Raw genomic sequence first — 111,176 nt, forward strand, 5'->3', positions numbered from 1 at the left:
AATGATGCGCCCGCCGCGCGCGCGGGCCGCGTTGATCGCCTCGGCCTCCGCCTCGGTAATCTCGCCCCATTCAGCGTGCATCTTATGGGCCTCCGTCGTCTCCGCCGCAACCGGGAGAAAGGTGCCGGCGCCGACATGAAGCGTCAGCCGCACCGTCGAAACGCCCTTCGCCTCGATGGCGCTGAGAAGTTCCGGCGTGAAGTGCAGGCCTGCGGTGGGGGCCGCGACGGCGCCCGGCTCCCGCGCATAAAGCGTCTGGTAGTCGGTGAGGTCCGCTTCGTCCGTGCCGCGCTTGCGCTCGATATAGGGCGGCAGGGGCATTTCGCCCGCCTTCAGGATCGCCGCGTCGAGGGCTGGCCCCTCATGCGAGAAGCGGAATAGAACCTCCCCGCCCTCGCCCTTTTTCTCGACCTCCGCCGAGAGGCCTTCGGCGAAATCGACGCGCTCGCCCTCCTTGAGCCGCTTCGCAGGCCGGACGAAGGCGAGCCAGCGGCCCGCATCCTCGCGCTTGTGCAGCAGCGCCTCGATTTTTGCCTCCGCGTCTCCACGGCGGCGCAGGCCGAAGAGGCGCGCCGGGATGACGCGCGTATCGTTGAAGACGAGAAGATCGCCTTCGCGCAGATGCCACGGCAGATCGCGCACGCCTTCATCGGACAGTGCGCGTGTCGCGGGTCCGATGACGAGCATGCGGGCGCTGTCGCGCGGCCTTGCGGGCCGCAGCGCGATCAGCTCCTCGGGTAGCTCGAAGTCGAATTCATCGACACGCATGGGAGGACAATCTCCCCTTGTTAAAAGCGTCATGCCCCGCCGGAAGGCGGGGCATCCATGCCTTTCTGAAAGACGTGGATGGCCCGGTCAAGCCGGGCCATGACGTGTTTTCGCAAATGCTGGCGGGATCAGGCCGCGTCCGCCGCGACCTGCATCTTCACGATACGGTCGGGCTCGCGCACGGGCTCGCCGCGCTTGATCTTGTCCACGAATTCCATGCCGGACGTGACCTTGCCCCAGACCGTGTACTGCCGGTCGAGGAAGCGGGCGTCGTCGAAGCAGATGAAGAACTGGCTGTCGCCGCTGTTCGGGTCCTGCGCGCGGGCCATGGAGCAGATACCGCGGACATGAGGCTCGGTCGAGAACTCGGCCGGCAGCTTCTTGCCCGAGCCGCCCGCGCCGGTGCCCGTCGGATCGCCGCCCTGCGCCATGAAGCCGTCGATGACGCGATGGAACGCAACGCCGTCATAGAAGCCCTGACGCGCCAGTTCCTTGATGCGGGCGACATGCTTCGGCGCAAGGTCGGGACGCATCTCAATGACGACGCGGCCGTCCTTCAGGTCGAGATACAGGGTATTTTCGAGATCGGTGCTCATGAGGCTACCTCGGTTCACTTTTTGACGTCTGCGGCGACCTGCATCCGGATGATCTTGTCCGGATTTGCCGGCGGCTCGCCGCGTTTGATGTAATCGACATTTTCCATGCCCTCGACGACGCGACCGAAGATCGTGTACTGGCCATCGAGGAAACTGGCATCGTCGAAGCAGATGAAGAACTGACTGTTGCCGCTGTTCGGGTCCTGCGAACGCGCCATGCCCAAGGCGCCGCGCGTGAAGGATTCCGACTGGCTGAACTCTGCGGGCACGTCCGCCAGCTTCGAGCCGCCCATGCCGGTGCCCGTCGGATCGCCCGTCTGTGCCATGAAGCCGTCGATGACACGGTGGAAGACGAGACCGTTGTAGAAGCCCTGGCGCGTCAGCGTCTTGATGCGCTCGACGGTCTTCGGGGCGACGTTCGGCAGAAGCTCGATGACGACGCGGCCATCCTTCAGATCCAGATAGATCGTGTTTTCAGGGTCGAGCTTCTGGTCGGCTGCGAGAGCCAGTTGTGTCGTCGCGAAGAGTGCGACCAATGCCAACGCCAGACTTTTCAGACGACGCATATTCATCTCCCTGCGGCTCCTGTCTTTACTGCTCGGTCGGCAGAGCGACCCAGCGCTTGTCACTTGTTGCGGTTCGTGTTTGCGAGGCGAGCCATAACCTTCTTCTCGACGCGCTTCGGCACGAAGGGCGAAATATCGCCGCCCATGCTCGCGATCTGGCGCACCAGTGTCGAGGAAATGAACTGCGTTTCCGGCGAGGCCGCAAGAAAGACCGTCTCGACCTTCGGATTCATCACGCGGTTCATGCCGACCATCTGGACTTCATATTCATAATCGACCGCGCCGCGAAGGCCGCGAATGATGACATTGGCGCCATGCGCGTCCGCGGCGTCGACGACGAGGCCCGAAAAGGAGGCCGTGCTGATCTTCGCGCCAAGCTTCTTCGCCACGGGGCCCGCCTCCGCCTCGATGAGCGCGGCGCGTTCCTCAAAGGTCAGCATGGGCGTCTTGGAGGCATTGATGCCGATGGCCACCACCAGATGGTCCACCAGCGTCAGGGCGCGGCGTATGATGTCGATATGACCGTTGGTGATCGGATCGAACGTGCCGGGATAGATGCCGATCCGCTTCTTCGTCGTCGCCATGCGTCTATTCCTCGTCCGATCCCGTTTCGCTTGCTTCGTCCACACGCTCCACCGAAACGACGCGCTCGTCGGCATTGGTGCGGAAGATGGTCACGCCCTGCGTCGCGCGGCCTGCAATGCGCACATCGTCAACCGGGCAGCGGATGAGCTGGCCCTGATCGGTGACGAGCATGATCTGGTCCTGCTCCTCCACCGGGAAGGACGAAACGAGCTTGCCGTTTCTCACCGTGACGGTCATGGCGATGATGCCTTTGCCGCCACGTCCCGATGTCCGGTAGTCGTAGGAAGACGAACGCTTGCCGAAGCCGTTTTCGCTCACGGTGAGCACGAACTGCTCGCGCGCGCCGAGTTCGGTATAGCGCTCGGGCGACAAGGTCAGTTCTTCCGACGCATCTTCTTCGCCCTCGTCCGCCTCGACGGCTTCGATCTCCGCCTCCTCGCCCTCGCCCGAAACGGCGCGGCGCATCGCGGTTGCCTGTTTCAGATAGGCGCGCGCTTCGGCGGGCGTCACATCGACATGGCGCAGGATGCTCATGGCGATCAGCCTGTCGTCCTCATCGAGGCGGATGCCGCGAACGCCGGTCGAATTGCGGCCCGAGAAAACGCGCACATCGGTGACAGGGAAGCGGACGCAACGGCCGTTGGCCGCGGTGAGCAGAACGTCGTCATCCTCGGTGCATATCTGAACACCCACAATGGCGTCGCCTTCGTCATCGCCCTCGAACTTCATCGCGATCTTGCCGTTGCGATTGATCTGCACGAAGTCGGAAAGCTCGTTGCGGCGGACGCTGCCCTTGAGCGTCGCAAACATCACGTGGAGCTTGGCCCAGCTCTTCTCGTCTTCGGGCAGCGGCATGATGGTCGTGATGGTTTCGCCCTGCTTCAGCGGCAGGATGTTGATCATCGCCTTGCCGCGGGACTGGGGCGTTGCCTGCGGCAGGCGCCAGACCTTGAGCTTGTAGACCATGCCGGTCGAGGAGAAGAACAGCACAGGCGTATGCGTGTTCGCCACGAAGAGCCTGTTGACGAAATCTTCGTCCTTGGTCGCCATGCCCGCGCGACCGCGGCCGCCGCGGCGCTGCGCGCGATAGGTCGAGAGCGGCACGCGCTTGATGTAACCCTGATGGCTGACGGTGACGACCATATCCTCGCGCTGGATGAGGTCTTCATCCTCGAAGTCGCCCTCGGCCTCCACGATCTCGGTCCGTCGCGGCGTCGCGAACTCGGCCTTGATCGCGCTGAGTTCGTTACGCACGATTTCGAGGACGCGCGCGCGCGAGCGCAGGATATCGAGATAGTCGGCTATCCTCAAACCGAGAGCATTCAGCTCGTCGGCGATTTCGTCGCGTCCCAGAGCCGTGAGACGCTGCAGGCGCAGATCGAGGATGGCCTTGGCCTGCGCCTCGGAAAGCTTGTAGGTGCCGTCCGGCGAGAGCTTGTGGCGCGGATCGGCGATGAGTTCGACCAGCGGCGCGATGTCGCCCGCGGGCCAGTCGCGCGCCATCAATCGTTCCCGGGCCGTGCCCGGATCGGGCGCGGTGCGGATGAGATGGATCACCTCATCGATATTGGCAACCGCGATGGCGAGGCCGACCAAGACATGTGCGCGGTCGCGCGCCTTGCCGAGTTCGAACTTCGTCCGCCGGGTGACGACTTCCTCGCGGAACTGCGTGAACGCCTCGATGAACTGCTTGAGGTTCAGAAGCTCCGGGCGACCGCGATAAATCGCCATCATGTTGGAGCCGAAGGTCGTCTGCAGCGGCGAGAAACGATAGAGCTGGTTCAGCACCACGTCGGGAACGGCATCGCGCTTCAGCTCGATCACGACGCGCATGCCGTCGCGGTCGGACTCGTCGCGCAAATCGCTGATGCCGTCGATCTTCTTGTCGCGCACAAGCTCGGCGATGCGCTCGATCATCGTCGTCTTGTTCACCTGATAGGGAATCTCGCTGATGATGAGAGCGACGCGGTCACGCTTCAGCTCCTCGATCTCGACGCGCCCACGAACTGTGAGCGAGCCCTTGCCAGTGAGATAGGTGGAGCGCGCGCCGGCGCGGCCGATCAGAATGCCGCCCGTCGGGAAATCGGGCGCGGGCACATGCTCGATCAACTCGTCGAGCGAGATCGCCGGATTGTCGATCAGCGCGATGCAGGCGTCGATGACCTCGCCGAGATTGTGCGGCGGCACGTTCGTCGCCATGCCGACGGCGATGCCGTTGGCGCCGTTGACCAGCAGGTTCGGGAATTCGGCCGGCAGGACGGTCGGTTCTCTTTCGGAGCCGTCATAATTGTCCTGGAAGTCGACCGTTTCCTTGTCGAGATCATTGACCAGAAGATGCGCGACCTTGGCCATGCGCACTTCGGTGTAACGCATGGCGGCGGCGGGGTCGCCGTCGACCGAGCCGAAATTGCCCTGCCCGTCAAGCAGCGGCAGACGCATCGAGAAAGGCTGCGCCAGGCGCACCAAGGCATCGTAAATCGATTGATCGCCATGCGGATGATACTTACCGATGACGTCGCCGACGACGCGGGCAGATTTGCGATAGGGCTTGTTCCAGTCGTAGCCGTTCTCGCTCATCGAGAAGAGGATGCGGCGATGCACGGGCTTCAACCCGTCCCGCGCATCGGGCAGCGCACGGCTCATGATCACGCTCATGGCGTAATCGAGATAGGAGCGGCGCATCTCGTCTTCGATGGTGATCGGCGAGACGTCCTTCTCCGGCGGCGTCGGCGTGCCGCCCGAAGTTCCGTCGGAACCCAAACCGCCCCCGTTGCCCGGGTTCGGCTCGTCGCCCGGAATGTCGCTGTCTGGCGTGTCGGACAAATGCTTTTCTAACGTTTGAGGGCGCCAGCGATCTCTGATCGCGCGGCGCCCGAAGGACCAAAAAGAGCCCGGAAAACGACTTCCGAATCCCCGAAATCAACTGACGCACAGACTAGCAGGTCCGGCATTTTCGGGCAACCTGAAACGCCGCTCGCCGCGACCTATAACCCTTTGTAATTATTAGGGAAATAGCGGTCGATTTTGCGCGGTTCATCGGGCCGCCGGCGTCGCGCGGAAAAGCAGCGCGGTGGCATCGTCCGAACGCTTGAAGCGCGGATAGAGGCGCAGCGCCGGATCCTCGTTTTGCTCGATATTCCTGATCTCGGACAGGAGGGCGGAAAGCCCCTCGTCGCGGGCGCGCCGGACAAGATCTGCGGGTGTGAGGCGGTCATAGTCATAGGCGAGCGAGGCAAAGCCATCGGTCATCAGCAGGCCGGTGACCGGTCTCGTCAGCGGCACTTCCCAGCGCCGCATGAAATCGACGGCGCGCGGGTCCAGGCCCAAAATCCAGTAACCCGTTTCCGTGTTCTGGCGGTTCCGCGCGGCACGCAGGAAGCGCATGACATCGGGCGAGGCGAACATGTCCGCTCCCGGCGCGAGCGAGGCAATGAGGTCCGCTATGCGCTGGCGGGCCGATGCCTCCCGGTCGAGGTGGCGGTCGCCGAAGGTCGTCGCCTCGCCCTCGTCCGTCAGCAGCACTAGATGGCAATCGGCGAAATTCACGTAAGAGAGCGTCGCGCCGTCGCTATGGACCATGCTCATGGCTGCCGAGGGCAGTTCATAACGGCCGTTCGGCGGGCGGCGCTTCTTTGACTCGAAGGCCTGAGCAAGGCTGTCGATCGCGGCCTTCGTGAGACCGCCGAGATCGCTCCCGTGTCGCTCTGCATGGGCGCCGAAATAGGCGCTCGCCTCCTGCGCCAACCAATGCGCATCGCTCGGTGCATCCAGAAGCTCGTCATCGGCGACGCCGGTCGCGCCGTCGATCACCCAGGCATGCGCCGGCGCATGGCCGTATGCATCCTCGTTCGGCTTTTCCGGATGCCCTGCATCCGTAATTACATCGAGGATGCGGAGCATGGGCTCACCAGTATTCGGGCTGCGTGACCATGAAATAGAGAATGGCGACGATGGCGATGAAGCCCGGCATGCCGCACCAGTACCAGAGGCGCAGATACTGCCGATAGCGCGGCGGCAGCGGCGTTCCGGCGGCGAGCGCCGTGGCCGCCATTTCCCTCATCTGCAGACGCAGCCAGAAGCCCGGAAGCCAGAGCAGGCCTATCAGCGCGTAGAGACCGAGACTGATGGCAAGCCAGCTCTGCCAGATGTGAAGATGCGCGATATGCGCGAGGCTCAGGCCGGTCACCGGCTGCAGCACAAAGGCCGTGGCCATCAACGCGATATCGGCCGCGACGACGATCCTCGCCGTTCCCGCGATCAGCGCCACATTCCCCGAGCGGTTCGCCACCACCATGAAGAAGGCAATGCCGAGCCCGGTGCCGAAGAGGATCATGGCGCCGAGAATGTGCAGCAATTCGAGAAGCGTGAATGTCTCCATCGGCGAGGCTCCGTTGGGAAGCCCTCAAGCGGGCCGCCCCCTGCCTAGAAGGGAATCTCGTCGTCGAGATCCTGGGCGAAGCTGCCCTTCGAGCCGCCCGAGCTGCGGCCACCGCCGAAATCGTCGTCGCCATAGTCGCCGCCGCCGGCCGACGAGCCGCCCGTGCCGCCGCCGGACCGGCCGTCCAGCATGGTCAGCACCGAGTTGAAGCCCTGAAGCACGATTTCGGTCGAATATTTTTCCTGGCCCGACTGGTCGGTCCATTTGCGCGTCTGAAGCGCGCCCTCGATGTAAACCTTCGAGCCCTTCTTCAGGTACTGCTCGGCTACCTTGCAGAGGCCTTCATTGAAGATCACGACGCGGTGCCACTCGGTCTTTTCCTTGCGCTCGCCCGAGTTCTTGTCGCGCCAGCTTTCCGAGGTCGCGATGCGTAGATTGGCAATCGGGCGTCCATCCTGAGTCCGGCGAATTTCGGGATCGGCACCCAGATTGCCGACCAGAATGACCTTGTTGACGCTGCCTGCCATGTCTCTCGCTCCGATGCGCCGCAAGGACGCGCGAAGCGCCCGAGCCAGTCACTTACAAATGAAATTCCCGCACACCATACAAGCAACCAACGGGATTCGGTGGCCCCGCTATGCCGTGCCGGGGGATATCCACAGAAAAGCGCTGCGCTGATGTTCTTTTTTTGTTCTAGACAAACGCGTCGTGAAAGTCAAAATGAAATCAGGAATGAAGATTCGACCATGCGAGATCTCCTCGATTTGATCGGCAGCCCCGCGGCGCGGCGCTTGTTTGCGGCGCCCGATAACTTACATTGCAGAGCGAATGTCCTCCCCTCGCAAGTCAACGAGTAAACGCCCCATGGCTGACGCGGCGCGTCCGGCTTCCCCGGCCTCTTCGAAAGTGCTGGCCGTTCGCGGCGCACGCGAGCACAACCTCAAGAACATTTCGATCGAGCTGCCGCGAGACAAGCTGATCGTCTTCACCGGGCTTTCGGGCTCCGGCAAGTCGTCGCTGGCCTTCGATACGATCTATGCAGAGGGGCAGCGGCGCTATGTCGAAAGCCTTTCGGCCTATGCGCGGCAATTTCTGGAGATGATGCAGAAGCCGGATGTCGACCAGATCGACGGCCTCTCTCCCGCCATCTCCATCGAGCAGAAGACGACGTCCCGCAATCCGCGCTCGACAGTCGGCACCGTCACCGAAATCTACGACTACATGCGCCTCCTCTGGGCGCGCATCGGCGTGCCCTACTCGCCCGCGACGGGTCTTCCGATCGAAAGCCAGACGGTCAGCCAGATGGTCGACCGCGTCATGGCGCTTCCGGAAGGCACACGGCTCTATCTGCTCGCGCCCATCGTGCGCGGCCGCAAGGGCGAATACCGCAAGGAATTCGGCGAGCTCCAGCGCAAGGGCTTCCAGCGCGTGAAAGTCGACGGCACCTTCCATGAGATCGACAGCGTGCCGGCGCTCAACAAGAAGCTGAAGCACGATATCGACGTGGTCGTGGACCGCATCGTCGTGCGCGACGATCTCGGCAACCGGCTCGCGGACAGTTTCGAAATCGCGCTCGGCCTTGCGGACGGCATCGCGGTTGTCGAATTCGCCGACGCAAAGAAGGGTGCCGAGCCGGAGCGCATCATCTTCTCGTCGCGCTTCGCTTGCCCCGTTTCCGGATTCACGATCGACGAGATCGAGCCGCGGCTTTTCTCTTTCAACAATCCTTACGGCGCCTGCCCAGCCTGCGACGGTCTGGGAACGCAGCATTACATGGACCCGGATCTCGTCGTGCCCGATCACGGCCTGTCGCTTCGCGATGGCGCCATCGCGCCCTGGTCGCGGTCAACATCGCCCTATTACACCCAGACGCTGGACAGTCTCGCCAAGGCCTACAAGTTCTCGGTCACCGTGCCGTGGTCGCAGCTTCCAAAAAAGGCCCAGCAGATCGTGCTCTATGGCACCGGCGAGGAGCCTGTGACCTTCGCCTATGATGACGGGCTGCGTTCCTACAAGACGACCAAACCTTTCGAAGGCGTCATTCCCAATCTCGAGCGGCGCTGGCGCGAGACCGACTCTTCGTGGTCGCGCGAGGAGATCGAGCGTTTTCAGGGCATCACGCGTTGCGACGATTGCGGCGGCTATCGCCTGAAGCCGGAGGCGCTCGCGGTCAAGATCAACAAGCTGCATATCGGTGAAGTGACCGACATGTCGATCCGCGAGGCGGACCGCTGGTTCTCGGAACTCTCTCAGCATCTGACGGCCAAGCAGAACGAGATTGCGGGCCGTGTGCTGAAGGAAATCCGCGAGCGGCTGCACTTCCTCAACAATGTCGGCCTCGAATATCTGACGCTGGCGCGGAACTCCGGAACGCTGTCTGGCGGCGAGAGCCAGCGCATCCGCCTCGCCTCGCAGATCGGCTCGGGCCTGACCGGCGTTCTCTACGTGCTCGACGAGCCCTCAATCGGCCTTCATCAGCGCGACAACGACCGTCTGCTCGAAACGCTGAAGCGGCTGCGCGATCTCGGCAATACGGTGATCGTCGTCGAGCATGACGAAGACGCGATCAGGCTTGCCGATTACGTGGTCGATATCGGTCCCGGCGCGGGCATTCATGGCGGCGAGGTCGTCGCCGAGGGCACGCCCGAAGAGATCATGGCGAACCCGAACAGTCTGACGGGACAATACCTCACAGGCTTCCGCCAGATCGACGTGCCAGCGACGCGGCGCAAGGGCAACGGCAAGTGGCTCAAGGTCACGGGCGCGAAGGAAAACAACCTGAAGAATGTGACGGCGGAAATTCCGCTCGGCACATTCACCTGCGTCACCGGCGTCTCCGGCGGCGGCAAGTCCACGCTTCTCATCGAGACGATCTACAAGGCCGTCGCGCGGCGGCTCACCGACACGCGCGAACACCCTGGCGACTTCGACGAGATTTTCGGCCTCGAACATCTCGACAAGATCATCGACATCGACCAGTCGCCCATCGGCCGCACGCCGCGCTCGAACCCGGCGACCTATACGGGCGCCTTCACCTTCATCCGCGACTGGTTTGCGGAGCTGCCCGAGGCGCGGGCGCGCGGCTACAAGGCCGGGCGCTTCTCCTTCAACGTCAAGGGCGGGCGTTGCGAGGCATGCCAGGGCGACGGCGTCATCAAGATCGAGATGCATTTCCTGCCGGATGTCTATGTCGAATGCGATTCCTGCCACGGGCATCGCTACAATCGCGAGACGCTGGAAGTGAAATTCAAGGGCAAGTCGATCGCCGACATTCTTGAAATGACCGTCGATGAAGCGGCCGACTTCTTCAAGGCCGTCCCTGCCGTGCGTGAGAAGATGGAAGTGCTACAGCGCGTCGGCCTCGGCTACATCAAGGTCGGCCAGCAGGCGACGACGCTTTCCGGCGGCGAGGCGCAGCGCGTCAAGCTCTCCAAGGAGCTTTCGCGCCGCTCGACGGGTCGCACCATCTACATTCTCGACGAGCCGACCACCGGCCTCCACTTCCACGATGTCGCGAAGCTTCTCGAAGTGCTTCACGAGCTTGTGGCGCAGGGCAATTCGGTCGTCGTGATCGAGCATAATCTCGAAGTCATCAAGACGGCCGACTGGATCATCGATCTCGGGCCCGAGGGCGGCGATAAGGGTGGAGAAATCGTGGCGGCCGGCACGCCGGAAGATGTCGCGAAAGAGCCCCGCAGCTATACAGGTCACTATCTCGCCGAGCTCTTCAAGCGCCGTCCGGCGCGCGGTGGCGATGCTGCCACGAAGACGAAGAAGGCCGCGCGGGCAAAGTGACGCCCGGTTTCACCTGCCGCATAAACCGCTTATAAAGGCGGCAGGCTGGGCTGTGGGGGCATGATGACCGGACTCGACCGTCGAGAATTTCTGAGGCTTTTTACCGCGACAGCCGGTTGTTTCGCGGTGAGCGCCGCGCCCCTGCCCTTCGTCTCGGCGCTCAATCGCGCCGAAGCTGCCGGCCTCTATCATTTTCCGCAAGGGCTTGCCTCGGGCGATCCGCAGCCGCATGCCGTCATGCTGTGGACGCGCGTGGAGCGCGTCGACGGCGCCTCAAGCGGTTCGGTCGATCTCTATGTGCAGGTCGCTCAGGACGAGAGCTTTTCACAGCTTGTCGTGGAGCGGGCGGTGCGCGCGCTCCCTGAAGCGGATCATACCGTCCGTGTGCTGGTGAATGGGCTCAAGCCCGATAGCTGGTACTATTACCGCTTCTTCGCCGGGAGCGATCAGGCCCCGTTTGCAGGGCGCACACGCACGGCGCCTTCGGCAGACGCGAAACGTCCGGTGCGTTTCGCGTTCGTCTCCTGCCAGAATTACGAGCAAGGCTATTACGGCGCCTATCGCCGTCTCGTGAACGACGACATTGCAGCCAGGCCCGAGGATCGGATCGAATTCGTCCTGCATCTCGGCGATTTCATCTACGAGCATACGGGCGACGTACCGGAGGAAGAAAAGCCCGCGAGGTTGATCGGGCCTCTGCCCAATGGCTCTAAGCCCTGGGAGCCAGACGGCAAGCGCACCAACTGGCAGCGCGGCGGGCAGGCCGCGGAGACGCTTGCCGATTATCGTTTTCTCTACAAGGCCTATCTCGGCGATCCGGATCTTCAGGCCGCGCGCGCCCGTTTTCCCTTCATCCACACCTGGGACGACCACGAATTCACCAATGATTGCTGGCAGGCCCATGACACCTATTTCGGCGATGGCCAACCGGCGCAAAGGCGAAAATTCGCCGCCAATCAGGCGTGGTTCGAATATGTGCCCGCGCTTCTCTCCGATGCGCCGGATTTTGGCGGCGTGAAATCGGCGGCGCATGACCTTGTGCCCGCGAAGGTTGCCGATGGCCCGATGGGCGAGCCGGATGCCGATTTTCTCTTTCAGGGAACGGACAATCTCCACGCGATCCGCAGTCTTGCCATACACCGCGCCTTTTCATGGGGCGCGATGCTCGACCTCATCATTACCGACCTTCGCAGCTATCGCAGCCCGCCGGTCGTGACCGACGAGATAAGGGCGTTGATCAAGGGCGCGCCCCTGCCGCCGGTGCGCATCGTGAAAACCCTCGACGCGGGACGAACGGCTGAAAGCGGCAAGCCGCCGGAGAAGATTTCCTACAAGGATCGCGAGATCGCCAATCCCCGCCGCAACGCGCCGCCGGGCACGCATATGGGCGGGCCGCAAAAGCTGTGGTTCAAGGCCGCAATGAAGGCCTCGAAGGCGCGCTGGCGCATCTGGGCGAACAGCGTTCCGGCGCTTTCCATGCGCATCGATTTTTCGAGCCTGCCTTTCGTGGGACTCGAGGACGGCTATGTCGGCATCGATGCCTGGCAGGGATACCCGGGCGAACTCAAGGAGCTGATGACCTTTCTCCGCGAAGAGAAGATCGGGAACGTGATTTCCTGTTCCGGCGACTATCACGCTCATATTGCGGGCCTTCTGCCGGTCGACCCCGACGCGGACGCGCTCACCTGCTCTGCCGTCGAATTCGTTACAGCGGGCATCAGCTCCGGCTCCATGTATGAGGGCGCCGAGCGCGGTGCGCGCAAGAGCGCCCTTTTCCATCGCGCAGTCGAGATCGACGACGGAAAGCGCAAGCTCGAGAATTTCAACAATACGCTGGTGAACGGATTGCGCGCCGGTGTTCTCACCAATTACACGAATTCGGTGAAGGTCGGTGCCATCTTCCGCAACGAGCGGGCGAGCCCTGGCCTTTCCTTTCTCGATTCAAACGCTCATGGCTTCGGCATTGCAACGTTGACGGAGCAAGGCGCAACCGTGGAACTCGTCAATGTGGGCGACGTGTCGAAGGATATGGGCCCCGAGGGGTCGCCGGTGCTGCGCCGCAGCCGTTTTGCGGTCAAGCCGTGGAACGGCGGCGAGGAGCCGCGTGTCGACGGGCCGCACTTCGAAGGCGAACCGCCCTTCCCCTACTCGCATGTAGCCGTTTGACGCTTCGGCCTTTGCGCCGGCGGATTCTCCGCCTAATCTTTCGCGACGAAGGCGGGCCGCATGAGAGTCCGCCCGCATGACTTGCGGAGGTAGCACAGGTGGGGATTTCGGAATATGCGTCATATGACGCGCTCGGGCTCGCGGAGCTCGTAAAGACCGGACAGGTCTCTGCGGCGGAACTCGCCGAGGAAGCGATCAACCGGATCGAAAAGCACAATCCGGCGCTCAATGCCGTCGTCACCAAGATGTACGATCAGGGCCGCGCCGCCGCAAAAGCGCCGGTCGACGGACCGTTCAAGGGCGTTCCCTTTCTGCTTAAGGACATTCTCGGCGACTATGCGGGCGTGCCCACCCAATCTGGCTCGCGGTTCATGAGCGGTATCCCCGCGACGCGGGATTCGACGCTCACGGCGCGTTTCAAGAAATCGGGCGTCGTCATTCTCGGCAAGACCAACGTGCCGGAATTCGGCCTGCTGCCGACGACGGAAAGCGCCTTTTACGGCCCCGCGCGCAATCCGTGGAACACGGCGCATTCGACGGGCGGTTCATCCGGCGGTTCGGCGGCGGCGGTTGCCTCCGGCATCGTTCCCATCGCGCATGCGAATGACGGCGGCGGCTCGATCCGCATTCCGGCCTCGTGCTGCGGTCTAGTCGGCCTGAAGCCGACGCGCGGGCGCAATCCGCTCGGTCCCGATCTCGGCGATATCATGGGCGGCCTCATCGCCGAACATATCGTCTCGCGCAGCGTGCGCGACACGGCGGCCATGCTCGATTGCACGCATGGGCCCGAAACAGGCGATCCCTATTACGCGCCGCCGGTCGCGCGGCCCTTCCTCGATGAAGTGAAGCAGAAGCCCGGCAAGCTCCGTGTCGCCTATAGTGTCACCGTGCTCGACGGCAAGAAGGTTCACCCGGAAGGCGTGAAGGGCGTCGAGGAGACGGCGAAGCTTCTCGCCGATCTCGGCCATGAGGTCGTGGAGGCGGCGCCCGAACTGCCGATGGAAATGCTCTCCGGCGCTTTCATGGCGCTCTGGGCCTCGGGCCTCGCCATGCAGATCGACGCGCATGCGATGATGACCGGGCGCACGCCGAGCGACAACGAAATCGAAGGCCTGACCTGGGGCCTTTATCAGGCCGGCAAGCAGGTCACCGCCGTGCAGTACCAGATGTCCGTCGCGCAGATTCAGATGATGTCGCGCATCATCGGGCGGTTCATGGAGTCGCATGACGTGTGGCTGACGCCGACCCTCGGCAGCCCGCCGCTGAAGCTCGGCACCATCGACATCACGGAGCGCGATCCGGTGGCGGCCTTCGCGCCGGTGCTCGACTATGTTCCCTTTACCGCGCTGGAAAATGCGACCGGTCAGCCGGCGATCTCGCTGCCGCTTCACTGGTCCGCGGATGGGCTTCCGGTCGGGATCATGTTCGCCGGGCGCTTCGGCGACGAGGCAACCCTGCTGCGTCTCGCCGCGCAGCTTGAGGAAGCCCGCCCCTGGAAGGACAAGCGGCCCCAGATCTGGGGCTGAGAGGCCACAACAGGCGGGGCGGGCTCCAAGGCTTCTCCGGGCCCGCCCACTATGCTATCCCCTCGCCCATGACCCAGAATATCAAACCCGTACACGTGATCGGCGCAGGCATGGCCGGTTCCGAAGCCGCTTGGCAGCTCGCCCAGGCAGGCGTTCCCGTCGTGCTGCATGAAATGCGGCCGGTGGTGAAGACGGACGCCCATGAGACCGATGGTTTCGCGGAACTCGTCTGCTCCAATTCCTTCCGCTCCGACGATTACGAGCAGAACGCCGTTGGCCTTCTCCACGAGGAAATGCGCCGCTTGGGTTCGCTTGTGATGGAGGCCGCGAATGTCGCGAAGGTTCCCGCGGGTGGCGCGCTTGCGGTCGACCGCCAAGCCTTCTCCGCCTATGTGACCGAAAAGCTCAACGCCCATCCCCTCGTCACCGTCGAGCGCGGCGAGGTTGCCGGGCTTCCGCCCGCAGACTGGGACAATGTGATCGTCGCCACGGGCCCCCTCACATCCGCCGCTCTGGGCGAAGCGATCGCCGGGCTGACCGGCGCCGAGGAACTCGCCTTCTTCGACGCGATTGCGCCCATCATCTATCGCGAGACGATCGACATGTCGGTCTGCTGGTATCAGTCGCGCTACGACAAGGTCGGGCCCGGCGGCACCGGCAAGGACTACATCAACTGCCCGATGACCCGCGAAGAATATGACGCCTTCGTTCAGGCGCTACTCAGCGGTGAAAAGACCGACTTCAAGGAATGGGAAAAGAACACGCCCTATTTCGAGGGCTGCCTGCCCATCGAAGTCATGGCGGAGCGCGGGCTTGAAACGCTGCGTTGGGGCCCGATGAAACCGGTCGGCCTCACCAATCCGCATAACCCCGATGTGAAGCCCTATGCCGTGGTGCAGCTCCGTCAGGACAATGCGCTCGGCACGCTCTACAACATGGTCGGCTTCCAGACGAAGCTGAAGCATGGCGAGCAAACGCGGGTCTTCCGAACCATTCCGGGTCTCGCCAATGCGGAGTTCGCGCGTCTCGGCGGCCTCCACCGCAATACGTTCCTCAACAGCCCGAAGCTTCTCGATGGCGTGATGCGCCTGAAGAACGAGCCGCGCCTGCGTTTCGCCGGTCAGGTCACGGGCGTCGAAGGCTATGTCGAGAGCGCGGCGATGGGTCTCCTCGCCGGGCGCTTCGCCGCCGCCGAGCGGCAGGATCGCGCGCCCTCCGCGCCGCCGCGCACGACGGCGCTTGGCGCGCTTCTCGCCCATATCACGGGCGAGGCGAATGCCGAGACGTTCCAGCCCATGAACGTCAATTTCGGCCTCTTCCCGCCCGTTGAACTCGGACTCGACGAGAACGGCAAGCGCCCGCGCGGCAAGGCCAAGGGCCCGGCGCGCAAGCGCGCTCATACGAGCCGCGCGCTCGCCGATCTCGCCGGCTGGATCGAGCAGAAGTCCGAAGCGGCGGAGTAATCAGAAGCGGCCGGCCAGTTGCTTCGCCGCCATGCGCAATTGTCGCGCGAATGCCGGAACCTCCGTAGACTGACGGAATGGGTCGAAGCCAGGGGCGGTCACGATCTTGAGATAACGGTCGCAGGCGGAGGCCGGCAGAAGCGCCGGAACGAGCGCGCGGCCCACCCTGTAGCTGCGAGCTTCCGCAAGCAGTGTCCGCGCCCGCGCGGCAACTTCCCCGATGGCCCGGCTGAGGTTTTCCGACATTTCACCCGCGAAGATGCGATGGGGATCGATGTCGTGAGAGCGCAGCAGATCGAGCGGCAGATAGAGCCGGCCTTGCGATGCGTGGGCTGGCAGAGCGCGCAAAAGGCCGGTCAGCGCATAGGCGATGCCCGCCGCCTTGATCGCATCAGAGGCCGCGCGCGCCTCCGGCCCGGCGATGGCCTGGGCCGCTAGCATCATCAGGCGCGATGACGTTCCCTCGGCGTAAATTTCGAGGTCGCTCAATGTTTCGAACGGCGCATCGTCGAGATCGCGCTCGCGCGCGTCGATGAGCTGAACCATCTCATCCACCGGCCAGTGGGCCGTGTCGTCGGTCGCCGCAAGCGCGACTGCCGCTTCGTGCCCCCTCGCCTCGCCGCGCTTCATCGCTTCGAGCGTATCGCGCCACCATTGCAGGCGGATCTGCCCGAGCATGGGCTCGCTGACGACTTCCGGAACGCGGGCGATTTCGGCGTTGAAGGCATAAAGCGCGATGAGCGCCGGGCGCTTTGCCGCCGGCGCGAATTGCAGCGATAGAAATCGGTCGTGGTCAAGCCGCCTCACTTCGTTGAGGCAGGCATGCATGCTTTCGGCTATCGAGCGTTCGTCCATCGTCATGGTCCAAAAGGAAACGGGGCCGTTTCACAACGGCCCCGCCCCATCGGATCGCCTTGCTGGCGATCAGTAGATGTTCTGCGCCGAGACCATGGCAAAGAGCATGGGGATCGAGAGCAGCGTGTTGGTACGCGAGAAGAGCATCGCCGTGCGGGCGGCCTTCGGCTTCGCGTCGGCAGGCGCGTCGACGATGCCGAGAGCGATCTTCTGGTTCGGCCAGATGATGAACCAGACGTTGAACCACATGATCGTGCCGAGCCACATGCCGATGCCGATCGCAATGTCCTTCGGAACCGCGAAACCGTTCAGCGCGCCGAGCGTATAGGCGTCGAGCAGGTAGCCGTTGAGGTAGGCAAGGATGATGCCGGTGACGATCGTCGCCATGGCGCCGTGGCGGAACCAGTACAGCGCGGCCGGAGCGATGACCTTCGAGATCGCCGGCTTCTGCTCGTCCGGAATCTTCGCCATGTTCGGGATCTGCGTGAAGTTGAAGTACCAGAGATGGCCGATCCACATCACGCCGCTGGCGACGTGGAGCCAACGGAAGAAGAACTGCGACAGACGGATATCCGTGAAGCCAAAGGCATCCGGGTTCGCAAGATAAAGGAGAAATAGAACAAGCGCGAGCACGAAGCCTGCGATCACCGTGTTCCTGAGAGAAGTAAGAATTGCAGCCATAAGGATTACCCCCTGCGTTTAGTCAGAATTTAGCTGCCGCGCATGGCCCCCGGGTGTCGTCGCCGCGCGGCATTGAGTCGCGATTCTTGCCCGCCAAACTAGGAGCTTCGCGACGAAAAGCCAAGCGTTCCGGTGTGACTTTTGCTCAGGAAACCGCAATCAGCGCCGCCGCAACGCGGCGTCCTTCGAAGCGAAGGACATTGTAGGTACGGCAGGCGGCGCCGGTGGTCATGACGTCAGGCATGATTCTCAGGTCGGCGAGAAAAGCCCTTATTTCCTTGGGCAATTGCGCGAAGCCCGCACCGCTGCCGACCAGAAGAAAATCGAACTCGCCGATGCATTCGACAAGCGTCGCAAACGACGCCCGCGTCGCTTGCCCGAGCTCGCCCGCCGCCCAGGGACAGAGGCCGCGCGGTGTGAGCAGGATCGAACCTTCAAACCTCTGCTCGTTGAGCCGGAAGCCGCCATCGCCATAGGCGTCGATGAGCGGCTGGCCGGCAAAGCGGGGCTTCATGCCTCAGGCCTTTTTCTCGACCTTGCTGCCGGGAGCCTTGGTGCCCCATTCGCGCTTGACGCCGACCCAGATGAGCACGGGTGCGGCGACATAGATCGACGAATAGGTGCCGATGACGATGCCGAAGATCATCGCGAAGGTGAAGCTGCGGATCACCTCGCCGCCAAAGACGAACAGGGCGATCAGCGCGATCAGTGTCGTCACCGACGTCATGATGGTGCGCGACAGGGTTTCATTGATCGAAAGGTCGATCAGTTCGCGCAGATCCATCTTCTTGAACTTGCGGAGGTTCTCGCGCATGCGGTCGAAGACGACGACGGTGTCGTTCATCGAATAGCCCACGATGGTGAGCAGCGCCGCGATGGTCGTCAGGTTGAATTCGAGGTGGAACAGCGAAAAGACACCGATGGTCGCCAGCACGTCGTGGAAGATCGAGAGCACCGCGCCCACGCCGAACTGCCATTCGAAGCGGAAGGAAATGTAGACGAACATCAGCGCCACGGCGATCAGCACCGCCATCGTCGCGGAGCGGATCAGCTCGCCGGAAACCTGCGGTCCGACGCTTTCGATACGCCGGTATTCGACCTCGGTGCCGAGCGCTTCCTTGACCTTCCTGACCACGACCTGGCCCTGATCGTCGGTGGAGGAGCCGCCCTCCATCGCGCCGATGCGGATGAGGACGTGGCTGTCGTCGCCGAACTTCTGCAACTGCACTTCGCCGATGCCAAGGCCACCAAGCGTGTGCCGGAGCCCGGCCACGTCGGCAGGGCCCTTGGTCGCGATTTCAATGACGGTGCCGCCCTCGAAGTCGATGCCGAAATTGAGACCCCGCGTAAAGAGCAGGGCCAGCGACGCCACCATGACGACGACCGACAGGCCGACAGCGATCACAGCGTAGCGTGCAAAGGGGACGGATGTGTTGTCGGGTACGAGCTTGAGCCGCTTCATTGTTCGTAATCCCCAATCACAGGTCGAGCGTCTTGGGCCGCGTGCGGCGTACCCAGGTCGAGACGATCAGACGGTTCACCGTCACCGCCGTGAAAACCGAAGTGATGACGCCGATGGCGAGCGTCACGGCGAAGCCACGCACAGGGCCCGAGCCAAGTTCGAAGAGAACGGCCGCCGAGATGAAGTGCGTGATGTTGGCGTCGACGATCGGTGCGAGCGCCCGATGGTAGCCCGCATCGATCGAGGCGATGACCGACTTTCCGGAGCGTAACTCTTCTCGGATACGCTCGTAGATCAGAACGTTCGCGTCGACGGCGGTGCCGATGGTGAGCACGATGCCCGCGATGCCGGGCAAGGTCAGCGTCGCCTGCAACAGGGAGAGCGCACCCATGATGAGCGCGATGTTCACGAGCAGCGCGAGGTTGGCGAAGACGCCGAAGAGACCATAGGCCGCGATCATGAAGACGATGACAGCCACCGATCCGATGATCGAGGCGACCGCGCCCGCGCGGATCGAGTCGGCGCCGAGACCCGGACCGACGGTGCGTTCTTCAAGCACGTTAAGCGGCGCGGGAAGCGCGCCGGCGCGCAGAAGGATCGCCAGGTCGTTTGCCTGCTGGACGGTGAAGCTGCCGCTGATCTGGCCCGTACCGCCCAGAATGGGCTCGCGGATGACCGGGGCGCTGATCACCTTGTTGTCGAGCACGATGGCGAAAGGCTTGCCCACATTGTCGCGCGTGACTTCGCCGAAAAGGCGCGCGCCCGTCGAATCGAAGCGGAAGCTGACCATGGGCTCGCCCGAGCGCTGATCGAAACCGGGCTGGGCGTCGACGAGGTTGTCGCCGCCGACCATGACGCGACGCTGGACGAGGAGCGGACGCGTCGGGTCCTCCGTCATGTAGAGAACTTCGGAACCCGCCGGAATGGTATGGGTCGCCATGGCCTGCTGGGCCGTGGTCGAGGTGTCGACAAGGCGGAAGTTGAGCTTCGCGGTCTGGCCGAGAAGCTTCTTCAAACGCTGCGGGTCGTCGAGGCCAGGAACCTGCACGAGGATGCGGTCCGCGCCTTGCTGCTGGATGACGGGCTCGGTGGTGCCGAGTTCGTCGATGCGGCGGCGGACGATTTCCATCGACTGCTGAATGGCCGATTGCGCGCGGGCGACCTTGGCCGTGTCGGACAGCGTGACCGTGACGAGGGCGCCGGACGTCGCCACCATGAGGTCGCGCTGCGGCAGGCCGCCGCTCAGGAGGTTCGAACTCACGACCGTCGAGAGATCGCGGATCGCCTTCGTTGCCTTTTCGACATCTTCCGGCTTCGTGATGCGAACGGTCACCGCTTCACCGTTCACGCCGAGGCCGGTGTAAAGCACCTCGTCGTTGCGCAGCGCCTTGCGGATGTCGTTGACGAGCTGCTGAAGCCGGTCATGGGTGACGGAGGCAGTGTCGACCTGCAGCAGCAGGTATGAGCCGCCGCGAAGGTCGAGGCCCAGATTGATCTGCTTGTGCGGCAGGAAGGACGGCAGGTCCTCCACCGCGGATTTGGGCAGGAAGTTCGGCGCCGTATAGAGGACGCCCAAGAGCGTCACCAGCGCGATCAGCGCGATCTTCCACCGTTCAAAATGCAGCATTTCGGCTCTCGTCCCCACCTGCCCCGGCATCTCGCGCGGCGGCAGTCAAACCCTGTCTGTTAGGCCCTGTCTATCAGGAAGGCGTATTTGCGTTCGCCGGCACCGGCTCGCCCTTGGAGCGGACCTCGGACAGCGTGCTCTTCACGACGCGAATTTTGACGCCCTCGGCGACCTCGACCAGAACCTCGGTCTCGTCGGCCTTGGCGACCTTGCCGATGATGCCGCCGGAGGTCACGACCGTATCGCCCCGGCGCACATTGGCGACCATGGCCTGGTGTTCCTTCACCCGCTTCTGCTGGGGCCGGAGAACAAGGAAGTACATGATCGCGAACAGCGCGATGAAGGGAATCAGCTGCACGATGACGTCGGTGCTGCCCCCGCCGGTCTGGCCAAACATAAGCATCTCCACTAAGCGCCCCGAAAAGCCGGGTCCGCGGTCATTCTCAATCGCGCCGGACTATACCGGCCGGGGGTATATTTGCAAACCGCCCGGCGAAGATGACGTGGCGGTTAAGCTTTGGTCTCGTCGAGCATTTTCGCCGGTGCTGCGGAATGATAGGGTCCGCAGCCCAATTTCTGCCGGAGACAACGAGATGGCCCAGATCGGATCGGATACAGACTTGCTGCGCCGCATTGCCGAAGCGCTCGAACGGCTGGCCCCGGCGGCCCTCCCCGCGGCTTCGCTCGACGCGGCCGACGCCTTCATCTGGAACGCCGAGGGAGTGCTCGAACCCGTGCCGGAGGTTTCCCGGGTCGATATTTCACTGTTGCGCGGTGTGGATCGGGTTCGCGACATTCTGATCGACAACACGGTCAGGTTTGCCCGTGGCCTGCCGGCCAACAATGCCCTTCTCTGGGGCGCGAGGGGCATGGGCAAAAGCTCGCTTGTGAAGGCGGCGCACGCCGCGATCAACGCACCCCTGCCCCCCAAATCGCCCGACAGGCTCATCCTTATTGAAATCCACCGCGAGGATATCGAGAGCCTGCCCCGGCTCATGGGGCTTCTGCGCGGCCAGCCGCGCCGGGCGCTCATCTTCTGCGACGACCTTTCCTTCGACCATGACGACGCGAGCTACAAATCGCTCAAGGCCGTTCTCGAAGGCGGCATCGAGGGCCGTCCGCGCAATGTGCTCTTTTACGCCACCTCGAACCGCCGGCACCTCATGCCGCGCGACATGATGGAGAATGAGCGCTCGACGGCGATCAATCCGTCCGAAGCTGTCGAGGAAAAGGTGTCGCTCTCCGACCGGTTCGGCCTCTGGCTCGGCTTCCACAATTGCAGCCAGGCCGACTATCTCGACATGGTGGACGGCTACGCGGCCCATTATGGCCTGAAGATCGGCGGGAAAGAGCTTCATGCCGAGGCCATCGAATGGTCGGCGACGCGCGGCAACCGTTCGGGCCGCACCGCCTGGCAGTTCATTCAGGACATTGCCGGCCGCCTCGGACAGACGCTTGGCTGATCACGCTCCGGCAATCGCATCCGTCAGCGGAAGCCACTTCACGCGAGGATCGGTCAGATAGGGCCGAACCTCGCGAATGCCGAGGGGCTCATTGCCATTGCCATGCACGAGCACGATGCCGCCCTGCCTGGCGCGCCGTCCCTTGGCGAGCCAGGCGTCGGCGCCAAGCGGAATGAGCCCGAGCTTCCGAAGTTTCAGGACGAGATCTTCATCCGATACCAGTCCGGGAAAGCGGAAGAACACCGATGGCGTAAGGCCGCGGGCGATCATCAGTTCCTCGGTCTTGAGAACCTCCCGATCGAAGTCTGTGTTCGGCATCAGCAGGAAGTTCTGCGTGTCGGGCAGACCGCGCGCATAGCGGTGCGTGTAGGAGTGATTGACCCAGGTGATCTCGATTTCGCGCCGCCGTTCGCTCTCGATGATCGCCGTGAGTTCGGACTGATGTTCGAGCGCCCAGTAGCCGCTGATCGAAATGGCAACCGGCGTGGGGCGCCCCTCCCGGGCTGCGACCTCGCCAAGCTCCGAGAAGAAGCGCGCTTCATAGGCCTTGCGCGAAGGGCACAGATCGACCGTGAGGAAAATTCCGTCGACCGGATGGAGGGCGTGAACGAGGCCGGTATTCTCGATTCTGTAGGGCGGGCTCGTCAGCGATGCCAGCGCCGAGAGGTAGGGCGTTTTATCGTCCGGCAATCCATCGGCAACGGTCCAGGCCAGCGGGCGAATTCGGGTGACGAGGCTTTGCGGCTCGACGGTCAGCAGGAATTCCTGCCCGTCGCGGCGAAATCGGCGGATGGCGATGAGCTTGCGCCCGTCTTCCGCGCGCACGGCTTCGAATACCGGCCGATATTCCGCAATCCCCGTCTCGGCAATCGCGGGCGTTGCCGCTGCAATGAACGGCAACGCGGCGAATGCCTTGAGGAAGTCCCGCCGCGAGGGACCATCACCGCATAACGCACACATGAGGCAACCTATCCCTCGATGACGCCCCGGGGATCGACGGCTTTCGCGCCCTTGCGAATTTCGAAATGCACCTGAGGCGAAGTCACGCTGCCCGAACTGCCCGACAGACAGATCGTCTGGCCCTTGACCACGGTGTCACCGCGCTTCACCAGCAGCTTGCTGTTATGGGCATAGGCGGTCATCCAGCCATTCGCGTGGCGGATCAGCAGCAGGTTGCCGTAGCCCTTGAGTTCGTTGCCGGCATAGGCCACCACGCCGCTCTGCGCCGCCTTGACCGGCGAGCCCACAGGCACGGCGATGTTGACGCCGTCATTGTGCAAGCCGCCCTCCTTCGGGCCATAGCTCGAAATGACGGGGCCCTTTATCGGCCAGATGAAATCGCCTGCGGGGGTGGGCGGCGTCGGCAGCGGCCCCTTGGGCTCGGTCGATGCCACGACCGCATTGCCGCGAGGCGTCGTCGGAGCGGCAGCTTGTGCCGCGTCCGTGGCCGCAGGAGCGGATGTGACGGTCGCGGCGCGGTGCGGGGGCGCCGCCGTCTCGACGTCGCGCACGGCGACCTGCCGGTTCACCCTGGACGGCAACTGCAGCCTTTGCCCCAGGCGGATCTTGTAAGGCGCAGGAATGTGGTTCGTGCTGGTCAGCGTCGCCATGTCGACGCCATAGGTGCGCGAAATGCTGTAGACCGTGTCGCCCTTCTGAACGACATGGTAGCGCCCGCCTGGAATGACGAGCCGTTGCCCGGTGCGAAGCGCGTAAGGCGGCTCGAGATCGTTGGCGTCGATCAGCGAACGGATGGGCACGCCCTTGTCGCGCGAGACCTTGAACAGCGTGTCGCCGGAGCGCACCACATAAGTCCCGCCGCTGCCCGCCGAAGTGAGCGGTTCGGCGTCCACCTCGCCGCGATGCGAGGCGGCGCGGCCGCCTTCCCACCAAGGCTTATCGGAAGCGCAACCGGATAAGGCGAGGGCAAGCACGGCAGCGCCACCAAGGCGTGCCGCAAATCCGATTCCCCTGTCCCGAAGCCTCTCCTGCATGATCCCCGCTCGCCGACTCCCGGCGCCCGCGATCACGGGGCGCGACCCCGCTCTCAAGATTCCTTGGCCACGCCTTCGACCAGCGGGACGAATCGCACGGGCATGAGTTCCTCGCGTCTCACACCTTCCTCTGTCCGCTCGATCCGCACAAGGTGCTGCTCGCCGCGTCCGCCGGGCGCGCCGACCGGAACGATCATGAGGCCGCCGGGTTTCAGCTGCTCGACGAGCTTCGGCGGAACCGACGGCGCAGCCGCGGTGACGATGATTCGATCGAAGGGCGCCTGCTCTATCCAGCCTTCATTGCCGTCGCCGGCCTTGGCCGTGATGTTGTGGAGATGCAGATCCTCGAAACGCCGCACGGCGTCGCGCAACAGGGTGCGATAGCGCTCGATCGTGTAGACGCGGCGGCAGAGCTTTGAAAGCACGGCGGCCTGATAGCCGGAGCCCGTGCCGACTTCGAGCACCTTCATCCGGTCGCCCACCTGCAACTGCTCGGTCATATAGGCGACGATGAAGGGCTGGCTGATCGTCTGCCCACACTCGATGGGCAGCGCATGGTCCTCATAGGCCTGCTTGCGGAACGAGGCGTTGATGAAGCTTTCGCGCGGAATGCGCTCAAGCGCGTTCAGCACGCGCTTGTCGCGTATCCCTTGCCTTCTGAGCGCCATGACGAGCTCGATCTTGCCTTGATCGATGTCGTCCATGGGCGTTTCGTCGCTCATGCCGGTTCCATGTCTCGCTCAGAGCTTGCCGAGCGCGGTGACGAGGGCGCTGCGTGTGCGCGCATGCGTCAGGTTCATATGCAGGGGCGATACCGAGATCATGCCGTTATAGATAGCATGAAGATCGGTGCCCTTGGGTGGATTGCTCAGGACGCGCTCGAAGCCCAGCCAGTAATAGGGATTGTTACGGGCGTCGATGCGCTCCTCGACGCGGACGAGCGACTGGTCGCGCTTGCCCTGCGCCGTCACTTCGATGCCCTTCACGCCGGCGACGGACACATCCGGGAAGTTGATGTTGATGAGCACTTCCTCCGGCCAGCCCGCCTTGACGAGCTTGCGGATGATGCCGGGCGCGTAATGCTCCGCCGTCGCCCACTTCACCTGATGGCTCTCGCCGAAGCCGAAGGCCTGGCTGAGCGCGATCGAGGGAATGCCGAGCTGCGTGCCCTCCATCGCCGCAGCGATCGTGCCCGAATAGGTCACGTCGTCGGCGATGTTCTGGCCGCGATTGATGCCGGAAAGAACGAGGTCCGGCTGCCTGTCCTTGATGATGTGGCGAACGGCCATCAGCACGCAGTCGGATGGCGTCCCCTTTACCGCAAATTTGCGCGGATTGAGCTGGCGGACACGGATCGGATTCGCGAGCGACAGGGAATGTGCCGAACCGCTCTGCTCCTCCTCGGGCGCCGCGACCCACACATCGTCGGACAGCTCCTGCGCGATGCGCGTCAGGACCTGCAGGCCCGGCGCATGAATGCCGTCGTCATTGGTGACGAGAATGCGGGGGCCGTTCTTCGCGGCAGCCTTTTTAGCCATGAGCGGAAATCTCTTTCTGTCCGCCCATATAGGGCTGGAGCACGGCCGGGATGGCGATGGAGCCGTCCGCCTGCTGATAGTTTTCGAGAATGGCCACGAGCGTGCGGCCGACCGCGAGGCCTGAGCCGTTCAGCGTGTTCACGAAACGCGTGTTCTTGCTGTCCACCGGGCGATAGCGCGCATTCATGCGCCGCGCCTGAAAGTCACCACAGACCGAGCAGGACGAAATCTCGCGGAACATGTTCTGCCCCGGCAGCCAGACCTCGATGTCATAGGTCTTGCGCGAGGAAAAGCCCATGTCGCCCGTGCAGAGCGTCACGACGCGATAAGGAAGCTCGAGCGCCTTCAGCACGCCTTCAGCGCAGGCGAGCATGCGCTCATGCTCCTCGTCCGCCTGTTCGGGCGTCGTGATCGAAACGAGTTCGACCTTGGAGAACTGATGCTGGCGGATAAGGCCGCGCGTGTCGCGACCAGCAGAGCCCGCTTCGGCGCGGAAGCATGGCGTCCAGGCGGTGAGGCGCAGCGGCAGCTCGTCCTCGGAGAGGATCGACTCGCGCACGAGATTGGTGAGCGAGACTTCGGCGGTCGGGATCAGCCAGTAGCGGTCCTGATCCTCCCTGCTCTGCCCCTTGAAGACCGCAAACTGGTCGTCGGCAAACTTCGGAAGCTGCGCCGTGCCGTACATGGTGCTGTCTTTCACCAGCAGCGGCGGATTGACTTCCATATAGCCGAACTCGCCCGTGTGGAGGTTCAGCATGAAATTGCCGATGGCGCGTTCGAGCCGGGCAAGCTGGCCCTTCAGCACCGCGAAGCGCGCGCCCGAAAGCTTCGCCGCCGTTTCGAAATCCATGAGGCCGAGGGCTTCGCCGAGGTCGAAATGCTCCTTCGGCGCGAAGTTCATCTCGCGCGGCGTTCCGTGGCGGCGATATTCGACATTGGCTGTCTCGTCGGGACCGACGGGAACACTGTCATAGGGAATATTCGGGATGGCGCCGAGTTCGCGCTCGAGCTCGGCATTGATCGCGCGCTCCTCGTCCTCGCCCGCCTGAATCTTCGCCTTCAGATGGGCGACCTCGTCGAGGAGCTTCTGGGCCAGCGCCTCGTCCTTCTTCGCCTTGGCGGCGCCGATCTGCTTCGAGGCGTCATTGCGCTGCTGCTGCATCTCCTGCAGCGCGGCAATGGTCTTGCGGCGGCGTTCGTCGATCTCGATCAGCCGCGCCGACTGGGGCGGCAGGCCGCGTTTGGCCAAGCCGGCGTCGAAGGCCTGAGGATCGTCGCGGATGATCTTGATGTCGTGCATGGAGTCCGTCGCGCATGGGAAGTTCGGGCGGGTTCTGTATACGCGGAAGGGTTGGGAGCGTCCAGATGAGGCGGCGCCCGGCGCGATCAGGCCCCTTCGGCGGCCTCGGTCTCGTCCGCGCCCTTGGCCTCCGCGATCCGCCTGCTCCGCTCGACGAGCTTCACCGCGCCGATCGACAGCAGATAGAGCAGGAATGTCGGTGTGCCGAGGCTCACCTGGCTCAGGAGATCAGGCGGGGTCAGCACGGCGGCGACCGCGAAGGAAATGACGATCGCATAGCGCCAGCCGGCAATGAGCTGCTTCGACGTCACCATTCCTGCGCGGGCGAGCAGCGTCAGGATCACCGGAAGCTGGAAGCAGGCGCCGAAGGCGAGAATGAGGCTCATGATGAAGCCCAGATACTCGCTGACGCGCGGCAGAAGCTCGATGGAGGCCTGTCCGGCGCCGCCCGCCTGCTGCATCGAGGTGAAGTAGTGCATGGCCATCGGCATGATGCCGAAATAGACCAGCGCCGCGCCGACGAGGAAAAGAACGGGCGTTGCGATCATGAACGGCAGGAAGGCCCGGCGCTCATTCTTGTAGAGGCCCGGCGCGACGAACATGTAGATCTGGGCCGCGATGATCGGGAACGCGAGGAAGATCGCGCCGAACATGGCGAGCTTCATCTGCGTGAAGAAATATTCCTGCGGCGCCGTGTAGATGAGCTTCACCGGCGTGCCCCCGGCGGCGATTTCATAGGGGCGAACGAGAATATTGAAGATATGGGACGCGAAGGTGAAACAGACGCCGAAGGCGATGGCGACGGCCACCAGCGACTTGATGAGCCGCGCCCGCAACTCGATGAGGTGATCCATCAATGGCGCGCGGGAGCTTTCGAGTTCGTCTTCGCTCATGCCTGCCCCGTCTCCGATCTGGGCGCGGCAACGGCCTTGTCGCCGAACTTCGCGATCTCGTCCGCCTCGCGGATGGCATCGGCCATGCCGGGCGCAATGTCGTCAGGCAGCCGGGCGGACACTTCCTCCGGCTTGGCCTCGGTCGATCCGGTCTCAGGCTCGGCCTTCGGGGCCTGCCCCGCCGTCTCGACCGCTTCGCGGATATCCGCGAGCGGCGCGACGCTCTGGTTGCGAAGCTCGGCGACCTGCTTGCGGAGTTCCTCAAGCTCGCTTTCGCGGGCGAGATCCTCGAAGGACTGCTGGAACTCGCGCGCCATCGCCCGCATCTTGCCGACATATCGGCCGGCGGTGCGCATCACGCGCGGCAGGTCCTTGGGGCCCACGAAGACGAGCGCCAAGACCCCAACCAGCAGCAGTTCGGACCAGCCAATGTCAAACATGGGGGTACCTGCGACGCCTCGAACGGATCGGTCTCACAACCGGGTCAGCTGTTGGCGACCTTGTCCTTTGCTTCGGACGCGCTGCCCTGGGTGGCGGTGCCTTCGATGATCTTGGCATCGGTGGGACGCGCGGGCGGCGTGTCGTCCTCGGCGAGCCCCTTCTTGAAGCTCTTGATACCCTTGGCGACGTCGCCCATCAGGTCCGAAACCTTGCCGCGGCCGAACAGCAGCACGACGAGGGCGACGACGACGATAACGTGAGTCCAACTCAGCATCTAACTCTCCCCGTAATGGGTCACAGGCGCGCCGCCCCTTTCGAGGGAGGCAGGCCGGGGGCGCCAGAGCGCCCCGCTAGGAATATGGGCCTTTCGTCCGCGCATTGCGACCCGCTCCACGTCCCCACATCCCGGAGCGTGAACCGGCGAAACCGAATTAGCCAACGCGACGAGTGTCATATCAGCTCACATTTTGTGCAAGTGAATTTGCTGCACATGCGAGAGGCAATCGCGAATTCGGCGGCTATTCAGACTCCTCGTCGGCGACATGAGACAGATGCTCGTCCATCGCCGCGCCGTATTCCTCCGCCGGTACATCCTCGAACTCGCCATCGCCCTCGCCGCCAGTGTCGCTCGGGCTCGGGATGTCGAAGCCGGGCGGCAGGCGGCCGTCGAGCAGGCCGGCGGCCTTGAGCTCGTCGAGACCCGGCAGGTCGCCCACATTCTCGAGGCCGAAATGCAGGAGGAAGTCCTCCGTCGTGCCATAGGTCACCGGGCGGCCCGGTGTGCGCTTGCGGCCGCGGAGCCGCACCCAGCCCGTCTCCATCAGCACGTCGATGGTGCCCTTGGAGACGGTCACGCCGCGGATCTCCTCGATCTCGGCGCGGGTCACCGGCTGGTGATAGGCGATGATCGCCAGCGTCTCCATGGCCGCACGGGAGAGCTTCTTCTGCTCGACTGCCGTGCGTTCCATCAGGAAGGACAGGTCGCTGGCCGTCCTGAACATCCATTTATTTGCGACACGGATGAGATTTACGCCGCGACTTTCATAAAGTTTCTGAAGATCTTCGATGACCGCCCCAACATCCGTTCCAGCGGGCAGCCGCGAGGCGAGCGTGTCGATGTCGAGCGGCTCGGCGGCGGCAAACAGCAGAGCCTCAGCCATGCGCATCAGCTGAGCATGGTCCGTAACGTCGATCGGGAAAGCCACGACGTTGCTTGCGGCCTCATCTTCAGCTTCGCCGTCAGATTCCGGTTCATCTTCCGACTCAACTTCAGCATCGGCATCGATTTCGGCGCTTTCTTCCTCATCGGAAGCCGCTTCCTCAACTTCAACCAAAAGCTCAGCTTCAACTTCAGACAGAGGCTCATCGCCAGACGACTCGTCGCCGTCAGGGCGCGCATCATCTGCAGCCTCCGTCTCGACTTCGGCGGGCTCGATTTCTTCAGATTCGGGGCGCGTTTCTTCTGTCATTCGCTTGTCTGCTGGTCGCCGGATTCTGCCGGGGGCGTGGAGTTGGGTTCAGACCTTTTCTGCCGAACGAATAGCGGCTCGTAGGCGGCGGTCTGGCGCAATTCGATATGCCCGTCCTTTGCCAGCACGAGCGCGGCGCTGAGCGTGCTCGCCATGACCGAGCGGCGCAGTTCGCCGGACATTTCCTCGACCGGCAGATAGGCGTCGATCCGGCCCCAGTCGAACATCATGCCGAGCATCTGCTCCAGGCGCTTGCGGGCGATCTCGATGGACATGATCGGAAGCCGCTTCGGCTCCCATTTCGTCTCATGCCCCTTGAGCCGCTGGTCCGAATAGGACTTGAGAAGATCGTAGAGAGTTCCCTGGTACTGGCTTGTTTTAATGATGCGAACGCCTTCGGGCGCACCGCGCTGAAAGACATGAATGCCAAGCCGGAGCCGTGCGAACAGCTCGATCGAGGCCTTGCGCATGCCTTCGAGGCGCAAGAGCTGGAAGGCGAGCCGGGCCGCCATTTCGGCGCCGCTCGGGCCCTCTTCATCTTCGGGTGGCGGCAGCAGCAGGCGCGACTTGAGGTAAGCGAGCCAGGACGCCATGACGAGATAGTCGGCGGCGAGGTCGAGCTCCATGCGCTGCGCGCGGTTGATGAAGTCGAGATATTGCTCCGCGAGCTTCAGGATCGAGATCTTCGTCAGATCGACCTTCTGATTGCGCGCCAGCGTCAGCAGCACATCGAGCGGCCCCTCGAAACCTTCGAGGTCGACGATCAGCATCTCGTTCGGATCGAGTTCGGCAGCCGCGATGGGGCGCCCTTCCTCGAAGGCATCGGCGGACGCGGCTTCGCCTTCCGCGCCATTGCCGGCCGGATGTGCGCTCGGCGTCGCGGCCGGTGTTCCGGCCTCCGCCTCGTCCTGTGTGGGCGCCTCGCTCATGCCGCCTATGTCGTTGATCTCGTTTGTCCCGCGTCAGCCTTGCCACATGGCTGACATGAACCGCTTATACCGCGCAGTCCCCGGCCACGGTACCCCGTTTCTCCGCTTATCCCCAGCCATGAGAAGCCGGATCAGGCCAGCCTGGACAGGAGCTCGTCGAGCCGGGCGACACCCGCCGATTCGTCCAGAGGCGCCGGAGGGGCCAGCCGCGCCAGGGCAGCGTCTGACCGGGCCAGCGCCTTTCCCGCGAGCGTCGGCGCTTCGGACGCGATGGCGAGCATCTCGTCCATCTTGCCGTTGCAGTGGAGAACGATGTCGCAGCCCGCCGCGAGGCTCGCCCTGGCACGCTCGGCCAGCGTTCCGGCCAGCGCCTGCATCGACAGGTCGTCGGACATGAGAAAGCCGTCGAAACCTATGTCCCGACGGATCACCTCGGAAATGACTTTGGCCGAGGTGGTCGCGGGCCTGCCCGCGTCGAGCGCCGTGTAGACGACATGGGCCGTCATGGCGAGCGGCATGTCGGCCAGCGCCTTGAAGGGGGCAAAGTCAGTCGCCGCGAGCGCCGCCCGGTCGGCATCGACCACCGGCAGGCTCAGATGGCTGTCCACGCCCGCCCGTCCATGTCCGGGAATATGCTTGATGACGGGCAGAACGCCGCCCGCGAGAAGCCCCTCTGCGGCGGCGCGGCCAAGGGCGATCACCGGCTCGGGCGTCAGCCCATAGGCGCGGTCGCCGATGACGTCATGAGCGCCGGGAACAGGCACGTCGAGCACCGGCAGGCAGTCCACATTGATGCCGAGGGCATGCAGTTCGGCGGCGATCAGGCGCGCGCCGAGACGGGCCGCCTCGATCCCCAGTTCCTTCGACCGGGTATAAAGCTCGCCAAAGCGCCGCCCTGCCGGATAGGCCCGCCAGTGAGGCGGCCTGAGCCGGGCCACGCGTCCGCCTTCCTGATCGATGAGGACGGGAGCATCATGGCCGGCAGCAGCCCGCAATTCGCCAATGAGGCGCTTCACCTGTTCAGGCGTCTCGATGTTGCGGGCGAAGATGATGAAGCCCCAGGGCCGGACCTCGGCGAAGAAGCGCTTCTCGGCCTCGGTCAGCGACAGGCCTTCGCAGCCATAGATCGCCGCAGAGACCGACATCACCGGCTCTTCACGAAGCAGGCCTGCCCCTGCGCCTTCAGACTGGCGCAAAGTTCGGCTGCCTTCGGCTTGTCCATATAGCCGCCACGCAGACGGTAATAGATGCCCTTGGCCCCGAGGTCGGCCCGCTGAATATCGGCAGAGAGGCCCGCCAGCGCGGGATACTTCTTCTGAAGCTTCTTGAACTCGGCCCGGGCGCTCGGCTCGTCGCGAAAGGCCGCAAGCTGGACGACATAACCGCCCGCGGCAGCCTCCTGCGCCGGGGCCCCGGCGGTCGCGGGTGGCGTCACCGCAACGGGGGCCGCAGTCGCGGTCGGCGCTGTCCCGGCCGTCGCCTGCGGCTGTGCGGACGCGGCAGGCGGAACGGCCTGCTGGGCGACCGTGCCAGTCGGCGCCGGTGTAACGGCAGGGGCCGGCGCAGCCCCGGCCGGCGCGGTCGATGCAGCGGGCGAAGACGGCGCGGCTGGTGCGGGCGATGCGCCTGACGCCGCGGGCGGCGTCGGCTGTTTCATGGCCATGGGCTCTTCGGGGCTCGGCAGCAGATGCTCCGCGCTGCCCTGCTCGTCCGCCTTTTCGGCTCCCGAGAACCGGTCGTAGACGGTCTTGTCCTGATGCGGGATTTCGATGCCGCCGGGATTGGCCGGCGCCACCTTGATCGGCGAATCGTCGGCCCGGATGACAGGAGGATTGCCCTGCGCGCCCTGCTTCATCCCCTGCTTGTAGGCGAAGAAGACCACGCCGGCGAAAACCACGATGAGGGCGATGATGGCGAGCAACACGAGCGGGCGTCGGCCTCCCTCGTCTTCCTCGTCGGTCGCGTCATAGGTGTAGTAATCGTCCTCGTCTTCGTCGGGCTCGTAACTCAAACCCCGCCCCCGCTCACTGTCCGACATCAGCGCATCTCCTCGGCCGGCTCAACTCCAAGAATCGCAAGCCCGGCGGCGATGACATAGGCCGCCGCGCGAATCATCGCCAGACGCGCAAGCGTAACATCCCTGTGTTCACCAATGATAAACCGCAGGCCGGGCTCGTCCTTGCCCTTGTTCCAGAGGCCATGGAAGGCGGCGGCGAGATCGTTGAGGGCAAAGGCGATGCGATGCGGCTCATGCGCGACCGCCGCCTGCTCGATCTGGCGCGGGAAACCCGCGAGAAGCCGGATGAGCGCAAGTTCCGCCTCGTCGGTGAGCAAGGTCAGGTCGGCTGCCGCGAGGCTGTCGTCGGAAATATCGACGCCCGTCTCCCTGGCGTTGCGCAGCACCGAATGGATACGCGCATGCGCGTATTGCACATAGAAGACCGGGTTGTCGCGCGACTGCTCCATCACCTTGGCGAAGTCGAAGTCGAGCGGCGCGTCGTTCTTGCGCGTCAGCATCATGAAACGCACGACATCCTTGCCTACCTCGTCCACCACGTCGCGCAGCGTTACGAAATCGCCCGCGCGCTTCGACATGCGGAAGGGCTCGCCATTGCGGAAAAGGCGAACCAATTGGCAGACCTTGACGTCGATCTCGGCCTTGCCGTCGGTGATCGCCGCGACGGCCGCCTTCACGCGCTTGATGTAGCCCGCATGGTCGGCGCCCCAGACGTCGATCAGCGTGTTGTAGCCACGGTTGAACTTATCGAAGTGATAAGCGATGTCAGGCGCGAAATAGGTCCAGGTGCCGTCGGACTTCTTCAGCGCCCGGTCGGTGTCGTCGCCAAACTGGGTGGAGCGGAAAAGCGTCTGCGGGCGCGGCTCCCAATCGTCGGGAAGCTCGCCCTTGGGCGGCTCGAGAACGCCGGTATAGATGAGCCCCTTCTGCTCCAGCAGCTTCAGCGTCGCTTCAATCGCGCCGGAGGCATGCAGCGTGCGCTCGGAGAAGAAGACCTCGTGGTCGATGCCGAGAACGGCGAGGTCGCCGCGAATGAGTTCCATCATCGCGTCGATGGACGCATTGCGGACGATGGGAAGCCATTCGGCCTCCTCCATTTTCGCCAGCGCGTCGCCATGTTCGGCGGCGAGCATCGTGCCCACGGGTTTCAGATAGTCGCCGGGGTAGAGGCCTTCGGGAATCGAGATTGTCTCTCCGAGCGCCTCGCGGTAGCGCAGATAGGCGCTGCGGGCGAGAACCTCGATCTGGCCGCCCGCATCGTTGATGTAATATTCGCGGCAGACGGTGTGGCCAACTTTTTCTAGAAGGTTGGCCAGCGCGTCGCCGAAGACCGCGCCGCGCACATGACCCACATGCATGGGGCCAGTCGGATTGGCGGACACATATTCGACGTTCACACGCTCATTCTTGCCGAGATCACTGGCGCCATAGGTGGCGCCGCTGCGCAGAATCGCCGGAACGGCGGCACGCCACATGTCCTGCTTCAGCCGCAGGTTGATGAAGCCCGGCCCGGCGATGGTGACTTCCGTCACCGATTCCTCGGCAGCGAGCTTGGCGGCGAGTTTCTCGGCCAGCTGCCGCGGCTGAACGCCCGCGGGCTTCGCCAGGACCATGGCCGCATTGGTCGACAGGTCGCCATGCGAGGGGTCGCGGGGCGGCTCGACGGCGATGCGCGACGTATCGAGCCCAGGGGGGATCGCCCCCTCGCTCGCCAGAGCCTCAAGCCCCGCCTTCACACGCTCTTCGAAATGCCGAAAAATATTCATGGGATCCGTCGCTTAACCCGGTTTTGGGCGCGCACTCTAACGGCTGGCCCTTACGCTTTCCAGTCGCTTCGGGGCTTAAGGGCTACTCCCTAGCGACAAAATGCTCCTTTCACGCGCCCGCGCGACATGATTGTCTCATCACATGCAAATCGGTGGGGCATATCGCGGCAGCGACCTTCTCCAGACTATCCGGTACCGGATGGCCGGGGTGGCGCTTCTTGCGATCTTCTTGCATGTCGTCGTGCCGACGGCCTACGAGATTTCCGGGCCCAACGTCGCCGGTCTGATGAAGACCATCATCTGCTCCGGCGGAGTGGCGACCGAAGTCTATATCGATGGGAACGGCAAGCCGGTCCATCCGGCGAATTCGGGCCATCAGGACTGCAAGTTCTCCTGCCTTCATCATTGCGCTGCGCTCGCCGTTTCGGCGCTGAGCGTCGCCTCTCCCTCCTGGACGATCCTCCTCAACGTGCTGACCGGCGCCGAGTCCGCCCAGGCGCATGTCACCAGCGCGTCGAACCCGCGTGGGCCTCCGGTCTGACGCGCCTGTTGCCTGGCGCTTTCGGGTCCGCAAGCCTCGCTTGCGGGCTTTTTATTTGCCGAATCTCAGGCGCGCGGATCGTCGAGATCGAAGAGCCGCTGATGCTCCTCGATGGCGAACTTGTCGGTCATGCCGGCGATGTAGTCGCAGACGCGGCGCGCGGTCTTGAAGCCGCCCGCCCCATCGCAACCTTGCTGCCACTCCGGAGGAAGCAGATCGGGCTCAGCGTGCAGCAGGCCAAAGAGATCGCGGACGATGCGCTTCGCCTTGCTCATGGAGCGGTTGACGCGATAGTGGCGATACATGCGCGTGAAGAGAAATTCCTTCAGCGTCGCGTTGTTCTCGTTCATCTCGCGCGAGAATGAGACGAGCGGCCGATCAAGCGCCCGCACGTCGGCCGCCGACTGCGGCTTTGCCGCCGCGATGCGCGATCTGGTTTCCGCAATGACGTCGCCGATCATGCTGCCGATGAGGCGGCGCACGGATTCATGGATGACGCGGTTCGTTTCGAGCCCGGGATATTTGTCGATGACCGCGCGGAAAATGTCGCCGACATGCGGCAGGGCCATGAGATCGTAGATGGTGAAGAGCCCTGCCCTCAGCCCATCGTCGATGTCGTGATTGTCATAGGCGATATCGTCGGAAAGCGCCGCGACCTGCGCTTCCGGTCCCGCATAGGTCGCGAGTTCGAGATCCTGCGTATCGGCATATTCGGCAAGCGCTCTCGGCAGATCCGCCATCGTCCGGTTCGGCGTGAGCAGCGGGCCGTTATGTTTGACGAGGCCTTCAAGCGTTTCCCAGCAAAGGTTCAACCCGTCGAATTCCGGGTAGCGATGTTCGAGCTTGGTGACGATCCGAAGCGTCTGGGCGTTGTGATCGAAGCCGCCGAAGCCTGCCATAGAGGCATCCAGCGCCACCTCGCCCGCATGGCCGAACGGCGTGTGCCCGAGGTCGTGCGCCAGCGCCAATGTCTCGGCGAGGTCTTCGTCGAGGCCCAGCACCCGGCTGATCGAACGCGCAATCTGGGCGACCTCCAGAGAGTGGCTCAGTCTCGTCCGGTAGTTGTCGCCCTCGTGATAGACGAAGACCTGCGTCTTGTATTTGAGGCGGCGGAAGGCCACCGAATGGATGATGCGGTCGCGGTCGCGCTGAAAGGCCGTGCGCGTCGCGCTGTCGGGCTCGGAGTGGAGCCTCCCCCGGCTCGCTTCGGCCAGCGTTGCGTATGGGGCGGTCGCGGCTGGGTTTGAAAGCGACAAGTAACTACGTCCCCGATTGGTGGCCGAATGGCTGACGCGGGTTTAAATCTTCACCCACGACGATTACATGTCCGATAGGCTATACTTAGTATCGTTCCAGAGTAAAAGCCCAATCCCCGTGGGGATATGGCTGGAGTAGACCCGAATGAGCGACACGCTGACCGAAATCCTTCCCGGCACGGGCAAGCCCATCACGCTGAGCGATCGGGCTGCAAAGCGGATTCTCGAGATTCTCGCCGGCGAGGATGAAGGCGTGATGCTGCGCGTCTCCGTTTCAGGCGGCGGCTGCTCCGGCTTTCAATATGGCTTCACGCTGGACGACAATCGCGCCGCCGACGACATCGTCGTCCAGAACGGCCGCGCGACGGTGCTGATCGATTCAGTTTCGGTGATGTATCTCGAAGGTTCGGAAATCGACTTCGTGGACGATCTCATCGGTTCGGCGTTCAAGATTCACAATCCGAACGCGACTGCGTCCTGCGGCTGCGGGACATCCTTCTCGGTCTGAGCCAGCTCCAGCTACCCTCAGCCTCCAAAGGCGAACTGCACCGCCGACGGATTCGTCAGAATATAGCTATAGAGAAAATAGGCGCCGATCGATACCACGGGCGACAGGACGAGCATTGTCATCGTTGTCCAGCCACGGATCATCACGCCGAGAATTGAGCAGAAGAGGCAAATGGCGGGAATCCATACGCCGAGCGTCGCAACCGCCCAGTAAACATTGATGTCCTGCTCGGCCGCAAATGGCGGCAGCGACTGCACGGCCAGCATTCCGTGAACCAGAGCCATGAAAGCGGCGAGAATGCCGATCACACTAAGGAAGCAACGCTCCGTCATGTGTGCTGGCGCCTGATACACGCGGGCCAGCTGACGGTCTTTCGGTCTTGCGACCACAGCACGAGTTACCACTTCCGACTCCCTCCCCCAGGGATTGTTACTGACGACAATGCTGAGCCCTCGAACGCCTCGCGTCAATTACCATGAATATACTGGTATTTTTTGTGCGCATGCGAGATTGCGGCGCAACAAGGTTCGACAGACCGTATGCATCTTGCCTATATGATGCGATGAGGCGCGTCAGTCTGTGGTCCGAGGAAAGTTCATGAAAGTCGCATCGTTCAACGTCAATTCGCTGAAGGCCCGCCTCGGCAATCTGAAGGATTGGCTCCGCGAGGCAAAGCCCGACGTGGTCTGCCTTCAGGAGACGAAGTGCACCGACGAGACGTTCCCGCGCGGCGACATCGAAGACCTCGGCTACAACGTCGTCTTCCACGGGCAGAAGACCTACAACGGCGTTGCCATTCTCTCGAAGCATCCCATCGACGAGGCGATCCCGGGCCTGCCCGGCGATGACGGCGACGAACATGCGCGTTATCTCGAAGCGGTGATCTCGGTCGATGGCGGCGCGATGCGCGTGGCCTCGATCTATCTGCCGAACGGCAATCCGATCGGCACCGAGAAATTTTCCTACAAGCTCGCCTGGATGGATCGCCTGATCGCCCATGCAACGGAGCTTCTGAAATACGAGGAACCGCTCATCCTTGCCGGCGATTACAACGTCATCCCGATGCCGGAGGATTGCTTCGATCCGAAGGCATGGGAAGGCGACGCGCTTTTCCAGCCGGAGTCGCGGGCGAAGTTCCGTGAGCTGCTCAATCTGGGTTTTACGGACGCTTTCCGCGCCTGCCACACAGAGCCGCACCGCTATACGTTCTGGGATTATCAGGCAGGCTGCTGGCCGAAGGACAAGGGCATTCGCATAGACCATCTGCTGCTCTCGCCGCAGGCCGCCGACAAGCTCAAGGCCTGCGACATAGACAAGGAGCCGCGCGGCCGGGAGAAGCCCTCCGACCACACGCCGATCTGGGCGGAGTTCGATCTCTGAGGCGTCAGCCCGAATAAGGCTTGCCGAGCGGCATCACGCGCACGCCCTTGCGCAGATGCTTGTAGTGGAGCTTCGAAAGATCGGCTGTGTTGGGGCCGGGGCTTTCGACAACGAGCACTTCGCGGGCGAGCGGGCCGAAATCGGCACGGAAATGCACCGAGCTTTTGACGACGAGGATGCCGAGCTTTGCGGGCTCGATGCCCGTGTGCTTGAGCATTTCCTGATCGGCGCATTGCGCCTTGCGGGAGGCGACGACAATTTCGACACCGCCCTTTCGCAGCCGCGCCGTGGTTCCGAGCGACATGCGCGACCCGCCATAAAAAGGCCCGGTCGCCAGGAATTCGCCATCGGTGATGCGGACCACTTCAAACTCGTCATCGACGGGTTCTTCGTCCGCGGCCCCCGTCTTCGCGCCGAGTTGCAGGCGAACGCGAGCGCCCTCGCCCGCAACCGCCGCGGCTTTCGCTGACTCGGGGTCGAAGAGCACGCCAAGCGCCGCGCGTTGAGCATCCTGCGCGATCAGCTCGCGCAGAATGCCGACCGTATCGCCATTGCCGCCCGCGCCGGGATTGTCCTGCGTATCGGCGAGAATGATCGGACCGCCCTCGCCTGCATTGGCAATTGCGTAAGCCACACCGTCATGCGCGGACCACAGCTTTTCGCGGAAGGCGCTCTCGCTGCCATTGACCTTCGTGGCGATCCTGTCGGCGGCTTCGCTGGCAGCCGCTTCCGTATCGGCATAGGCAATGACCGTCGGGCTGCAATCCCTGATGTCGGCGAGCGCAAAACCGCCAGCGAAAGAAACCGTGCTCACGCGGCCATTCCCCAGAACCGCGCCTTCAAGCGCCGCCACGTCGCGGTAGATGCCTGCCGAAGGCTCGACCAGCGTACATTGCGCGGTGAGCGGAATGAGATAGTCGATCTTCCGCAGCACCTTCGCCTGGCGCGGTAGCCCAGAGAACATCGCTTCGAGATGGGTGGCCGCCCGCGCGCCCGTTTCCGCCATGTCCACATGCGGATAGGTGCGATAGGCGATCAGCACGTCCGAATATTCGATCATCTCCGCCGTGACATTGGCGTGGAGATCGAGGCTCGCGACGACTGGAATTTTCGGACCGACTGCCGCGCGGACACGCTTCAGCAGCTCGCCCTCGCCGTCCTCCAGATGTTCCGTGACCATCGCGCCGTGAAGATCGAGATAGACGGCGTCCACGTCGCCCGCATAGCCGAGCGCATCGAGCAACATCTCGACAACACGTTCGTAAGCCTCTTCCGTCACATGCGCCGATGGCGTGGCCGAACACCAGACGAGCGGCAGCAGCGTGTGCCCCCTGGCTTCCGCCGCATCGATAAATCCGGCAATCGGTATGTTCATGCCTTTGAAGGTCGTCAGCAGCTTCGGGCCCTTCTGCAGGCTCGGCCATGAATCAGCCTGCTCGAAAGCCGCGAAAGGCGCCTTGGACGGCGCAAAGGTATTCGTTTCGTGCTGAAAGCCGCCGACTGCTATACGCATGATGTGCTCAACGCCTCATTCGAAATCCGGCATGCCGGCCGCTCGTGGGGCCGGTGTCCGCCATCGTAGAATGGCGAAACGAAAAAAGGGAGGACCGATGATCAAGCTTACATTCTGCCTCACGCGCAAGCCTGGCATGACCCGAGAGGAATTCCAGCATTACTGGTTCAACAACCATGCGCCGCTCGTCGCGCGGCATCGCGAGGCGCTGAAAATCCAGCGCTATGTCCAGCTCCACACAGGCGATTTCGCCATGGCGGACGCGCTCCGCGCCGCTCGTTCAGGGAGCATCGAAGCGGCCCCGGCGATCTATGACGGCGTGGCGCAGCTCTGGTGGAACAGCCTCGACGATCTCATGACCGACACGCCCGAAGCGCGCGCGGCAGGCGGGGCGCTTCTCGAGGATGAGGCAAAGTTCATCGACTTCTCGAAATCGCCGCTGTGGTTTGGCGAGGAAAAGGTGATCTTCGGCTAGGGCGCCTTCGCGAAGGCGGTCAGCCCTCGTGCTTCGCCAGCCAGTCGTCGGCGACCGCCTTTGCCTGCTCCTTCTCGCCATCGCGCATGCGGCCCGAATATTTCGTCATGGCGGCATTCACGCGGCCCGCATTGGCCGGTTCGGCGAAGCGGTTGGCCAGATCGAGGAACGACCATCCCGTCACGCGATCCTGATGGACGCCTTCGCCATCGAAATAGACCCGGGCAAGCTCCAGAAGGCTCAGCACATGACGCTTCTCCGCGGCGAGAATGAGCCAGCGCAGGCTCTCCGAACGCTGGACGGGAACGCCGAGCCCGCGGCGATACATGTCAGCAAGGTGATATTGCGCGTCGGGCCAGGCCGCGAGCGCGCCCATCTCGAACATCTTGAAGGCCTTCTGGTAGTCGCGCTTCACACCGACGACCGTGTTGCCGTTGCGATAGACGAGGCCGACCTTGTCCGCGGCCTGCGCATTCCCAGCCTGCGCCGCGAGAAGATAGTAATGGAACGCCGTTCCATCGGATTGGGGCACGCCGCGTCCCTGCTCATAGAGCCGCGCCACGAGATAACCGGCCATGCCATGACCGCCCTTCGCGGCCTGCGACCAGGAATCGACCGCCGCCGTGATGTCGCCCGCGCGAAAGGCCTCGACGCCCGCATTGAACATCGCGTTGGCCGCCGCCGTCGGCTCGGCATGAACCGTGCCCGCAGCGCTGAGCGTAAGTCCCAGCGAGAGGATAAGGGCTGCAAATTTCTGGCGTGGGGACATCGAGGAAACTCCGGCGAAGGGGCCGCCATTCTCGCACAAAGCCCGGGCTTGCAAAGCCCCCGAAACGCGGCGACTTCGCCCATTGACCCGGGCCGCCCCCGCAGGCCACCATCGCTTCATAACAGGCCGGTAAACAGGCCGCTCCGGGAGGACCAAATGAAGGCTGCCGTCTTACGCGAAACAAAGAAGCCCCTCGTCATCGAGAACGTTCAGATCAACAAGCCGGGCCCGCATGAGGTGCTGATCCGCACCGTTGCCGCAGGCGTCTGCCATTCCGATCTGCACTTCCTCGAAGGCTCTTATCCCTATCCGCTTCCGGCGGTCCTCGGGCATGAAAGCGCAGGCGTCGTCGAGCAGGTCGGCTCCGAAGTCCATACCGTGAAGCCGGGCGACCATGTCATCACCTGCCTCTCGGCATATTGCGGCCATTGCGAGCATTGCCTGACGGGCCACATGTCGCGCTGCGTCAGCCCCGAGACCAAGCGTCAGGCCGAAGAGGAGCCGCGCCTCTCGCAGAATGCGGGGACGATGAACCAGTTCCTCAACCTCTCGTCCTTTGCCGAATACATGCTCATTCACGAGCATGCCTGCGTCTCGATCCGCAAGGACATGCCGCTCGACCGCGCCGCGCTCATCGGCTGCTCGGTGACGACCGGCGTCGGCGCGGTGATCCACACATCGAATGTGCGCCCCGGTGAAACCGTTGCCGTCATCGGCTGCGGCGGTGTCGGCCTCGCGGCCATCAACGGTGCGGCCATCGCTGGCGCTGGCCGCATCATCGCCATCGACATGCAGGGCTCCAAGCTCAACCTCGCCAAACAGTTCGGCGCGACCGACGTCATCAATCCGAAAGATGGCGACCCCGTGAAGCAGGTCATGGACATGACCAATGGCGGCGTCCATCACTCCTTCGAGGCCATCGGCATGAAGCAGACGGCCGAGCAGTCCTTCCGAATGCTCGCGCGCGGCGGCACGGCGAATATCATCGGCATGATCCCGGTCGGCGTGAACATCGAACTTCACGGCGCGGACTTCCTCGGCGAGAAGAGAATCCAGGGCTCGCTCATGGGCTCGAACCGCTTCCCCGTCGACATGCCGCGCCTCGTCGATTTCTACATGGCGGGCAAGCTCAAGCTCGACGAAATGATTTCGCGTCGCCTGAAGCTCGAACAGATCAACGAGGCTTTCGACGAGATGAAGCGCGGCGAACTCGCCCGTTCGGTCATCGTCTTCGACAGCTGATTTTCAGACTCAGGAACGAGAAGAGGCAGCCCGCGGGCTGCCTCCTTTGTTTTGCGCTCAGCCCCCCAACGGGCTCACAGTCCTAATTCGTAAGCGCAGCGGCCTTGTCGACGATTTTGGACGGCGGCTGCTTCGCGGGCTCGACGGCGGCCGAAGCGCCGTTTTGCGCGAGATTGATGTTCACGGTCGGCTCGTATTTGTTGTCCGAGCCGCTCGCCGAGTCGATCGCCCAGCCGATGCCGCCGCCAAGGATGATATTGCCGACCGTCGCTCCGGCCACGTCGGAATGATTGACGTAGCTCGCCTTCTGATAGCCCTCTTTCGAGCACTCGATCATGATGTCGTATTTGGTCTTGTCGATCTTCAGCGAACCCGGCGTCGGATCGATCTTGCCAAGGCTCTCGCCATGGCGCGTGAACTCGCAGGCGGCGCCAGGTGGCGTGGTATTCACGCTGATGCGCTGCGAAGTACCTTCGACCACGGTCGAGCAACCGGCGAGCGCCACCATGGCGCCGCCCAGAATCAGGATGCGTTTCATAAATTTCCCCAGTAAATGCCGCATATGCGGCCAGCCCAGGGAAATGCTAACGCCGGAGCGCCTGGATAAGCAACTACTCAGTAGACCGAAATTCAGACTGCCCCATCGAGCATTTTTAGTGCGTCTGCAAACTTTGCCCGGGCCGCCTCGGCCTCGGCCTTCCGTTCACGTTGCTCTTCCACGACATGTTCCGGTGCCGAGGCGACGAATTTCTCGTTGGCGAGCTTCGCCGCGAGCTTCTCAATCTCTCCCTCGAGCTTGCCGATTTCCTTGGCCAGGCGGGCGGTCTCAGCCTTGAGGTCGACGAAGTCCGCAATCGGAAGAAGCACCGTCGCTTCATCGAGAACGAGCTGGAGCGAGCCCGCGGGCACCGTCTCCGACGTGTCGGCCGAGGCGAGGCGCGCAAGGCGCAGGATCAGGTCCTTGTGGCGCGCGAGACGCTCCAGGCTCTCCTGCGAAGCGCCCTTGATGAGCAGCGGAATCTTCGCGCCCGCCGGAACGTTCATTTCGGCGCGCACCGAGCGAACATCGGAAATGAGGCGGATGACCCAGCCCATTTCGGCGTCGGCTTCCGCGTTGCCAAGGCTCGAAAGATTGGGCCATTCGGCCATGACGAGCAGAGTCTTGCGGGCTGGCCCCGCCGTCGTAGCCCAAAGCTCTTCGGTCATGAAGGGCATGAAGGGGTGCAGGATCAGCAGGATCTGGTCGAGCACCCAGGCCGCCGTGGCGCGCGTTTCGGCCTTGGCGGATTCATCCGTTCCCAGAAGAAGCGGCTTGATGAATTCGAGATACCAGTCGCAGAACACGTTCCAGACGAAGCGGTAGATCGCGCCCGCCGCCTCGTTATAGCGGTAGCCTTCGATTTCTTCCGTGACCTTGGCCGCAACGCGCGCAACCTCGCCGACGATCCAGCGATTGACGGTCTGCGAAACGCGGGCCGGATCGAAATCTTCGATACGTGCGCATTCGTTCATCTCGCAGAAGCGCGCCGCGTTCCAGAGCTTGGTGCCGAAATTGCGATAGCCTTCGACGCGGTTCGTCGCGAGCTTGATGTCGCGGCCCTGCGCGGCCATCGCCGCCAGCGTGAAGCGCAGCGCATCCGCGCCGTACTCGTCGATCAGCTTCAGCGGGTCGATGACGTTGCCCTTCGTCTTCGACATCTTCTGGCCCTTCTCGTCGCGGACCAGCGCATGGATGTAGACATCGCGGAACGGCACTTCGTCCATGACGTGCAGGCCCATCATCATCATGCGGGCGACCCAGAAGAAGATAATGTCGAAGCCGGTGACGAGCACATCGGTCTTGTAATAGCGCTTCAGCTCCGGCGTCTCGTCCGGCCAGCCGAGCGTCGAGAACGGCCAGAGCGCCGACGAGAACCAGGTGTCGAGCACGTCTTCGTCGCGCTTCAGGGCGACGCTCTTGCCGTAATGCTTTTCGGCGGCGGCCTGCGCCTCTTCCTCGCTATGCGCGACGAAGATTTCGCCATCCTCGGTATACCAGGCGGGAATGCGATGACCCCACCAGAGCTGGCGCGAAATGCACCAGGGCTGGATGTTGCGCATCCATTCGAAATAGGTCTTTTCCCAATTCTTCGGAACGAAGGTCGTTTCGCCGCGCTCGACCGCCGCGATTGCGGGCTTCGCGAGCGTTGCCGCGTCGACATACCACTGATCGGTGAGATAAGGCTCGATCACCGTCATCTTCGACTTCTCGTCATGCGGCACCATGACGGTCTTGGGCTCGATGCGGTCGAGAAGTTCCAGCGCCTCGATGTCGGCAACGATCTTCTTGCGCGCGTCGAAGCGGTCGAGGCCGCGATAGGCCGCGGGCGCCTCGTCATTGATCCTGCCGTCCGCCGTCAGAATGTTGATCTGCGGCAGGCCGTGGCGCTTGCCGACTTCGAAGTCGTTGAAGTCGTGTGCGGGCGTGATCTTGACCGCGCCCGAGCCTTGCGTCGGGTCGGCGTGTTCGTCGAAGACGATCGGAATCCTGCGGCCGACCAGCGGCAGGATGACATGCGCGCCCTTGAGGTGCTTGTAGCGTTCGTCTTCCGCATTCACCGCGACGGCGGTGTCGCCCAGCATGGTTTCCGGGCGCGTGGTCGCAACGATGATGTAGGGGCGATCCTCCCATGCGGTCGGCTTGCCCTCCTCGTCGAATTCGCTCGGATAGCGAACGGTCTTGCCGTCGGCGAGCGGATAGCGGAAGTGCCAGAAATTGCCCTTCACCTCGATGTTCTCGACTTCGAGATCGGAAACGGCCGTCTGGAGCTTCGGGTCCCAGTTCACCAGCCGCTTGTCGCGGTAGATGAGGCCCTGAGCATGCAGCTCGACAAAGACCTTGGTGACGGCGCGCACCATCTGCTCGTCCGGCGCACCGCGCTCGCCAAGTGTGAAGCGTTCGCGGCTCCAGTCGCAGGAGGCGCCGAGGCGGCGAAGCTGGTTGATGATGCTGCCGCCCGATTCGCCCTTCCACTTCCAGACGCGCTCGATGAAGGCGTCCCGGCCCATGTCCCGGCGGTGGATATTCCCCTCGGCATCGAGCTGGCGCTCCACGATCATCTGGGTCGCGATGCCTGCATGGTCGAGGCCCGGCTGCCAGAGCACGTCCTTGCCGCGCATGCGCTCGAAGCGGATCAACACGTCCTGCAACGTGTTGTTGAGCGCATGGCCCATATGCAGGCTGCCGGTGACGTTCGGCGGCGGAATGACGATGCTGTAGGGCTTGGCGCCCGCCGCCACCCGCTCGGGGTTGCCCGCCTTGAAGGCGCCGCTCTCTTCCCACTGGCGGTAGAGGCGTTCTTCGACGTCCTTGGGGCTGAATGTCTTCTCGAGCATGGGAATGGGTCCGGGGGGAGTTCGGCGCGGGGCACTTTTCGGGGGCCTCCGGCCGGAAAATTGGGAACTAAAGGCGCGGAATACCGCCGTCTTACAGCAGGTGCCGCCCCCGGCCAAGCGCCGAAAGCAGGGCAAAACGCGCCAGCCCGGCCAAATGCCTAAAGCGGCGGGCCCTTCAGGGAGACCGCCGCAAGGCTCCGGACTCGAAGGCAGGCGGCGTCAGCGGTGGCCGCGGGCCACGCGCTCGATTTCCTCGCGTACCAGCCGCTCCACGAGCGGCGGCAGGTTCTGATCGAGCCATTCCTTCAGCATCGGCTTCAGCAGGTCCGCGACCAGATCCTCGATCGTGCGGGAGGTGCCGGACGAGCTCATGAACGAGCTGGCCAAGGCCCCGAAAGCCGCCGAAGCGGCACCGGCGGCGTCGCTCGACAACAGGCCGGACGGAGCCGGGGCTGCAGGCTGGGAGGTATAGGACGGAGCTGGAGTCGGTTGCGCGTTCATCACGGGCTCGCCAAAAGCAATGTCTTCGTCAGTTTCGTCGTAAATCGGCTCGGCAGCGGGCTCCGGCTCATGCGGCATGTGCGGCGCCTCATAAGCCGCCGGAGCGGGTTCTGCATAGACCGGTTCAGGAATATATTCCGGCTCGGCTTCAGCGACCGGTTCCGGCGCATAAGCCGCTTCGGACGCATAGACCGGCTCGGACAGGGGGACCGGCTCGGACAGCGGCGCGCTCGCCTCGATGAGAGGTTCGTCCTCGGACAGCGGCTCGGTCAATTCGAGGATGTCTTCTTCGAATTCCTCTTCTTCCGCCTCGAATTCTTCTTCGAACTCGGGCTCCAGAGGCTCCTCAACGGGCGCGGGCGGCGGCGGCGGGGTCGCCTCGGCCACCTCCTCTGCCTCGTTACTGCCCGTATCCTCGGAGATGATCCGGCGAATGGAGGCGAGAATCTCCTCCATTGTCGGTTCTTGTGCCGGGCCTTGATTGCTCATACTGCGTCCTGCCAGTCCTCGGTCGCTACTTCAACCTGCTTACCAGACAAAAGCTTAGGAGATGTTGACAGCAAAAGCCAACATGCCCCGGTCAGGAAACGTAGTTAAATAACGCGTTTATTGCCCGTCGTCCCCGGCGGTGCCGAAGCCGATCCACTTGTCGCGCACCTCGTCGGCATTCACCTGCGGGTCATAATATTTAACCGGCAGTTGAAGCTGACGGGCCGTGAGCTGCCCCGTCGCTGCCAGCAGGTTGTAGGATGCGACCACCTCATCGCGTTCCGCGCTGACGAGAGTGACGCGGGCGTTGAGCAGTTCCTGCTCGGCGTTCAACACGTCGAGCGTGGTCTGCGATCCGACCTGCTCTTCCTGCTTCACGCCTTCCAGCGCGATCTCGTTCGCCTTCACCTGCTCCTGGCTCGAAACGATGTTCGAGCGCGCGGCGAGAAGTTGTTCCCATGCGTCGCGAACGGCCTCGTCGACCAGACGCTGCACCGAGGCGATCTGCATCAGGGCGGCGCTCGCCTGCTCCTTCGCGGCGCGGACCTTGGAATATTCGGCACCGCTCTGATAGAGCGGAATGGTGAGCACGCCCATGATCGAGCTCTCGTCGCTCGTCCGAACGGTCGCGCTGGACAGCGCGCTCGACGAGGGATCGCGCGCATACTGGTACTGCGCCTGAACGTCGAAGGTCGGCAGCAGCGCGCCCTTGGCAACCGAAACGGCAGCGCGGCTCGCGGCCTCGCTCGCGCGCGCGGCCTTGAGGTCGGGATTGTTGCGCTCCGCATAGGCGCGCGCCTGATCCTCGCTCTGGGGCAGATTGGCCACCGCCGCCGGCTTCACGAGATCTGCAGGACCATGCCCCACGATCTTTTCGTAGGAGGCGCGGCTCGCGGTCAGTTGCGCTTCTGCCTGACGAAGGCCGGTCTTCGCGCCGCTCAACCGAGCTTCGGACTGGGCGACGTCCGTGCGCGTCAGCTCTCCGACGCGGAAGCGGTCCTGCGTCTGCTCGAGCTGGCGCTTCAGCACTTCGACGTTGTTCTTGTTCAGATCGACGACGCCCTGATCGCGGATCACATTCATGTAGGCGGCAACCGCGTTCAGCAGCGTCGCCTGCTCGGCGCTGAGCAGCGAATTCTGTCCGGCCTCGACCACGTGCTCGGCCTGCGCCGTCGAATTGACCGTACGGCCGCCCGCGAAGAGGTTCTCGCTCAGCGTCACGCTGCCGGTCAGGGGACGGGAATTTGCGTCGAGACTCGCACCGGCTGGCGCCTTGAGATTCGCGCGCGAGCGCGTGGCGGCATAGGTGCCCTGCGCGGTCACTGTCGGGCGCCATCCGGCGAGCGCCTGCGGCACCTGCTCGTCCGTCGCACGCTGCTGCGCGCGCTGCGACTGCAGATCGGGATTGCTCTGGTAGGCCGCGGATAGCGCATCCACGAGGTTCTCAGCCGAGGCGAAAGGCGCCATGACCGTCAAGGCCAGCGCACTCGCACCGCCGAGAGCCATCAGCTTCACGGAAGCCCCAAGGGATCGTTTCATCGTTTTGCCTCTCCGCAAAGCGGGGCCGAGCCCCTCTACGCAAACGCGATTGGTATCTGATCTAGTTCCGGCAAGGTACAGATATGATCGGTCGCGGCCAAGTGTCAGTTGAGCACAGGGCTTTTACTGTCAAATTGCTGTTATCACTCACGAATCGGAGCTTTGCGAGGTTTGGCACCTCCGCTCCGGGCCGCCGCTCAGAAGACGAAGCTTTCCGCGACTTCGAAGCCTGGAAGGGCATGCACCTTGGCGTCGAAGGCAACGCGGCTGCTGACCGCGCCATGGGCACGAATGAAGATACGGGCATGCGCCGCGGGGCCCTGACCTGTGACGACGACCAGACGGCCGCCATCCTTGAGCTGGCTCAGAAGATTCTCCGGTGCCGCCGGCGTCGCACCGCTGAGGAAGATCACGTCGTAGGGACCGGCCTTCGCATAGCCGTCGCCGAGACCGCCGGTCACCACCGTCACATTGGATGCTCCCGCTTCGGCCAGATTCGCCGAGGCGGCTGCGGCCAGCGCTTCATCGACTTCGAGCGCAACGACCGATTTGGCGAGGCGCGCGAGAACCGCCGACGAATAGCCCGTGCCGGCGCCGATATCGAGAACATGGTCGGTTTCCTGCACGTCGGCCAGCTGGGCGAGCTTCGCGAAGGCGCGGGGCTGCATCAGGTAGCGTCCGGCGCCCTGCCCTTCGTCGAGCCGAACGTCTTCATCCATGTAGGCGACGCCCCGGCGCTCGGCGGGAACGAACTGTTCGCGCGGCACGGCGCTCATGGCGGCGATCAGCCGGGCATCCGTCACGGCGTTACAACGCACCTGGTTCTCGACCATATTGATGCGGGCGGCGGCAAAATCGGTCATGGGGAGGCATCCTGAGGCGAGATGGGCCGCCGGGGCCCTGTGGGCCGCCGGGCGGAGTCATTGGACGCGTTTATAAGGCTCCCCGTCCGCAAACTCAATTCGCGATGCGAAAACCGATCCGGAGGCGCCTTGCGGGGCGGCTCGGCCCATTTTGAAAGGCTCACACCCCCCAACCGGTGTGAATCAGCCTCGAATGTGCATTGTCTGTCTGGCGGGGAGTTGCTATACCCCGGCCTGTCTAGGATGGCCACGTGGCGGAGTGGTTACGCGCCGGACTGCAAATCCGTTTACCCCGGTTCGATTCCGGGCGTGGCCTCCAGATATTCCCCTGCATGACGTTTCAGCGTTGCCGGCTGTTGTGAGCCAATGAGCCCGGCCGCGTTCCGCCGCCTGCCTTGCGTGCGAGAATCACGCCCCAGATCATGCCGAAGAGCAGATAGATGTGGCGCCAGTTCTCGATGTCGATGATGAAGGCTTCCGCCATGTGGCCGACCACGCAGGCATAGGCGACGATCAGATATTCCTGGCCCGGGCCCGCGACGAACGAGGTGCGCCAGCCCCGCCGCAAGGTCAGAAGCACAAAGCCGATAAAGGACAGGCCGGAGAGAAAGCCGCCTGCCACCAGCACGTGCAGGTAGACGTTATGTGTGTCCAGCCTGTTCAGCTTCGCCCACTGGTTGGGTCCGAGGCCGAGGGGATTTTCGAGCGTCTTCACGAAGGCGCGCTTCTGGCTTTCGAAGCGGCCCTGCTCGCCGACGTCATAATCCTGAACGAGCATGGCTCGCTCCTTGAAGAGTGCCTGCACCTGCGGAGTCGAAAGCGCCGCCGCGAGCATGCCGACGACGAGAACGCCCATCACCGCCGCGGAGACGATCAGCCGCATCGACTGGCGGGCCGATTTCGACGTCGCGAGCGTCAGGCCGAGAAACACTGCGCTTGAGAGGACGAGCGAGCCCCATGCGCCGCGCGAAAAGCTCAGGAACACACCGAGAAGCAGAACCCCGACGCCGGGCGCAAGCAACAGCGCCCGCATGCTCCGCGCCATGCTGAGCCGCTGCGCGAGATAGATCGTCGGCGGAATGAGGAAGGGCCCGAAGACGTTCGGATCGTTGAAGGTGCCTGTCGCGCGCCCCATCGCCAGATAGTCGTCCGCATTCGGCATCACATCGAAATAGGCCGCGATGGCGATGACCGAGACGATGACGCCGCCGATAGCCCACGCATTCAGCAGAAGCGGCAAACGCCTGCCGGGGTCCTCGTAGACGAAGGACGAGAAGAAGATGAAGGCGCAGACCTGATAGCCGCTGACCGTCAGCGCATCCTGCACCAGGTCCATATAGGGCGCCGAAACGCCGCCGAGGATATAGCCGATGAGCACCAGCCCCCACAGAAGCGCGGGCCAGGCCATGCCCCGCGGCAGCTTGAGGCCGAGCAGGAAGAAGAGCGCCATGCAGCCAATGAGCAGAAGATCATAGGGCACCGGCTGGCTCTCGCCCGCCTTGCTCTTCTGATAGAAGCTCCCGACGATGACGAGGAAGAGAGCGATTTCTCCGATGCGCCGCCCCCATCGGCTGGCGGCGGAGGCAATGGGCATATGAGTGTCGATGGCAAAACCGTTCATGGCGCCATCCATCAGAAGGCATTCTCGCCGCGCAGCATGGCGATGGGCGTCTGCGCGACGATGTAAAGGTCGAGCAGCAACGACCAGTTCTCGATGTAGTAGAGATCGTGCTCAGTGCGCCGCAGGATTTTTTCGCGCGTGTCCGTCTCGCCGCGCCAGCCATTGATCTGCGCCCAGCCGGTAATGCCGGGCTTCACGCGATGGCGCGCGAAATAACCATCCACGACATCGCCGTAAAGCTCGTCGCCCGCCTTGGCGAGGATCGCATGGGGGCGCGGCCCGACGATCGACATGTCGCCCTTCAGCGCGGTGATGAACTGGGGCAATTCGTCGAGGCTCGACCGCCGCAGGAAGCGCCCCACCCTCGTCACCCGGTCGTCATCGGCAGTGACCAGACGAGCCGCATTGGCGTCCGTCTGCTCATGCCTCAGCGTGCGGAACTTGTAGACCTCGATCAGCTCGTTGTTGAAGCCATAGCGCCGCTGCTTGAAGAAGACCGGCCCCCTGCTGTCGAGCTTGATCGCCGCGGCGATGATCGCGAACAGCGGCGAAAGAAGCGCGAGGAATATCGCCGCAAGAACGCGATCCTCGATCATCTTCAGCACATAATCCCAATCCGACAGCGGCTTGTCGTAGAGATTGAAGAACGGGACATTGCCCACATAGGAATAGGTCGTCGACGTCATGCGCAGCGGCATGTCGAGCGCCGACAGCCGAATGTCGACGGGAAGCACCCAGAGCTTGCGCATCATTTCGAGCACCCGGCGCTCCGCCGAAATGGGAAGCGCCATGATGAGGAGATCGATGCGGTTCGAGCGGGCGAAGCGCACCAGCTCATCCACCGTGCCGAGCATCGGATAGCCCGCCACCTCCTTCGACACCCGATCGTCGCGCCGGTCGTCGAAGACGCCGCAAATCTTGATGTCAGGCTCGGCCGATGCGCGCAGCGCCTCGATCAGGCGCCGACCATGTTCTCCGCCACCGACGACGACGACGCGGCGCTCCAGACGGCCGGCGCGCATCCAGTGCCGTATCAGACCGGTCATTGCGCCACGCATGGCCAGCATGGCGCCGAGGCTCGTGAGGAACCAGCCAACGAACCAGACACGCGATACCTGATCGCTGACCTTCAGCAGGAAGCCGGTCACGAGCAACGCGGCGGCAACCCCCGTCCATGCCGCAACGAGCCGCCCGCCTTGCCGCAGCGGTCGCTGAAGGACGGGAATGCGATAAAGGCCTGCGAGCTGGAAGCTCACAAGCGCCATCAAGGCGCCAGCGAAGACGATCGGAAAATAGATGAACTTCAATTCCGGCGAGGTCGGTCCCAGATAGGCCTGAAACATGCCCACGCCCGCGAGCGCGATGAGCGCTGCATCGGCAATGCGCACGGAACCCGAAATCACCGACGGCGAAATCATCGGACTGATCGGCGTGCGTCTCTCCTCGCCGAGGCTGGAGGGCTCGCGCACCTGCCCCTCGCGCCATCCGCGACCGTAGCGGCCAGGGCCGGGCCCGGTCATGGCGGTATCGGTAGGCGCGGCCTTGATGCCGGGGGAAGTGCCTTCGCCATTCATGAAGAAATGCCTTCCGGAAATCCGGCGATGCGAACCCTCTCCTTCGCGCCACGGTGAGGCTTTGACGCCTGCTCGCGCGCCGCCCGATAGAAGCCCGACACGCCTTCAATCATGCGCGCGACGGAGAACTCGGCACACACGCGCTCCCGCAGGCGCATGGCGAACGCAGTCATGTCGTCAGGATCATCAAGCGCATGTGCGAGCGCGGCGGAAAGAGCCGTAGCGTCGGCGGGCTCGACGAGCCGCACGGAATCCGCGCCGAATATCTCGGGGATGCCGCCCACCCGCGTCGCGATCAGCGGCAAGCCGGCGGCCGCGGCCTCCAGCGCAACGTAAGGCAGGGATTCATGATGCGACGGCAGCACGACCACACGCCCCGATGCAAAGGCTTCTCGTGCAGGCAGCGGCCCCATGAACTCAATTCGCACATTGGCAGGAGCCTGCCCTGCCATGCGCTCAAATGCTTCGCGCTCCGCGCCCGAGCCGACGATGCGCAGATGTGCGCTTCGCCCGAGCAGATGCAAGGCCTCGATCAGCGTTCCGACACCCTTCAACGCGCGCAGTTCGCCGATAAAGACGAAATCCGCCGCATCCGCACGCGGCGTGACCGGCACGCAGTCGCTCCCGGAGATGCCGTTATGCACAACGGCAGCGGGCGCCAGCGGCTCGCCGACGAGCCTTCCGAACGTCCGCAGCCCAAATTCGGATTCGAAGATGAACCCGTCCGTGCGAAGGCGCATAAGCCGTTCCGCCATGAAGAAGAGCCTGCCCTTCATACTCTGCGGATCGAAATGCAGCGCGCCGCCATGCGGCGTATAAATGCGCAGGCCGCCGGCGCGGCGCGAAAGCAACCGCGCATAGGCGCCGCCTTTCGCGCCATGCCCATGGACTATATCCGCGCCGAGCGAGCGCACCAGCCGCCGCAGCCGCAGGAGGTTTGCAACATCGCCAAGCCCCGGCATCCGGTCCATCGGAACGACATGGATACCCAGTTCGCAAACGGCTTCCGCATCACGCAGCCTGCCGATGGACACGGGATCGGACGGTGCTTCGCCCATGACCATACCGACCTTGTATCCACCTTCATGCTGTCCGCGAGCGAGGTCGCAGACATGCCGAAGGACGCCACCGAGCGGCGCGCGCAGGAAATGCACGACACGCAGGCTTTCCGTTGTCCTCGATGCCTCGGCGCCGGACATCAGAAATAGCGCTCCTCGACCAGGATCGTGTCGCCGGGCCTTACGGGAGCGCCGGTGTCGACATCCATCTCGACGAACTTGTCGCCGCGCTTTCGCGTGATGTGGACCGTGCTCTGATAGGCGCGATAGGAAAAGCCGCCCGCGATGGCGACGGCGCTCTGCACCGTCATGCCGTTCACATAGGGGTACTGGCCGGCCTTCTGCACCTCACCCAGAATGAAGAAGGGTCGGAATTCCATCACCTGCACGCTGACATTGGGATTGCGCAGCAAGGTCTTGCCGAGCGACGCAGCGATGGCCGCCTGCAATTCATTGGTTGTCAGGCCACGGGCCGCGACCGGAGGAATGAGCGGAATGGCGATATTGCCGCCGCCGTCGACCGAGAAGTCGCCGCTCAGATCGGCCTGACCGAATACGGTGACGCGCAGCTTGTCACCGCTGTCCAGCAAATACGGCTCGCTTGCCTCGTCGACAGGCCGCTCCACGACCGCACCCGGTCCGGCACAGCCCGCAAGAGCCGCGACACCGAGCCAGAGCACCAGCAAATGATGAGGCGCCAGGAAATGAAAGTCGCGGCGAGCCATGGCCCTGCGATCCCTAAAATTGTCTGCTTTGTTCGAACCTATGCCCCAGTGGTTAATTTTTCGGAATTGACAAGGCGTCAGTTCGCGCGCGGCGGCAATGAATGCGCGGATTTGCACATGTTTTGAACGGATTGGATCTCATCCATTAAGGCTTCCGTTACCAAACGGCGGTCTACTGTCCGCTTACGAATGGTGCCGGACGCGGTGCCACACAGGCAGAGTGCCCAGCAGGCATAGCGCATGAGCAACAATCCCGGCATGCCGGTCCTCAGCTTCGGCGACAGGCGCCGCTCGACGCCCGACGCCCAGGCCGCCGGCGATGTCTCGCCGTGGGATCTGCTGCGCGGAATCTGGGCGCGCAAGGAACTTGTCGGCCTTTGCTTTGGCGCCTTCATGGCGCTGGCGGTCTTCTGGCTGACCACGGTGACGCCGACCTATACCGTTGAGGCCCGCATCCTGCTCTCACCGCGCACGGGCGAAATCTCGAGCTTCGATACGCAAAATCAGCCCGCGCCGCCGGATGCCGAAACGCTTCAAAGCGAAATCCAGCTGCTCACCTCGCGCCCCTTGCTGACGCGTCTCGTCGCCGATCTGCATCTCGACCGCGACCCGGAATTCAACCCCTCGCTGCGGGACGGCGCGAAGGCACAGATCCTTTCGCTTGTAGGTGTGCGCGGCAGCGCGCCCGACGAGGCGGAGATTGCCGACAATCTGCTCGGCCAGCTCAACGTCTTTCAGAAGGGCGCGTCGCGCGTCATCGCGATCGACTTCACATCGACCAGCGCCGACACTGCGGCGCGTGTCGCAAACCGCCTTGCCGAACTCTACATCGCACAGCAAATCGAACAGAAGGTCGCCGTCAATCGCGAAGCGACCAAATGGCTCAGTCAGCAGATCGAACAGCTGCGGCAGAAGGTGCAGACCTCCGAAGCCGCCGTTGAGACATTCCGCAGCGAGTCAGGTCTTTTCCTGACCAACGGCTCGACCGTTCCGCAGCAGCAGCTTACCGATATCAACTCGCAGCTCACACTGGCGCAGGCTGCCCGCGCCGAGGCGGAAGCAAAGCTACAGAACGCGCGAGGACTCATTGCATCCGGCAATTCGGTCAATTCGTCTGCCGCCGTTCTGCAATCACCCCTGATCCAGAACCTGCGCCAGCAGGAAGTCGCACTTCGCGCCCAGATCGCGCAAATGTCTGAAACGCTTCTGCCCTCGCATCCGAAGATGATGGAGGCGCAGGCGAACCTCACCGACCTCGATCGCCAGATCGAGAAGGAAGTGAACAAAATCGTCCAGGGGCTTGAAAACGAAGCACGAGTGGCCGCCGCGCGTGTCGCCTCGCTTCGCTCGAGCCTCATTCAGCTTCAGGCGCATATGGGCACGCTCAATCAGGACGAAGTTCAGCTTCGGGCCCTTGAGCGCGATGCGGCCACCAACCGTTCTCTGCTCGAGTCCTTTCTGAAGCGCTACGAAGAAGCCAATGCCCGCGCCGAGGCGGATGCCAGCGCCGCCAATGCGCGCATCGTCTCGCGCGCGCAGGAACCCTCGTCGCCGACCTTCCCGAAGACCGGCGCCGTGCTGACACTCGCCACCGTTGCCGGGCTTCTGCTCTCGCTCATTATCAGCTTTCTCATGGAAGCATTCTCAAGCGGCTTCCGGACCGCCGAGCAGGTCGAGCGCGCCACAGGCATGCCGTTTCTCGGCCTTATTCCGGAGCTTGAAGCGGGGCCACGCGCCAACCCCGCCGGCGACGTGATGCGCGAGCCTCTCGGGCTCTATGCGGAGTCGATTCGCGGTCTTCAGGGCAGCGTACTGACCGCCCGCATCGGCGATCGCCGCGCCAAGACCTTGCTGATCGTTTCCGCGCATATGGACGAAGGCAAGACGTCGACCGCCGCGAGCCTCGCCCGCGTGCTTGCCATGGGCGGCTATCGCACCATTCTTATCGATGCTGACATGCGCGCGCCCTCCGTGCACCTCGCGCTCGGCATGCCGCCTCAGGCGGGGCTTGCGGAACTTCTCACCGGACAGGCAAGTTTCGCGCAGGTCATCCGGCAGGATTATGGCAGCTACGCTCATGTCGTTCAGGCCGGCGGCGCCTTGCCCAATCCGACTGCGGCGCTCGGCTCCGCACAGATGGCCTGGGTGTTGAAGGCGCTGGAGCAGACCTATGATTACGTCATCATCGACTCGCCCGCCGCCATGGCCGCCGGCGACGCGCAGGTTCTGGCGAAGATGACCGACATCACAATCCTCGTCGTGCGTTGGGCCTCGACGAGCCGCCGCGTCGTCGCGCGTGTGCTGAAGATGCTCTCGGCAGCCAGCGGCCGCCGCGTCGGCGTACTGCTGACACGCGTCAACCTGCGCCGCTATCGCCGCTATTCCGATACCGTCATCGAGGAATATCCGGCGCGTCCGGCGAGAGCGGCCTAGCTCGCGGCGGCCGCCCGCCCGAAGAACAGCGCGACGGCCTTGCGGCGGTCGCCGGCGAACTTCTTCACGGCATCGTAGAGCGGCCGCGCAATGTCATAGGCGGCAACCTTGATTGCATCGAGCGCCTTGTTCTCTCCGGCGGGACGCTGCGGGAAGCCCAGCTTGCGCAGCCCGGCATTCACATAGGATAGCTTCACGAGCTTCTCGGATGTGTCGGTGTGCCACGTAATCGAGAACGACACGGAGACCTCCGGACCGTTCTGTACCCAATGCGGATCGAACAACGGAACGAAGATGCTGTCGCCGGGCTCAAGGTGCTGAAGTGTGGCGTCTGCCTCGAAGTCTTCACGATATGGAAGATTGCGGTGCTTGCCCGGATACATCTCCAGATCTTCCTCCGAGACGAAGCGCCGGTCCTTGTGATTGAAGAGGCTCATCCGCTTCGAGCCGCGGATCTGAAGCAGGAAGTTGTATTCCGGGTCCATATGGAACGGCGTTACATTGTTCGGCGAGGTCACGAAGATGAAGGCCTGCCGCCGCCGCGCGCCCCCCATGACGCCGCCGGTCTGCTCCGCCACCTGATCGAGGCAGGCATCGAGCAGCGCCTTGTATTCCGGGTCCTGCTCGGCATTCTTGATGACCATCCAGGATTGGCATTCCTCGATGCGGCGCACCGTTTCCTCAGCGCTCAGCCCGTTCGCGGGCGTCAGCCTAGGGTCCTGATCGGGCGCGACCGGTCCGTTGAATTCGGTGCTTTCCGCAGGAAGCGATGCCGCGAGCCGCGCGAGCCTGTCCAGATCGAACAATGGATGCCCTGCAAGCTGATGCTTCAGCCGAAATGTTCGCGTTAGCATTTCCTTGCCGACGGTGCCCGGCAGAACCTCAATGAGCCTCTTCATGCTCGACCTCCTTGCGGATGCGGTAGTAAACAGCGCGGGCCTTCGCCCAGACGAGATCGGCCAGACGCGATGCGCGGGCCGTATAGGCGACCAGCAAGGCGCCACGGCCGGAAGTCGCGACATTCATCTCGCGAATGCCGCGCCGCTCGGCCCAGATATGATCGATCATCGGATGGTTGGGGATCGCGCATGAATCGACCCATGCGACGTGCGGATCGTTCTGGAAAGCGCCGATCACCTTCATCATAAGGAGCGCGCCGGGCGAATATTTCGCGAAAGCCTCGTCATGGGCGATCTTGAAACTGTAGGCCCCACCGCCGGAGAGAAAGCTCGCGAGCATGGCGACCGGCCGTCCATCGAGCCGGATTTCGGCGCAATGCAGCTTCCCGCCTGTGTGCCAGCTTCCGGCGAAGTCCTCGAAAAAGGCACGCTCTTCCGGCCGCTCCGCCAATGCCGTTCCGCGCTTGCCTTTCCAGCCCGCGCGTTCGAGGCGCAGGAACTCGTCGAGCCAGCCAGTGAAATCCGCGCCGCCGCCATGCGTGGAAAATTCAAGCTCGCCCAACTCGGCAAGACGGTTCCAGAGACGATTGTATTCCTTGCGCTTTTTCTTGCGCATATGCGCGGCCAGATAGGCCTCGCCGTCGAGATCGGACTGAAGGAAGGCGCGCTCGTGCCGCGCGGTCTCGACATTCGGCAGATTTTGCTCCGCGATGAGCGCCGCAAGCGCAGTGTCGAAGGCGCCACCCGTTTCAAAAAGCGGAAAACGGATGAGCGGCGCGCCACAGCGCGCCGCATGGGCGAAGAAAGCTCCGACCGCCGCCCGCTCCTGCCCGGCACGCAGAAGCGGCGTGGCGAGAAAGCTGTGTATATGGGTCCAGATGCTCCAGACCGCAATCGGCAGACCGAGATAGAAGCGCCGCGCCCGATAGGGAAACGCGCCGATCAACACGCGCTTTTCGTCGATCCCGGCTTCACCCCAGACAAGTGCGACATGGACCGCATTGGCCGGCGCAAGATGCCTCATGGCCGCCTGTAGCGCCGCCCCCTCAAACAGAGGGTTGCTATCCGTCGCGGACCTTGCCATCTCCTCGAGCGCGCCGAGATAGGGCGACAGCGCATCGGCGCTTTCGACGACCGTGATATCGCTCTCCGTGCGAGCCGCCTTTGCCGTGGGCACCGCTTTCAGGCGCAGCCGGACGAAATGACCGTCGACATGTTTGACATTGCTCATGCCGGTGTTCCCGAGGCGCAAAAAACGAAGGCATTGATGCCGAGGCGGCGGCGGACGATCAGGAAGAGGCATAGGCTGGCGCTGGCAAGCGCCGTTGCCGTCGCAAAGGCCGCGCCCATGAGCCCGAAATGCGGAACGAGAACGAGGTTCAGCGCGATATTGAGCGCCGCCGCACCGCCATAGACGATCGAGGTGATGTTCTGATGCCCGGTCATGTTGAGCAGATATTCGATCGGCCCCGTCGATGCGCGCGCAATGAAGCCAAGCATCAGAACGGCAAGCAGCGGAAAGCCCGCCGCGAAATCCTGACCGAAAAGACCTAGCGCGAAGCGGCCGCCGAGAAGGATGAGCGCGGCCGCTGCCAGCGTCGGCCAGAATATCCATTGGATGATGTTGTGAACGAGAATCTGAAGCGCGCGCCTGTCGCCCGACGCATGCAGCTCCGAGAACTTGGGCACCGCGCGGGCGGCCACCGCGAAATAGATGAAGACGATCAGGTTCACGATCCGCGTTGCCGCGAAATAGACGCCGACTTCCTCCGGGCTCACGAAATAGCCGAGGAGAACGATGTCGGTGTTGAGCAGCAGGAGATAAAGCCCTTCGGAAAGCACCATCGGCAATGACGCGCCAACCCAGTATTTCGTGTGATGGAACGGCTCGGCCTTCGGGATCGTCCGCGCGATGCGGCGTGACAGAAGCAGCCGCTGGCCGGCAAGCGTCAGCAGTGTGGCGCCGAGCGCCCCGGCGACGGCTTCGACGCCGGTCAGATTCCCGGCAAACAGGTACACAATTCCACCCGCGACCACGATACCGAGCGGCCGGATGATGTAGGTCGGCAGATAGGCGAGCCCGACCCAGCCGAATGCGCGCGCGGTGCCCTCCAGAGTGTCGCCAAGCGCGAAGCCCGGCACACAGAGCATGGCGAGCATGAGCGGCAGGACGTAATAAGGCTCAAGCGCGTCGCGCAGCGCGAAGATGGCGACGAGGCCTACCACCATGACGGCAATGCCTAGACGGAAGACCACGCGCCAAGATGCGTCGAGAATGCCCGCAAGCCTTCGCCATTTTCCGTTGACGCGGTAGTCCGGCACAAAGCGCAGGGTCGAGGTGCCGAAGCCCATGGGAGTGAGAATGCCGAGGATGATGACCCAGACCCAGACATAGGCGTAGATTCCATATTCGAAGGCCCCCATCCAGCGCGCCAGCAATACCTGGCTCAGAAGCGCAATGGCGGCGCCAGCGACCCGGATCGCCATGACGAGCCCGGCACCCCGCATCACGTCGGCAAGATGACCGTCGGCGAGCTTGCCCGCGATGGTCTCGCCAAGTCGTCTGAACGGTTGCGGAAGCGCGGAAGCGTCCATCGAGAGCATTATCCTTCGATCAGCATCAGGCCCACACGATGCCCGGGCGCGGCAAAACGCCCGCCCTCGGGCAAAGGCGGGTGAATGCGTTGCAGAGTATCGGCGTCTGCTTGATGAAGCGTTTAACGCTGCGGTTCGTGCGACCATCCGTCCGGGCAGAATCGGTTCTCATCGTCTGGGTCACAGGGGGCCTTGCCTTGCCAATGGATCAAGTCGGGACGGTTCGCTGTCCCGGGGACTCGTCTGCGCCGGATTGCATCAATCATTTCTCAATTCCGGACGCGCATTCTCGCCCTGACCTCGCGGCTGCAAACGCCGTGCAAAAGGCGTTTACCGAGACGAGCCAGACCATGAACGCCCCTTTCCAGCGCCCTCACCTCGCTTCGCCCGGCTCCTGGGCGAAGACGGCGCTGCTCGCCCTGCATGCCAGCCGGATTCACAGCCTCGCACCGAGGGCCCTCGCGGGCGCTGGGGCAATCCTGATGCTGCATCGGGTTCGAAGGGCGGACGACACCGGATTCGCGCCCAATCAGGCGCTTGAGGTCACCCCGGACTTTCTCGACGCCACGATCCGGCACCTCGCGGCGCGCGGCTATGATTTCGTGAATCTCGACGAGGCCGTGCGGCGCCTCAGCGAAAAGGACTTCACCCGCCCCTTCATCGTCTTCACGCTGGACGACGGCTATCGCGACAACCTCACGGATGCGGCGCCGGTCTTTCGCAGGCAAAATATTCCGTTCACTGTATATCTCTCAACCGGCCTGCCGGATGGAACGGCGGAACTCTGGTGGGTAGCGCTTGAGCGCGTCATCGCGACCGCAGGGGAACTCCGCGTGCGCTTTGCGGAGGAAGAGCAGAGCTTCGCCTGCGGCACCACGGCAGAGAAGAACGCCGCATGGTCCGCTATTTACTGGCGGCTCCGTGCCGGACCCGAGGACGCCATGCGGGCGGAGATTGCGCGCCTTGCCGGGGAACAGGGGATCGACGTCGCCGCCATGACCCGCGAACTCGCGCTGAGCTGGGACGAGGTACGCGAACTCGCCGCCGATCCGCTGGCGAGCGTCGAAGCTCATACCGCCGATCATTTCGCGCTGGCAAAGCTCGACGGCGCTTGTGCCCGCGAACAGATTGCCCGCGGCCTTGCCCGACATGAAGCGGAGCTGGGCCGCCGTCCGCGCCATTTCTCCTATCCTTATGGAGATCCGGGTTCGGCGAACGAACGGGATTTCGCATTGGCGGCGGAATTCGGCTTCGCCTCCGCCACTACCACGCGCAAGGGCCTCATCCATGCCCGCCATGCGGACCGCTTGATGGCCCTTCCCCGCGTCTCGCTCAATGGGAACTATCAGGACGTTCGCATCGTCGAAGTGCTGCTCGGCGGTTTGCCCTTTGCGCTGGCGCGGCTCTTCGCGGGCGCTTCGGTCGATTGAGGCGCGTATCAGGGCCTCCGCCTGCGGCCCCACCAAACCTCGGTGCGCCGGCGGACCCGCCTGACCCGATGCGAATCGACGGAAAGGACGACCACCCCCAGGGGAATCATCCAGAAGCCAAGGATGGGCAAAAAGCCGAGAACGCCGCCGCCGATCAGCACCACGCCTGTGACCTTCCGCATCCGGGGCGAGCCCGGAACGCCGACTTTCCTGCCGCCAAATCGTACGAAAGCCATTATTCCAGCGCCTCGGACCCGGGTTTTGCCCGCCAAACTCAGAAGATGTGCATAGATCGGGTTTCAGGCAAGATTTGGGCTGGCAAGGGTCAAACGACTTTGCTATAGGACCGCACGTCTTGCTTTTGAGCTCGCGAGATATTCCCCGGTAGCTCAGTGGTAGAGCAACCGGCTGTTAACCGGTTGGTCGCTGGTTCGAATCCGGCCCGGGGAGCCAGTTTTGTAAGGGCCTGGTCGCTGAATGCGACCGGGCCCTTCGCATTTCAGCCAACCCCTCTTCAGATGAAGAAGGCCGGAAACGACGTCTCGAAGGCGCGCGCGGCGGAAAGCACCTTCGCGTCCGCTCCCCGGGCGCCGATGATCTGGAGGCCGATGGGCAGGCCGCCAGCCGTCCGGCCGCAGGGCACGACGCAAGCCGGCTGCTGGCTGAGGTTGATCGGGAAGCTGAACCCCGCCCATTCGGTCCAGCGGCGCAAACCGCTCTCCGGCGGCAGTTCCTCGCCAGCCGCGAAGGCGGGGATCGCGGTGCCCGGCGAAACCACGAAGTCGTAATCGGTGAGCAGCTCATCCATGGCGGCGCCGAACTGGGCGCGCTTCACCTGTGCGGCGACAAGCTCCGGCGCGCTGTAGGCGGCGCCGGCGGCAGCAACCTCGAGAAATCCCTTGTCGATCATGCCGCGCCGTTCGGCTGGCACGGCGGACAGACGGTTCGCCGCGCCGCTGAACCAGTGCCGGCTGAATATTTCGGGAAGATCGTCTCCCGGCAGGTCGATCGGTTCGATCCGCGCGCCGAGACCTTCGAGCGATTTGACCGCAGCATCAACAGCGGCGGCGACTTCAGGATCGACCTTGCCGCAGGGCGGCTTTGTCCAATAGCCGATCCGTGCGCCTGAAAGAACCTTGTCCACGAGAGCGAGCGGCGCGAGTTCGCCGGCCCCTTGCGCCCAATCCCGCAGATCGCGGCCGGACATGGCCTGCAACATCAGGAAGGTGTCCTCCGCGCGCCGCGCCATCGGGCCGATATGCGCGACCGTTCCGAAGGCACTCGCCGGATAGGCTGCGACGCGACCAAAGGTCGGCTTGTGCCCGGTGATGCCGGTGAAGCTCGCAGGGATACGGATCGACCCACCGCCATCGGTGCCAAGATGGAGAACGCCTGCGCCCGTGGCCGCCGCCACCGCCGCGCCGCCCGATGAACCGCCCGGCGTCTTGTCGGCATTCCACGGATTTCTCGTCACGCCGCTGAAGGCGCTGTCCGTAACAGCCTTCCAGCCGAACTCGGGCGTCGCCGTGAGACCGAGAAAGACCGCGCCAGCGCGACGAAGGAATTGCACCGAAGGCGCGTCTGCGACGCATGGCGACGCATCGGTCGTCAGGCTCCCATAACGCACCGACCATCCTTCGATCCAGACAATATCCTTGAGCGTGGTCGGAACGCCGTCGATGGCCGACAGGGGCTTTCCCGCCCGCCACCGCTTTTCCGACTCCTGTGCCGACGCAATCGCGCCCTCGCGATCGATGAAGGTGAAGGCATTGAACCGCGGATTGATTTCCTCCGCGCGATCGAGCGCGGCGGCGGCCACCTCAACCGGCGACAGGCTTCCCTTCGCATAGGCCTCGGTGAGGGCGACAGCGCCCAGACGGCACAGCTCGCTTGCGCCGGAAAGCGGTGAAAAGTCAGATGTCATACTGGATACTCTCGGGGCGGGTTGTAACGCGCAAAGAGTAGGGTTTTCACGGCAGCGCACAAGTGCGCCGCATGGCACCGACCAAATTTCACGACACTGGCGGGCGGTCCTTCGCTTCCTTCAATGCCGCCTCGACCAGGCTGCGCCCGATCCAGACCATCACCTCGTCCACACGCCCGGGCTGAAGCTGCCCGACGTCGCGCAGCCACACCCAGACATCGAAACCGATGATCGCTGCGAGCGCGGAAGCAAGACGGTCGTAGAGTTCGTCTGGAAGTTCCGACCTGAGTGGCGACAGCACTTCGCCAACCCAGTCGATCCGGCGCTGCCCACGCGGACGGTCGGGCTGTTCCTCGCCGCCGGGCACCCGGTCGAGCGTGGAGCGCACGATCACCCTCAGTTCATTTTCATAGACTGGCGCCAGGCGGTTCAGCGCCCTGATCAATGCTTCAAGCCGGTCAGCGGGCGCCGCATGCTCCCGGGGGGCGGCAACGATCTCCGCGAATTCGGGCCGGAGAGACTCGAGCGCGGCGTCGGCCAGCATGTGGTCCTGCGAGGCAAAATATCGATAGGCCGTTCTTTTGGATATGCCGACCGCCTCAGCCGCCTCCTCGACGGTCGGGCGCTTGCCCTGCTGCATCAGGACCTGGGCCGATTGCAGCAGCAATGCCCGCGTCCGCGCCTTTTGCGCGGTTCGCCCCTCGCTTACCTCTTGCCTTCTCATATTTGTGTCACTACCGTGTCATTACGCTACCATAGTAGCATAAGGCTGGCACATCAGCCGGTCAAACCCGATCACCATGGAAGCTCGAAGGAAAAGCCGATGCTTCATCACATCTCCATTCCCGCGCGCGATCCGGCCCATGTCGCAACCGTCCTTGCCGAGGTGCTCGGCGGGCGCGCATTTCCCTTTCTCGGCCCCCTGCCCGGCGCCTGTTCGGCGGTCGCCGGCGACGAACACGGCACGCTGATCGAGGTCTATCCGCAGCACATGGCAATCGATCCCGATGTGAAGGAAGGTGGATCGCCCTTTCTCGCGCTCGATGTCCCCGCCGAAGAGATCGCCGCAAGACCGCTCGCCTTCCATGCGCTGCTCTCGGTGCCTCTGAGCCGCGGCGAGATCGAGGCCATCGGCGCGCGCGAAGGCTGGAAGACGCTCTATCTTGGCCGTGGCGCGCCGGGCCGGACGCCATTCTTCCACGTCATCGAGTTCTGGGTGGAAAATCACGTCATGCTCGAGCTCGCGACGCAGGAAATGCTCGCTCCCTATCTGGCAACGATGGACATGGCCGCCCTTCAGCAGCGCTTCCCGAAGGGAATCGAGCGGTAAGTCAAATTGTTCCGCCAGCGGATGAATGAGATCGCACAAGGCTGTCCGGCCGGTAGGCATCACCTATGCTCGGCGACCACCGCCAGAAATGCCTTGCCATAACGCGCAAGTTTCGAGCCGCCGATGCCCTGAATCTCGCCCAACTCGTCCATGGTCGCGGGCTTGCGGCGCACCATCTCGCGCAGCGTCGTATCGTGGAAGATCACATAGGGCGGCACGCCCTGCTCGCGGGCAAGGCGCATGCGTTCGGAACGCAGCGCCATGTAGAGCGCATCCTCTTCCGGCGTGGAGGAGACTTCCTGCTCCGCCGCCTTTGACGAGCGCCGTTTTCCCGTTGAAACGAGGTCGCGGCGGAATTGAACCGGCTGCTCGCCCTTCAGCACCGGCCGCGCCGTCTCCTCCAGCTTCAACGCTCCAAAGGCCGCATGATCGGCGGCGATGAAGCCGCGCGCCGCCAGCTGGCGCAGCACCGATTGCCAGCTCTTCTGGTCGAGGTCCTTGCCGACGCCAAAGGTCGGCAAGGTGTCATGCGCAAAGCGTGTGACCTTCTCCGTGTTGTTTCCACGCAAGACGTCGATGATGTGACCGGCCCCGAAGCGTTGACCGGTTCGATAGATCGCAGACAGAGCCTTTCGCGCCGCCTCCGTGCCGTCCCACATTTCCGACGGCGTGAGGCAGGCGTCGCAATTGCCGCAAGCATCGCCATGCGCCTCGCCGAAATGGGCGAGCAAGGCCTGCCGCCTGCACGTCGCGGTTTCACAGACATGAAGCAGCGCGTCGAGCTTCGCGCGCTCGACCTGCTTCACCTCTTCGGGGGCTTCGCCCTCGTCGATCATCCGGCGGCGCAGCGTCACATCGCCGAGCCCGTAAGCCATCCAGGCGTCAGACGGCAAACCGTCGCGCCCTGCCCGCCCCGTCTCCTGATAATAGGCCTCGATGCTCGACGGCAGATCGAGATGCGCGACGAAGCGCACATCCGGCTTGTCGATCCCCATGCCGAAGGCGATGGTCGCGACGAGCACGGGCCCTTCGTCCTTCAGAAACGCATCCTGATTCCGGTCGCGAACCGCGCGGTCGAGGCCCGCATGATATGGCAGCGCGCGAATGCCCTGCGCGGTCAGCCATTCCGCCGTCTCCTCGACCTTCTTGCGGCTCAGGCAATAGACGATGCCGCTCTCATTGCGATGGATGGCGAGGAAGGAAAGAAGCTGGCTCCTGGCATTGTCCTTGCGGACGATGGTGTAGCGAATATTCGGCCGGTCGAAGCTTGCGGAAAAGACGCGCGCGTCGTCGAGCTTCAGGCGGTGGATGAGGTCGTCCCGCGTCTGCGGATCGGCGGTCGCCGTCAGCGCCACGCGCGGCACACGGGGGAAGCGTTCCTTCAGCAGAGCGAGCTGCAGATATTCCGGCCGGAAGTCATGCCCCCACTGGCTGATGCAATGAGCCTCGTCGATGGCAAATAGCCCGATCCGGACGCGCGACAGAAACCCCATGAACCCGTCGCTGACGAGCCGTTCCGGCGTCACATAGAGAAGGTCGATCTCGCCCGCCACCAGAGCATTGCGAATGTCTCGCGCCTCGTCCGGCGTCAGCGCCGAGTTGAGCGCCGCCGCGCGCACACCGGACTGCCGCAGCGCCTCCACCTGATCGCGCATCAGCGCGATGAGCGGCGAAACGACGATGCCCGTGCCTTCGCGGCAAAGCGCCGGAATCTGATAGCAGAGCGATTTGCCCGCGCCCGTGGGCAGAAGCACCACCGCGTCGCCGCCTTCAACGATGTGGTGGATGATCTCCGCCTGCTGGCCCCGAAACGAGGGAAGGCCGAAAACCTCCTTCAGCACCCTTTCGGGGTGAGGCAGGGGCTCGCTCTTCATTTCGTGGGATTCAGGCATCAGGCGACTCAGTGAGCGCGTGGGACCGCGCCGCGGGAAGGTAACACCTCGCGCCCTTAAATGAACCCCGACGGCTGAACCGCCCCCTTTGAGCCTTCGTATTGGATGATGACGCCGCGATTCCAGCCGTTATAGTCATGGGCGTTGACGAAGGAGGGCATCCATATGAGCCAAGTTCCCGTTGACGTGCGTACCGATATCGGCACCGCCAATGTGACCGACGTTACCGCTGCCAATCTCCGGCACATTGCCGGGCTGCCGCGCCTCGCGCGGATCGCCTTTCGCATGCTCCTCCACCTCCAGCGCGGCTCGCTCACCGTAGTGCTGCCGGACGGGCGACGCCTGCGCTTTGCCGGCCGCGAGCTTGGCAAGGACGCCGTGATGGAGATCCGGGACTTCGGCCTTGCCCGGCGCTTCTTCGCCGCGGGCGATCTCGGCGCAGCCGAAGCCTTTCTCGACGGCATGTGGGACAGTCCGAACATCGCGAGCTTTCTGGAACTCTTCGCCTGCAATCGCGATGCGCTGCGTGAGAGGCTCTACGGCCTCGCCTTGATGCGGCTGGGCGCGAGGGCATATCATCTCTTCCGGCGCAATTCGAAGAGCGGCTCCAAACGCAACATCGAGTTTCACTACGATCTCGGCAATGCCTTCTATCGCCGTTGGCTCGACCGAACGATGACCTATTCCTCCGCCCGTTTCACGCATCCGGGACAGGATCTTTCCGAGGCGCAAACCGCCAAATACCGCTCGCTCGCCGAACGCATCGACCTCAGGCCCGAACATCACCTGCTCGAGATCGGTTCGGGCTGGGGCGGCTTCGCGGAGTTCGCGGCAAGCGAGATCGGTTGCCACGTGACCGGCATCACCATCAGCAAGGAACAACTCGCCTTCGCGCGCGAACGCATCGCGGCGAAGGGTCTCTCCGACAAAGTCGACATCCGCTATCAGGACTACCGCGACGTTGCGGAGAAATATGACCGCATTGCCTCCATCGAGATGTTCGAGGCGGTCGGCGAGGAATATTGGCCCGCTTATTTTGCGAAGGTCCGCGACTGTCTGAAGCCGGGCGGCATTGCCGGGCTTCAGATCATCACCATCGAGGACGGCATCTTCGCGAGCTACCGCAAGGGCGCCGACTTCATCCAGCGCTACATCTTTCCGGGTGGCATGCTGCCCTCGCCCACGGCGCTCAAGGAGCAGGTCGCGAAGGCGGGTCTTACCTGGGTCGGCAATCTCGATTTCGGCCTCGACTATGCGGAGACGCTGAAGCAATGGCGCCAACGCTTCCGCGCGGCCTGGCCGGAAATCCAGCCGCTCGGATTCGACGAACGCTTCCGCCGCATGTGGGAATATTACCTCGCCTATTGCGAAGCGGGTTTCCGTGCCGGGCAGATCGACGTCACGCAGGTGACGCTGGCGAAGCCGTGAGGACAGAATCCTTTTCGTCATGCCGGACCTGATCCGGGGCGACGGTGTTGCGTTGGCTTTGGTCTATTCCGTCCGGCTGCTACACTGGAGGCCCGCCTCACGGAGTCCCTCATGGAAGACCGCCTCATCCCGACGCCGCGCACGCTCGACGACGTTGAAATCCGCTCGCGCGAAACGATCGGCCAGGGCTGGGGAAAGCTCGAACGCTTCACCTTCCGCCATCGCCGCTTCGACGGTACATGGTCCGATGTCATGACGCGCGACATGTACACCATCGCCGAAGTCGCGATGGTGATCCCCTACGATCCGGCGCTCGACGCGGTGGTGCTGATCGAGCAGTTCCGCACCTGCGGCCTCGTCTGGAACGAAGCGACGTGGCTCTTCGAGGCCGTGGCCGGTATCGTCGATCCGGGCGAAACGCCGCCGCAGGTCGCGAAGCGCGAGGCGCTGGAGGAAGCCGATTGCGCCATCGGGGAGCCAGTGCTCATCGGCAAACTCTTTTCATCGCCCGGCGGCTATGGCGAGCGCACCTATGTCTATGCCGCCAAGGCCGATCTTTCGGGCATCGGCGGTGTCCACGGGCTCGCCCATGAGCATGAGGATATCCGCGCGGTCGTCGTGCCGCTGGCCGAGGCGCTGCGCGCCACCGAGGACGGGCGCATCCGCGATGCAAAGACCTTCCTCATGATCCAGTGGCTTGCCACCAACCGGGGCAAATTCACATGAAACTGCGAGGTGTTACCCCCGCGCCTTGAACCAGCCTTCCACGCTCCGTATATTCCCCGGAGAGGAACCATCCTGAAAAAAATCTCACCGAGAAAACTGTAAAAATGGACATCAGAAACGGCCTTGTGGACTCCATCGGCAATACGCCCCTGATCCGGCTGAAGGCCGCTTCCGAGGCGACCGGCTGCGAAATTCTCGGCAAGGCGGAGTTCCTCAATCCGGGTCAGTCGGTGAAGGACCGCGCCGCCCTTTTCATCATCAAGGACGCGGTCGCCAAAGGCACGCTGAAACCCGGCGGCACCATTGTCGAAGGCACGGCGGGCAACACCGGCATCGGGCTCGCGCTGGTCGGCAATGCGCTCGGCTTCAAGAGCGTCATCGTCATTCCCGACACGCAGTCGCAGGAAAAGAAGGACATGCTCCGCCTCTGCGGCGCCGAGCTGATCGAGGTTCCGGCCGTTCCCTACAAGGATCCGAACAACTACGTGAAATATTCCGGCCGTTTGGCCGAAGAGCTCGCGGCGAAGTCTCCGAACGGCGCCATCTGGGCCAACCAGTTCGACAATGTCGCAAACCGGCAGGCGCATATCGAAACCACGGGCCCTGAGATCTGGGCGCAGACCGATGGCAAGGTCGACGGCTTCACTTGCGCCGTCGGCACGGGCGGCACGCTGGCCGGCATCGCCATTGCGCTCAAGGCGCGCAACAAGAACGTCACCATCGCGCTTTCCGATCCGATGGGCGCCGCGCTCTATCACTACTACAAGCATGGCGAGCTGAAGGCCGAAGGCAGCTCCATCACCGAAGGCATCGGTCAGGGCCGCATCACGGCGAACCTCGAAGATGCGCCCATCGACGACGCCTTCCAGATCCCCGACGAGGAAGCACTGCCCTTCGTCTTTGATCTGCTGAAGCATGAAGGCCTTTGCCTCGGCGGCTCCAGCGGCATCAATGTCGCGGGCGCGGTCCGTCTCGCGCGGCAGATGGGCCCCGGACATACGATCGTCACTATTCTCTGCGACTACGGAACGCGCTATCAGAGCAAGCTGTTCAATCCGGCTTTCCTGAAGGAAAAGAACCTCCCGGCGCCGGACTGGCTTTAGTCTCGCTATAACTGTCATCCCGGCCTCGTGCCGGGATCCAGGAGCAACAAGCACTGAGCAAGCCGCCCCTGGACCCCGGCATAAATCCGGGGTGACATGAAAAATGAAATGAGTTCTGAGATATGCCGCAGAGCGTAGACTACCCGCTTGTCACCACCGAATGGCTTGCTGCGCATCTCGATGCGCCGGACGTGCGCATCGTGGACGGCTCCTGGTATCTGCCGCAGGCACAGCGCAATCCCCGCGCGGAATATGAGCAGAAGCACATTCCCGGCGCAGTCTTCTTCGACATCGACGAGATCGCCGACACCGACAGCCCCTATCCCCACATGCTGCCGAGCCCGGAGAAATTCTCCTCGCGTGTTCGCGCTCTCGGCCTTGGCGACGGCGTCCGCATCGTCGTCTATGACGGCGCGGGGCTTTTCAGTGCGCCGCGCGTCTGGTGGATGTTCCGCGTCATGGGGCACCGCGATGTGGTGGTGCTCGATGGCGGCTTGAAGAAATGGAAGGCCGAAGGCCGCCCGCTCGACGATGCCCGGCCGCACCACAGCGCCCGGCATTTCACCGCGCGGCGCGACGTGCCGCTCGTGCGCGACCGCGAGGCCATGCTCCACAATCTCGATACCTGCGCCGAGCAGGTCGTCGACGCACGCTCCGGCCGCCGCTTCCGTGCGGAGGAGCCGGAGCCCCGCCCCGGCCTCAAGGGCGGCCATATTCCCGGCAGTCTCAACCTGCCCTCGGGCAATCTCGTCAACGCCGACGGCACGCTGAAATCGCGCGAGGAACTCGTGCGCCTCTTCGACGACGCGGGCGTCGACCTGTCGCGTCCGGTCATCACCACCTGCGGCTCAGGCGTCAGCGCCTGCATTCTGGCGCTCGGGCTCGCCGTGCTGGGGCATAATCGCGTCTCGGTCTATGATGGTTCATGGTCGGAATGGGGCGCGGTGAGGGGCCTGCCGATCGAAGCCTGAAAGGCGATATGAGCGATGGGCAAGACGCACAAGGCGATCGTTACCCACCTCGAAATGAAGGCGCCGCCGCGCCTCGCGCCCGCCCCGCGCCCGCTCGGCAAATACGCCCTGCTCCGCGCCGAGAGGCCGCCGGTGCATTTCTACCGCTATCTCTACGATACAGTCGGGCGGCCCTATGTCTGGGTCAGCCGCCGCAACATCCCGGACGAGGCGCTCACCGAAATCATCCACCACGACGCGGTGGAAATTTACGTGCTCTATGTCAACGGCGCACCCGTCGGCTATTTCGAACTCGACTTCCGCGACCTTCCGCAAGCGGAGCTTTCGTTTCTGGGAATCGTGCCGGAATATATCGAACAGGGATTGGGACGGTTCCTGCTAGGCGAAGCGATCTCGCTCGCCTGGCTGAAAAACCCCGAACGCCTCATCGTCCAGACCTGCACACTGGACCATCCGGCAGCACTGTCGCTCTATCAGCGGATGGGGTTTTCGCCATACGGGCAGTCAGAGGTTGAGGTCGAGGAGTAGACTTCAAGAAAGACGGAGTCATAGAAGGCCGCGCTAGGTTTGCCGGGCGAAATGGATAAACACCCATCCAAGTCCGTCATGCGCGGGCTTGACCCGCGTATCCACGCCTTCTCTACTTCTACAAGTCATCCCCTCAAAATCTGGGCCAGAAACGCCTTCGTCCGTTCGCTCTTGGGCGCCGAGAAAAACTCCGCAGGCGGCGCTTCTTCCACGATCTCGCCCTGATCCATGAAGACGACGCGGTCGGCTACTTCGCGGGCGAAGCCCATTTCGTGGGTGACGCAGATCATGGTCATGCCGTCATTGGCGAGGCCCACCATGACGTCGAGGACTTCCTTGATCATCTCCGGGTCGAGCGCCGAGGTTGGCTCGTCGAAGAGCATGATCTTCGGGTTCATGCAGAGAGCGCGCGCGATGGCGACGCGCTGCTGCTGGCCGCCGGAAAGCTGGCCCGGATATTTTCGCGCCTGCTCGGGAATGCGGACGCGCTCAAGGAAGCGCATGGCCGTCGCCTCCGCCTCCACCTGCGGCTGCTTGCGGACCCACATGGGCGCGAGCGTGCAGTTCTCGAGCACCGTCATATGCGGAAAGAGATTGAACTGCTGGAACACCATGCCGACTTCGCGGCGCACTTCGTCGATGCGTTTCAGGTCTTCTGTGAGTTCGATGCCTTCGACCGCGATGCGGCCCTTGTCATGCGCTTCGAGCCGGTTGATGCAGCGGATCAGCGTCGACTTGCCGGAGCCGGACGGGCCCGCGATGACGATGCGCTCGCCTTCTGCCACGGACAGGCTCACATCCTTCAGCACGTGGAAATCGCCATACCACTTGTCGACATGCGCGATCTCGATGATGGGTGATTTTGTCATGACCCTTTACCTCACCCTGCCCTTGTTGAGCCGGCGCTCCATGAAGGCGGAATAGCGCGACATGCCGAAGCAGAAAACCCAGTAGACGAACGCCGCGAACACATAGCCGGTCGCAGCCCCCTGCGGCGTCGACCAGTTCATATCGCTGAGCTGCACACGCACCTGACCCAGAAAATCGAAAAGCCCGACGATCAGCACCAGCGTCGTATCCTTGAAGAGGCCGATGAAGGTGTTGACGATCCCGGGAATGACATGGCGCAGTGCCTGCGGCAGCACGACAAGGCCCATGGTCTGCCAATAGCTGAGGCCGAGCGCGCGCGCCGCCTCCACCTGGCCGCGCGGCACGGCCTGCAATCCGCCGCGCACGACTTCCGCCATATAGGCCGACGAGAAGAGCGCCACGCCGACAAGGCAGCGCAACAGATTGTCGAGATGAAGCCCGCGCGGCAGGAAGATCGGCAGCATCACGCTCGCCATGAACAGCACCGTGATGAGCGGCACGCCGCGCCAGAATTCGATGAAGATGGTGGAGAGCGTACGGATGACCGGCATTTCCGAACGCCGCCCGAGCGCGAGCAGGATGCCGAGCGGAAATGACGCCACGATGCCGGTGATGGCCACAATCAGCGTAACAAGAAGCCCGCCCCAGAGATCCGTATCGACGCCGATCAATCCCGGCCTGTCGCCGGAGATCAGCACGATCGCGATCATCGGCCATGCGACCACCAGATAGCCGAGATTCCAGAGCTTCGCGGGCACGCGCGGAATGAGCATCGGCACGAGGCCCGCAAGACCGAGCAGGAAGGCCATATCGACGCGCCAGCGCAAGTCCGCCGGATAGCGGCCATAGATGAACTGGTCGAGATTGGCGAAGATGAAGGGCCAGCAGGCGCCCTTGTCCGGCCCGAGGCAGGCGGTGCGATCCCCTCCATGCCAGACCGCGCTGATGAAGGCCCAATCGATGAAGGGCGGCAGCGCGCGCCAGAGGACATAGAGCACAAGAAGCGTGAGCCCCGTGTTCCACCAGTTGGAGAAGAGGTTACGCCGCAGCCATTTCATCGCCCCTGCCATGTCAGCGCTCCACGATGGCGACGCGCGCGTTGTAGAGATTCATGGCGAGCGATGTGGCGAGGCTGATGACGAGATAGACGCCCATTGTGATGGCGATGACCTCGATCGCCTGCCCAGTCTGGTTGAGCACCGTGCCCGCAAAGACCGAGACGAGATCGGGATAGCCGATGGCGACCGCGAGCGATGAGTTCTTCGTCAGGTTCAGAATCTGGCTCGTCAGCGGCGGGATGATCACGCGCAGGGCTTGTGGAATGACGACGAGGCGAAGCGTCTGCCAGTTGGAAAGACCGAGCGCATGGGCCGCTTCCGTCTGGCCGCGTCCGACCGATTGAATGCCCGCGCGCACGATTTCCGCGATGAAGGCCGCCGTGTAGAGCGCAAGGCCGAGCAGCAGCGCCAGAAACTCCGGCAGAAGACGCCAGCCGCCCGTGAAATCGAACTTGCCCATTGCCGCATGCTCGATCGTGAAGGGCGCGCCGCCGATCAGCCAGACGAGCCCCGGAAGTGCAATGATGCTAACGATGTTAACAATGCCCGCCGGAAAGCGCTCGCCCGTCGCCATGCGCCGCGCCTTCGCATATCGCGCAACGAGGAATGAGGCGACGATGGCCAGGAACAGCACAGCGAGGAAGCTCACGCTCGTTCCCGTCAAACCGACGCCCGGCATGACGACGCCGCGATTGCTGAGAAAGACGCCCGGCAGCAGCGTCAGGCTCTCCCGTGGGCCCGGCAGCGGCTGGAGGATGGCGAAGTACCAGAAGAAGAGCTGCAGCAGCAGCGGGATGTTCCGCAGAGTCTCGACATAGACCGCCGCGAGCTTCGCGACGAGCCAGTTCGACGACAGGCGCGCAATCCCCACCGCAAAGCCGAGCGCGACCGCAAGCATGGTGCCCAGAGCGGCCACGAGCAGCGTATTGCACAGGCCGACGAGGAAGGCGCGGCCATAGCTCGCCTCTTCCGAATAGGGAATGAGCGCCTGCACGATGCCGAAGCCGGCGGTGCTGTCGAGGAATCCGAAGCCCGTGGCGATGTGCTGCCGCGCAAGGTTCGCATGCGCTGTCGCCGCGAAATACCACAGCATGAAAATGACCGCGGCGAGAGCCGCAATCTGCCAGACAAGCGCACGCAGATGAGGGTCGTTCCACGACCATCTCATCACCCGTTTAGCCGCCGCCTGTTTCCCCCCGGCCACGCGCGCGCCCTCAGCGGATCGGCGGCGCGAACATCAGTCCGCCGTTCCGCCACAGCGCATTGAGCCCGCGCGGGATGCCGAGCGGCGTCTTGACGCCCACATTGCGCTCGAACATTTCGCCATAATTGCCGACGGCGCCGATCGCATCGACAGCCCAGCTTTTTGAAAGGCCAAGCGCCTGTCCGAAATCGCCCTCAGCGCCCAGCATGCGCCGCACCTCGGGGCTCGGGCTCGCCTTCATCTGGTCGACGTTGATGGAGGTTACGCCCAGTTCCTCGGCGTCGATGAGCGCGAAAAGCGTCCAGCGCACAATGTCTTCCCATTGCGGATCGCCCTGCCGCACCAATGGCCCGAGCGGCTCCTTGGAGATGACTTCGGGCAGGACGAGATGGTCATCCGGGTTCTTCAGGATCAGTCTTTGAGCGTGGAGGCCGGAGGCGTCGGTCGTGTAGGCATCGCAGCGGCCATTGTCATAGGCGCTCAGCGCCTCCTCGTTCTTCTCGAAGGGAAGAACCTTGTAGGTCATGTTCTGGCTGCGGAAATAGTCCGCGAGATTGAGCTCCGTGGTCGTGCCGGTCTGCGTGCAGATGGTGGCGCCGTTGAGCTGCGCGGCGCTGGTGATGTGCGAGGCCTTCTTCACCAGAAAGCCCTGCCCATCGTAATAAATCACACCCGCGAAATTGAAGCCGAGCGACGTATCGCGCGACATGGTCCAGGTGGTGTTGCGCGAAAGCACGTCCACCTCGCCGGACTGGAGCGCCGTAAAGCGGTCCTTGGCGTTGAGCGGGCGGTATTTCACCTTGCTGTCGTCGCCAAAAACCGCCGCGGCCACCGCCTTGCAGAAATCGACGTCGATGCCGGTCCAGACACCCTTGTCGTCGGGATTCGAAAAACCCGGCAGCCCCGTGCTGACGCCGCACTGGAGATAGCCTCGTTCGCGAACCGTGGCGAGCGTCGCGCCGAGCGGTTGCGCGGCCGGCGCCGGCCGCCCCGCCTTCGCGGCGGGCTGCCCCTGCGCGGGCTTAACCGCCGTGGTGCCCGGCCCCGGCAGGAAGAAATAGAGCAGACCCGCCCCCACCAGCAGCCCGAAGACGAACGGGAAGATGCGAGACAGGAGGCTGGGTCTTCTGGCCATGGGTCGGTACTTTTCTCTCCGCTCCCTTTGCCAGGGGGCGTTGCTAGGATGCTATGCTTCGCGAAACGGGGTATTCCCCTTCGAGGGCACAGACTAGCGGCATCGCGCCACGGTGCAATGCCTGAACATGTGCCGGACCTTCGATGACTTGCCAGTGAGCCGAGATGAAGCCCAAGCAGGATACGCTGATCGTCACCGCCGGACGCCACCCGGACGCGCATTTCGGAGCGGTCAACCCGCCCGTCTACCACGCATCGACGATTCTCTTCCCGACCGTCGAGGCCATGAAGACGCGCAACCAGCCCTATACCTATGGACGGCGAGGCACGCCTACGCTCGCGGCGCTGGAAGAGGCCATCGCCGCCATCGAGGGCGGCGCCAGAACGGTGCTGACGCCTTCGGGCCTCTCGGCGGTGTCCACCGCGCTGCTGGCTTTTCTCAAGGCCGGCGACCATCTACTGATGACCGATAATGTCTATGGTCCCTCGCGTCATTTCTGCGACACCATCCTGAAGCGCAATGGCATAGAGGTCGAATATTACGATCCCGAAATCGGCGCGGGCATCGCGAAGCACATGAAGCCCAACACGCGGGTCATCTTTGCGGAGTCGCCGGGTTCGATCACCTTCGAGGTGCAGGACATTCCCGCGCTGGCCAAGGCCGCGCATGCGGGCGACGCGAAGCTCATCGTCGACAACACCTGGGCCTCGCCGCTCTATTTCAAGCCCTTCGAGCACGGCGCCGATGTCTCGGTGCAGGCAATCACCAAATATCTCTGCGGCCACTCCGACGTGATGATGGGTGCCATCACCGCCACGGAGGAAGCGGGAAAGACCGTGCTCGCCACGCATGGCTCGCTCGGAATGACGGTGGCGCCCGACGACGTCTACCTCGTGCTGCGCGGCATGCGCACGCTGTCCGTCCGCCTCGAACGCCACATGAAGACCGGCATTGAGCTGGCCCGCTGGTTTGCCGACCGGCCCGAAGTTTCGCGCGTTCTTCACCCTGCGCTGCCGACCGATCCGGGCCACGAGCTGTGGAAGCGCGACTTCACCGGCGCGAGCGGCCTTTTCAGCATCGTGCTGAAGCCCTGCCCGGACGCCGCCATTTCCGCCATGCTGGATCACCTCGAATATTTCGGCATGGGCTGGTCGTGGGGCGGCTATGAAAGCCTCATCGTGCCGCAAGACCTTCACGGCATCCGCTCGTCGACGCCTGCTGCATTCGAGGGGCCAATCGTCCGCATCCATGCAGGGCTCGAAGATCCGCGCGATCTCATTGCCGATCTCGAGGCAGGCTTTGCGCGCTTCAACGCGGCCCTTGGCTGAACCATGACGGATTGGGGCGGATGGCTCTCGCCGGGCGAAGCGCAAGCCCTCTGGCTGTCGCTGAAGACCGGCGTCGTCGGCACCGCGCTCTCGCTGCCGCCGGGCATCGCGGTCGCCTGGGCACTTGCGCGCGGGCGCTTCCCCGGTAAATTCGCGCTGGACGGGCTGGTGCATATGCCGCTCGTCCTGCCGCCCGTCGTGACTGGCTATCTCCTGCTCCTGCTCTTTGGGCACAAGGGCCCCCTCGGTCATTTCTTCGAAACTCATCTCGGCTTCACCCTCGCCTTCAACTGGAAGGGCGCGGCGCTTGCTTCCGCCGTGATGGGCTTTCCGCTTCTCGTGCGCGCCATCCGGCTGGCTTTCGAAACCGTCGATCCGAGACTCGAAGCCGCCGCAAGGACGCTCGGCGCGGGGCGCATGGACGTCTTCGCGAGCGTCACGCTCCCGCTTGTCATGCCCGGCATCATCGCCGGAACGCTGCTCGGCTTTGCCCGCGCGCTCGGCGAATTCGGCGCGACCATCACCTTTGTCGCAAACATTCCCGGCGAAACACAGACCCTTCCCATCGCGCTCTACAGCGCCCTGCAGACGCCGGATGGCGAAATCAACGCCCTGCGCTTCGTCGGCCTTTCGATCCTGCTCGCCGTCGGTGCGCTGGGGGCTTCGGAGTATTTCGCCCGCGCCCAGCAACGCCGCATCAGGGGCCATAGATGAGCGACATGCGCCTCAAGGTCGCGATTGCTCAGTGCGTGGAAGGCTTCGCGCTCGACGTCGCATTTGAAGCGGGCTCTGGCGTCACGGGCATCATCGGGCCGTCCGGTGCGGGCAAGTCGATGACGCTCGGCGCGATTGCGGGCCTCTCGCGCCCCCAGAGCGGACGCATCGTGCTCGGCGAGAACGTTTTCGTCGATACGGCGCAAGGCACATTCATTCCGCCCGAGCGCCGCCGCGTGGGCTACGTGTTTCAGGAAGCACGCCTCTTCCCGCATCTGAGCGTCGCCGAAAATCTCGATTACGGCGCCAGACGCCGGGGAACGGCAAGCGGCATGTCGCGCATGGAGGTGATCGACCTCCTCGGCATCGCCCCCCTGCTCGACCGCCGTCCGCATCGCCTCTCCGGCGGTGAAGCGCAGCGCGTTGCCATCGGCCGCGCGCTGCTCGCCGCGCCTCAACTTCTGCTCATGGACGAACCGCTGTCGAGCCTCGATATTCGTCGCCGCCGCGAGATCATGCCCTTCATCGAGGCGCTGCATCGCCGCCTCGATCTGCCCACGCTTTTCGTGAGCCACAATATCGACGAGATCGTTCGCCTCGCAGATAGGGTCGTCGTCCTGCATGGCGGTCACGTCGCGGCAAGCGGCGGCGTCGCGGAGGTGCTGAACCGGCTCGACGTCCAATCGCTCATTCTTGGCGAGGATGGCGGCGCTGCCGATCCTGCAACCATTATCGAAGCTCGGGTTGCGAGGCGTGACGAAGCCTATCACCTCACCGAACTCGATATCGGCGGCGCAACGCTCACCGTCGCCGAGCTTCCGCTTGAAACCGGGGCACCTGTTCGCCTGCGCCTTCATGCGCGCGACGTGGCGCTTGCGACGGAACGCCCGTCGGGACTCAGCATTCAGAATGTGATTGAGGCGCAGATCGCCAGCATCCGGCCGGCAGGAACCTCCCAGCTCGATGTGGAACTCTCTGTGGGCACGAACCTCCGGCTTTATGCGCGGATCACCCACCGCGCCGCCGCGCGGCTGCAACTCACCCCGGGCCGCCCCGTCTGGGCGCTCGTTAAATCGGTCGCGTTGGCGAGCGACACGAACGAAAGCGCACACAGCCTCTGATCATTCCTCGCCGAAAATTCGCCTGAGATAGTCGTTCAGGAATTTTCCCTTGGGATCGAGCCTTCTGCGTACCGCCTGAAAATCGTCCCAATGCGGATAAAGCGCCGAGAGCTGTTCGGCGCCGAGCGTATGGAGCTTGCCCCAATGCGGGCGGCCTTCGTACCGCTTGAAGATAGCCTCCACACCGGCAAAAAGCTTCCCATAGGGCTGCCGGTAATATTGATGCACGGAGATCGTGGCGCTGTCGCGGCCATGGAATGGACTGAGCCAGATATCGTCGGCCGCGACATAGCGATATTCCAGCGGGAAGAGGAAGTTCTCGCCGCATTTGCGCATATGGGCCGCGACCTCACGCAGGCAATCGGGGCCGAGATCGGCGGGCACCGCATATTCCATTTCGTTGAAGCGCACATGCCGGTCGCTTGGGAAGGCATCGTGCGACCAGCGCACGCGGCCCGCCTCCGTGAGCGTGCCCGAAGAATAGCGCTCGGTATTCGACGTCAGGAATTTCTGCAGCGGCCCGCGCATGAATGGGGCATAGCGTGTTGCCTCGCAGGCGGCGATGAAAATCCTTTCATCGCGCGAAAGATCACCTTCCTGCCTGCGACGGCGCGGCTTTGCGTGTTTCGCCGTCTCACCCAATATCTTGACGATGGCGAGATCTGAATACGGGAACCAGAAAAATTCGAAATGCCGATTGGCGTCGCGTAATTCCTCGACGCGCGAAAGCACATCCTCGATCGGCATGGCGCCGCCGGTTTCTTCCAGCACATAGGCGGGACGGCATTGCATGGTGACCTCGCTCATGATGCCGAGACTACCCATCGAAACACGGCCCGCGTTGAAGACGTCTGCGTTCTCGCTGCGGCTCGCGCGAATGATTTCACCATCGGCGGTGACGAGACGAAAGCCCACCACGCCTGCGGAGAGAGAACCCAGTTCGCCGCCCGTTCCATGTGTGCCTGTGCCGACAGCGCCCGCAATCGACTGCCGGTCGATATCACCCTGATTGGCGAGGGCGAGTCCGCGATCGAAAAGCATCGGTCCGAGATCGCGGATCGTCGTCCCGGCCTTGATCCGCGCGGTTGCGGCATCGGGGTCATGATCGATCACGCCGGCAATATGGCGCAGGGTCACGATCGTGCCGGGGCTCTCGACGAGCGGCGTGAAGGAATGGCCGGTGCCTGCCGCTCTCACGGGCGCCGGGGCATCGCGCATGATCGAGGCCAACTCCTCCTCAGTCGCCGGCTCGGCCATCGCCTGTGGCCAGGCCTTCACCCACCCCGACCAGTTCGACCAGACATAATTCATGCGCCGCTCCCGAGTCAGGTTCACTCCTGCCGGGACATGCTACAGAAGTTATGCCGAAACGAAAAAGGGCTCCGCCAAGGCGAAGCCCTTCGTTCACCAAACGGCAAGCTCAGCGGGTGACGGCCTCCTGGGAGCCGATCACCGGTTTGAACTCCCGCGCCAGAATGGTCGCCTGCTTGATATCTTCGGGCGACATGGTCTTCGAAAGCTTTTCGAGCTCCTTGTTGGCAAACTGCGGGAACCCGGCATCGACGGCGAGCAGGAAATACATATAGGCCTTACGCTCGTCCTTGGTGACGCCTTCGCCGGCCTCATACATGGTGGCGATATTGTACTGCGCCTCCGCCATGCCCTGCCTGGCCGCAGCCTCGTACCATTTCGCAGCCTCCGCCGCGTCCCGCGTCACGCCCCAGCCCTTGTCGTATAGGCTTCCGAGATCCATCTGGGCGCGCGCGTCGCCATGTTCCGCGCCGAACTTGTAGAACTTCAGCGCCGTCGCGACGTCGCGCTGCACCACCTTCGCGTCGAAATATTCCTCACCCAGACGGAACGCCGCGCCACCGTCCTGGTGCACCTCCACGGCCTTCTTCCACTCCGCCAGAGCTTCGGGATAGTAGCCGCGCTTGTAGAAATCCTCGCCGCTGGCCTCGCTCGGCCCCGCCGGGGCGGTCGCCTCCGCTGCATGGCCGGCCAGAGCCCAGAAACAGATCGCGGCAAGCACCAGAAAACCCGAGGCCAACCGCATGATCGTCGTTTCGGATAGCCGCGCCGCGCGCGCGGTATGGACGCCTTCTGCCATCATGTTTACTCCCACCCCGACCCGCTTATTCAGACTGCCGGATTTTTTCCGGTCACACCGATCATGACGCGCGAAATCGGAAATGGGAACCCTGCGCCGCACCGTTCTCGCATGCGGACATGAGACGGCCGAAGTGGTGTGGCAGGACGTTCGAAATACGCTGGTGATCCCGGCAGGATTCGAACCTGCGACCGACGGATTAGAAATCCGTTGCTCTATCCAGCTGAGCTACGGGACCAGAGGGGCGGCGTGGCGCTCAATGCGTCCACTGGCCGATGCGGTCGGCCTTGAAGTTGTCGGCATAGGCCTTGATCAGGGGCTTCGGGGACTGGGTCTCGACGACCTGGAACTCGATGCCCTTGCGCGTCGCATAGGCGACGGCCTCTTCCTTCGTGTCGAAGCGGAGAACGACCTGCGTATTGGTGTCGGGCGAGCTCGTCCAGCCCATCAGCGGCTCGACCTTGCGCGCGGCTGAGGGCTCGAATTCAAGCACCCACTTCTTCGTCTTTGCCTTGCCGGACTGCATGGCATTTTTCGAAGGCTTGAAGATACGCGCGCGGGCCATTCCTTAAACTCCGTTCATTTGCCCCATAATGCGGGCAAAGTCTTGAAATCGCACTCTTATCGCCCCAAATCGGCCAGACTTGCAAGCGACAAGCAGACACGGGCGCCGAACGCCGGTTCCCCGCCCGTTTCAGGCCCACCCCCAACCCGAAACCGGACCATTCATCCAAGATTGATGCCGGGGTCACACCAATGACATGCCCCGGTCGTATCCTGCCTTTGTGACAGAGTAAGGAGGCCCCCCATGCTTCAGTATCTCGACCTTGCTTCTGCAACACAGCTTCTGAAGGCTAAAGGTTTCAATCCTCGCGATATCGAATGCGTACTCGACCTGACCGGCCCGCAGCACAGTAACGGCGTATCCCTCTGGCGTGCCGACAGAATCGAAAGACTGGCGTCCCGTGCGTACTGGCTCGGCGCCCACGAACCCGTGGTTTCGATCCCCGCCGCGGCCTGATCTGCCCCGACCGCCCTCCCCGCGCCCCTCACGGGGAGGGCTTTCGGTGCGGAGGCGCTTTGTTCAGACGGGATTATCCAGACTGAGCATCGCCTGATTTTCGTCATAGGCGAAAACCTCGGCAAAGCGGCCCCAGTTGATGACGCTTCTGAGCGTCTGCTCGGCCCATTCCTCCGACATCGCGTCTTCAAGCTCCTCGGCAAAGCGCGCATAGGGCGCGCGATGCGCCGGGCGCTCGTCCAGCACACGCTTGATGTGAGCGGCCAGCGGCACGTAGCTGAGCAGGCTTTCGGCAAACATCTGCTTGCGCACATGCGGATCTTCGTTGGCAAAGCGCATGCCCGTCTCGGTCAGCCTGATGTCGCCGCCCTCGATCTCCGCAAAGCGAAGAAGCTGAAGCGTCTCGCCGATGCTGAACAACGCGTCGGTGGACATGTGCATATGTTCGGCGAGCGGCGGAAGGTCGGCACGTCCGTGATAGGGCGCGCCCGCCAGCGCCTCGATGAGGCCGGCAATCGAGTTCGTCGACACGCGCGGCAGAAGCATGTCGATCCCGCCCGCCGAAAAGGCAGGCCGGGCCTCTGCCGCATGCGCCCTGGCCGGCATCGTCATACGCTCATAGATGCTGTCGACCAGCCAGCGGAACTTCGGATCGAGGCGGTTGCGCGGCCTCTGGATATCGACCGGAATTTCGGCGATCACCCGGCCGGGGTTCGACGAGAAAAGCAGGATGCGGTCGCACATCAGCACCGCCTCCTCGATATTGTGCGTCACAAGCAGGATCGACTTGATCGGCATGCGCCCCTCCGACCAGAGATCGAGAAGATCGGTGCGGAGCGTTTCCGCGGTGAGCACGTCGAGCGCGGAGAAAGGCTCGTCCATCAGCAGAAGATCGGGATGCACGACGAGCGCGCGCGCAAAGCCGACGCGCTGGCGCATGCCGCCCGAAAGCTCCTTGGGATAGGCGGATTCGAAACCGTCGAGGCCCACGAGGTCGATTGCCTCCAGCGCGCGCTTATGCGCTTCGTCGGACGCAATCTGCAGGGCGTCGAGGCCGAGCTGCACATTCTGGAGCACGGTGAGCCAGGGAAAGAGCGCGAAAGTCTGGAAGACCATCGCAATGCCTTCGGCCGGTCCGTCGATCGGCTCGCCGAGGAACCGCGCCTTGCCGCCCGTGGCTTCGATGAGGCCCGCCATGATGCGCAGAAGCGTGGACTTGCCGGAGCCGGAACGGCCCAGAAGTCCGACGATCTCGCCCTCCTTGAGCGTCATGTCGACATTTTCGAGGACGGTCATTTCACCGCCTGACGGACGCGGAAAGGCTTTCCGCACGCCCTCCACCTGAAGGACCGTCTTTGTTTCGATCGTCGATGCCATAGCCATGTCGGACCTCCCTCAGATCATACGCAGGCGGCGTTCAGCATAGGCATGCAGCGGACGCCAGAAGAGCCGGTTGAACAATGTCACGAAGACGGCCATCACCATCACGCCGAGGATGATGCGCGGATAATCGCCCGCCGCCGTCGCCTTGGCGATGTAGGAACCGAGGCCGTTCGCCTCGAGCCGTGTGTTTCCCCAGGTGACGAGCTCGGCGACGATGCTCGCGTTCCACGAGCCGCCGGATGCCGTCAGACCGCCAGTGATGAAATAGGGAAAGACGCCGGGCAGCATCACCTTGAACCACCAGTTGCGCCCCCGCACGCGGAAGTTGGCGGCGGCATCCTGAAGATCGGTCGGAAATGCGCTCGCCCCCGCGATCACATTGAAGAGGATGTACCACTGCGTGCCGAGGATCATCAGCGGGCTCAACCAGATATTCGGATTGAGCCCGAAATGCAGGATGCCCACCACGGCAACCGGAAACAAAAGGTTCGCCGGAAAGGCGGCCAGTATCTGCGCGATAAGCTGCAGCCGCATGGCAAGACCCGGCCGCAGGCCGATCCAGACGCCAACAGGCACCCAGACGAGACTTGCGAGGCCGACGAGCACGACAACACGTGTCAGCGTCATCAGACCGAGCTTGAAAGCACTGAAGACTTCCGCCCAGCCGATCTGGCCCGCCATTTCCACATAAAGCGCATGCAACCCATAAGCGCCAACCAGCGCCCACAGGCCCCACCAGATCACGCCCCAGATGATATTGAGCCACCGCCTCTGAATGGGCGACCGGCGCCAGCGCCAACGGCCGAAGCTCAATGGCGCATGCGCCACGGTCACGAAGCCCTTGTGCAGCGGCACCAGCGCGATCTGCACGAGCCGCGCGCGGTTCAGCACGCGCAGCAGCCATACGCCTGGCGTGGGTTGCCCCATGGTCTGCTCGAAGCGGAACTTCTGCGCCCAGGCAACCAGCGGGCGAAACAACAACTGGTCATAGGCGAGGATGACGACGAGCATCGCGCCGAGCGCATAAAACACCGCCGTCAGGTCGCGCCGCTCGATCGCCAGCGCCACATACGAGCCGATGCCCGGCAGGGTGATCGTCGTGTTGCCGACGGAAATTGCTTCCGAGGCGACGATGAAAAACCAGCTACCCGACATGGACATCATCATGTTCCAGATCAGCGCCGGCATGGCAAAGGGCACTTCCAGCCGCCAGAAGCGCTGCCACGCGGAAAGCCGGAAGGACCTGCTTGCCTCGTCGAGATCTTCGGGAATGGTCCGGAGCGACTGATAGAAGCTGAAGGCCATGTTCCAGGCCTGCGCGGTGAAGATGGCGAAGATCGCCGCGCATTCGGCGCCCGCCACGCTGCCGGGAAAGATCGCCATGAAGCCCGTCACCGTGAAGGACAGGAACCCCAGCACCGGCACGGACTGAAGCACGTCCAGAATCGGGATGAGCACGGCCCCCGCCCGCCTGCTTTTCGCGGCGGCTGTCGCGTAGGTGAAGGTGAAGAGAAGAGAGGCGCCGAGCGCGGCGAACATGCGCAGGGTCGTTCGCAGCGCATATTCAGGCAACGCGGCCGGCGAGAGCGAGATCTGCGCCTTGGAGACGCTGGCCAGCGGCGCATTCATCTGCTGCGCGCCATAGATGATGAGAGCGAGCGTGCCGGCCACGAGGCAAAGGGCGATGCCGTCCCATGCGGACGGCGCGACCCGCTCGCGCCGTGCCACCGAAATGGTTGAAATATTGCTCATAGCCCGCCCTCCATCGCCCTGGAGGGAGCGAAGAAACCGCGGTCAAATGCCGCCCACCCGGGCGGCGAAATCGCAAAAAAGGAGATATCCATGATCACCTCGCGCGGGCCGACAAGGGCCAACCGCGCGAGGGAGGCGAGCCCGCCTCCGATGCGTCAGGTTCAGCCCCGCAGGCCCAACCGACTACTGTCGCCGTCCATCATTTCCTCTTAGAGCTTCGGGGCGAAGGCCCCGTCGTCCGCGCCCGTATAGGCCCGCCCGCAACATCGGTCAATCGCAGTGCAGCAATCGGCATATGAAATTCAATTCATATTGCCCGCGCCCCCGCGCGCGGTTGCGGCTGGGGGCCTTCCCGGTGTATTGGGAAGCCGTCGGGGCGTAGCGCAGCCTGGTAGCGCATCTGCTTTGGGAGCAGAGGGTCGGGAGTTCGAATCTCTCCGCCCCGACCAGTTTTCAGTCATTTTCCTGCGTTTTCGGACGGTGCAGCTTTGACAAAAGGCGGTGCAAACGGAGAAATGCAGGCAGTTGTTAGACACAACTGAGTCACAGTGAGGGCCATCCCCGCGCTTGCTGAGTGCGACACGCCAATTTATGTTGGCAATAGCGATGCCGATGGTCGGAAAACCCGCGTGACGGGTGCCGCTGCCGCCGGGACATTCCTAGGATGTCCGCCGAATGAGGGACACGCGGCCCCTCCGGCGTCGCAACGCTTAATCATCAGTGTCAGTGGCATCATCTAACTAAACGGTGATGCGCCGTCTGCCTCTACCAAATCCCCAAAATCAGGAAACCGAGGCGACCTCGTCGGGCACCTTGTGGCGGCCCATGAGCTTGAAGACGCCTGTGGCCTTCAGCACCGCGCGGTGACCTACGAAAAGTTCCGCCTCGCAGAAGACGACCGAGCGCGTCGCCTTGGTGACGCGGGCGGTGCCTTCCAGCCAGTCGCCCGGCCGCGCCGAGGACAGGAAGTCGGAATTCATACGGATGGTGAGCGCGACGGTTTTCGTCTCGCGGAAGACGGCTGTGCCCAGCAAGCCGTCAGCGAAGGCCATCAACATGCCGCCATGCGTGATGCCGCGCGAATTGCAGTGGCGATGCTTGACCCGCACCCCGTGCCAGAAGCCCTCCTCCGTCACCTTGTGATAAAAGGGGCCGTTATGCGTGGTGTAGGGACCGCGCGATACGGAGAGGACATACCCCTCCGGCGGATTGTCGTCTGGCTCTGAACTGGACATGAGGCTCGGCGAAACTGAAGCGAGGAACGAGGCCGACCATCGGGCTCAAACTCCGCGCCCTCCAGTCCGCCGCAATGCCTCTTGATGTCAGCTTTCCTGGTCCGAGGCAATCTCCGCGACCATCAGCCCCTTCGGGCCCTCGCCGAAACGAACCCTGAGGTCCTGCCCGGGCACGAGGTCGCGAATCTCATACCGGCGGAGCGTCTCCATATGGATGAAGATGTCCGGCGTGCCTTCGCCGCGTGTCACGAAGCCATAGCCCCGCGCACGATTGAACCATTTGACCGTTGCGATCTCGAAATCGCCGATCGGCACGACGCCGGCGGTCGGCGAACGAGACGTCAGCCCACGGAGCACTTGCGAACTGGGCTTCACCGCCGTCGTGTCATCGACGTCGATGATACGCAGCGCCTGAAAGCCCTTGGGCCGCCGCACGACTTCGCAAACAACCGTCGCGCCTTCGTCGAGCAGCTCGCGCCCGGCCTGCTTCAGACATGATGAATGGATGAGAATATCGTCGCGTCCGTCGTCCGGAATGATGAAGCCATAGCCCTTGACCGCATCAAACCACTTCACGGTGCCGCTGATCTCGAACGCCGTATCGACGCTACCTGCCGCAGATTCCAAACGCTGTTCCATCCCTACCACGACTTCATACCGAACTGCTTGCAGCCTGCTTTCGCAGAACTCTCGCTATCGGAGTTTCCGTCCCGGTCCGTGGTTTCCCACGAGCCCCCCCAAGCATAAGAAATGCTACTATAACGGCGTCCGACGGGATTTGAAAGTCTCGGCCGCTCGCGAGCATGATGGAACACACTCATCGAACGGCCATATGCTTCTAAAATGAGAATCGATGCATTGAGTGTTACTACGCATTACGCACCATATTGAACTGACCGGAAAGATTGTCACGATGCACAAGGCGATTGCACTCGGCGCCGCGCTCTTCATCTTCTGGCTCGTACTCTCCGGCCACTACACGCCATTTCTGCTCGCAATGGGCATTCTTTCGGTTCTGCTCGTGATGGCGGTCATGCAGCGCATGGACGCAATCGCACCGGAACTGACAATGCGTCATTTACGTCCGCGCCTCCTCGCTTACTGGTGCTGGCTCGCGGTGGAGATTCTCAAATCCTGCATTGCGGTCAGCCGCATCATCCTGAGCCGCCGACCTGCAATTGCACAAAGGTTCATCAGCGTGCCGACAAGTCAGACAAGCGACATGGGCCGGGTCATCTTCGCAAACTCGATCACGCTCACGCCAGGCACGGTGACCGTCGAGACACGAGATGGCGATTTCACCGTGCATGCGCTCAACGATGCCGCAGCCGACCCTCGGGCGTTCGCCGCAATGGATGCGCGCGTCAGCGCGATCGAGGCGCACTGATGTCCATGTTCGCCACCGCCTGCATCGCCATCCTTGCTGCAATGCTTTTGCTTCTCATTCGCAGCTTTGCGGGTCCGTCGCTCTATGACAGGGTTCTGTCCGTCAACGCCTTCGGCACGCTGACCGTGCTGCTTATCGGCGTCATCGGCTTTCTGACCGGCCGGCCGGATTTCCTCGACATCGCCCTGCTTTACGCCCTTATCAATTTCATCGGCACCATCGCCGTCCTCAAATTCTTCCGCTACCGCTCGCTGGGCAATGGCGCGCCTGCGGCGGTTTCCGGCCAGGAGGAAGCATGATCGGCGCCCTCGTTCAGGTGGCGAGCTGGCTCTCGCTGGGTGTGGGAGCTGCGTTTCTGCTCATCGGCGCGCTCGGCGTCCTTCGTCTCCCCGATTTCTGGTCGCGCATTCACGCGGCCGGCATCATCGACACGGCGGGCGTGAGTTTCATCACGCTCGGCCTGATGCTGCAGGCGGGATTCAGCCTCGTCGCCCTGAAGCTCCTGCTTATCGCCGTCTTCATTTTCATCACAGGCCCGACGGCCACCCATGCGATCGCCAATGCGGCCTTTGCCGCCGGCCTTCGCCCCGTCGCCTTCAAGGGAGATGAGAGCGGCACTTTCGACGGGGGCGCGCAAAGGTGATCGGCTCTCTCGTCATCGACCTCTTTCTCTTCACCCTGCTGGCCCTGACGGCGCTGGCAATCGCCCGGCTGCGCAATCTCTTCGCGGTCACCATACTCGCGAGCATTTTCAGTCTGCTCGCGGCGGGCCTCTTCGTAACCCTCGACGCTGTGGACGTCGCGTTCACGGAGGCGGCGGTGGGCGGAGGCATCTCGACGGTGTTGATGCTCGGCGCGCTTGCCCTGACGACCCGCGAGGAGAAGCGCGCGCGCCAGACGCCCTGGCTGGCGCTGCTGCTCTGCGCGATCACGGGGGCTGGCCTCATCTATGGCACGCTCGACATGCCGGCCTTCGGCTCACCCGATGCGCCCATCCACGGCCACGTCGCGCCGGATTACATCGCCCGCGCCCTTCCCGAAACCGGCGTTCCCAACATCGTCACGGCTGTGCTCGCAAGCTATCGCGGCTATGACACGCTTGGCGAAACGACGGTGATCTTCTCGGCTGCCGTCGCGGTTCTGCTGCTTCTTGGCTTCAAGCGCCGCAATGGAGGCGAGGAATGAGCCATCATCTCGTCTTGCGCGTCGTCGCCAATCTCCTGTTGCCCTTCATTCTCGTCTTCGCGCTCTATGTGCAATGGCATGGCGATTACGGGCCGGGAGGTGGCTTTCAGGCGGGCGTCGTCTTCGCCGCCGGCCTGATCCTTTACGCGCTCGTCTATGGCGTGGACGCGTTGAAGAAGATCGTTCCCCCGCGGGCCGCAATCATCCTCATGTCTGCGGGCGTGCTCATCTATGCCGGGACGGGACTCCTCTCGCTCCTCCTCGGCCATGACTTCCTCGACTATACGGGCCTCGCCGCCGACCCGGCGCATGGGCAGGAACGAGGAATCCTGATCGTGGAACTCGGCGTCGGCATCACCGTCGCCGGCGCGATGATCGCGATCTTCACCGCCTTTGCGGGACGCACGCCGGATATCGAAGACAAGGACTGGTGACGATGAACGCCGCGCTGTCATTCATTTCGGGGCACTATAATTACTGGATGGGCATCGTCCTGATGATGGTCGGCCTTTATGTGGCCATCTCGCGCGGCAATCTCATCAAGAAGGTGGTCGGGCTCAATCTCTTCCAGACCTCGGTCTTCATGCTCTACATCTCCATGGGCAAGGTCGCGGGCGGCACCGCGCCGATCCTGACCGGCAAGCCGGACACCGTTTATTCCAACCCATTGCCCCATGTGCTGATCCTCACCGCCATCGTGGTCGGCATCTCGACGACGGCGCTGGCGCTCGCGCTCGTGGTCCGCATCCGCGAAAGCTACGGCACCATCGAGGAAGACGAGATCGCGGCCATCGAGCGCAAACTCGAATTTCCGAAAGATCGGCCCGCCTGATGCCTGAAGCGCTCACCCATCATCTGCCCGCCCTGCAGATCGTCCTCACGCTCGTCGCGGCGCCGCTCTGCGCGCTGGTCGGCTCGCGCTGGGCATGGTCCGTCGCCACGGCGGCCAGCGTCCTCGCTTTTGCAATCGCCGTCACACTCTTCGGAACCGTGCTCGACGGCACCGTTATTTCCTATCACATGGGCGGTTGGGCGCCGCCGATCGGCATCGAATATCGGGTCGATATACTCAACGCCTTCGTGCTGCTCATCGTCTCCGGCATCGCGGTCGTCACGCTCATCTACGCACAGAAGAGCGTCGCGTCGGAAATCGGCTCGGAAAAGCACGGGCTTTTCTACGCCGCCTTCCTTCTGTGCCTCACCGGGCTCATGGGCGTCGCGATAACGGGCGACGCGTTCAACGTCTTCGTCTTTCTCGAAATCTCGTCGCTCTCCGCCTATGCGCTGATTGCAACGGGAGCCGACCGGGACCGCCGCGCCCTCACCGCCGCCTACAACTACCTGATCATGGGCACGATCGGCGCGACCTTCTTCGTCATCGGCCTCGGCCTGCTCTACATGCTGACCGGGACGCTCAACATGGCCGATCTCGCGCAGCGTCTGTTCGATCACGGCGATAACCGGACGCTGCGGACCGGCTTCTGCTTCGTGCTGATCGGCCTCACGCTGAAACTCGCCATGTTTCCGCTGCATCTCTGGCTGCCGGACGCCTATTCCCGCGCACCATCGGCGGTGACGGCTTTCCTCTCCGCAACCGCGACCAAGGTCATGGTCTATGTGCTGCTGCGTTTTCTCTTCGCGGTGTTCAGCTTCAGCTTCGCCTTCGAGGGCAGCGTGCTGCGCGTCATCGTCCTGCCGCTTGCCATGATCGGCATCGTCGTCACCTCCGTGGTGGCGATCTTTCAGGACGATCTCAAACGCATGCTCGCCTATTCGAGCATCGCGCAGATCGGCTACATGCTGCTCGGCCTCGCCCTCGTGTCTCAGACGGGCGTCATGGCGAGCATCATTCACCTCTTCAATCACGCCGTCACAAAGGCCGCTCTCTTCATGGCGGCCGGCTGCTTCGTGCTTCAGGCAGGGACGACCTCCATCCACGAACTGCGCGGCATCGGCCGGGACATGCCATGGACCATGGCGGCCTTCGTGATCGGCGGATTGAGCCTGATCGGCGTGCCGCTCACCGTCGGTTTCATCAGCAAGTGGTATCTGGTCGAGGCCTTCATCGAGGAAGGCTGGTGGCCGGTCGCGCTGCTCATCGTCGGGTCCTCGCTTTTGTCCTTCGCCTATATCTGGCGCGTCGTCGAGGCTGCCTATCTGCGCGACGCGCCCGAAGGCGTCATGCGCAAGGAGGCGCCGCTTTCCATGCTCGCGCCGATGTGGGCGCTTGTGGGATTGAGCCTTTATTTCGGCGTGGATTCGAGCCTGACCAGCGCTGCCGCAAGCCGCGCGGCCAATGCGCTGATCGGCGCATCGAACCTTTTCTGGCAGTGAGGCGCGCATGACCATTTCCTTCGCGCTTTATCTCGCCATCTTCCTTCCCGTCGCCGCGACCGCCCTTCTTGCCGCGCTCGACCGCTGGCCCGACGCGCGCGACGCCGCCAGCGTCGTCACTGCGTTCGCCACATTCGGACTCGCGCTCACAGTCCTGCGCGGGTTCCTCGACGGCGCCGGCGCCTCCTTCTCGCTCATCGAGGTGATGCCTGGCCTGCCGATCGCCTTCGGCGTCGAACCTCTCGGAATGGTCTTCGCCCTCCTCGCTTCCGGCCTCTGGATCGTCGTCGCGATCTACGCCATCGGCTACATGCGCGCGAATGCGGAAGCTCATCAGACGCGCTTCGCGATCTGTTTCGCGCTCGCCATCGGGGCATCGCTGGGCATCGCGTTTGCCGGCAATCTCTTCACGCTCTTCATTTTCTACGAGGTGCTGACGCTCTCCACTTATCCTCTCGTCGCGCACAAGCAGACGCCGGAGGCGCGAGCGGGAGCGCGGACCTATCTGGCGATCCTCCTCACAACCTCGATTGGATTCTTCCTTCCGGCCATCGTGTGGGTCTGGACGGCGACCGGCACCTTGGACTTCTTCCCCGGCGGCACGATCGAGGGGCGCATCGAGCCCGCTCTCGTGCCTGTTCTCCTGGCTCTCTTCGCCTATGGCATCGGCAAGGCCGCCTTGATGCCGTTCCACCGCTGGCTTCCTGCCGCCATGGTGGCGCCTGCGCCAGTCAGCGCGCTGCTCCATGCCGTGGCAGTCGTGAAGGCAGGCGTCTTCACACTGCTCAAGGTCGGCATCTATATCTTCGGGATCGGCTATCTTTCGCGCACGAACGCTTCGCTCTGGCTTGCCTGGATCGCCGCCGCTTCGATCGTCGTCTCCGCCGTCATCGCGCTCACCAAGGACGACCTGAAAGCCCGGCTCGCCTATTCGACCGTCAGTCAGCTTGCCTATGTGACGCTCGGCGTCGCGCTGGCGAACCAGATGGGTGTCATCGGCGGCACGATGCAAATGATCATGCATGCCATGGCCAAGATCACGCTCTTCATGTGCGCGGGCGCAATCTATGTGACGACACACAAGACGCGGGTGAGCGAGCTGACGGGTCTCGGGCGGCAAATGCCGTTCACCTTCGCGGCCTTCCTGATCGCGTCTGTCAGCATCATCGGCCTGCCCCCGCTCGGTGGCGCATGGAGCAAATGGTTCCTGCTCATGAGTGCGGCCGACGCCGGACAGACGGCGCTGATCGGTGTTCTGGCGCTAGGCTCGCTGCTCAGCGTCTTCTATCTTCTGCCCGTCGCCGGCAAGGCGCTCTTCCTGCCGCCACGTGGCGCGAATAGGCTGGCCGCCGGGGAAGCGGCGACGGTGGGAATTTCCGAAGCGCCGCTGCTTTGCCTGCTTCCGATCTGCGCAACTGCGCTTGGTTGCGTGGCGCTCTTTTTCTTCGGCAATGAACTCTACGGCTTCCTGCTGCGCATCCCGCTGCTCGCCGTCGCACCGGAGGCCGCGCCATGAAGACCTACATCACAAACAAGGTCCTCCTCGGACTTGGAGCCATCTGCCTCGTCCTTGCGCTCGCGGATTTCTGGCGCAACGGCCATGGCGCCTTCGAGGTCGAGCGAGCGCCGCTCTTCTTCGCGGTTTTCGGCTTTGTCACTTACGCAGCGCTGATCTTTCTCTCGAAGGTTTTACGGCGGCTTGTCATGCGGCCAGAAGACTATTACGGCAATCGCGCCACCGACGAGGAAGACGAGAGCTTTGCCGGCGCCGAAAAGCAGGTAAGCGAGGCGCCGGATGCCTGAGATACTGTCGCCCGCCTTCGTCTATGTCGCTGGCGCCCTCTCGGTGCTGATCCCGTGGCGCGTCGTGCGTGGAGTAGCGCTTCTTGCCGTCCCGCTCGTCGCGCTGGCGAGCTTCGTCACCCTGCCTTACGCAAATTATGGCCTGGTGAACATTTTCGATCTCCGGTTGGGCTTCCTGCGAATTGACCCGCTCTCCTTCGTTTTCGCGCTCGTCTTCTCGCTCGCGGCCTTTCTCTCGCTGCTGTTCGCCTTCCACCTTCGCGACCGGCTCGAACAGGCGGCAAGCCTCCTTTATGCGGGCGCGGCCATCGGCGCGGTCTTCGCTGCCGACCTGTTGACGCTCTTCATCTTCTGGGAGGGAACGGCGCTCGCCTCCGTCTTCCTCATCTGGGCGCGTCGCACGGAAGGCGCCTGGCACACGGGCCTGCGTTATCTCGCGATCCAGATCGGCTCCGGATTGTTGCTGCTCGCGGGGCTCATTCTGCGTTACCGCGACACGGGTTCCATCGCCTTCGAGCATATGGAACTCGACAGCCTCGGCACCTGGCTCATCTTCCTAGCCTTCGGCATCAAATGCGCCTTCCCGCTGCTTCATAACTGGCTGCAGGACGCCTATCCGGCGTCGACGCTGACGGGTTCGGTGACGCTGTCGGCCTTCACCACCAAACTTGCCGTTTATGCGCTGGCGCGCGGCTTCGCCGGCACCGAAAGCCTCATCTATATCGGCGCGGTGATGACGATCTTCCCGGTCTTCTTCGCGGCGATCGAAAACAATCTCCGCCGGGTGCTCGCCTACAGCATCAACAACCAGATCGGCTTCATGGTCGTCGGCATCGGCATCGGCACCCCTCTCGCCCTCGACGGCACGGTCGCGCATGCTTTCGCGCATGTCATCTACAAGGGCCTGCTGTTCATGAGCGTCGGCGCGGTCACGTATCGGACGGGAACCGCGAAGGCATCGGAACTCGGCGGGCTCTGGAAGTCGATGCCGCTGACCATGGCGTTCTGCATCGTGGGCTCGCTGTCGATTTCGGCCTTCCCGCTTTTTTCGGGCTTCGTCTCAAAGAGCCTCATCCTTTCGGCCAGCGCGGACACGGGCCATTTCCTTGTCTGGCTGACGCTGCTCGCCGCCTCAGTCGGCGTTCTCGAACATTCGGGCATCAAGATTCCCTATTCGATGTTCTTCGGGCACGACAGGGGGCTCAAAGTCCGGGAAGCCCCGCTTCACATGCTCATCGCGATGGGCATCGCGGCGGCGCTTTGCGTCGGCATCGGTCTATGGCCGCAGCCGCTCTATGGTCTTTTGCCCTATCCGGTGGATTTCCACCCCTACACAACCGACCATGTGGTGACGCAGCTTCAACTTCTGTTCTTCGCCGGTCTCGCCTTCGCTGTGCTGATACGCTACGGGCTCTATCCAGCCGAATTGCGCTCGATCAATCTCGATTTCGACTGGTTCTACCGCCGCATGCTTCCCGGCATGACGATTGTCCTTGCCTATCAGGTCCAGACCGGCTGGCGGGCCCTCGTCCGCGCCGCCGATTACCGCCTCAACCGGCTGCTCGTTGCCGTCTATCGCACGCATGGGCCAGAGGGTATCCTTGCGCGCACCGCGCCGACGGGCGCCATGGTGTTCTGGATTGCGGTTGTCCTTGGCATCACGCTTGCGCTGACTTACCTATAGGGGCCCGTAGCGTCCCCATACTGAAGGAATCCCCCCATGGAAATGTCCGGCGAATACAGAATTCCGGCACCCCGCGAGAACGTATGGGCGGCACTCAATGATCCTCAGGTCTTGCGCGAAACGATTCCCGGCGCGGAATCGGTCGAGAAAATCGCCGATGACGAATTCGAGGCCGTGGCCAAGGCCAAGGTCGGTCCCGTCAGCGCGCGCTTCAAGGGCAAGGTAAAGCTCACCGACATCGATCCGCCGAACGGCTATACGATCAATGGCGAAGGCAATGGCGGCGCGGCAGGCTTTGCCAAGGGTTCCGCGAAAGTTCACCTCGCCGACGACAATGGCGTGACCGTGCTCACCTACACGGTCAACGCCCAGATCGGCGGCAAGCTCGCCCAGATCGGCCAGCGCTTCATCGACTCGACTGCATCGAAACTCGCCGACGAGTTTTTCGGCAATTTCTCCGCGGCTCTCGGCGGCGCCAAGGTAGCTCCCGCCGCCGGCCTGGCGCCGGAACTCGTCGAGGAAATCGCGGAAGGCCTCGTGAAATCGCCGGATCAGGATGCCATCGCGCCCACAGGCGTTCCCATGGTGCCTGACGAGGAAGCCGCCCAGGGCCTCTCGCCCTGGATCTGGGGCACCGTCCTCATCGTCGCCGTGGTCGCGCTGATCCTGATTTTCGGTCGCTGAACTTTTTGTCAGTGAACCACAGTCTTCATTCAACCGCGCTTGACGCCGCGTAGCCAAGCGCGGAGAGTCTAAAAAACATTTCGAGGGAGGCCTGCCCATGACCGTTGTATCCATGACAGTCAACGGAAAGTCCGTCAGTGCCGATGTCGAGGCGCGCACGCTGCTCGTCCATTACATCCGCGAAGCACTGGGGCTCACCGGTACGCATGTCGGCTGCGACACCAGCCAGTGCGGCGCCTGCGTCGTCCATGTGAACGGGCGTGCGGTGAAATCCTGCGCCATGCTCGCGGGCCAGGCCGAAGGCGCCGAAGTCGTGACGGTCGAAGGCCTCGCAAAGGATGGCGAGCTTCATCCCGTTCAGAAGGCCTTCAGGGAACATCACGGGTTGCAATGCGGTTTCTGCACGCCGGGCATGATCATGACGGCTGTCGACCTGATCCGCCGCAAACCGCAGCTCGACGAACAGACGGTGCGCGAAGAACTTGAAGGCAACATCTGCCGCTGCACCGGCTACCACAATATCGTGAAGGCGATCCTCGCCGCATCCGAGGAGATGCGCTGAACGATCTGGGCTCAAGCTACTCTGGGAGGAGTTCTGGATGTCCGATCTATCCGAGCAGGGCGTAGGCAAACCGGTTCGCCGGAAGGAAGATTTCCGTTTCATTACCGGCAACGGGCATTACACGGACGACATCAGCCGCCCGCATCAGACGCATGGCTATTTCCTGCGCTCGCCGCATGCCCATGCAAAAATCAGAAAGATCGACACCAGGGCCGCGCTGGCCGCGCCCGGCGTCATTGCGATCTTCACCGGCAAGGATATCGCCGCCGACAAGCTCGGCGGGCTCATCTGCGGCTGGACCGTGCATTCGAAGGACGGTTCGGCCATGAAGGTCGGCCCGCATCCCGTGCTCGCGCTCGACACGGTGCGTTATGTCGGCGATCACGTCGCGCTCGTCGTCGCGGAAACGCACGAAGAAGCGAAGTCGGCCGCCGAACTCATTGAGGTCGATTACGAGGAACTTCCGGCTTGCGTCTCGCTCGCCGATTGCGAGAAGCCCGGCGCGCCACAGGTGCATCCGGAGGCACCGCGCAACACCTGCTTCGAATGGGAACTCGGCAACAAGGCCGAGACGGAAGCAGCCTTCGCCAAGGCCGCCAAGGTCGTGAAGCTCGATCTCGTCAACAACCGCCTCATCCCCAACGCGATGGAGCCGCGCGCCGCCATCGGCGAATATGACAAGGGTACAGGCGGCTACACGCTTCACACGACGAGCCAGAACCCGCATGTGGCGCGTCTCGTTCTATCCGCTTTCGTGGGCGTTGCGCCGGAACACAAGCTGCGCGTCATCGCGCCCGATGTCGGCGGCGGCTTCGGCTCGAAGATATTCATCTATGCGGAAGAGACCGCCTGCGTCTGGGCTGCGGCGAAGGTTGGCCGCCCGATCAAATGGACGGCTGAACGCTCCGAAAGCTTCATGTCGGACGCGCATGGCCGCGACCATCTGAGCCATGCGGAACTGGCGCTCGACGCCAACAGCAAGATCCTCGGCCTCCGCGTGAAGACTATCGCCAATCTCGGCGCCTATCTCTCGACTTTCTCTGCTGCCGTGCCGACCTATCTTTACGGGACGCTGCTTTCGGGCCAGTACGACATTCCCGCGATCTATGTGGAAGTCGATGGCGTCTACACGCACACGGCGCCCGTCGATGCCTATCGCGGCGCAGGACGCCCCGAAGCAACCTTCCTCATCGAGCGCATCGTCGAAACCGCGGCGCGTGAAACGGGGCTCGACCCGGCCGAGTTCCGGCGACGCAATTTCGTTCGCGCCTTCCCACACCAGACGCCCGTCATCATGAATTACGACGCGGGCAATTACGACGCCTCGCTCGACAAGGCGATGGAGATTGCGGACGTGAAGGGCTTTGCGGCGCGCAAGGCCGAAGCCGCGCGGCGCGGCAAGCTGCGCGGGCTCGGCTATTCCACCTATATCGAGGCTTGTGGCATCGCGCCTTCGGCCGCCGTCGGCTCGCTCGGAGCGGGCGTGGGCCTGTGGGAATCCGCCGAGGTGCGCGTCAACCCGACCGGCAATGTCGAAGTCCTGACGGGCTCGCACAGCCACGGACAGGGCCATGAGACGACATTCGCGCAGCTCGTCTCCTCGCGGCTCGGCATCCCAATCGACCAGATCGAAATCGTGCATGGCGACACCGACAAGGTGCAGTTCGGCATGGGCACCTACGGCTCGCGCTCCGGCGCCGTCGGCATGAGCGCCATCGTCAAGGCTCTGGACAAGGTGGAAGCCAAGGCGAAGAAAATCGCCGCGCATCTGATGGAAGCGGCAGTGGAGGATATCGTCTTTCAGGAAGGCCGCTTTACCGTTCAGGGTACGGACAAGTCCCTCGCCTGGGCGGAGGTGTCGCTTGCGGCCTATACGGCGCACGGTTTCCCTTCGAACGAGATCGAGCCGGGCCTGAAGGAAGGCGCCTTCTACGACCCCACGAATTTTACCTTTCCCGCCGGCTGCCATATCTGCGAGGTCGAGATCGATCCCGAAACAGGCGTGCTGGAGATCGCGAATTTCGTCGCGGTCGACGATTTCGGCACCATCATCAATCCGATGATCGTCGAGGGACAGGTCCATGGCGGCATCGCGCAAGGCGTCGGTCAGGCGCTGCTGGAACTCGGCGTCTATGACGGCGAGTCCGGCCAGCTCGTCACCGGCTCCTTCATGGACTATTGCATGCCCCGCGCCGATAATGTGCCGAGCTTCCGGCTCGGCTTCACCAAGACCGAATGCCCGTCCAATCCACTGGGCATGAAGGGCTGCGGCGAAGCGGGCGCCATCGCCTCGCCGCCTGCCATCATAAACGCCATTACGGATGCACTCGGCATCCGCGACATCGAAATGCCGGCAACGCCCGCACGCATCTGGAAGGCCATCCAGTCTTCCCGCCCGCGCGCCGCCGCCGAATAGGAGAGACGTCATGTATCAGTTCAACTATGTCCGCCCGAAATCTCTCGCCGATGCGGAAGCGCTGCTCGCAAAGGCCGACGATCCGAAGCTTCTCGCGGGCGGCCAGACGCTGATCCCGACGCTCAAGCAGCGTCTCGCCATGCCGAGCGACGTCATCGACATCGGGAGCCTCAAGGAACTGGCCTTCATCAAGGCCGAGGGCGAGGCCATCATGATCGGCGCGGGCACCAAGCATTTCGACGTCGCCAATTCGGCTGACGTGAAGAAGCACATTCCGGCGCTGGCGGCGCTGGCCGGCATGATCGGCGATCCGGCCGTGCGCCACATGGGCACCATCGGCGGCTCGATCGCGAACAACGACCCCGCAGCCGATTATCCCGCTGCCTGCCTCGCGCTCGACGCCAAGATCCACACGACGAAACGGCTCATCGCGGCAGACGAATATTTCAAGGGCATGTTCGAGACCGCGCTGACCGATGGCGAGATCATCAAGGAAGTAACCTTCCCGCACCCCGAAAAAGCCGCCTACATGAAGTTCCCGAACCCTGCCTCGCGCTACGCCATGGTCGGCGTCTTCGTGTCGAAGGGGCCCTGGGGCGTACGCGTCGCCGTCACCGGCGCGGGCCAGAACGGCGTCTTCCGCGTCAAGGAGATGGAGAACGCGCTGGCGAAAAGCTGGTCGCCGGAGGCCGTGGCCTCGATCACCGTCCCGGCGGACGGGCTCCTCTCCGACCTTCACGGCAGCGCGGAATACCGGGCGCATCTCGTCACCGTGATGGCGAAACGGGCGGTTGCCGCGGCAGGTTGAATCTTCCCGTCACACACCCAAGCTGTCACCCCGGCTTTATGCCGGGGTCCAGGGGCCGGTGGTTCCGAGCGCGCCGCCCCTGGATCCCGGGACAAGCCCGGGATGACAATCAATACAATCGAGGCCCCGCACCGCCTTTCCGACTTCGCCCCAAGCGACTACATTCTTCCCATGACCATTCCCGCCTCCATCGACGAAACCGTCGAGCTGCTGGCGCGCGGCGCCTATGTCGCCGATCGCTCGCTTGCGACCGTGATTTTTCTCGCCCTCAAGATGGGCCGTCCGCTGCTGCTCGAAGGCGAAGCGGGCGTCGGCAAGACCGAGATCGCCAAGGTGCTCGCCTCGGCCCTCGGGCGCAGGCTCATTCGCCTGCAATGCTATGAGGGCCTCGATACGGCGAGCGCCGTTTACGAGTGGAACTATCAGGCGCAGATGATCGAGATCCGCCTCGCCGAGGCCGAGGGCAAGCAGGACCGCGACACGCTGGGCAAGGACGTCTTCTCCGAACGCTTCCTGATCCGCCGCCCGATCCTTCAGGCGCTGGAACCTGATGTGGCGGGCCCGCCCGTGCTGCTCATTGACGAACTCGACCGCACCGACGAGCCATTCGAAGCCTATCTGCTCGAAGTGCTCTCCGACTTTCAGGTGACGGTGCCGGAAATCGGCACGATCAAGGCGAAAGAGCCGCCCATCGTCATCATCACCTCGAACCGCACGCGCGAAATCCACGACGCGCTGAAGCGGCGCTGCCTCTATCACTGGGTCGATTACCCGGATGCCGAGCGAGAGTTGAATATTCTGCGGCTCAAGGCGCCGGGCGCCGATCAGCGTCTTTCGCGCGAAGTGGTCGCCTTCGTGCAGTCGCTCCGTAAGCTCGACCTCTACAAGAACCCCGGCGTCGCCGAGACGATCGACTGGGCGCAGGCCTTGACGCAGCTCGATGCGCTGGCGCTCGACCAGCAGGTCGTCAACGATACGCTGGGGGCGCTCCTCAAATATCAGGATGACATCGCCCGCGTGCAGGGAAGCGAGGCCGCCCGCATTCTCGCCGAGATCAGGGCGGGCGCGCAGGCGGCGCAATGAGCGAGCAAGGCCGCATCGCCGAGAACATCGTGCATTTTGCGCGGGTGTTGCGGCGCGCGGGGCTCAAGGCCGGGCCGCAGCAGGTTCTCGATGCCATAGCGGCGGTCGAGGCGGCGGGGCTCAATCGCCGCGAGGATTTCTACTGGACGCTTCATGCGACGCTGGTGAAGCGCCACGAGGACGAGCTGATCTTCGAGCAGGCATTCCACGTCTTCTGGCGCGATCCGCAATTGCTCGACCGCATGATGGCGCTGATGCTGCCGGAGATCAGGACCCCGGATAACGAGGACCGCGAAAAAGCGAACCGCCGCATATCCGATGCCCTCTTCGGCAACGAGCCGAACAAGCAGGAACCGGAAGAACCCGAACTCGAGATCGACGCCAGCGAGACTTTCTCTGCCTCGGAAGTGTTGCGCCGGAAGGACTTCGAGCAGATGACGGCCGCCGAGCTTGCGGAAGCCAGAGCCGCCATCGCCCGCCTCCGCCTGCCGCTCGACGAGGCGCGGACGCGGCGCACCGCGCCCTCCGCTCGCGGCCGGATCGTCGACATGCGGGCAACGCTCCGCGCCTCGCTTCGCGCGGGCGGCATCATTCCGCTCCGGAAGCGGGAATATCGCCGCCGCCGCCCGCCTCTCGTCGTGCTTTGCGACATCTCGGGCTCAATGTCGGCCTATAGCCGCATCTTCCTTCATTTCCTCCATGCGCTGACCAATGACCGCGACCGGGTACATGTCTTTCTCTTCGGCACACGGCTCACCAACGTGACCCGCGAGTTGAAGCATCGCGACGTGGACGAGGCACTTGCCCGCGTCACCGCCGCAGTGGGCGACTGGGATGGCGGCACACGCATCGGCGAAACGCTGCACCGCTTCAACGTGGATTGGGGCCGCCGAGTTCTCGGCCAAGGCGCGGTCGTCCTGCTCGTCACTGACGGGCTCGACCGGGATGCCGGCGAAGGCGTGGAGCCCGAGATCGCCCGCCTCCATCTGCAGGCAAAACGCCTCATCTGGCTCAACCCGCTCTTGCGCTATGATCGCTTCCAGCCGAAGGCGCAGGGCATTCGGGCGCTGCTTCCGCATGTCGACGAGTTCCGTCCCGTCCACAACATCGCGTCGCTGGCCTCGCTCATCGAAGCTCTGAGCACGCCCGCCACCACCAAGCCCGAAAGGAGGGCCGCATGACCGAAACCCTCGACCATGAAAAGGTTCTGGAGCAGGCCGCCCGGTGGAAAGCCGAAGGCCATGGCGTCGCGCTCGCTACCGTCATCGAGACATGGGGCTCGGCCCCGCGCCCGGTCGGCAGCCAGCTCGCCATCCGCGACGACGCTTCCTTCATCGGCTCGGTCTCAGGCGGCTGCATCGAGGGCGATGTCGTAACCCGCGCCCTCGACGCGCTCGAAACCGGCAAGCCCGAGGTGCTGGAATACGGCGTCAGCGACGCCAAGGCCTGGGAAGTGGGGCTCGCCTGCGGCGGCCGCATTCGCGTCTTCGTCGAGCCGGTGACAGCCTGATGCACAGCGAAATTCTTCAGCGTCTACTCGAAGATCGCGCCGCAAAGCGCCCTGTTGTGCTCGCCACCCGCCTGTCGGACGGGATTCAGAAACTTTTGTATCATTTTGATACCGAAGGGGAAAATGCGCTCCTTCAGGCCGCGAATGAAGCGCTCGCGTCTGACAAAGGCCGCGTCGTTGCCGCGTCCGATGGTGAATGGTTCCTCAACGTCTTCAATCCACCGCTCCGCCTCATCATCGTGGGCGCGGTCCATATCGCCCAGCCGCTCGCCCGCATCGGCGCGCTGGCGGGATATGACGTGACGGTGATTGATCCGCGCACGGCCTTTGCGTCCGAGGACCGTTTCCCCGGCATCCGCCTCGTCACCGACTGGCCCGACGAAGCCATGGCCGCCGAAGCGCCCGACACGCGCACGGCGGTCGTCACTCTCACCCATGATCCGAAGCTCGACGATCCGGCGCTGCAGGCCGCGCTGAGAAGCCCCTGCTTCTATATCGGCGCGCTTGGCAGCAAGAAGACGAACGCCGCCCGCATGGAGCGCCTGACGGCGGCTGGCTTCGACGAGGCCACGCGCGCGCGCATCCATGGGCCGGTAGGCCTTTCCATCGGCGCCAAGAGCCCTGCCGAGATCGCCATCTCGATCATGGCGCAGATCACCGAAAAGCTCCGCACATGATCTTCGGGGAGATCGAGACAGGCGACGCGGAAGGCGCGATCCTGGCCCACTCGATCCGGGCGGGCGCGGTGAGCTTCAAGAAGGGCCGCAAGCTCTCGGCGACGGATATCGCCGCGCTTGAGGCAGCAGGCATAGCCCATGTCACTGCGATCCGTTTCGAATCCTCCGATGTCCCGGAAGACGAGGCGGCTGCCGCCCTTGCCCACGCGCTCGCAGGACCCGGCCTCGCCGTGGCGGAGCCCTTCACCGGCCGCGCGAACCTCTATGCGGAAGCCGACGGCGTCCTCGCCTATGACCGCGAGCGTCTCGACCGGATCAACCTTCTCGACGAAGCGCTGACGGTGGCGACGCTCGCCCCCTTCGAAACGGTCACTGCCCGGCAGATGATCGCAACGGTGAAGGTCATCCCCTTCGCCGCGCCGCGGGCAAGTCTCGACCGCGCAGCGGCGCTGGCCGGCGAAGGCGGACCCCTCCTTGCGCTCCATCCCTTTCGCCCGCATCGCGCGGCCCTCGTCGCCACGCGCCTGCCGGCGACCAAGGAGAGCGTCCTCGACAAGACGCGCGAGGTCCTTGCGGCGCGGCTCGGCAGCATGGGCAGCGAGATTGCGAAGGAGTACCGGGTTCCGCATGAGGCGCAGGCCGTGGCGGGGGCCGTCCGCGACGCGCTCGCGGAAGGTTTCAACCCCGTTCTCGTTTTTGGCGCCTCGGCCATCACCGACCGGCGTGACGTGGTGCCGGCAGGCATTGTCGCGGCGGGGGGCGAGATCCTGCATTTCGGCATGCCCGTCGATCCCGGCAATCTGATGCTCCTTGGACGGCATGGGACGACGCCCGTGCTCGGCCTGCCGGGCTGCGCGAGATCGCCGAAGCTCAACGGCTTTGACTGGGTCCTTGCGCGGCTTCTCGCCGGGCTCACGGTCACGCGCGAGGATGTCATGCGCATGGGGGCCGGAGGACTGCTCAAGGAAATCGCCACGCGCCCGCAGCCGCGCGAGGGCCGCCGCGAAGAAGCGCCCTCGAAGCCCCTTGCGCCGCGCATCGCCGCGCTGATCCTCGCGGCCGGCAGATCGAGCCGCATGGGCGCGACGAACAAGCTCACCGCCGAGATCGAAGGCCAGCCAATGGTCGCACGCGCGGTCGACGCCGCGCTTGCCAGCGGCGCTTCACCGGTCATCGTCGTGACGGGCCACGAGGACAACGCTGTGCGCGCGGCACTTGCGAACCGGCCGATCGAGGTCGTGCACAATCCGGACTACGCAGAAGGCCTTTCGACCTCGCTTCGAGCCGGCGTCCACGCACTCCCCGCAGGCATCGACGCTCTCTTCGTCTGCCTTGGCGACATGCCCGACGTGACGCCCACGCATCTCAACCGTCTCGCCGCCGCTTTCGACCCGGAAGAAGGCCGCACCATCTGTGTACCAACCTTCTCCGGAAAGCGCGGAAACCCCATTCTGTGGGGCGCGCAATACATTGCCGAAATGCGCGGGCTCAAGGGCGATGTCGGGGCCAAGCATCTCATCGGCGAGCATGAGGACGCGGTCTGCGAAGTGCCCATGCCGGACGAGGGAATTTTCAGGGATATCGACACGCCGGATGACCTGAAACGGCGCAACAGCCCGCCTTCCGGCAAATAATTTTTATCTGACGCACACGCGACCGCCCGCTCTTTCTTGCAAATGCCCGAATGCGTCCCCAGCCGGCCATGGACGCGGGCCGCAGCCTCTGCCATGATTCCGGCCTGAGACAAGAGAGGGGAAAGCCATGAAACTCTTGTTCATCGTTCCGTCGGCAGCGCTTCTTTTGGCGACACCCGCTGTCGCATATGAGCCGTTCACCGCATGGTCCGGCGTCTATGTCGGCGCCCAGGTCGATTATGGCTGGGGCCGCGCCCAGCTCCCCCAAGCAAGGCCCTCGGCCGGATATACGATCTACACAAATCTAGAACGGACCGAAGGCGTGGCCGGCACATTGCGCGGCAGCTACAATTTGAAGACGGGCGCCTGGGTCGTTGGCGGCGAAGCCGAGCTTGGGCGTGCCAATGCGAATGCCACGCTGCCCGACTGGGCTTTCGGCGGCTACGGCAAGTCCGACATGGATTCAGTCGGCATGGCGCGTCTTCGCGCCGGGTATGCGATCAACAACACGCTCTATTATGCAACTGGCGGCCTGGCATTTGCTCATACGCAGGCAAACTTTGCAGACCTGCCGGCCTTCGACATCAATTCCGAAACAAAGAATGGATGGACGCTCGGCTTCGGCGCCGAACGCGCGCTGACCGACAAATGGACGACGCGTCTCGAATATCGCTATTCCGACTTCGGCCGCTTTTCCGATCCTAACGCCACTGCCAATCTGGGATGGAAGGATTACAACAGCATCACCGAACACGTGATCCGGCTCGGCTTCAACTACAAGTTCTGATCGTTCCGCTATAAACAGGAAACAGCCCGGCCATTGCGCCGGGCGTTTTCATTTCAGATGTTTCCAGCCACCCCGGATCGCGTTCGGCCGAGATGAAGGCCCGCCGCGAAATACGCGCCGAAGAAATCCATCACCGCTCTTATGCGCGGCACATTGCGCAAACGCTCATGCGTCAGCAGCCATATTTCCGGCGCCGGGAGATCGGGCGTAAAGCAGCGTATGAGTGACGGATCCCCCGCACAGATGAAGTCCGACATCAGCGACACGCCGACACCCGCCTTGAGGCTCGAATAAATACCCGTGACATTGTTTGGGCGTAGCACGACGGCACTTTCCGGCACATGGGCGCTGACCCATTCGGTCATGTCGCTTCGAAGCACCTTCGGATCGACCGTGATAATGGCGTGCCTGGCGAGATCCTCGACCGTCTCCGGCTTACCATGCGCGTCGGCATAGTCGCGACTGCAATAGACGCTCCATGCATCCTTGGCGACGCAGCGCCCCACCAGGTCGGGCTCCGTCGGGCGCCAGCCTGCGCGCAGAGCCACATCGGCCTCTCCCTTGCGCAGGTCAAGATAGTTGTCCGTCGCCACGAACTCGAGGCGCAGCGAAGGATAGGCGTCCCGGAAGTCCCTGATCGCCTGCATGAGGAACAGATTGCCCAGCACCTGGTTCGTCGTGAAGCTGACTGATCCCGTCAGGCCCCGTTTCAGCGCATCGACGCCCGCCTTCGCGACGGCGGCGGCCGCCTCCACTCCCTCCGCGGATTCAAGCAAGGCCTCCCCCGCTTCGGTCAGCACATAGCCTGAGGGGCGCTTATCGAAAAGTTCGAGCCCGAAATCGGCCTCCAGCGCCGCGATCCGGCGCGAGACGGTGCTCTGGCTCACCTGAAGCGTCCGCGACGCCCCAAGGGTCGTTCCCGACCGGGCAACCGCAAGGAAATATTTGAAGTCGTTCCAGTCGGCCATGCCGGAGATTATGCATTTCTGGTGAACGAGAGCGCAAGAACGGTGTTTGAGAAGGAAAGGCCGGGCCACTACATCCCGCTCACGGACCTCGCCCCCCTTAAGGTCCGCAAGCGGAGGAACAGACCATGAAGCTCTATTACGATCCGATCTCGACGACTTCGCGTGCCGTCACGCTTTTCCTCGCCGAGGAGAACATCGCGCATGAGGAAGAGATCGTCAGCCTTTATGCAGGCGACCAGCACAAGGCCGAATTCGCGGCCATCAATCCCAACATGCAGGTGCCGGTGCTCGTCGACGATGACCTCGCCCTGGCCGAGAGCAGCGCGATCCTGAAGTATCTTGCCGACAAGTTCAGTTCGCCCGCCTATCCGGCCGATCTGAAGCTGCGTGCCCGCGTCAACGAGGCGATGGACTGGTTCAACACCGGCTTTCACCTGACCTTCTGCGCTCTCACCATCTATCCGGTCATGGTTCCGGACTTTGCGGTGCACGACGCTGCGACGCGCAAATACATCAGCGATATCTCCCACAAGCGCGTGCTGCGCTATTTCGACATTCTCGACCGCCACATGATCGGCACGAACAATTTCGTTTGTGGCAACGAAATCACCATCGCCGACTATCTGGGCGCCACCTATGTAACGCTTGGCGAAGTCATCGGCTTCGACCTCGCCCCCTGGCCCAACGTCCGGCGATGGATCGCGGGGCTGAAAGCGCGGCCCTCCTGGGACGCTGCCTATGCCGGCTTCAACGGGCTGGTAAGCGCCGCGCGCGCCGCCTGAGCCCCATTCATTAGGTCAACGCCATGAAGATATTTCTGCGGATCGCCGCCATCGCGGCGATAACGATCCTGCTCGCCCTGTCGTCGCTCTACGCGGCATCGCAGTGGCGGCTCGCACAACATTATGACGTGCCGCTCGCGTCACTTCGCATCGCGCCTTCCACGACTCTTGTGGCCGAGGGCGAGCGGCGCGCGCATATGTTCGGCTGCACCGGGTGCCACCACGAAGCCGGTAACGTGCTCTTCAAGGCACCCGGCGTCGGACGGCTCGTCGCGCCAAATCTCACCCGGATGGCTCCGCTCTACTCCGACGCCGAACTTGTGCGGCTCATCAGGCACGGTGTGAAGCGCGACGGCACCAGCGCCATCGCCATGCCCGCCGCCGCTTTCAGCGGCCTTTCCGATGAAGATATCGCCGCCATCATTTCGTGGCTGCGCACTCAACCGCGAGTGGCCGATGCAGAGCCCGCGCGTACCTCATGGGGCCCGATCGGCTGGTTCGCCGTCGCGACCGGCAGAGTCCCCTTCAGCGCGGAGCGCGCCCGCAATATCGCGCCGCCGCTCCAGCGCCCACGCGCGACGCCGGCCAAGCAGGGCGAATATCTCGTCCAGAGCATTTGCAGCGATTGCCACAAGCTCGACGAGGAAAACGACAATGGCTGGGGCATGCACACGCCGCCGCTTCGCATGATGGGGCAAGCCTATTCGCTCACCGACTTCCACACGCTGATGCGGACGGGAAAGGCGATGGGTGACCGCGAGGTCGGCACGATGTCAAAGGTCGCGCGAAGCGATCTCTCGCATATGACCGATAAAGAAATCGACGCGATCCACGCCTATCTCAACGCCGCTGAGGGCTCCGACCGTGTAGCCGCCGCGCCTCTGTCCGCATCGAACGGAAGATGACGCGAAAGCCGAATGTGAATCTCAGACCACAAACACAGCGGCGGAACGGGGCCCGAGTTTTATTCCCGTTCCGTCGCGCGTCGCCGAGCCCAGTTTCAAAAGCTCATCTTTCGGCGCTTGAGGCAGCCGCCACTCCGCCTCGTTACGGCTGAGATTGAACACGCAGAGAAGACGCTCCCCGGAGGCGACGCGCTCGAAGGCGAGAATGGCGTCGCCCTCAGCTTCGAGGAAGCGGATGTCGCCGTCGACAAGCGCCGCATGCGCCTTTCGAGTGGCGATGAGGTGGCGAGCAAAGGCGAGGACGGACGCATCGTCCTTCTGCTGCGCATCCGCCGCGCGAACGCGGTGGTAGTCGGGAATGGGAAGCCAGGGCGAGCCATTCGTGAACCCCGCTTCATGCGACGCCGCCTCCCAGGGCATGGGCGTGCGGCAGCCGTCGCGCCCCTTGCTGAATGGAAAATAGAGATCGCCGACCGGATCCTGAATCCATTTCCGCTCAAGGTCGACTTCCGGCAATCCCAATTCCTCGCCCTGATACATCAGAACGGTGCCCTTGAGCGTCATGAGCAGCGCAAGCTCGAGTTTGGCGAGCTGGTCGTCGCCCTGCCCGCCACCCCACCGGGTCACCGGGCGCACGATGTCATGGTTCGAAAATGTGACGCAGGGCCAGAGATGGTCGAGCGGCATCAGCAACTCGTCGAAATAGGTGCGGAAGACCTTCGGCTGGAAGGTCCAGTCTTCCAGAAAATCGAATGTGTAGCCCGTGTGAAGGCGCTCCATGCCGCCCGCATAGATGCCGAACATGGAGGGCTCTTCGGAGAATTCACCGAAGGCGAGCCGGTCGTCATATTCATCCATGACCTTGCGTACGCGCTTCATCGCCCATTCATTCTCCGGCGTATTCGCGTCGTAAATGTGCCGTTGAAGCCTCGGCGCATGGGCCCAGTTCGCAAAGGTACGCTCGGCCATCGGCACCGGCGGATTGTCGCGCAGATGTTCGTCATGCACATAGGAATTGGCGACATCGAGACGGAAACCGTCGACGCCGCGGTCGAGCCAGAAGCGCAGCACATTCATGCAGGCTTCGACCACATCCGGATTGTGGAAGTTCAGCTTCGGCTGGCTCTTCAGGAATTTGTGAAAGTAATATTGCTGTCGCAGAGGATGCCACGACCATGCCGCGCCGCCAAAGGCCGCGAGCCAGTTGTTCGGCGGCGTGCCGTCTTCCTTCGCCTCCGCCCAGACATACCAGTCCGCCTTCGCATTGTTGCGCGAGAGAAGACTTTCCTGAAACCAGGGGTGCTGGTCCGACGTGTGGCTCAACACCTGATCCAGGATGAGCTTGAGGCCGCGGGCATGCGTCTCCTTCACCAGCCGGTCGAAATCCGCCATCGTCCCCATTTCCGGCGCGATGCCGCAATAGTCCGATACGTCATAGCCGAAGTCCCGATTGGGCGAAGGGTAGATGGGCGAAAGCCAGATCGCGTCGGCGCCGAGCGAGGCCACATAGTCCAGCTTCCGCTCTATGCCTTTCAGATCTCCGATCCCGTCTCCGTCCGTGTCGAGAAAGCTGCGCGGATATATCTGATAGACGACCGCCCCTTGCCACCATGGCTTCTTGCCGGCTTCCGCACCCATGACGACGCTTCTCCCCGTTTGCGTTGCTTCATGAATACTGTAGCGGGTCGGAGAGACGAGGCAATCGCCCTCAATTGAGCATGGCGATCGGCGCGAGCGTCGGCCCGATCTCGCCATGGATGACGAGGTCGGCAATGGAGTCGAGGTCCGTCGGCTCCCGGTTCAGGATGACGAGCCGCGCGCCATTGCGCTTGGCAATGATCGGAAAGCCCGCTGCCGGAAAGACCTGAAGCGACGAGCCGATGGCGACGAAGAGGACGCAGGCGAGCGCCGCATCCTCCGCGCGGCGCATTTCCTCCTCGGGCATCGCCTGGCCGAAGGAAATCGTGGCCGACTTGATGAAGCCGCCGCAGCTGCGGCATTCGGGGCATTCACCCGTCTCGTCGAACATCACACGCACATCTGCCAGCTCATAGCGCTCGCCGCAATCGAGGCACTTCGCATAGGTGCCGTTGCCATGCAGCTCGATGACCTTTTCGGGCGGCACGCCGGAGTTCTGATGCAGATTGTCGATATTCTGCGTGATGACATGGGCGACGATGCCCATATCGACGAGCTTCGCGATGGCCATGTGCCCCTTGTTCGGGTCGGCCTGCTGCACCGTCTTGTCGATCTCGAATTTCCGCCGCCATGCCTCGCGGCGAAGTTCTGCGGAGCGGAGGAAATCGTTGAAGTCGATCGGCGCCATCTTGGTCCAGAGCCCGCCGGGGCTTCTGAAATCGGGAATACCGCTTTCCGTGCTGATGCCTGCGCCCGTGAACACGACGACGCGCGACGCCTCGTCGATCATCCGCTTCAATTCGCTGTTCATCGCGTCCTCAGCTTTGACCTTTGCCGCCGTTTCGTGAATCATGCCCCAAATCCTGGCAAAGCCAAGTCGAGCAGAAGGAAAGGCGCAAGCCCATGAAATATCTCCATACGATGGTGCGCGTCGGCGATCTCGACAAGTCGCTCGACTTCTACTGCGACAAGCTCGGCCTTGAGAACAAGGGCCGCTTCGACATCGAGGCGGGCCGTTTCACCCTCGTCTTCCTCGCTCCGCCCGGCCAGCCGGACGCGCAGATTGAGCTGACCCATAACTGGGACCCGGAAGAGCTGGGCGAAGGGCGCAATTTCGGCCATCTCGCCTATGAGGTCGACGACATCTATGCCTTTTGCGACCGGCTGATGAAGGGTGGCGTTACCATAAATCGCCCGCCTCGCGACGGACGCATGGCCTTCGTCCGCTCGCCCGACAACATCTCCATCGAGCTTCTGCAGAAAGGCGCGCCACTGCCCGCGCAGGAGCCCTGGGCTTCCATGCCGAATGTGGGGCATTGGTAATCCCGCACATCTGGCGAGGCGCGTCGCGCGGGTATAAGCTCACACCCATGAGCAAGTTCACGCGACATCTCCTCGTCGGCCTTGCCGGTTCGCTGCTGGCGCTTTGCGGCAGCGCGGCCATGGCCGGCGGTCTCACCGTTGGTAACGCTCTCTCCACCGGCCCGTTCATCCCGATGCATGAGCCGATGTTCGTCGGCGAGGGCCCCTTCGACGGCGATCCGCCGCCGCCCGGACATCCCTGCAGCAAGGTCGTGCGCGACGGCCCCACCGGCGATGGCCGCATGGCGCATTGGAGCGCCCTGCGCTGCTACGACGCCGCCGGGCGGCCCTATATCGTCCGTGGCAGCGAGCGTATCGAAGGCTTTTACTGATCCGCCTCGGATCTGGCAGTTTCGGCGCAAACAGGTCCGTATACTGACGACATGTCGGCGCGCGGCCTAGTATTCGAAGTGCCGCGGCAGTTCCGCGAGGACCGGATGCGTCCGGTCCTTGGCCGAAAGCACAGGCTCAACGCCGCCGAGCTGCCAGTCGATGCCGAGCGCCGGATCGTTCCACAACAGGCCGCCGTCATTCGCGGCGGAATAGAAGTTCGAGACCTTGTAGAAGACTTCGGTTTCAGGCTCGAGCGTCACCAGCCCATGCGCGAAGCCGATTGGCACCAGCAACTGCAGGCCGTTCGCTGCGCTCAGGACCACCTTTTCGTGCTCGCCGAAGGTCGGGGAGCCCTGCCGGATATCGACCACCACGTCGAGGATGCTGCCGCGGATGACGCGGACGAGCTTGTCCTGCGCGAAGGGATGGGTCTGAAAATGGAGGCCGCGCAGCGTGCCCTTTTCGGCGGAGCGCGACTGGTTGTCCTGCACGAAACTGGTGTGAATGCCGGCCTCAGCGAAGCTCCGCTGGCTATAGGTCTCCGCGAAGAAGCCGCGTGCATCCTCGAAGCGCCGCGTCTCGATGAGCTTCACATCCGGAAAACGGCCGAGCTGCGTCACCTTGATGCCGGACATGATTTTCCCCGCTCCCAATTCGTGAAAGCCGGTCGAGAATATCGTCTGGGGAATGCGGCCATCCGGCCGCTGCAACATGGTACGCCCTAGGGGAGTCGAACC

108 protein-coding genes and 5 tRNA genes (2 of these 113 cut by a window edge) are annotated in these 111,176 nt (G+C 63.4%); 49 read left to right on the forward strand and 64 right to left on the reverse strand.

The features are described 5' to 3' along the window. From queA to ABFC66_RS10885, 8 genes are all read right to left on the reverse strand, one after another. On the reverse strand, positions 1–768 hold the 5' portion of the coding sequence (gene queA, locus ABFC66_RS10850) for a tRNA preQ1(34) S-adenosylmethionine ribosyltransferase-isomerase QueA (protein WP_346740980.1). Its footprint begins 291 nt before the window's first position; the window shows 768 of its 1,059 coding nt (coding positions 1–768); it begins with the start codon at positions 766–768; its stop codon lies off the left edge, out of view. Between the two features lie 128 nt (positions 769–896). Continuing rightward, positions 897–1,364, reverse strand: coding sequence for a peptidylprolyl isomerase (locus tag ABFC66_RS10855; RefSeq protein ID WP_346740981.1), 468 nt, complete (start codon positions 1,362–1,364; stop codon positions 897–899). Positions 1,365–1,378: 14 nt separating this feature from the next. Then, positions 1,379–1,930, reverse strand: coding sequence for a peptidylprolyl isomerase (locus tag ABFC66_RS10860; RefSeq protein ID WP_346740982.1), 552 nt, complete (start codon positions 1,928–1,930; stop codon positions 1,379–1,381). A gap of 59 nt (positions 1,931–1,989) precedes the next feature. Next, positions 1,990–2,514, reverse strand: coding sequence for a pantetheine-phosphate adenylyltransferase (gene coaD / locus ABFC66_RS10865; RefSeq protein WP_346740983.1), 525 nt, complete (start codon positions 2,512–2,514; stop codon positions 1,990–1,992). A 4-nt stretch (positions 2,515–2,518) separates the two neighbouring features. Further along, positions 2,519–5,275 (reverse strand): DNA gyrase subunit A, encoded by a 2,757-nt coding sequence (gyrA, locus tag ABFC66_RS10870; protein ID WP_346741189.1) that lies wholly within the window; start codon positions 5,273–5,275, stop codon positions 2,519–2,521. 273 nt (positions 5,276–5,548) lie between these two features. After that, the gene (locus ABFC66_RS10875; RefSeq protein ID WP_346740984.1) at positions 5,549–6,415 is read right to left on the reverse strand and encodes a hypothetical protein; all 867 of its coding nucleotides are present in this window, start codon (positions 6,413–6,415) and stop codon (positions 5,549–5,551) included. A 4-nt stretch (positions 6,416–6,419) separates the two neighbouring features. Further along, positions 6,420–6,893 carry a DUF2269 domain-containing protein gene (locus tag ABFC66_RS10880; protein WP_346740985.1) on the reverse strand — a complete coding sequence of 158 codons (474 nt, stop codon included), beginning with the start codon at positions 6,891–6,893 and terminating at the stop codon, positions 6,420–6,422. Between the two features lie 44 nt (positions 6,894–6,937). Beyond that, a complete protein-coding gene (locus ABFC66_RS10885; protein ID WP_346740986.1) occupies positions 6,938–7,420 on the reverse strand; it encodes a single-stranded DNA-binding protein in 483 nt (160 codons plus the stop codon). 337 nt (positions 7,421–7,757) lie between these two features. Here ABFC66_RS10885 and uvrA point away from each other — a divergent pair, with 337 nt between their 5' ends. The 4 genes from uvrA to trmFO all read left to right on the forward strand — a co-directional run bounded on the left by uvrA (position 7,758) and on the right by trmFO (position 15,843). Further along, positions 7,758–10,688, forward strand: a complete 2,931-nt coding sequence (gene uvrA, locus ABFC66_RS10890; RefSeq protein WP_346740987.1) for an excinuclease ABC subunit UvrA — start codon at positions 7,758–7,760, stop codon at positions 10,686–10,688. Positions 10,689–10,814: 126 nt separating this feature from the next. Then, a complete protein-coding gene (locus ABFC66_RS10895) occupies positions 10,815–12,854 on the forward strand; it encodes an alkaline phosphatase D family protein (protein WP_346740988.1) in 2,040 nt (679 codons plus the stop codon). Between the two features lie 98 nt (positions 12,855–12,952). Then, positions 12,953–14,380, forward strand: a complete 1,428-nt coding sequence (locus ABFC66_RS10900) for an amidase (RefSeq protein WP_346740989.1) — start codon at positions 12,953–12,955, stop codon at positions 14,378–14,380. A 68-nt stretch (positions 14,381–14,448) separates the two neighbouring features. Beyond that, positions 14,449–15,843: a methylenetetrahydrofolate--tRNA-(uracil(54)-C(5))-methyltransferase (FADH(2)-oxidizing) TrmFO gene (gene trmFO / locus ABFC66_RS10905; protein WP_346740990.1), complete on the forward strand. Its 1,395-nt coding sequence runs from the start codon at positions 14,449–14,451 to the stop codon at positions 15,841–15,843. Here the strand turns inward: trmFO and ABFC66_RS10910 are convergent, their stop codons facing one another. The 6 genes from ABFC66_RS10910 to yajC form a co-directional block, all read right to left on the reverse strand. Next, the gene (locus ABFC66_RS10910; RefSeq protein WP_346740991.1) at positions 15,844–16,698 is read right to left on the reverse strand and encodes a phytoene/squalene synthase family protein; all 855 of its coding nucleotides are present in this window, start codon (positions 16,696–16,698) and stop codon (positions 15,844–15,846) included. Positions 16,699–16,767: 69 nt separating this feature from the next. Further along, positions 16,768–17,379: a urate hydroxylase PuuD gene (locus tag ABFC66_RS10915; protein ID WP_346740992.1), complete on the reverse strand. Its 612-nt coding sequence runs from the start codon at positions 17,377–17,379 to the stop codon at positions 16,768–16,770. A gap of 145 nt (positions 17,380–17,524) precedes the next feature. Next, complete coding sequence (locus tag ABFC66_RS10920) at positions 17,525–17,893, reverse strand: Mth938-like domain-containing protein (RefSeq protein ID WP_346740993.1); 369 nt, start codon at positions 17,891–17,893, stop codon at positions 17,525–17,527. A gap of 3 nt (positions 17,894–17,896) precedes the next feature. After that, the gene (gene secF / locus ABFC66_RS10925; RefSeq protein ID WP_346740994.1) at positions 17,897–18,841 is read right to left on the reverse strand and encodes a protein translocase subunit SecF; all 945 of its coding nucleotides are present in this window, start codon (positions 18,839–18,841) and stop codon (positions 17,897–17,899) included. Between the two features lie 16 nt (positions 18,842–18,857). Then, on the reverse strand, positions 18,858–20,468 hold the full coding sequence (gene secD, locus ABFC66_RS10930) for a protein translocase subunit SecD (RefSeq protein WP_346740995.1): 1,611 nt from the start codon (positions 20,466–20,468) through the stop codon (positions 18,858–18,860). Positions 20,469–20,541: 73 nt separating this feature from the next. Continuing rightward, positions 20,542–20,871 carry a preprotein translocase subunit YajC gene (gene yajC / locus ABFC66_RS10935; protein ID WP_346740996.1) on the reverse strand — a complete coding sequence of 110 codons (330 nt, stop codon included), beginning with the start codon at positions 20,869–20,871 and terminating at the stop codon, positions 20,542–20,544. A gap of 190 nt (positions 20,872–21,061) precedes the next feature. Here yajC and ABFC66_RS10940 point away from each other — a divergent pair, with 190 nt between their 5' ends. Continuing rightward, positions 21,062–21,931 carry an ATP-binding protein gene (locus tag ABFC66_RS10940; protein WP_346740997.1) on the forward strand — a complete coding sequence of 290 codons (870 nt, stop codon included), beginning with the start codon at positions 21,062–21,064 and terminating at the stop codon, positions 21,929–21,931. Here the strand turns inward: ABFC66_RS10940 and ABFC66_RS10945 are convergent, their stop codons facing one another. The 13 genes from ABFC66_RS10945 to argS form a co-directional block, all read right to left on the reverse strand. Then, positions 21,932–22,831 carry a polysaccharide deacetylase gene (locus tag ABFC66_RS10945; protein WP_346740998.1) on the reverse strand — a complete coding sequence of 300 codons (900 nt, stop codon included), beginning with the start codon at positions 22,829–22,831 and terminating at the stop codon, positions 21,932–21,934. It abuts the gene before it with no gap. A 68-nt stretch (positions 22,832–22,899) separates the two neighbouring features. Next, positions 22,900–23,925, reverse strand: coding sequence for a LysM peptidoglycan-binding domain-containing M23 family metallopeptidase (locus ABFC66_RS10950; RefSeq protein ID WP_346740999.1), 1,026 nt, complete (start codon positions 23,923–23,925; stop codon positions 22,900–22,902). A 53-nt stretch (positions 23,926–23,978) separates the two neighbouring features. Next, entirely contained in the window at positions 23,979–24,647 is a 669-nt protein-coding gene (locus tag ABFC66_RS10955) for a protein-L-isoaspartate(D-aspartate) O-methyltransferase (protein ID WP_346741000.1), read from the reverse strand. Between the two features lie 18 nt (positions 24,648–24,665). Continuing rightward, positions 24,666–25,463: a 5'/3'-nucleotidase SurE gene (surE, locus tag ABFC66_RS10960; protein WP_346741001.1), complete on the reverse strand. Its 798-nt coding sequence runs from the start codon at positions 25,461–25,463 to the stop codon at positions 24,666–24,668. Then, positions 25,456–26,763 (reverse strand): serine--tRNA ligase, encoded by a 1,308-nt coding sequence (gene serS / locus ABFC66_RS10965; protein ID WP_346741002.1) that lies wholly within the window; start codon positions 26,761–26,763, stop codon positions 25,456–25,458. The genes surE and serS overlap by 8 nt, the downstream gene beginning before the upstream one ends. Before the next feature lie 86 nt (positions 26,764–26,849). Continuing rightward, positions 26,850–27,656, reverse strand: coding sequence for a twin-arginine translocase subunit TatC (gene tatC, locus ABFC66_RS10970; RefSeq protein ID WP_346741003.1), 807 nt, complete (start codon positions 27,654–27,656; stop codon positions 26,850–26,852). Next, positions 27,653–28,096 (reverse strand): Sec-independent protein translocase protein TatB, encoded by a 444-nt coding sequence (gene tatB, locus ABFC66_RS10975; RefSeq protein WP_346741004.1) that lies wholly within the window; start codon positions 28,094–28,096, stop codon positions 27,653–27,655. The genes tatC and tatB overlap by 4 nt, the downstream gene beginning before the upstream one ends. Positions 28,097–28,140: 44 nt before the next feature. Beyond that, entirely contained in the window at positions 28,141–28,371 is a 231-nt protein-coding gene (locus tag ABFC66_RS10980) for a twin-arginine translocase TatA/TatE family subunit (RefSeq protein WP_346741005.1), read from the reverse strand. Positions 28,372–28,615: 244 nt separating this feature from the next. Then, positions 28,616–29,263 carry an SMC-Scp complex subunit ScpB gene (gene scpB / locus ABFC66_RS10985; RefSeq protein ID WP_346741190.1) on the reverse strand — a complete coding sequence of 216 codons (648 nt, stop codon included), beginning with the start codon at positions 29,261–29,263 and terminating at the stop codon, positions 28,616–28,618. A gap of 299 nt (positions 29,264–29,562) precedes the next feature. Then, entirely contained in the window at positions 29,563–30,495 is a 933-nt protein-coding gene (locus ABFC66_RS10990) for a ScpA family protein (RefSeq protein WP_346741006.1), read from the reverse strand. 131 nt (positions 30,496–30,626) lie between these two features. Next, positions 30,627–31,640, reverse strand: coding sequence for a beta-N-acetylhexosaminidase (gene nagZ, locus ABFC66_RS10995; RefSeq protein ID WP_346741007.1), 1,014 nt, complete (start codon positions 31,638–31,640; stop codon positions 30,627–30,629). Then, on the reverse strand, positions 31,640–32,533 hold the full coding sequence (locus ABFC66_RS11000; RefSeq protein WP_346741008.1) for an SPOR domain-containing protein: 894 nt from the start codon (positions 32,531–32,533) through the stop codon (positions 31,640–31,642). The genes nagZ and ABFC66_RS11000 overlap by 1 nt, the downstream gene beginning before the upstream one ends. Further along, positions 32,533–34,278, reverse strand: a complete 1,746-nt coding sequence (gene argS / locus ABFC66_RS11005; RefSeq protein WP_346741009.1) for an arginine--tRNA ligase — start codon at positions 34,276–34,278, stop codon at positions 32,533–32,535. Before argS ends, ABFC66_RS11000 begins: the two co-directional genes overlap by 1 nt. Before the next feature lie 208 nt (positions 34,279–34,486). On the opposite strand from argS, the gene ABFC66_RS11010 reads away from it, so the two are divergent. After that, complete coding sequence (locus ABFC66_RS11010) at positions 34,487–34,819, forward strand: DUF2946 family protein (RefSeq protein WP_346741010.1); 333 nt, start codon at positions 34,487–34,489, stop codon at positions 34,817–34,819. Between the two features lie 65 nt (positions 34,820–34,884). Here the strand turns inward: ABFC66_RS11010 and ABFC66_RS11015 are convergent, their stop codons facing one another. Continuing rightward, positions 34,885–36,075 carry a deoxyguanosinetriphosphate triphosphohydrolase gene (locus tag ABFC66_RS11015; RefSeq protein ID WP_346741011.1) on the reverse strand — a complete coding sequence of 397 codons (1,191 nt, stop codon included), beginning with the start codon at positions 36,073–36,075 and terminating at the stop codon, positions 34,885–34,887. Positions 36,076–36,220: 145 nt separating this feature from the next. On the opposite strand from ABFC66_RS11015, the gene erpA reads away from it, so the two are divergent. Continuing rightward, positions 36,221–36,583, forward strand: coding sequence for an iron-sulfur cluster insertion protein ErpA (erpA, locus tag ABFC66_RS11020; protein WP_346741012.1), 363 nt, complete (start codon positions 36,221–36,223; stop codon positions 36,581–36,583). Between the two features lie 17 nt (positions 36,584–36,600). Here the strand turns inward: erpA and ABFC66_RS11025 are convergent, their stop codons facing one another. Continuing rightward, positions 36,601–36,915 carry a hypothetical protein gene (locus ABFC66_RS11025; RefSeq protein ID WP_346741013.1) on the reverse strand — a complete coding sequence of 105 codons (315 nt, stop codon included), beginning with the start codon at positions 36,913–36,915 and terminating at the stop codon, positions 36,601–36,603. A 265-nt stretch (positions 36,916–37,180) separates the two neighbouring features. Here ABFC66_RS11025 and ABFC66_RS11030 point away from each other — a divergent pair, with 265 nt between their 5' ends. Then, on the forward strand, positions 37,181–37,963 hold the full coding sequence (locus ABFC66_RS11030) for an exodeoxyribonuclease III (protein ID WP_346741014.1): 783 nt from the start codon (positions 37,181–37,183) through the stop codon (positions 37,961–37,963). Positions 37,964–37,967: 4 nt separating this feature from the next. Here ABFC66_RS11030 and ABFC66_RS11035 read toward each other — a convergent pair whose 3' ends face one another. Further along, positions 37,968–39,479: a M81 family metallopeptidase gene (locus ABFC66_RS11035; RefSeq protein ID WP_346741191.1), complete on the reverse strand. Its 1,512-nt coding sequence runs from the start codon at positions 39,477–39,479 to the stop codon at positions 37,968–37,970. Positions 39,480–39,573: 94 nt separating this feature from the next. On the opposite strand from ABFC66_RS11035, the gene ABFC66_RS11040 reads away from it, so the two are divergent. Next, positions 39,574–39,951 carry an EthD domain-containing protein gene (locus ABFC66_RS11040; protein WP_346741015.1) on the forward strand — a complete coding sequence of 126 codons (378 nt, stop codon included), beginning with the start codon at positions 39,574–39,576 and terminating at the stop codon, positions 39,949–39,951. Between the two features lie 19 nt (positions 39,952–39,970). Here the strand turns inward: ABFC66_RS11040 and ABFC66_RS11045 are convergent, their stop codons facing one another. Beyond that, positions 39,971–40,720: a tetratricopeptide repeat protein gene (locus ABFC66_RS11045; RefSeq protein WP_346741016.1), complete on the reverse strand. Its 750-nt coding sequence runs from the start codon at positions 40,718–40,720 to the stop codon at positions 39,971–39,973. A gap of 156 nt (positions 40,721–40,876) precedes the next feature. On the opposite strand from ABFC66_RS11045, the gene ABFC66_RS11050 reads away from it, so the two are divergent. After that, complete coding sequence (locus ABFC66_RS11050) at positions 40,877–41,962, forward strand: Zn-dependent alcohol dehydrogenase (RefSeq protein WP_346741017.1); 1,086 nt, start codon at positions 40,877–40,879, stop codon at positions 41,960–41,962. A gap of 82 nt (positions 41,963–42,044) precedes the next feature. Here the strand turns inward: ABFC66_RS11050 and ABFC66_RS11055 are convergent, their stop codons facing one another. From ABFC66_RS11055 to ABFC66_RS11075, 5 genes are all read right to left on the reverse strand, one after another. After that, positions 42,045–42,500, reverse strand: a complete 456-nt coding sequence (locus ABFC66_RS11055) for a hypothetical protein (RefSeq protein ID WP_346741018.1) — start codon at positions 42,498–42,500, stop codon at positions 42,045–42,047. 92 nt (positions 42,501–42,592) lie between these two features. Then, positions 42,593–45,337: a valine--tRNA ligase gene (locus ABFC66_RS11060; protein WP_346741019.1), complete on the reverse strand. Its 2,745-nt coding sequence runs from the start codon at positions 45,335–45,337 to the stop codon at positions 42,593–42,595. A 219-nt stretch (positions 45,338–45,556) separates the two neighbouring features. After that, the gene (locus tag ABFC66_RS11065; RefSeq protein WP_346741020.1) at positions 45,557–46,327 is read right to left on the reverse strand and encodes a DUF2497 domain-containing protein; all 771 of its coding nucleotides are present in this window, start codon (positions 46,325–46,327) and stop codon (positions 45,557–45,559) included. A 117-nt stretch (positions 46,328–46,444) separates the two neighbouring features. Continuing rightward, a complete protein-coding gene (locus ABFC66_RS11070; RefSeq protein ID WP_346741021.1) occupies positions 46,445–47,866 on the reverse strand; it encodes a TolC family outer membrane protein in 1,422 nt (473 codons plus the stop codon). Positions 47,867–48,063: 197 nt separating this feature from the next. Then, positions 48,064–48,729: a protein-L-isoaspartate O-methyltransferase gene (locus ABFC66_RS11075; protein ID WP_346741022.1), complete on the reverse strand. Its 666-nt coding sequence runs from the start codon at positions 48,727–48,729 to the stop codon at positions 48,064–48,066. A gap of 245 nt (positions 48,730–48,974) precedes the next feature. Between ABFC66_RS11075 and ABFC66_RS11080 the strand changes: the two genes are divergently transcribed. After that, positions 48,975–49,048: transfer RNA gene (locus ABFC66_RS11080), tRNA-Cys, on the forward strand. Positions 49,049–49,069: 21 nt separating this feature from the next. On the opposite strand, the gene ABFC66_RS11085 is transcribed toward ABFC66_RS11080, so the two are convergent. The 4 genes from ABFC66_RS11085 to ABFC66_RS11100 are packed head-to-tail and all read right to left on the reverse strand — an operon-like array spanning position 49,070 to position 53,707. Further along, entirely contained in the window at positions 49,070–50,350 is a 1,281-nt protein-coding gene (locus ABFC66_RS11085) for an O-antigen ligase family protein (protein ID WP_346741023.1), read from the reverse strand. Between the two features lie 11 nt (positions 50,351–50,361). Beyond that, complete coding sequence (locus ABFC66_RS11090; protein ID WP_346741024.1) at positions 50,362–51,924, reverse strand: undecaprenyl-phosphate glucose phosphotransferase; 1,563 nt, start codon at positions 51,922–51,924, stop codon at positions 50,362–50,364. Beyond that, the gene (locus ABFC66_RS11095; protein ID WP_346741025.1) at positions 51,921–53,123 is read right to left on the reverse strand and encodes a glycosyltransferase family 4 protein; all 1,203 of its coding nucleotides are present in this window, start codon (positions 53,121–53,123) and stop codon (positions 51,921–51,923) included. The genes ABFC66_RS11090 and ABFC66_RS11095 overlap by 4 nt, the downstream gene beginning before the upstream one ends. Next, positions 53,123–53,707: a polysaccharide biosynthesis/export family protein gene (locus ABFC66_RS11100; RefSeq protein ID WP_346741026.1), complete on the reverse strand. Its 585-nt coding sequence runs from the start codon at positions 53,705–53,707 to the stop codon at positions 53,123–53,125. Before ABFC66_RS11100 ends, ABFC66_RS11095 begins: the two co-directional genes overlap by 1 nt. A gap of 240 nt (positions 53,708–53,947) precedes the next feature. Between ABFC66_RS11100 and ABFC66_RS11105 the strand changes: the two genes are divergently transcribed. Then, complete coding sequence (locus ABFC66_RS11105) at positions 53,948–56,140, forward strand: polysaccharide biosynthesis tyrosine autokinase (RefSeq protein WP_346741027.1); 2,193 nt, start codon at positions 53,948–53,950, stop codon at positions 56,138–56,140. Here ABFC66_RS11105 and ABFC66_RS11110 read toward each other — a convergent pair. From ABFC66_RS11110 to ABFC66_RS11120, 3 genes are read right to left on the reverse strand one after another with little or no spacing between them, the layout of a single operon-like run. After that, entirely contained in the window at positions 56,137–57,039 is a 903-nt protein-coding gene (locus ABFC66_RS11110) for a cupin-like domain-containing protein (RefSeq protein ID WP_346741028.1), read from the reverse strand. The two genes, ABFC66_RS11105 and ABFC66_RS11110, sit on opposite strands and share 4 nt — an antisense overlap. Next, positions 57,023–58,270, reverse strand: coding sequence for a GNAT family N-acetyltransferase (locus ABFC66_RS11115; RefSeq protein WP_346741029.1), 1,248 nt, complete (start codon positions 58,268–58,270; stop codon positions 57,023–57,025). Before ABFC66_RS11115 ends, ABFC66_RS11110 begins: the two co-directional genes overlap by 17 nt. Further along, positions 58,267–59,634 (reverse strand): oligosaccharide flippase family protein, encoded by a 1,368-nt coding sequence (locus ABFC66_RS11120; protein WP_346741030.1) that lies wholly within the window; start codon positions 59,632–59,634, stop codon positions 58,267–58,269. Before ABFC66_RS11120 ends, ABFC66_RS11115 begins: the two co-directional genes overlap by 4 nt. Before the next feature lie 350 nt (positions 59,635–59,984). On the opposite strand from ABFC66_RS11120, the gene ABFC66_RS11125 reads away from it, so the two are divergent. Continuing rightward, entirely contained in the window at positions 59,985–61,064 is a 1,080-nt protein-coding gene (locus ABFC66_RS11125) for a polysaccharide deacetylase family protein (RefSeq protein ID WP_346741031.1), read from the forward strand. Between the two features lie 8 nt (positions 61,065–61,072). On the opposite strand, the gene ABFC66_RS11130 is transcribed toward ABFC66_RS11125, so the two are convergent. Beyond that, a complete protein-coding gene (locus ABFC66_RS11130) occupies positions 61,073–61,300 on the reverse strand; it encodes a hypothetical protein (RefSeq protein WP_346741032.1) in 228 nt (75 codons plus the stop codon). Positions 61,301–61,442: 142 nt separating this feature from the next. Between ABFC66_RS11130 and ABFC66_RS11135 the strand changes: the two genes are divergently transcribed. Continuing rightward, a tRNA-Asn gene (locus tag ABFC66_RS11135) sits at positions 61,443–61,517 on the forward strand. A 61-nt stretch (positions 61,518–61,578) separates the two neighbouring features. On the opposite strand, the gene ABFC66_RS11140 is transcribed toward ABFC66_RS11135, so the two are convergent. Then, a complete protein-coding gene (locus ABFC66_RS11140; protein WP_346741033.1) occupies positions 61,579–62,988 on the reverse strand; it encodes an amidase in 1,410 nt (469 codons plus the stop codon). 88 nt (positions 62,989–63,076) lie between these two features. Then, positions 63,077–63,712 carry a TetR/AcrR family transcriptional regulator gene (locus ABFC66_RS11145; RefSeq protein WP_346741034.1) on the reverse strand — a complete coding sequence of 212 codons (636 nt, stop codon included), beginning with the start codon at positions 63,710–63,712 and terminating at the stop codon, positions 63,077–63,079. Positions 63,713–63,811: 99 nt separating this feature from the next. Here ABFC66_RS11145 and ABFC66_RS11150 point away from each other — a divergent pair, with 99 nt between their 5' ends. Next, on the forward strand, positions 63,812–64,318 hold the full coding sequence (locus ABFC66_RS11150) for a hypothetical protein (RefSeq protein ID WP_346741035.1): 507 nt from the start codon (positions 63,812–63,814) through the stop codon (positions 64,316–64,318). Positions 64,319–64,377: 59 nt separating this feature from the next. On the opposite strand, the gene recQ is transcribed toward ABFC66_RS11150, so the two are convergent. Continuing rightward, complete coding sequence (gene recQ, locus ABFC66_RS11155; protein ID WP_346741036.1) at positions 64,378–66,210, reverse strand: DNA helicase RecQ; 1,833 nt, start codon at positions 66,208–66,210, stop codon at positions 64,378–64,380. 165 nt (positions 66,211–66,375) lie between these two features. On the opposite strand from recQ, the gene ABFC66_RS11160 reads away from it, so the two are divergent. The 5 genes from ABFC66_RS11160 to ABFC66_RS11180 all read left to right on the forward strand — a co-directional run bounded on the left by ABFC66_RS11160 (position 66,376) and on the right by ABFC66_RS11180 (position 70,966). Next, positions 66,376–67,638 (forward strand): cyclopropane-fatty-acyl-phospholipid synthase family protein, encoded by a 1,263-nt coding sequence (locus ABFC66_RS11160; protein ID WP_346741037.1) that lies wholly within the window; start codon positions 66,376–66,378, stop codon positions 67,636–67,638. A gap of 111 nt (positions 67,639–67,749) precedes the next feature. Next, a complete protein-coding gene (locus tag ABFC66_RS11165; RefSeq protein WP_346741038.1) occupies positions 67,750–68,364 on the forward strand; it encodes an NUDIX domain-containing protein in 615 nt (204 codons plus the stop codon). A 104-nt stretch (positions 68,365–68,468) separates the two neighbouring features. Further along, on the forward strand, positions 68,469–69,467 hold the full coding sequence (locus tag ABFC66_RS11170; protein ID WP_346741039.1) for a cysteine synthase A: 999 nt from the start codon (positions 68,469–68,471) through the stop codon (positions 69,465–69,467). Between the two features lie 122 nt (positions 69,468–69,589). Beyond that, positions 69,590–70,438 carry a 3-mercaptopyruvate sulfurtransferase gene (gene sseA, locus ABFC66_RS11175; protein WP_346741040.1) on the forward strand — a complete coding sequence of 283 codons (849 nt, stop codon included), beginning with the start codon at positions 69,590–69,592 and terminating at the stop codon, positions 70,436–70,438. A gap of 15 nt (positions 70,439–70,453) precedes the next feature. Next, on the forward strand, positions 70,454–70,966 hold the full coding sequence (locus ABFC66_RS11180; protein WP_346741041.1) for a GNAT family N-acetyltransferase: 513 nt from the start codon (positions 70,454–70,456) through the stop codon (positions 70,964–70,966). A gap of 125 nt (positions 70,967–71,091) precedes the next feature. Here the strand turns inward: ABFC66_RS11180 and ABFC66_RS11185 are convergent, their stop codons facing one another. The 4 genes from ABFC66_RS11185 to ABFC66_RS11200 are packed head-to-tail and all read right to left on the reverse strand — an operon-like array spanning position 71,092 to position 75,233. Continuing rightward, positions 71,092–71,835, reverse strand: coding sequence for an amino acid ABC transporter ATP-binding protein (locus ABFC66_RS11185; protein WP_346741042.1), 744 nt, complete (start codon positions 71,833–71,835; stop codon positions 71,092–71,094). Positions 71,836–71,841: 6 nt separating this feature from the next. Continuing rightward, positions 71,842–72,906 (reverse strand): amino acid ABC transporter permease, encoded by a 1,065-nt coding sequence (locus tag ABFC66_RS11190; protein WP_346741043.1) that lies wholly within the window; start codon positions 72,904–72,906, stop codon positions 71,842–71,844. A gap of 1 nt (position 72,907) precedes the next feature. Further along, the gene (locus ABFC66_RS11195) at positions 72,908–74,062 is read right to left on the reverse strand and encodes an amino acid ABC transporter permease (protein ID WP_346741192.1); all 1,155 of its coding nucleotides are present in this window, start codon (positions 74,060–74,062) and stop codon (positions 72,908–72,910) included. A gap of 46 nt (positions 74,063–74,108) precedes the next feature. Then, a complete protein-coding gene (locus tag ABFC66_RS11200) occupies positions 74,109–75,233 on the reverse strand; it encodes an amino acid ABC transporter substrate-binding protein (RefSeq protein WP_346741044.1) in 1,125 nt (374 codons plus the stop codon). A 164-nt stretch (positions 75,234–75,397) separates the two neighbouring features. Here ABFC66_RS11200 and metC point away from each other — a divergent pair, with 164 nt between their 5' ends. The 3 genes from metC to modC are packed head-to-tail and all read left to right on the forward strand — an operon-like array spanning position 75,398 to position 78,396. Next, entirely contained in the window at positions 75,398–76,561 is a 1,164-nt protein-coding gene (gene metC, locus ABFC66_RS11205) for a cystathionine beta-lyase (RefSeq protein ID WP_346741045.1), read from the forward strand. A gap of 3 nt (positions 76,562–76,564) precedes the next feature. Next, the gene (gene modB, locus ABFC66_RS11210) at positions 76,565–77,275 is read left to right on the forward strand and encodes a molybdate ABC transporter permease subunit (protein WP_346741046.1); all 711 of its coding nucleotides are present in this window, start codon (positions 76,565–76,567) and stop codon (positions 77,273–77,275) included. Beyond that, the gene (gene modC, locus ABFC66_RS11215) at positions 77,272–78,396 is read left to right on the forward strand and encodes a molybdenum ABC transporter ATP-binding protein (protein ID WP_346741047.1); all 1,125 of its coding nucleotides are present in this window, start codon (positions 77,272–77,274) and stop codon (positions 78,394–78,396) included. Before modB ends, modC begins: the two co-directional genes overlap by 4 nt. Here modC and ABFC66_RS11220 read toward each other — a convergent pair whose 3' ends face one another. The 4 genes from ABFC66_RS11220 to ABFC66_RS11235 form a co-directional block, all read right to left on the reverse strand. Continuing rightward, positions 78,397–79,707, reverse strand: coding sequence for a D-arabinono-1,4-lactone oxidase (locus ABFC66_RS11220; protein ID WP_346741048.1), 1,311 nt, complete (start codon positions 79,705–79,707; stop codon positions 78,397–78,399). Positions 79,708–79,816: 109 nt separating this feature from the next. After that, complete coding sequence (locus tag ABFC66_RS11225; RefSeq protein ID WP_346741049.1) at positions 79,817–80,509, reverse strand: tetratricopeptide repeat protein; 693 nt, start codon at positions 80,507–80,509, stop codon at positions 79,817–79,819. Positions 80,510–80,667: 158 nt separating this feature from the next. Continuing rightward, a tRNA-Arg gene (locus ABFC66_RS11230) sits at positions 80,668–80,744 on the reverse strand. An 18-nt stretch (positions 80,745–80,762) separates the two neighbouring features. Further along, positions 80,763–81,071 carry an ETC complex I subunit gene (locus ABFC66_RS11235; RefSeq protein ID WP_346741050.1) on the reverse strand — a complete coding sequence of 103 codons (309 nt, stop codon included), beginning with the start codon at positions 81,069–81,071 and terminating at the stop codon, positions 80,763–80,765. A 243-nt stretch (positions 81,072–81,314) separates the two neighbouring features. Between ABFC66_RS11235 and ABFC66_RS11240 the strand changes: the two genes are divergently transcribed. Beyond that, the gene (locus tag ABFC66_RS11240; RefSeq protein ID WP_346741051.1) at positions 81,315–81,527 is read left to right on the forward strand and encodes a hypothetical protein; all 213 of its coding nucleotides are present in this window, start codon (positions 81,315–81,317) and stop codon (positions 81,525–81,527) included. Positions 81,528–81,590: 63 nt separating this feature from the next. Here ABFC66_RS11240 and ABFC66_RS11245 read toward each other — a convergent pair whose 3' ends face one another. Further along, positions 81,591–82,904 (reverse strand): nitrate/sulfonate/bicarbonate ABC transporter ATP-binding protein, encoded by a 1,314-nt coding sequence (locus ABFC66_RS11245; protein WP_346741193.1) that lies wholly within the window; start codon positions 82,902–82,904, stop codon positions 81,591–81,593. A gap of 18 nt (positions 82,905–82,922) precedes the next feature. Beyond that, positions 82,923–84,662, reverse strand: a complete 1,740-nt coding sequence (locus tag ABFC66_RS11250) for an ABC transporter permease subunit (RefSeq protein WP_346741052.1) — start codon at positions 84,660–84,662, stop codon at positions 82,923–82,925. 372 nt (positions 84,663–85,034) lie between these two features. Between ABFC66_RS11250 and ABFC66_RS11255 the strand changes: the two genes are divergently transcribed. Beyond that, positions 85,035–85,111, forward strand: a tRNA-Pro gene (locus ABFC66_RS11255). 333 nt (positions 85,112–85,444) lie between these two features. Here ABFC66_RS11255 and ABFC66_RS11260 read toward each other — a convergent pair. Then, the gene (locus ABFC66_RS11260; protein ID WP_346741053.1) at positions 85,445–85,897 is read right to left on the reverse strand and encodes a PaaI family thioesterase; all 453 of its coding nucleotides are present in this window, start codon (positions 85,895–85,897) and stop codon (positions 85,445–85,447) included. Between the two features lie 87 nt (positions 85,898–85,984). Further along, positions 85,985–86,536, reverse strand: coding sequence for a cold shock domain-containing protein (locus ABFC66_RS11265; RefSeq protein WP_346741054.1), 552 nt, complete (start codon positions 86,534–86,536; stop codon positions 85,985–85,987). Between the two features lie 274 nt (positions 86,537–86,810). Between ABFC66_RS11265 and ABFC66_RS11270 the strand changes: the two genes are divergently transcribed. The 20 genes from ABFC66_RS11270 to ABFC66_RS11365 all read left to right on the forward strand — a co-directional run bounded on the left by ABFC66_RS11270 (position 86,811) and on the right by ABFC66_RS11365 (position 104,451). Then, positions 86,811–87,284 (forward strand): Na+/H+ antiporter subunit E, encoded by a 474-nt coding sequence (locus ABFC66_RS11270; RefSeq protein WP_346741055.1) that lies wholly within the window; start codon positions 86,811–86,813, stop codon positions 87,282–87,284. Then, positions 87,284–87,583: a monovalent cation/H+ antiporter complex subunit F gene (locus tag ABFC66_RS11275; protein ID WP_346741056.1), complete on the forward strand. Its 300-nt coding sequence runs from the start codon at positions 87,284–87,286 to the stop codon at positions 87,581–87,583. Before ABFC66_RS11270 ends, ABFC66_RS11275 begins: the two co-directional genes overlap by 1 nt. Then, a complete protein-coding gene (gene mnhG, locus ABFC66_RS11280; RefSeq protein ID WP_346741057.1) occupies positions 87,580–87,927 on the forward strand; it encodes a monovalent cation/H(+) antiporter subunit G in 348 nt (115 codons plus the stop codon). Before ABFC66_RS11275 ends, mnhG begins: the two co-directional genes overlap by 4 nt. After that, the gene (locus ABFC66_RS11285; RefSeq protein ID WP_346741058.1) at positions 87,924–88,469 is read left to right on the forward strand and encodes a DUF4040 domain-containing protein; all 546 of its coding nucleotides are present in this window, start codon (positions 87,924–87,926) and stop codon (positions 88,467–88,469) included. The genes mnhG and ABFC66_RS11285 overlap by 4 nt, the downstream gene beginning before the upstream one ends. After that, positions 88,466–88,903 carry a Na(+)/H(+) antiporter subunit B gene (locus ABFC66_RS11290; protein ID WP_346741059.1) on the forward strand — a complete coding sequence of 146 codons (438 nt, stop codon included), beginning with the start codon at positions 88,466–88,468 and terminating at the stop codon, positions 88,901–88,903. Before ABFC66_RS11285 ends, ABFC66_RS11290 begins: the two co-directional genes overlap by 4 nt. 2 nt (positions 88,904–88,905) lie before the next feature. Beyond that, positions 88,906–89,301 carry a cation:proton antiporter subunit C gene (locus tag ABFC66_RS11295; RefSeq protein WP_346741194.1) on the forward strand — a complete coding sequence of 132 codons (396 nt, stop codon included), beginning with the start codon at positions 88,906–88,908 and terminating at the stop codon, positions 89,299–89,301. Beyond that, positions 89,301–90,803 (forward strand): monovalent cation/H+ antiporter subunit D family protein, encoded by a 1,503-nt coding sequence (locus tag ABFC66_RS11300; RefSeq protein ID WP_346741060.1) that lies wholly within the window; start codon positions 89,301–89,303, stop codon positions 90,801–90,803. The genes ABFC66_RS11295 and ABFC66_RS11300 overlap by 1 nt, the downstream gene beginning before the upstream one ends. Before the next feature lie 7 nt (positions 90,804–90,810). Further along, positions 90,811–92,319, forward strand: coding sequence for a proton-conducting transporter membrane subunit (locus tag ABFC66_RS11305; RefSeq protein ID WP_346741061.1), 1,509 nt, complete (start codon positions 90,811–90,813; stop codon positions 92,317–92,319). After that, on the forward strand, positions 92,316–92,606 hold the full coding sequence (locus ABFC66_RS11310) for a hypothetical protein (RefSeq protein WP_346741062.1): 291 nt from the start codon (positions 92,316–92,318) through the stop codon (positions 92,604–92,606). Before ABFC66_RS11305 ends, ABFC66_RS11310 begins: the two co-directional genes overlap by 4 nt. Further along, positions 92,599–94,290, forward strand: coding sequence for a Na(+)/H(+) antiporter subunit D (locus tag ABFC66_RS11315; RefSeq protein WP_346741063.1), 1,692 nt, complete (start codon positions 92,599–92,601; stop codon positions 94,288–94,290). Before ABFC66_RS11310 ends, ABFC66_RS11315 begins: the two co-directional genes overlap by 8 nt. 36 nt (positions 94,291–94,326) lie before the next feature. Then, positions 94,327–94,974: a carbon monoxide dehydrogenase subunit G gene (locus tag ABFC66_RS11320; protein ID WP_346741064.1), complete on the forward strand. Its 648-nt coding sequence runs from the start codon at positions 94,327–94,329 to the stop codon at positions 94,972–94,974. Between the two features lie 97 nt (positions 94,975–95,071). Then, entirely contained in the window at positions 95,072–95,536 is a 465-nt protein-coding gene (locus tag ABFC66_RS11325) for a (2Fe-2S)-binding protein (RefSeq protein WP_346741065.1), read from the forward strand. 37 nt (positions 95,537–95,573) lie between these two features. Further along, positions 95,574–97,952: a xanthine dehydrogenase family protein molybdopterin-binding subunit gene (locus ABFC66_RS11330; protein WP_346741066.1), complete on the forward strand. Its 2,379-nt coding sequence runs from the start codon at positions 95,574–95,576 to the stop codon at positions 97,950–97,952. 10 nt (positions 97,953–97,962) lie between these two features. Next, on the forward strand, positions 97,963–98,760 hold the full coding sequence (locus ABFC66_RS11335; RefSeq protein WP_346741067.1) for a xanthine dehydrogenase family protein subunit M: 798 nt from the start codon (positions 97,963–97,965) through the stop codon (positions 98,758–98,760). A gap of 171 nt (positions 98,761–98,931) precedes the next feature. Then, the gene (locus ABFC66_RS11340) at positions 98,932–99,843 is read left to right on the forward strand and encodes a MoxR family ATPase (protein WP_346741195.1); all 912 of its coding nucleotides are present in this window, start codon (positions 98,932–98,934) and stop codon (positions 99,841–99,843) included. After that, the gene (locus ABFC66_RS11345) at positions 99,840–101,024 is read left to right on the forward strand and encodes a VWA domain-containing protein (RefSeq protein ID WP_346741068.1); all 1,185 of its coding nucleotides are present in this window, start codon (positions 99,840–99,842) and stop codon (positions 101,022–101,024) included. The genes ABFC66_RS11340 and ABFC66_RS11345 overlap by 4 nt, the downstream gene beginning before the upstream one ends. Then, positions 101,021–101,353 (forward strand): XdhC family protein, encoded by a 333-nt coding sequence (locus tag ABFC66_RS11350; RefSeq protein WP_346741069.1) that lies wholly within the window; start codon positions 101,021–101,023, stop codon positions 101,351–101,353. The genes ABFC66_RS11345 and ABFC66_RS11350 overlap by 4 nt, the downstream gene beginning before the upstream one ends. Continuing rightward, positions 101,353–102,030, forward strand: coding sequence for an XdhC family protein (locus ABFC66_RS11355; protein ID WP_346741070.1), 678 nt, complete (start codon positions 101,353–101,355; stop codon positions 102,028–102,030). Before ABFC66_RS11350 ends, ABFC66_RS11355 begins: the two co-directional genes overlap by 1 nt. Beyond that, positions 102,027–103,664 (forward strand): molybdopterin-binding/glycosyltransferase family 2 protein, encoded by a 1,638-nt coding sequence (locus tag ABFC66_RS11360; protein WP_346741071.1) that lies wholly within the window; start codon positions 102,027–102,029, stop codon positions 103,662–103,664. Before ABFC66_RS11355 ends, ABFC66_RS11360 begins: the two co-directional genes overlap by 4 nt. 127 nt (positions 103,665–103,791) lie before the next feature. Continuing rightward, on the forward strand, positions 103,792–104,451 hold the full coding sequence (locus tag ABFC66_RS11365) for an outer membrane protein (protein WP_346741072.1): 660 nt from the start codon (positions 103,792–103,794) through the stop codon (positions 104,449–104,451). Between the two features lie 53 nt (positions 104,452–104,504). Here the strand turns inward: ABFC66_RS11365 and ABFC66_RS11370 are convergent, their stop codons facing one another. Beyond that, positions 104,505–105,419 (reverse strand): LysR family transcriptional regulator, encoded by a 915-nt coding sequence (locus tag ABFC66_RS11370; protein WP_346741073.1) that lies wholly within the window; start codon positions 105,417–105,419, stop codon positions 104,505–104,507. A gap of 125 nt (positions 105,420–105,544) precedes the next feature. On the opposite strand from ABFC66_RS11370, the gene ABFC66_RS11375 reads away from it, so the two are divergent. Together ABFC66_RS11375 and ABFC66_RS11380 are read left to right on the forward strand one after the other, a co-directional pair. After that, the gene (locus tag ABFC66_RS11375) at positions 105,545–106,201 is read left to right on the forward strand and encodes a glutathione S-transferase family protein (protein ID WP_346741074.1); all 657 of its coding nucleotides are present in this window, start codon (positions 105,545–105,547) and stop codon (positions 106,199–106,201) included. 23 nt (positions 106,202–106,224) lie between these two features. Further along, positions 106,225–107,106 (forward strand): cytochrome c, encoded by an 882-nt coding sequence (locus ABFC66_RS11380; protein WP_346741075.1) that lies wholly within the window; start codon positions 106,225–106,227, stop codon positions 107,104–107,106. Between the two features lie 21 nt (positions 107,107–107,127). Here ABFC66_RS11380 and ABFC66_RS11385 read toward each other — a convergent pair whose 3' ends face one another. Further along, positions 107,128–108,744: an alpha-glucosidase family protein gene (locus ABFC66_RS11385; protein ID WP_346741076.1), complete on the reverse strand. Its 1,617-nt coding sequence runs from the start codon at positions 108,742–108,744 to the stop codon at positions 107,128–107,130. A gap of 70 nt (positions 108,745–108,814) precedes the next feature. Then, positions 108,815–109,597: a Sir2 family NAD-dependent protein deacetylase gene (locus ABFC66_RS11390; protein WP_346741077.1), complete on the reverse strand. Its 783-nt coding sequence runs from the start codon at positions 109,595–109,597 to the stop codon at positions 108,815–108,817. 50 nt (positions 109,598–109,647) lie between these two features. On the opposite strand from ABFC66_RS11390, the gene ABFC66_RS11395 reads away from it, so the two are divergent. Continuing rightward, a complete protein-coding gene (locus ABFC66_RS11395) occupies positions 109,648–110,067 on the forward strand; it encodes a VOC family protein (RefSeq protein ID WP_346741078.1) in 420 nt (139 codons plus the stop codon). Between the two features lie 47 nt (positions 110,068–110,114). After that, positions 110,115–110,438 (forward strand): hypothetical protein, encoded by a 324-nt coding sequence (locus tag ABFC66_RS11400; RefSeq protein WP_346741079.1) that lies wholly within the window; start codon positions 110,115–110,117, stop codon positions 110,436–110,438. 66 nt (positions 110,439–110,504) lie between these two features. Here the strand turns inward: ABFC66_RS11400 and rfbC are convergent, their stop codons facing one another. Both rfbC and ABFC66_RS11410 read right to left on the reverse strand, forming a co-directional pair. Then, positions 110,505–111,074, reverse strand: a complete 570-nt coding sequence (gene rfbC / locus ABFC66_RS11405; protein WP_346741080.1) for a dTDP-4-dehydrorhamnose 3,5-epimerase — start codon at positions 111,072–111,074, stop codon at positions 110,505–110,507. Positions 111,075–111,151: 77 nt separating this feature from the next. Further along, positions 111,152–111,176: transfer RNA gene (locus ABFC66_RS11410), tRNA-Glu, on the reverse strand (it continues 50 nt past the right edge of the window).

The sequence above is a fragment of the Parvibaculum sp. genome, from assembly GCF_039680535.1.
Taxonomy (GTDB): domain Bacteria; phylum Pseudomonadota; class Alphaproteobacteria; order Parvibaculales; family Parvibaculaceae; genus Parvibaculum.

What these genes read in the sequence shown, in the direction of transcription:
- ABFC66_RS10855 (WP_346740981.1), bottom strand. Translation starts at nt 1,364, where the DNA reads ATGAGCACCGATCTCGAAAATACCCTGTATCTCGACCTGAAGGACGGC.
- ABFC66_RS10860 (WP_346740982.1), bottom strand. Translation starts at nt 1,930, where the DNA reads ATGCGTCGTCTGAAAAGTCTGGCGTTGGCATTGGTCGCACTCTTCGCG.
- coaD (WP_346740983.1), bottom strand. Translation starts at nt 2,514, where the DNA reads ATGGCGACGACGAAGAAGCGGATCGGCATCTATCCCGGCACGTTCGAT.
- ABFC66_RS10875 (WP_346740984.1), bottom strand. Translation starts at nt 6,415, where the DNA reads ATGCTCCGCATCCTCGATGTAATTACGGATGCAGGGCATCCGGAAAAG.
- ABFC66_RS10880 (WP_346740985.1), bottom strand. Translation starts at nt 6,893, where the DNA reads ATGGAGACATTCACGCTTCTCGAATTGCTGCACATTCTCGGCGCCATG.
- ABFC66_RS10885 (WP_346740986.1), bottom strand. Translation starts at nt 7,420, where the DNA reads ATGGCAGGCAGCGTCAACAAGGTCATTCTGGTCGGCAATCTGGGTGCC.
- uvrA (WP_346740987.1), top strand. Translation starts at nt 7,758, where the DNA reads ATGGCTGACGCGGCGCGTCCGGCTTCCCCGGCCTCTTCGAAAGTGCTG.
- trmFO (WP_346740990.1), top strand. Translation starts at nt 14,449, where the DNA reads ATGACCCAGAATATCAAACCCGTACACGTGATCGGCGCAGGCATGGCC.
- ABFC66_RS10910 (WP_346740991.1), bottom strand. Translation starts at nt 16,698, where the DNA reads ATGGACGAACGCTCGATAGCCGAAAGCATGCATGCCTGCCTCAACGAA.
- ABFC66_RS10915 (WP_346740992.1), bottom strand. Translation starts at nt 17,379, where the DNA reads ATGGCTGCAATTCTTACTTCTCTCAGGAACACGGTGATCGCAGGCTTC.
- ABFC66_RS10920 (WP_346740993.1), bottom strand. Translation starts at nt 17,893, where the DNA reads ATGAAGCCCCGCTTTGCCGGCCAGCCGCTCATCGACGCCTATGGCGAT.
- secF (WP_346740994.1), bottom strand. Translation starts at nt 18,841, where the DNA reads ATGAAGCGGCTCAAGCTCGTACCCGACAACACATCCGTCCCCTTTGCA.
- secD (WP_346740995.1), bottom strand. Translation starts at nt 20,468, where the DNA reads ATGCTGCATTTTGAACGGTGGAAGATCGCGCTGATCGCGCTGGTGACG.
- yajC (WP_346740996.1), bottom strand. Translation starts at nt 20,871, where the DNA reads ATGCTTATGTTTGGCCAGACCGGCGGGGGCAGCACCGACGTCATCGTG.
- ABFC66_RS10940 (WP_346740997.1), top strand. Translation starts at nt 21,062, where the DNA reads ATGGCCCAGATCGGATCGGATACAGACTTGCTGCGCCGCATTGCCGAA.
- ABFC66_RS10950 (WP_346740999.1), bottom strand. Translation starts at nt 23,925, where the DNA reads ATGCAGGAGAGGCTTCGGGACAGGGGAATCGGATTTGCGGCACGCCTT.
- ABFC66_RS10955 (WP_346741000.1), bottom strand. Translation starts at nt 24,647, where the DNA reads ATGAGCGACGAAACGCCCATGGACGACATCGATCAAGGCAAGATCGAG.
- surE (WP_346741001.1), bottom strand. Translation starts at nt 25,463, where the DNA reads ATGGCTAAAAAGGCTGCCGCGAAGAACGGCCCCCGCATTCTCGTCACC.
- serS (WP_346741002.1), bottom strand. Translation starts at nt 26,763, where the DNA reads ATGCACGACATCAAGATCATCCGCGACGATCCTCAGGCCTTCGACGCC.
- tatC (WP_346741003.1), bottom strand. Translation starts at nt 27,656, where the DNA reads ATGAGCGAAGACGAACTCGAAAGCTCCCGCGCGCCATTGATGGATCAC.
- tatB (WP_346741004.1), bottom strand. Translation starts at nt 28,096, where the DNA reads ATGTTTGACATTGGCTGGTCCGAACTGCTGCTGGTTGGGGTCTTGGCG.
- ABFC66_RS10980 (WP_346741005.1), bottom strand. Translation starts at nt 28,371, where the DNA reads ATGCTGAGTTGGACTCACGTTATCGTCGTCGTCGCCCTCGTCGTGCTG.
- scpB (WP_346741190.1), bottom strand. Translation starts at nt 29,263, where the DNA reads ATGCGCATGGCTGAGGCTCTGCTGTTTGCCGCCGCCGAGCCGCTCGAC.
- ABFC66_RS10990 (WP_346741006.1), bottom strand. Translation starts at nt 30,495, where the DNA reads ATGAGCGAGGCGCCCACACAGGACGAGGCGGAGGCCGGAACACCGGCC.
- nagZ (WP_346741007.1), bottom strand. Translation starts at nt 31,640, where the DNA reads ATGTCGGTCTCTGCGGCGATCTATGGCTGCGAAGGCCTGTCGCTGACC.
- ABFC66_RS11000 (WP_346741008.1), bottom strand. Translation starts at nt 32,533, where the DNA reads ATGTCGGACAGTGAGCGGGGGCGGGGTTTGAGTTACGAGCCCGACGAA.
- argS (WP_346741009.1), bottom strand. Translation starts at nt 34,278, where the DNA reads ATGAATATTTTTCGGCATTTCGAAGAGCGTGTGAAGGCGGGGCTTGAG.
- erpA (WP_346741012.1), top strand. Translation starts at nt 36,221, where the DNA reads ATGAGCGACACGCTGACCGAAATCCTTCCCGGCACGGGCAAGCCCATC.
- ABFC66_RS11025 (WP_346741013.1), bottom strand. Translation starts at nt 36,915, where the DNA reads ATGACGGAGCGTTGCTTCCTTAGTGTGATCGGCATTCTCGCCGCTTTC.
- ABFC66_RS11030 (WP_346741014.1), top strand. Translation starts at nt 37,181, where the DNA reads ATGAAAGTCGCATCGTTCAACGTCAATTCGCTGAAGGCCCGCCTCGGC.
- ABFC66_RS11040 (WP_346741015.1), top strand. Translation starts at nt 39,574, where the DNA reads ATGATCAAGCTTACATTCTGCCTCACGCGCAAGCCTGGCATGACCCGA.
- ABFC66_RS11045 (WP_346741016.1), bottom strand. Translation starts at nt 40,720, where the DNA reads ATGTCCCCACGCCAGAAATTTGCAGCCCTTATCCTCTCGCTGGGACTT.
- ABFC66_RS11050 (WP_346741017.1), top strand. Translation starts at nt 40,877, where the DNA reads ATGAAGGCTGCCGTCTTACGCGAAACAAAGAAGCCCCTCGTCATCGAG.
- ABFC66_RS11055 (WP_346741018.1), bottom strand. Translation starts at nt 42,500, where the DNA reads ATGAAACGCATCCTGATTCTGGGCGGCGCCATGGTGGCGCTCGCCGGT.
- ABFC66_RS11060 (WP_346741019.1), bottom strand. Translation starts at nt 45,337, where the DNA reads ATGCTCGAGAAGACATTCAGCCCCAAGGACGTCGAAGAACGCCTCTAC.
- ABFC66_RS11065 (WP_346741020.1), bottom strand. Translation starts at nt 46,327, where the DNA reads ATGAGCAATCAAGGCCCGGCACAAGAACCGACAATGGAGGAGATTCTC.
- ABFC66_RS11070 (WP_346741021.1), bottom strand. Translation starts at nt 47,866, where the DNA reads ATGAAACGATCCCTTGGGGCTTCCGTGAAGCTGATGGCTCTCGGCGGT.
- ABFC66_RS11075 (WP_346741022.1), bottom strand. Translation starts at nt 48,729, where the DNA reads ATGACCGATTTTGCCGCCGCCCGCATCAATATGGTCGAGAACCAGGTG.
- ABFC66_RS11085 (WP_346741023.1), bottom strand. Translation starts at nt 50,350, where the DNA reads ATGAACGGTTTTGCCATCGACACTCATATGCCCATTGCCTCCGCCGCC.
- ABFC66_RS11090 (WP_346741024.1), bottom strand. Translation starts at nt 51,924, where the DNA reads ATGAATGGCGAAGGCACTTCCCCCGGCATCAAGGCCGCGCCTACCGAT.
- ABFC66_RS11095 (WP_346741025.1), bottom strand. Translation starts at nt 53,123, where the DNA reads ATGTCCGGCGCCGAGGCATCGAGGACAACGGAAAGCCTGCGTGTCGTG.
- ABFC66_RS11100 (WP_346741026.1), bottom strand. Translation starts at nt 53,707, where the DNA reads ATGGCTCGCCGCGACTTTCATTTCCTGGCGCCTCATCATTTGCTGGTG.
- ABFC66_RS11105 (WP_346741027.1), top strand. Translation starts at nt 53,948, where the DNA reads ATGAGCAACAATCCCGGCATGCCGGTCCTCAGCTTCGGCGACAGGCGC.
- ABFC66_RS11110 (WP_346741028.1), bottom strand. Translation starts at nt 57,039, where the DNA reads ATGAAGAGGCTCATTGAGGTTCTGCCGGGCACCGTCGGCAAGGAAATG.
- ABFC66_RS11115 (WP_346741029.1), bottom strand. Translation starts at nt 58,270, where the DNA reads ATGAGCAATGTCAAACATGTCGACGGTCATTTCGTCCGGCTGCGCCTG.
- ABFC66_RS11120 (WP_346741030.1), bottom strand. Translation starts at nt 59,634, where the DNA reads ATGGACGCTTCCGCGCTTCCGCAACCGTTCAGACGACTTGGCGAGACC.
- ABFC66_RS11125 (WP_346741031.1), top strand. Translation starts at nt 59,985, where the DNA reads ATGAACGCCCCTTTCCAGCGCCCTCACCTCGCTTCGCCCGGCTCCTGG.
- ABFC66_RS11130 (WP_346741032.1), bottom strand. Translation starts at nt 61,300, where the DNA reads ATGGCTTTCGTACGATTTGGCGGCAGGAAAGTCGGCGTTCCGGGCTCG.
- ABFC66_RS11140 (WP_346741033.1), bottom strand. Translation starts at nt 62,988, where the DNA reads ATGACATCTGACTTTTCACCGCTTTCCGGCGCAAGCGAGCTGTGCCGT.
- ABFC66_RS11145 (WP_346741034.1), bottom strand. Translation starts at nt 63,712, where the DNA reads ATGAGAAGGCAAGAGGTAAGCGAGGGGCGAACCGCGCAAAAGGCGCGG.
- ABFC66_RS11150 (WP_346741035.1), top strand. Translation starts at nt 63,812, where the DNA reads ATGCTTCATCACATCTCCATTCCCGCGCGCGATCCGGCCCATGTCGCA.
- recQ (WP_346741036.1), bottom strand. Translation starts at nt 66,210, where the DNA reads ATGCCTGAATCCCACGAAATGAAGAGCGAGCCCCTGCCTCACCCCGAA.
- ABFC66_RS11160 (WP_346741037.1), top strand. Translation starts at nt 66,376, where the DNA reads ATGAGCCAAGTTCCCGTTGACGTGCGTACCGATATCGGCACCGCCAAT.
- ABFC66_RS11165 (WP_346741038.1), top strand. Translation starts at nt 67,750, where the DNA reads ATGGAAGACCGCCTCATCCCGACGCCGCGCACGCTCGACGACGTTGAA.
- ABFC66_RS11170 (WP_346741039.1), top strand. Translation starts at nt 68,469, where the DNA reads ATGGACATCAGAAACGGCCTTGTGGACTCCATCGGCAATACGCCCCTG.
- sseA (WP_346741040.1), top strand. Translation starts at nt 69,590, where the DNA reads ATGCCGCAGAGCGTAGACTACCCGCTTGTCACCACCGAATGGCTTGCT.
- ABFC66_RS11180 (WP_346741041.1), top strand. Translation starts at nt 70,454, where the DNA reads ATGGGCAAGACGCACAAGGCGATCGTTACCCACCTCGAAATGAAGGCG.
- ABFC66_RS11185 (WP_346741042.1), bottom strand. Translation starts at nt 71,835, where the DNA reads ATGACAAAATCACCCATCATCGAGATCGCGCATGTCGACAAGTGGTAT.
- ABFC66_RS11190 (WP_346741043.1), bottom strand. Translation starts at nt 72,906, where the DNA reads ATGGCAGGGGCGATGAAATGGCTGCGGCGTAACCTCTTCTCCAACTGG.
- ABFC66_RS11195 (WP_346741192.1), bottom strand. Translation starts at nt 74,062, where the DNA reads ATGAGATGGTCGTGGAACGACCCTCATCTGCGTGCGCTTGTCTGGCAG.
- ABFC66_RS11200 (WP_346741044.1), bottom strand. Translation starts at nt 75,233, where the DNA reads ATGGCCAGAAGACCCAGCCTCCTGTCTCGCATCTTCCCGTTCGTCTTC.
- metC (WP_346741045.1), top strand. Translation starts at nt 75,398, where the DNA reads ATGAAGCCCAAGCAGGATACGCTGATCGTCACCGCCGGACGCCACCCG.
- modB (WP_346741046.1), top strand. Translation starts at nt 76,565, where the DNA reads ATGACGGATTGGGGCGGATGGCTCTCGCCGGGCGAAGCGCAAGCCCTC.
- modC (WP_346741047.1), top strand. Translation starts at nt 77,272, where the DNA reads ATGAGCGACATGCGCCTCAAGGTCGCGATTGCTCAGTGCGTGGAAGGC.
- ABFC66_RS11220 (WP_346741048.1), bottom strand. Translation starts at nt 79,707, where the DNA reads ATGAATTATGTCTGGTCGAACTGGTCGGGGTGGGTGAAGGCCTGGCCA.
- ABFC66_RS11225 (WP_346741049.1), bottom strand. Translation starts at nt 80,509, where the DNA reads ATGATGGCAGAAGGCGTCCATACCGCGCGCGCGGCGCGGCTATCCGAA.
- ABFC66_RS11235 (WP_346741050.1), bottom strand. Translation starts at nt 81,071, where the DNA reads ATGGCCCGCGCGCGTATCTTCAAGCCTTCGAAAAATGCCATGCAGTCC.
- ABFC66_RS11240 (WP_346741051.1), top strand. Translation starts at nt 81,315, where the DNA reads ATGCTTCAGTATCTCGACCTTGCTTCTGCAACACAGCTTCTGAAGGCT.
- ABFC66_RS11245 (WP_346741193.1), bottom strand. Translation starts at nt 82,904, where the DNA reads ATGGCATCGACGATCGAAACAAAGACGGTCCTTCAGGTGGAGGGCGTG.
- ABFC66_RS11250 (WP_346741052.1), bottom strand. Translation starts at nt 84,662, where the DNA reads ATGAGCAATATTTCAACCATTTCGGTGGCACGGCGCGAGCGGGTCGCG.
- ABFC66_RS11260 (WP_346741053.1), bottom strand. Translation starts at nt 85,897, where the DNA reads ATGTCCAGTTCAGAGCCAGACGACAATCCGCCGGAGGGGTATGTCCTC.
- ABFC66_RS11265 (WP_346741054.1), bottom strand. Translation starts at nt 86,536, where the DNA reads ATGGAACAGCGTTTGGAATCTGCGGCAGGTAGCGTCGATACGGCGTTC.
- ABFC66_RS11270 (WP_346741055.1), top strand. Translation starts at nt 86,811, where the DNA reads ATGCACAAGGCGATTGCACTCGGCGCCGCGCTCTTCATCTTCTGGCTC.
- ABFC66_RS11275 (WP_346741056.1), top strand. Translation starts at nt 87,284, where the DNA reads ATGTCCATGTTCGCCACCGCCTGCATCGCCATCCTTGCTGCAATGCTT.
- mnhG (WP_346741057.1), top strand. Translation starts at nt 87,580, where the DNA reads ATGATCGGCGCCCTCGTTCAGGTGGCGAGCTGGCTCTCGCTGGGTGTG.
- ABFC66_RS11290 (WP_346741059.1), top strand. Translation starts at nt 88,466, where the DNA reads ATGAGCCATCATCTCGTCTTGCGCGTCGTCGCCAATCTCCTGTTGCCC.
- ABFC66_RS11295 (WP_346741194.1), top strand. Translation starts at nt 88,906, where the DNA reads ATGAACGCCGCGCTGTCATTCATTTCGGGGCACTATAATTACTGGATG.
- ABFC66_RS11300 (WP_346741060.1), top strand. Translation starts at nt 89,301, where the DNA reads ATGCCTGAAGCGCTCACCCATCATCTGCCCGCCCTGCAGATCGTCCTC.
- ABFC66_RS11305 (WP_346741061.1), top strand. Translation starts at nt 90,811, where the DNA reads ATGACCATTTCCTTCGCGCTTTATCTCGCCATCTTCCTTCCCGTCGCC.
- ABFC66_RS11310 (WP_346741062.1), top strand. Translation starts at nt 92,316, where the DNA reads ATGAAGACCTACATCACAAACAAGGTCCTCCTCGGACTTGGAGCCATC.
- ABFC66_RS11315 (WP_346741063.1), top strand. Translation starts at nt 92,599, where the DNA reads ATGCCTGAGATACTGTCGCCCGCCTTCGTCTATGTCGCTGGCGCCCTC.
- ABFC66_RS11320 (WP_346741064.1), top strand. Translation starts at nt 94,327, where the DNA reads ATGGAAATGTCCGGCGAATACAGAATTCCGGCACCCCGCGAGAACGTA.
- ABFC66_RS11325 (WP_346741065.1), top strand. Translation starts at nt 95,072, where the DNA reads ATGACCGTTGTATCCATGACAGTCAACGGAAAGTCCGTCAGTGCCGAT.
- ABFC66_RS11330 (WP_346741066.1), top strand. Translation starts at nt 95,574, where the DNA reads ATGTCCGATCTATCCGAGCAGGGCGTAGGCAAACCGGTTCGCCGGAAG.
- ABFC66_RS11335 (WP_346741067.1), top strand. Translation starts at nt 97,963, where the DNA reads ATGTATCAGTTCAACTATGTCCGCCCGAAATCTCTCGCCGATGCGGAA.
- ABFC66_RS11340 (WP_346741195.1), top strand. Translation starts at nt 98,932, where the DNA reads ATGACCATTCCCGCCTCCATCGACGAAACCGTCGAGCTGCTGGCGCGC.
- ABFC66_RS11345 (WP_346741068.1), top strand. Translation starts at nt 99,840, where the DNA reads ATGAGCGAGCAAGGCCGCATCGCCGAGAACATCGTGCATTTTGCGCGG.
- ABFC66_RS11350 (WP_346741069.1), top strand. Translation starts at nt 101,021, where the DNA reads ATGACCGAAACCCTCGACCATGAAAAGGTTCTGGAGCAGGCCGCCCGG.
- ABFC66_RS11355 (WP_346741070.1), top strand. Translation starts at nt 101,353, where the DNA reads ATGCACAGCGAAATTCTTCAGCGTCTACTCGAAGATCGCGCCGCAAAG.
- ABFC66_RS11360 (WP_346741071.1), top strand. Translation starts at nt 102,027, where the DNA reads ATGATCTTCGGGGAGATCGAGACAGGCGACGCGGAAGGCGCGATCCTG.
- ABFC66_RS11365 (WP_346741072.1), top strand. Translation starts at nt 103,792, where the DNA reads ATGAAACTCTTGTTCATCGTTCCGTCGGCAGCGCTTCTTTTGGCGACA.
- ABFC66_RS11370 (WP_346741073.1), bottom strand. Translation starts at nt 105,419, where the DNA reads ATGGCCGACTGGAACGACTTCAAATATTTCCTTGCGGTTGCCCGGTCG.
- ABFC66_RS11375 (WP_346741074.1), top strand. Translation starts at nt 105,545, where the DNA reads ATGAAGCTCTATTACGATCCGATCTCGACGACTTCGCGTGCCGTCACG.
- ABFC66_RS11380 (WP_346741075.1), top strand. Translation starts at nt 106,225, where the DNA reads ATGAAGATATTTCTGCGGATCGCCGCCATCGCGGCGATAACGATCCTG.
- ABFC66_RS11385 (WP_346741076.1), bottom strand. Translation starts at nt 108,744, where the DNA reads ATGGGTGCGGAAGCCGGCAAGAAGCCATGGTGGCAAGGGGCGGTCGTC.
- ABFC66_RS11390 (WP_346741077.1), bottom strand. Translation starts at nt 109,597, where the DNA reads ATGATTCACGAAACGGCGGCAAAGGTCAAAGCTGAGGACGCGATGAAC.
- ABFC66_RS11395 (WP_346741078.1), top strand. Translation starts at nt 109,648, where the DNA reads ATGAAATATCTCCATACGATGGTGCGCGTCGGCGATCTCGACAAGTCG.
- ABFC66_RS11400 (WP_346741079.1), top strand. Translation starts at nt 110,115, where the DNA reads ATGAGCAAGTTCACGCGACATCTCCTCGTCGGCCTTGCCGGTTCGCTG.
- rfbC (WP_346741080.1), bottom strand. Translation starts at nt 111,074, where the DNA reads ATGTCCGGCATCAAGGTGACGCAGCTCGGCCGTTTTCCGGATGTGAAG.